We start from the raw sequence: 115,343 nt of genomic DNA, 5'->3' as shown, positions 1-115,343 counted from the left end.
CAGTACAGAAACCAGCCATGTCGTAGTCTTCGCCGTCGTACATACCTGGCATTTCAGCAGTTTCACCACCGATTAAAGCGCAGCCAGAAAGCTCACAGCCTTTACCAATACCTGTTACAACATCAGCCGCAGTATCTACGTCTAATTTACCAGTTGCATAGTAATCAAGGAAAAATAGTGGCTCAGCACCTTGTACAATAAGGTCGTTTACACACATAGCAACAAGGTCGATACCCACTGTGTCGTGCTTTTTAAGATCGATTGCTAAACGTAGTTTTGTACCAACACCGTCTGTGCCAGCAACCAGTACAGGCTCTTTATAGCCAGTTGGTAGTTCGCAAAGTGCGCCAAAACCACCGATACCGCCCATTACTTCAGGACGTCTGGTTTTTTTAACTACGCCTTTAATACGCTCAACAAGTGCATTACCGGCATCGATATCTACGCCCGCGTCTTTATAGCTAAGAGACTGTTTTTGTTCGCTCACAGGTTTTCCTCAAAAAAGTTGCATGTGGGTTGCTTAGAAACGCGCGTATTTTACAACAATTGCACTGGCGCGGCTAGTTGAAAAATCACTTTAACCGACTTGACAAGGACAGTTGTCCGGTTTTTTGTTTTCAAGTTACAAGGTAAAAGTATCAGGCAAATGAACTTTTAACCTTGAAACTCGAAACTTCTCACTATTTGTTAAGCTTTCGCGGTTAAAATAGCGCGAAGAGGGGCAGGGTAACCTTCAATGGTTTTGCTGGTGTCATTTGGGTCTAAAAAGTCGACTAATGATTCGTTTTCCATCCACTGGGTTTTGCGTTGTTCTTCAAGCGTTGTGATTGCGCAGTCTTTAACTTGTACATCTTTAAAACCAACGCGCTCCATCCATAGTTTTAATGCCGCGGTGCTTGGGATAAACCATACATTACGCATTTTCGCATAGCGGTCAGTTGGCACTAAAACTGTGTGCTCATCACCTTCAACAACCAGTGTTTCAAGGACTAACTCACCACCAGGGCGAAGCTGTGCTTTTAATTGCGCTAAAAAGTCGATAGGTGAACGACGATGATATAAAACACCCATTGAAAATACCGTATCGAATGCCTTTAGCTCTGGCAGAGCTTCAACACCTAACGGCAATAAATGCACGTTTTCATCTTGGTGATAATGCTTTATCGCTTGGAATTGGCATAAGAACAAATCGGATGGATCAATGCCCACTACAAAATTAGCGCCTTCACCGCGCATGCGCCACAAGTGATAACCTGAGCCACAGCCAATATCAAGCACAGTGCGGCCTTTTAACGGTTCGATATGAGGCAGTAAACGATCCCATTTCCAATCACTGCGCCACTCAGTATCAATTTCGATACCGTGTAAGCTAAATGGCCCTTTACGCCATGGCATCATGCGCTTTAATAAATGCGTTAACTGTTTTTGCTGACCTTCAGATAGCTCATCACCGGTGCCAATTTGTACTTTATCCTGAAGATTCACATGGTTTGTGCTTACCTCAGGTAAGTTTTTCAGCACTTTTTGCCATTTCGGTAAATCACCGTGGCTGGCTTCTAGTTCCCAGTGTTTTAAGTGACCAGGCAAAGTTTCGAGCCAGTGGCTGAGCGGGCTTTGTGCGATAGCAGCGTAAAATTGGTTAAACCATTGAGACATGAAATACTCTTTATATCGTTGTGATGATTACTTGATTGCAATCATCGAGCAGAAGTTAAAACATTGATACCACACTTGCGTTTGGCTAAAACCAATTTCACTTAATCGGTTTAAGTGGGTAGATAAATGATCAGGGCGCATGACATTTTCGATAGCCGTGCGCTTTTGGCTGATCTCAAGCTCCGAATAGCCGTTGTGACGTTTAAAATCATGGTGTAAATCAATGAGCAAATTATCGCATTGCTCATTTTCACCTCTAATTTTTTCGCTCAGCAGCAAAACACCGCCTGGTTTTAAATTTGCGTAAATCTTTTCAAGCACTGCTTGGCGCTTTTCAGGTGGAATAAACTGTAGTGTAAAGTTCATCGCGACCACAGAGGCATTCTCGATAGCTAAATCGTTGATATCACCTAGTGTAACTGTGACTGGTACTTCAGAGCGAAAACCTTGTAAATGTAATTTACAGCGCTCAACCATCGCTTCTGAATTATCAACAGCAATGATATTACAGTTATCAGTGCGAATATTACGGCGCATACTTAACGTTACAGCACCAAGAGAACAGCCTAAGTCGTATAGGTTTGAATTGCTTTGCGCGTACTCACCAGCCAGCTTCCCCATGGTGCTAACAATAGTTGCATAACCTGGCACCGAGCGCTGGATCATATCAGGGAAAACTTCTACTACATGTTGGTCAAAGCTAAAGTCTTTAACCGCTTGCTCAGTGGCATAAATACTGTCTTTTTGCGTCACTTGAACAGTCTCTTTAAAAAATAATACCGCTATTTTAGCATTTTTAACTGGATAGTCAGTGATAAATTCAGTAGCTTGGCTAGAATTATCAATAACAAGTACAAAAAAGAGAAGTTTAATGACAAAAAGCAAAGTGATCAGTACAGAAGATATCTTATCAACTCTGTGTCATTCAGTGACTGGAGTTCTGTCTTCAGCAAGCGGTAACAGTATTAGTTATTCTGCTATGGTTCAAAAAATCACCCGCACCTGTATGCGCCCAGATATTGGCTGTTTTGTATTGTTCGATGGTGGCTTTACCGGTCTTGTGGTAACAAACTTCACAGCGCAAGCAGCCATGGAAATTTACCATGACTATATGCGTAACATGGGTATGCCTGAGGACGAAATTGCACAAAGCCATTTATCAGATGATGTGGCAAACGTACTCGGCGAGCTGATGAACCAAATCGTTGGTGACTTTACGTCAAAAGTACGCGACCAGCTGCATACTTCTATCACGCAAAACCAACCTAAGATGATGGCGATTAATAAACAGGTGCAAATTTCTGTTGATACTACCATGGATAGGCCACAAGCACGCCGTGTGACATTCACTACTGCGAAGCAAAATATCTTCTATCTAGAGCTTGCGATGGATAAAACTGAATTTATCAAACTACATGACTTTGATATTTCAGAAGCGGTTGACCCAGATGACATCATCGAAAACGAAGCTAAACAAAAAGCTGAAAAGCAAAAAGCATCATCACAAGCAGACGATGCAGATGATGATTTTATGGCAGAGCTTGGTTTGTAACAGCTTACGTAGGTTGGGTAGAGCGTAGCGAAACCCAACGGCATGAGCTGTCAGCCATCAGCTTTCAGCCGTCAGATAAAAATAGAGGCGCGGGTTAGACCGCGCTTTTTTTGTTTTTAAAGGGCTATAGCACTTAGTGTTTTATGTTGAGTTTATTTCAACGCTGAAATTCAATTGAGGGTACTAAGCCCTAAGTTTGAAATATGGTTTTGCAGCTTTCATTAAGTTAATGTTTTGGTGTGTAATACATAAATTAATCTACTGAAATAACTCAATAGGCAATTGAATTGAAATTTAATCACATATACCAAGATGTTATTGTCAATGAAGTGAAGTTAAAACGCTCTGGGAGTGAGTTTCAAGTGTTTGTGACATTCCAAACTCAATCGGAGACTTTACATGTTGTACTTAATGGAGTCCGAGAGATTGATAATATTTCTGATTTGTTAGAGGCAAAACAACTTTGGCTTGAAGATAGCGAATCTAATCAAGCTGAGTATGGAAAATTTAACCTTGGTATTTCACATGAGAGTTACACGGAAATTTGCTTTGACTCATTAGGTTAAGGGCCTTGTAAGCTACCTTGGTATAAAAAATAGTGCTTGGTAGCAATTGCTTACATTCTTAGGTTGAGGAAAATAGTGCTACAAGAATTAGAAAATTGGAGAAATTCAAAATCTAAAATTTTGACAATTGAAAATCTCAAGGTGGTTCTTTCTGCTCAATTGGGTGAGCCAACTAAAGCTCAATACATTGAAATTAAGGGCAATGGCCTTATAGCAAGGGCAACACTTTGGGAAAATGGTAACCTTGTATTAAAAGCAGTTAGTTGTCAGTCTGATAAGCAGGTAATTTTAAAACACCTGAATTCATGTGAGGCATGGCAAATTGACGATGAACTTAACTGGTGGTTGAGCCAAATTGTTATTTACGAATCCTCATAATCGATGCATTTGAGTAACTAGTCTTGGCTCAAAACTTACAGCTCAAAGCTTTGAACTTAAAGCTCGTTTTAAAGCCTACATTCATCCAATTTATGCTTTACTCATAAAGCCTTAAATGGATTTGATGATTTCATGAATTACTTAAAAAACTTTATAACTAAATTTGTTTTCATGATGCAGAAGCGGCCGGGGTTGATGGCGGTGTTAGCTTTTTGCAGTGGTGTAGCAAGCTATGTCTTTGTTGAGCGAAAAGAATCGTTTTCGCAACTTATCTCTATTTTGTTATTAGTCACTTGGTTGTGGTTGTTAATAGATAACTGGCTAAGAGATAAAGTAGAGGAGCGTTTTGGTGTGGCGGTGTCGCCTAACGTGATGCGTTTTGCGCTGCAAGTTGTGCAGCAAGAAAGTTTGTTTTTTGCCTTACCATTTTTCTTAGCAGTGACAACCTGGGACCATGGGCAGGCCGCGTTTACCGCTTTAATTATACTTTGCGCGTTCGTTTCTGTTGTTGACCCCCTCTATTATAAAAAGCTTGCAAGGCATAGTGTCTGGTTTAGTGTGTTTCATAGCTTTTCTTTATTTGTTGTGCTGTCGGTGACCTTGCCAATTTTATTAAAGTTAACGACCAGCCAAAGTTTTGAAATTGCGCTGATCACGGCTGTTATTTTAACGATTCCAAGTCTTGGTAATTTAATGCCCAATGCTAAATGGTGGCGTTTCCCGCTGTTGGTGTTATTGCTTTGTGCTTTAAGTGCAGGGCTTTGGCAATTACGTAGCTTTGTGCCACCTGCGGCACTGCGATTAACTGATATGAGCATGTCGGATCAGCTTGATGAACAAGCTCGTGAACCGCTTTCGCCAATAACAGAACTCACTGAGCAGAGCTTGCATGAAAACGGTCTATATAGTTTTAGTGCGGTAAAAGCACCGCGAGGTTTAAATGAAAAAATCTTCCACGTTTGGGTGCATAATCGAAAAGAAGTTGACCGCATAGCCTTGGATATTTCTGGTGGTCGTAAAGAGGGCTATCGAGCGTGGAGCCATAAAACGAATTTCCCTGCTAATGCCGCAGGAAAATGGGTCGTTAAAGCGGTTACTGAGTCTGGGCAGCTGATAGGGCAAAGAAGGTTTGAGGTTTCAGAAACTTAGCTGTCAGCTTTCAGCCGTCAGTTTTTAGCTGATCGAGATGCGTGATAGTTATTAGTGTTTTTGAACAACAAGAGCTTAACATTCTTTCCTCAGGTTTTATGTTTTTGATAGCTTTAATACGGATTCTTCCCTTCACCTACCAACACACTGAATATTCTTAAATCTAATTCTAGTTGATGATATTGCGGCTCCATGTGGCAGCATAGTTGATAGAAGGCTTTGTTGTGGTCTTTTTCTTTAAAATGAGCCAGCTCGTGTACGACGAGTGCTTTGAGAAGTGGCTCAGGTGCGCGAAGCAGGTCGCTATTAATGGCAAGATCGTGTTTTCGGGTTTTACCTTGCATACGAAAAGTATGGGTGCCTAAGGCATTTGTGACCATATCGCCTTGTTTTTTGAATGCAGCACGGCCAAAAGGCAGGGCATTTTTAAGGTAGCGCTTTTTTAGCTCAGTGGCGTAACTGTATAAAGCTTTATCGCTGGTAATGCTATGGGCATCAGGGTATTTGCCCTTTAGGTAGTTAGCAGCTCTGTCGCCATTAAATAGCTGTAACACTTGCTCAATGATGTGAGGCGGGTAACCTTGAAAATAACGGCTGTAATCTTTCATATTTTCTCTGATAAATCGGGCGCTAAAATAAACTGCTTTGGCTTGCTTCGCGTTCACCTATAAAGGGCGCAAGCACGGGGTGATTGTAACCTAAATCTTGGCAAAACTGTCTTGCTAACAGTGGTGACTGGCGATTATCTGCGGTATGAAAAAACAAATAGGGTGATTTTCCTTCATCAAGCCATTGCTTTACTTTTTTCAGCCATGGCTGGTAATACGACTTGTATTCATGTTCAAGACTGGCAATCACAAAGCGCAGCATAGGCTGATTTCCTGTTGCAATGGCATGCACAGGTAAATAAGGCTTTTTCTTTTGCGCATCAATGAGTGCATCGGTATCGGCGGGAACAGCAAATAAAGAGCGGGTATCCATACTGATGCGGTCTATATTATTTTCAATTAATAGCTGGTTTAAACGAATTTCAGCATCATCTTTGTTAAAAAAGCCGGGGTGACGTACTTCTACACCGTAACTAAGTTGCTTGGGGAGTTGTGCAATAAAATTAGCAAGCAGTGGCAGTGCATCTGGGCCAAAGGCACGGGGTAGCTGCAACATAATTTGCCCCGTTTTAGCAAAAATTGGCTCAAATAAGTTTAGCCACGCATTAAGCTCACTATTTATATTCGTCAGCTGTAATTCGTGACTAAAACGCCGATGAAACTTAAAAGTAAATTTAAAGTCTTCGGGTACCGCATCATGCCAGCGTAATAATGACTCGTGACTTGGGTCAGCATAAAAACTGGTGTTGCCCTCGACTGAGTTAAAGCATTGCGCATACTCACTGAGCATGTCGGCGCTTTTACAGTGACTAGAGAGCAAATTTCCTTTCCATGCGGTGCTAGACCACTGCGGACAACCTAAATACAGCATTAAATCAACCAATAAATTTAAACTTTAGCTAGTGTATCAAAAGAAATGTTTGCTCAGAAGTCGGGGTATATATTTAGCCCCCGACAGGCACTGCTGGCACTCGCATTTTGAGATGGTTTGGGTATAATGCTCTGCCTTAAATGATTACTTTGTATAGTGGCTTTTGCTCTCAAAATAGCGAACTCTTAAGAGCAGCCGGCTATAAGTCTTTAACTGACAGGAATACTATGCGCTCTATATATTGCGGACAGCTAAATAAATCTCACGTAGATCAAGAAGTTGAACTATGTGGTTGGATCAACAAACGCCGTGACCTTGGTGGCCTTATCTTCGTCGATTTACGTGACAGAGAAGGTTTAGTACAAGTTGTTTTTGATCCTGAAGTAGAAGGATTAATGGATACTGCGAATAAACTACGTCAAGAGTTTTGTGTGCAGTTAAAAGGTGTTGTTCGCGCACGCCCTGATAGCCAAGTAAATAAAGACATGGCAACAGGTGAAGTTGAGATTTTAGGCACAAGCTTAACTATCATCAACCGTTCAGAGCCATTACCACTTGATTTTAATCAGCAAAACTCTGAAGAGCGCCGCTTAAAATATCGTTACCTAGATTTACGTCGTCTTGAAATGAGCGACCGTATCAAACTTCGTGCAAAAGCGAGCAGCTTTGTGCGTCGTTTCTTAGATGACAACGGTTTCTTAGATATCGAAACACCGGTACTAACAAAAGCAACGCCAGAAGGTGCGCGTGACTACTTAGTACCTAGCCGTGTTCACAAGGGTAGCTTCTACGCTTTACCTCAGTCACCACAGTTATTTAAACAATTATTAATGATGTCGGGCTTTGACCGTTACTATCAAATTGTTAAATGTTTCCGTGACGAAGACTTACGTGCTGACCGTCAGCCAGAATTCACACAAATCGATTTAGAGACGTCATTCATGAGCTCTGATGAAGTGCGTGCAATGACTGAGAAAATGATCCGCGAAATGTGGCAATCATTATTAGACGTTGACTTAGGCGACTTCCCAGTAATGCCATACAGCGAAGCAATGAGTTTATATGGTTCTGATAAACCAGACCTACGTAACCCAATGCAACTTGTAGACGTTGCTGATTTAGTAAAAGACGTTGAATTTAAAGTATTCTCTGGTCCTGCTAATGACGAAAAAGGCCGTGTTGCTGTATTAACTGTACCAGGCGGTGCTGAGCTTTCTCGTAAACAAATCGACGATTACACTAAGTTCATTGGTATCTATGGCGCGAAGGGCCTAGCATGGATGAAAGTGAACGACCGTGCTGCGGGCGTTGAAGGTGTACAATCACCAATCGCTAAGTTCTTAAACGAAGAAGTGATCAACCAATTACTTGAGCGTACTAACGCACAATCTGGCGACATCATTTTATTTGGTGCTGACAAGCGCAACGTTGTAAACGAAGCAATGGGTGCGCTACGTCTTAAGATTGGTGTTGATTTAGGCATTACTGATCTAGATAGCTGGAAACCATTATGGGTTGTTGACTTCCCTATGTTCGAAGAAGACGACGAAGGTACATTGCATGCGGTTCACCACCCATTCACTGCACCGAAAGGTATTTCTCCTGAAGAGCTTGAAGCAAACCCAGCTGGTGCATTATCAGATGCATACGACATGGTATTAAACGGCTACGAAGTTGGTGGTGGTTCGGTACGTATTCACAATGCAGAAATGCAAGAAACAGCATTCAGAATCTTAGGTATCGAAGCGCAAGAGCAACAAGACAAGTTTGGTTTCTTACTTGACGCACTTAAATACGGTACGCCACCGCATGCAGGTCTTGCGTTTGGTCTTGACCGCTTAGTTATGCTGTTATGCGGTACTGATAACATTCGTGACGTTATTGCTTTCCCTAAAACAACTCAAGCATCATGTTTATTAACAGATGCACCAAGCAAAGCAAATGCAGATGCATTAACTGAGCTTGCAATTGATGTTATAGCGAAAGACGCTGAATAATTCATAATAACCTGAATTATAAGACTTAATGAATAATAACCCTAAGGTGTATGCCTTAGGGTTTTTTTGTGTTTAAATAAATATTTAGTATGTTCTTCAAGGAAAGAGTATGAATATCAATGCAACTTTAATCGGCCAAATAATTGTTATTTTAATCCCTGTGTTTGCCGCTATCAGCTATTACTTAGGTAAGCGTAAAACTTCAACACCTATCGTGGTGGCCGTTATTGGTGGGTTACTAGCGCTAATTCCATTGTTTGGTCTTATTTTTATTGCAGTACTTGCGCTTAAACAAGATATTGAGACCACCGCGTGATCGCAAGCCATTCGCTTTATTTTGAACACACCTTTGAAGCAAACCTTGCAGGGCAAACATTTTCGCATTGCGAATTTGAGCAATGTGAATTTATCGACTGTGACTTTAGCAATAGTCAGTTTGAAAACTGTCGGTTCATAGAGTGCGAGTTTAAAAACTGTAATTTAGCTGCGCTTGGGCTTAGATACACCTCGCTTGAAGAAGTAAGCTTTAAACAGTGTAAATTAACCAGTGTTCGTTTTACTGATGTTGATTGGCCGCTACTCGCCAGCCGTTCTCCAGTGAGTTTTGTTGGCTGTGAACTTAGCCACAGCAGCTTTTTTGAACTTAGTTTAAAAGCTTTAAAAATGCGTAGCTGTTTTGCCAAAGATGTTGATTTTAGACATGCAGATTTATCTTCAGCTGATTTTACTGATACGGACTTTCGTGACAGCTTGTTTCAACAAACCAACCTCAGTAAGGCTAACTTTATTGGTGCCAGCCACTTCGCCATTGATATAACAGCTAACAATATCAGTAAGGCCAAATTTGAACGTTACGCTGCTTTGGATTTATTAGCAGGGCTCGATATAGAGCTGGTGGATTAAATATTATTGCTAATTAAGGTTAAGGAAAGTTATGGATTTAAGTCCCATTACCTTAGAAGGTCAATTTGTTAAATTAGTGCCGTTAACGCTTGAGCACCGTGATGCTTTAGTAAACGCAGCTTCAGATGGAAAGCTTTGGGAGCTTTGGTTTACCTCGGTGCCCAATGAAGAACGTGTTGACGATTATTTAAATATGGCGTTTGAACAACAGTCACTTGGTCGCGCAATACCATTTGCTGTCATCGATAAACACACCGGTGAGGTGATAGGCTCAACTCGCTTTTGTAATATCGACAGCAAAAATCGCCGTTTAGAAATTGGCTATACCTGGTATGCCAAGCGTTTTCAGCGTACTGGGGTTAATACTGAATGTAAAAAACTGCTGCTGAGTTATGCATTTGAAACACTTAATGTGATTGCTGTTGAGTTTCGTACCCATTGGCATAATCAGGCTTCGCGCAATGCCATTGCTCGCTTAGGGGCGAAACAAGATGGGGTGCTTCGTAATCACCAAATAATGGCCGATGGATGCGTACGCGACACCGTGGTGTTTTCAATCATTGATGGTGAATGGCCTATGGTTAAACGTAGCTTAGAATTCAAATTAGCGTAGTTATAGTATGTTAAATTTTAAAAAGGCGGCGCTAATGCTCGCTTTAACCCTTAGCGGGCAAACAGCCTTTGCAAATCAAACAGAGACACTGTTTGATACTGAGCGGGCACGCGATATTCCGGTGACCATTACAGCAGCCGATAGCAAATGCACGATAAAGAAGAAATGCCCCGTGGCGTTTATTGGGGCAGGCTATGGTATGGCACATACAGACTATCAATTTGCCCAGCAGGCCTTTCATCAGCATGGTTATTTTACGGTTGAAGTTGCTCATGAGTTAAAAGGTGATCCGAGTTTAAACCCGGAGCCACCATACATGACCACCCGTATGGAAAACTGGCACCGTGGTGTACAAACCCTTGAGTTTTTAGCCGTAGAACTTGCAAAGCGTTATCCTGCGTATGACTTTAATCAGCTCACTTTATTTGGTCACTCAAATGGAGGTGATATTGCAGCATTATATGCCGCTATTTATCCCGCTAAGGTGTCTAAGCTGATCACCCTTGATCATCGCCGTATGCTGACCCCAAGGAACAAAAATATTGCTGTACTGACACTACGCGGTAGTGATTACCCAGCAGATAACAACGTATTGCTAACACCGCAAGAGCTCGCTGTATACCCCGTGACGCAAATTAAGCTTAAAGATTCGCGCCATAACGATATGTATGATGGTGGCCCAAAAGCGCTTGTAGCGCTTATGAGTAAAGAACTTAACGCGTTTTTATCTCGCTATTGATGCTCAGTTAAAACTGAGCATCAATGTCGCTGCGAAAATTAAAATAGCCCATCTCGACAAGGTTGTTATACACACCTTCAATATTCAGTGGTAGCCATTGCTGGTACATTTTTAAATGGCTGTATTGAGGCAAGCTTATTTCTTTTTGTAAGGTCGCAAGATTTTTACCTTTTAACATGCCATCGCGCACGGCAGTGTGTAAGTCTTGAATATAGTGTAAGTACGAGACAACATCATCGCGGTTGCCAGTATCTGCATGGCCACCTATAAATGCAGCAAACGCAGGTTCATTTAGCACCGCTTTGGTTGAATGCAGCATGCCGTTAATATCGTAACCAATCAGGTTTTTATATGGCATGCGGCCAAGCACAATCCAATCAACAACATAAAGTACATTGGCAGGCATAAAGCGCATACTGACATTGCCTCGGCCATTATTAGGCCCATAATATTTCAGCTGCACGTAACTATCACCTAAATCGACTTTGAGTGTATCGGTAAATGTAAGATCAGGTAGGGCTGTAGGCACTTTATTTAATTTAAGGTCATCAGCTGCAAACTGGTGAGCAACGACCGTGGTGTTGTTATCGATTAGCTCATTACCGCCCATCGCATGGTCAACATGGCTATGGCTGTACAGCATAAATTTGATTTCGGCGTTAAAGGTTTTCTTGATATAGCTTTTTAAGTATTTTGCGGCATCGCTATTAATTGGATCAGTCACTAAGGCAAGGTTATCAACAATCATAAAAGCGCTGTGGTAATGGCCAGCACTAAAGCGATATACGTTGTCTTTAATATTTTCGACTTTATAGTTGGCTTGTTCTGCACAGATGGCCTGATTGGTTACAAGTATCAGCGCACTGAAAAGTAAGATTTGCAGATTTTTGAACATTAGCGATCCTTTTGCGTTGAAATGTGTCTAATTAACCATATCAAAGTTTAGGTAATAGTACATATTATACTACTTAAAGGCTTAGTTGATCTGTATCAAAGTTAAGGAGCTAAGCAAGGTGGGGCGGACATAAGTCCTTATGTTTTTGCCTGTGTTTCTCTATCCTCGCGAAGCGCTATAATGAAGAAATGCTATGCTTAGCACAGACTTCTAGAACCTTATTCACTGGAAAAGACAAATGCAACATTTACCTACCGTTGATTATAAAGCGAGCGATGCGGCCGCTCAATTTGTTGAGTCACTAAGAAACACAGGTTTCGGTGTATTAAAAAATCACCCAATCCCTCAGTCATTAGTTGAGTCTATTTACAAAAATTGGCAAGAATTCTTTAATTCTGAGCAAAAGCACGAGTTTTTATTTTCAAAAGAAACACAAGATGGTTACTTCCCACCATCAGTGTCAGAAGTTGCAAAAGGCTTTACCGTTAAAGATATTAAAGAGTACTACCACGTTTATCCAAAAGGCCGTGTTCCAGCACAGCTAGAAGAAGAAATCCGTGAGTACTACCGTTTAGCGAATGAGTTTGCAGCAACATTATTAAGCTGGGTTCAAGCTGAAGCACCAGAAGAGGTGCGTGCTAAGTTCTCTATCGACCTTAAAGATATGATTGCTAACTCTGAGCAAACACTCCTACGTATTCTGCATTACCCTCCAATGACAGGTGATGAAGAGCCAGGTGCAATCCGTGCGGCAGCGCATGGTGATATCAACTTACTAACTGTATTACCTGCGGCAAATGAGCCAGGTTTACAAGTACAAAAAACAGATGGTGGTTGGTTAGACGTACCATGTGATTTTGGTAACCTGATCATCAATATTGGTGACATGTTACAAGAAGCGTCAGGTGGTTACTTCCCATCAACGATTCACCGCGTGATCAACCCAACGGGTAAAGCGTCAACGAAATCACGTATTTCGTTACCACTATTCTTACACCCGCGTCCTGATGTTGTGCTTTCTGAGCGCTACACAGCAGACAGCTACTTACAAGAGCGCTTACGCGAACTTGGTGTTAAGTAAAGATTGGTTATGAGAATAAAGCGGCATTAGAGCCGCTTTTTTTATGCCTTAAATAAATCGGCTAAGTTCACTATTAAGTACTAGTTTGCAAATAATTCCATGCATTATTGACTATCCTAGGTATAATGCGCGCACTTCGCCGTATCGGCTGAATTTTTTAAAGAGAGATAGTATGAGTTTTGATGGGTTAGGTTTATCACCAGCTTTAGTAAATGCAGTTTTAGAAAAGGGCTATGAAGCACCAACGCCTATTCAATCACAAGCTATCCCTGCGATCATTGAAGGCCGCGATGTTATGGCCGCAGCGCAAACTGGCACAGGTAAAACAGCAGGTTTTACGCTGCCGTTAATTGAGCGTTTGTCAAAAGGCCCTAAAGCGGGTGGCAACAAAGTACGTGCATTAGTATTGGCACCAACCCGTGAGCTGACTTTACAAGTAAGCGAAAATGTTGAGCAATACGCTAAGCATTCAAATGTTAGCTCATTTGTTGTTTATGGCGGCGTTAAAATTAATCCGCAAATGATGCGCCTTCGTAAAGGTGTTGATATTTTAGTTGCCACACCTGGTCGTTTATTAGACCTACACAATCAAAACGCTGTTAAGTTTGATGATTTAGAAGTGCTGATCCTTGATGAAGCCGACCGTATGCTTGATATGGGCTTTATTCATGACATCAAACGTATCATTGCTAAATTGCCTGCTAAACGTCAAAACCTGATGTTCTCAGCGACTTTCTCAGATGAAATTCGTGAACTTGCAAAAGGGCTCATTAACGACCCCGTTGAAATTTCAGTTGCGGCAAAAAACACCACAGCTAAAACGGTTGCTCAATCTGTTTATGCGGTAGATAAATCACGTAAAACAGCATTACTTAGCCACTTGATCCGTACCAATGATTGGCAACAAGTATTAGTATTTTGCCGTACCAAGCATGGTGCAAACCGTTTAGTTAAGCAGCTTGAACGCGATGATATTGTGGGTGCTGCCATTCACGGTAATAAATCGCAAGGCGCTCGCGTTAAGGCACTCGAAGGCTTTAAATCAGGTGAAGTACGTGTATTAGTGGCAACCGATATTGTTGCCCGTGGTCTTGATATTGTTGAGTTACCTCACGTTGTTAACTACGATCTACCGAATATTTATGAAGATTACGTACACCGTATTGGCCGTACAGGTCGAGCGGGTGCATCAGGCCATGCTATTTCGTTTGTAACTGCAGATGATGCCGACGATTTGTATGGTATTGAGCGCTTTATTGGTGAGCTTATTCCGCGTGCGACTGAAGCAGGTTTTGAGCCAAGCAAACCGGTTGCTGAAAAGCCACTAGATACGCGTCCAATCAAGCCGAAAAAGCCAAAGAAACCGAAAAAACCAAAAGCACCAGCTCAAGGTGCAGCAAAACCTGCACAAAAGCCAAAACCTAAATCGCAAAAGCGTCCTTCACAAGGTAAGTGGCAGGGTAAGGGTAAAGAGCAAGGCCAAAACCAAAAAGGTGCAAACAACGGGAATAAATCAAATAACACTAAACCAGCAGGTAATAAACCTGCGGGTAATCGCCAGCGTGTATCTGGGCCATCTCGCCCAAGACGTAAACCCGCTGCGGATAGTTAATAACAGTAAAAATAAAAAAAACGCGCAATTGCGCGTTTTTGTTTTTCTAAGCGATTAAACGAGTTTAATGCAATATAAGGTGGCGACACCAATAAAGAGTGTTACGGTGACACTTAACAAAGTGCCCAGCATGACATATTCAGTGAGTTGTTTTTCGCTACTTTCTTTTAAATCACCAAATCGAAAGATAGACTTGGCCGCCAGTAGAAAGCCCACGCCGCCGTATTCACCTAGCAAAATAAAGCTCAACATTAACACTCGCTCGAGCAAGCCTATAAAATGCCCTGCAGCAGGAATACTGCCTTCATTGTTTATCTGAATATTGATTTTCTCCAGCATCATGCGAATAAACACAGAGCTTGGGTTAAGTACTAATAAATAAGCTGCAATAACAAACAAGGTATCGAGGGCAATCAGCTTTTGCCACGCTAAGCTATAAAATTCATTTTTATCACTAAGCCAAACGCTCAGCATTACAATCACAACAAGATGTGCCAATTGGTCGAGTAAAAACGGCACTACGCCTTTATTTGAGTATGACTTTGCCAAGTCAATGACATAGTGGCTTAGCATAATCGCACCAGTTGCTATCAATACACGAGAGAACTCTTGCCAGCCGTATGTGTATTCCCACAGTGTGAGCACGGCTAAAGAGGTCACGCCGTGTGTTAATACATGCAGATAGAGCTTACTAGCACGAAAGTGACGGTTGTTTCTATCGTGTACCCAGCTCATTGGCTGCCAATAAAAGTCAGCAAGTAAGTGACCCAGTACTAACGCGGTGAGTAGTAGAGCAAAACTGGTCATAACAATCCTTTGAGTGTGGTTTGGCTGTAATTTATAAAGCGCTCGATAAGCTGATAATGGGCTAGGTTGAGTAACTTAGTGACATTCTCCCGGCTAGTATTAAGCTCTTTGGCAAGCTCTGCATGGCTGTTGTTCTCGGCGGTTAAATAATAAAACAGGGCATTAGCCTGCTTTTGACTCATTTTTTCTAGCAGGACTTCGACAAGCGCAATATTAAGCACAAAGCCTTCTTCAAGGACGTTATTTTCAATATTTAACACTAAGCGTTGCTGGCCAATGTTATCTAAACCACGGCCAGATAAGGTATAAGCACTGCCTGTGGCTGTTTTTATATCGGCGCGTGGGTTGTCGAGTGAGCCAATAGCCAAGCTTTGTCGCAGCTCATAATTGGCTGCCTTCATTTGCAAATACAACAAGATGGCAGCATGACATACCAGCTCAGGCTCTGTTAGCTGTACTTGCAATGCATCGCCACGGTAAATGGTAAAGCTTGCGTTAAAGCGCTTAGCAACAAAGCGTAAGCTTTGATCAAGCTGATAAAGCATGGCATCGTATTCTTGTTGTGGAATTTTTTGTGATTTAATTAAATCACCACTGATCACCGCAATCATTATGATCCCTTAGATTAAGTAACTTAATTTAGTTACATCGCGATAAGTAACCAAATTTGGTTACTTTGTTTTATGTAACCAATTTAGGTTACTTTTTCGTAAATATCAACCTAGATATGCTACAGTGAACACAAATCACTAAAAACAGAAAAGTTATGTCAGCAGTTGATAAGCCAAGAGTCGGTATCTTTGTAGATGTACAAAACATTTATTACACCTGTAGAGAAAGCTACAAGAAAAATTTTGACTACAATGCCTTTTGGGCACAAATGAGCGAACGCTACCAAATTGATTGCGCCATTGCGTATGCAATATATCGTGGGGATGAAAAGCAATCGCAGTTTCAAAATATTCTGCGCGCAATTGGCTTTGAGGTAAAACTGAAACCTTTTATTCAGCGCAAAGATGGCAGTGCGAAAGGGGATTGGGATGTTGGCATTACCATTGACATGCTAGAGCATGCCAAGCAGCTCGATAAAATGGTATTACTTTCGGGTGATGGTGATTTTGCATTATTACTTGGTCACTTAGCGAATAAGTATCAGCTACCGTGTGATGTCTATGGGGCAGAGCACCTCACCGCAGATATTTTAAAACAATCTGCTGCTGAATTTCATTGTATTGATGATTCACTGCTACTATCAAGGTAAAAAAATATTCCTATAAAAATAAAATGTTTAACTAAAGTATTATTTCAGCTAAGCTAACATTAGCTACACTTGATGATAAATAAAGGAATAGTCACGCACAACGCACTAAATTATGCAAAAAAGCATAAATAAAGGTGTTATGGGACATTGTTGATGTGGTTTCTAATTTTCTTGTCTGTTAAATAAAGCGTTTTAATTCAATAAATTAAAAATAAATATGAAAGTTATACGAATTTTTATAAAAAATATAATGACAACGCTGTCATTTGTTGTGTAACATTAAATCAACAAAGGTTGAGATGATTTCGCATTCTGATAAGAAAAATAATGCGATTTAGACAAAAACTAAACGAAGGCTAGGGGTCGTTAAATGATGGCGAAGAGTGTGAATGAGGACCAATTGTTTATTGGTATCGATGGTGGCGGAACGAAATGTCGAGCAACTATCTACTCTGTTAAACAAGGTGTATTAGGAACTGGCCTAGGTGGTCCTGCAAATCCATTACATGGTTTGGAACGTACTCTCGAATCAATTATGGTTTCAACACAATTAGCACTTCGTGATGCGGGTTTACCGCTTGAAACCGTTCATCAGCTTTATGCAGGCTTAGGTTTAGCAGGCGTAAACCTACCAAGCTTGTACGAAAAGATTATGGAATGGGAGCATCCATTTAAACAAATGTTCCTCACCACTGACTTACATACAGCCTGTATCGGCGCCCACGAAGGGAGTGATGGTGCGGTGATCATCACAGGCACTGGCTCTTGTGGTTTTTCTTGTGTAAATGGTCGCACAACTAACTTTGGCGGTCATGGCTTTGCTCTAGGCGATAAAGGCAGTGGTGCCTGGATGGGTCTTGAAGCAATAAAAGCGACATTACTAGACCTTGATGGCCTAGGCGAATCAACAAATCTGACTAAAGTGATCACCGAGCATTTTGCAGCTGACAATGCGATGGCGATTGTTGAGAAAATGTCTGGTCAGCCTTCGAGTAGTTTTGCCAAATTAGCCCGCTATGTATTTGAAGCAGCCAATAACAATGACAAAGTTGCGGTTTCGATTGTTAAAGAGGGTGCTGATTACGTAAGTAAATTAGCTCAGCGTTTATTAGAGAATAACCCGCCACGCTTATCTATGATTGGTGGCTTAGCTGAGCCATTAAATAAGTGGCTTGCAGAAGATATTGCCAAACGCGTTGAATCTCCTATTCAACCACCGGAAATGGGCGCTGTGTATTTTGCTCAGCAATCTGTGCTGGAACAAAACCAAGAGGTAAGTTTGTAATGACGATTTATCATGCAAGTTCATTGTTTACCGGTGACGAATTTTTATCTGACGTATATTTTAGCGTCGACAATGGTGTGTTTAAGTTTGTTGAAGCAGATGCTAATGCCGTTGCATTAACGGGTTTAGTGGCACCCGGTTTTATTGATGTACAAGTGAATGGCGGTGGCGGAGCGTTTTTTAACGCTGAACAAACACCAGATTGCTTAGATAGAATAGCCAAAGCACATGGTCAGTTTGGTTCAACAGCGATTATGCCAACGCTGATTACCGACAAAGTGGAAGTCATGGCAAAAGCGGCCGATGCCACTGCACAAGCAATTGCTGAAGGTGTTCCTGGCGTAATGGGTGTGCACTTTGAAGGGCCGCACCTTTCATTAGGGAAAAAAGGCACCCACAGCGAGCAATTTATTCGACCTATTACAGAGCAAGAATTTGCGATTTATGCCCGCCAAGACTTAGGCATTAAAATGGTAACCTTAGCGCCTGAAAATGTCAGTGCTGATGATATCGCGCGCTTGGTTGAGTGTGGTGTAAAAGTATCAATTGGCCACACAAATGCAGACTTTGCGACCACCAATGCAGCACTTGCTGCAGGGGCTGATGGTTTTACCCACTTATTTAATGCCATGTCAGCATTTACATCACGAGAGCCGGGTGTTGTGGGTGCTGCACTTTGGGATGATAACAGCTGGTGCGGCTTAATTGTTGATGGTCACCATGTACATCCATCATCAGCAAAATTAGCAATTCGCAGCAAACAGCGCGGAAAAATTATGTTAGTCACAGATGCAATGCCACCTGTAGGGACTGACGATATGGAGTTTGATTTCTTTGATGGCCGTAAGGTTATTCGTACTGGCGACCGATTAAATTCAACGACCGGTGAATTAGCAGGCAGCGTACTTGATATGGCAAGTGCGGTGCGCAACACAGTGAACACATTGGATGTTAGCCTTGCTGAGAGCTTACGTATGGCATCACTTTATCCTGCACAATATTTAGGTTTACATAAAAAAGGTCGCTTACTGAGCGGGTTTGACGCTGACTTTGTGGTGTTAGACGCACAGCAAAATGTACAAGCCACCTTTATTGCTGGAAAAGCGCTATAACAAGCTTCCCTGGTAAAAACCCCGCCGTTGTATCGCGGGGCTTTTTCTATTTAAGGTAATACAATGACAACAACACAACCAACAAGAAAACGTTTGGCATCGCTGGATGCACTGCGCGGCATGGATATGTTTTGGATATTAGGCGGACAGTCACTATTCGCAGCGCTCTTCGTTTTAACTGGCTGGACTGGCTGGAAAGTTTTTGAAGCACACACCGTGCACAGCGTTTGGCATGGCTTCACATTTTACGATCTGATTTTCCCATTATTTATATTTTTATCGGGTGTGGCGATGGGGTTAGCCCCGAAACGCATTGACCATTTACCGTTTGATGAGCGCAAAGTGTATTACCGCAAGGCGGGTAAACGTCTTTTATTATTGTGTTTATTAGGTATTTTGTATAACCACGGCTGGGGCACAGGGATGCCAATGGCGTTGGATGAAATTCGCTATGCCAGTGTTCTTGGCCGCATCGCTATTGCGTGGTTCTTCTGTGCAATGTTGGTCTGGCATACCAGTTTACGAACACAAATTATTACCGCAGCAGCTATTTTAGTAGGTTATTGGCTACTACTTTGTTTTGTTCCAGTGCCGGGTGGCAGTGCTGGCGACCTTTCAGCAGCAGGAAGTTGGAATGCATGGTTTGATGCACACTTACTGCCGGGGATTAGTTATCAAAACCGTGTGGTAGACCCAGAAGGTGTGTTGTCGAATATCCCAGCGATAGTTAATGCATTAATGGGTGTGTTTGCCGGTCAATTAGTGGCTCGTGCTCAGCAAATTGGCGAGTGGAAAATGACCGCCTTATTGTTCGCCGCAGGTGTGGTAAGTGTGTGTTTAGGTTGGTTATGGGATTTACAGTTCCCAGTAAATAAAGAGCTTTGGACTAGCTCATTTGTGCTTGTAACCGTTGGCTGGAGTGCCATATTGCTCGCCGTTTTTTATGCACTGGTGGATATTCTGCCAGGGCAACGCGCCGCGTATCCTTTTGTGATCATAGGTGCAAACTCGATTATTATTTATTTAGCGTCAAGTCTTGTGAATTGGGGCTATGTCAGCCAAAGCGTATTTGGTGGGGTGGTTCGAGCTGTGCCAGAGGCATGGCAACCCCTGATGGCGGTGATTGCGTTATTAGCAGTACAAATGCTGGTATTACATTGGATGTATCGCCGTAAGATCTTTGTTAGTGTTTGATAATTATTAGACACTAGCAAAAAGAGTAATTTTTTATTCACTTTTACTTTACAAAGATAAAGCTAGAAGTGATAATGACAGCGTTGTCATAATGGTTATAGCTACTGCATCGTATCCTGGCAGTGGTTTGATCTAAAACCCAGCTCGATTGCACGTGGGGTTGGGTTTTAGGTCCCATTTTTTTCCAACTTATAATTAGAGCTAATCGATATGCAAATAGTGATTCTTGATGATGCAGCCCAAGTTGCAGCGTATGGTGCCAACATCTTTGCGAAACAATTACTAAAAAAACCAGCCTCGGTACTTGGTCTTGCCACAGGGTCAACACCTGTTGCTTTGTATCAACAACTGATCGAAAAAAATAAAGCTGGCGATATTTCGTTTAGCCAAGCGACAACATTTAACTTAGATGAATACTTAGGTTTAACTGGCGAGCATCCACAAAGTTATCGCTACTTTATGAATGAACAGCTATTTAACCATGTTGATATCGATAAACAAAACACCCATGTACCGCCGGGTGATGCAGTAAACCCGCTTGTTGCTTGTAATGAATATGAGCAAAAAATCACAGCAGCTGGTGGTGTTGACATACAACTACTTGGTATTGGCCGTAATGGTCACATTGGCTTTAACGAACCTTCATCAGGTTTGACATCACGCACCCGTGTTAAAACACTGACCAAAGCGACAATTGAAGACAATGCACGATTTTTTGCTGAGGGTGAGTATCAACCGCATTTATCAATCACTATGGGTATTGGCACTATTTTAGAAGCCAAAAAAGTAGTGCTTTTAGCAACCGGTGCAAGTAAAGCGGATGCCGTTCACGCCATGGTAGAAGGCCCGTTAATGGCTAAATGCCCAGCTTCAGCACTGCAACTTCATAAAGATGCGGTGATCATCATTGATAAAGCTGCTGCAAGTAAATTAGAAGATTTAGAGTTCTATCAGCATATTGAAGCTGAGAACCAAAAACTACAAGCGCACCTAGCGACCTTGTAAAATTGTGAGAGAGAATAAAAAAGCCCAGTTTGGGCTTTTTTTATGCCTGTAATAAATTGGGTTTATCATCCGCTTATGGTAGTTTTAGCGAGTAAACTATTTTCAAGGAATGCCATGCTGAATTACTCTCAAATGCCATTGGATCGTGCATCAAATCGTCGTAAAGATCCAAAGTGGTTAAAGGCTCAAATGAATTCTCAGAGTCGCTGGTTATTGGTCAATAACAATCAAAGTTTATTTGTTAAAGACAGTCCTGAAGTGTGTTATTTACGCTTATCTCAAGTGGATCATCTCGATTTATCAAAAGGCATTTTATTGGGTTTAGACGACCATGATGTGGCTCATTTTGCTTTAGATGTCAGCCATGTTCCAGACTCACTCATTGAGCCTATGCTCAATGGCGCTGAATTTGTTGATATTCGCAAGTTAGGCCCACAAGTTGAGCTAAAACAAGGTTCGATTGCCGCACTGGCAAGGGGCTTGTGTTTTTGGCACGCAACGCACCGGTTTTGTGGTCGTTGTGGTCATGAAAATAATATGGTTGAAGCTGGGCATTCACGTTTATGTGAGAACCAAACTTGCCAGCATCAGACCTTTCCGCGAACCGATCCTGCGGTGATTATGATAGTTACTAAAACCTTTTCAGATGGGGTTGAGCGCTGCTTGTTAGGTCGTCAAGCAAGCTGGCCTGAAGGTGTTTTTTCAACTCTTGCCGGTTTTGTAGACCCAGGTGAAACACTAGAGCAGGCCGTTGCCCGCGAAGTCATGGAAGAAGCCGGTGTTGCGGTGACAGATATTCAATATATCGCTTCACAGCCTTGGCCATTTCCATCATCAATTATGTTTGGCTTTATGGCCACAGCAGTTTCAGAAGATATTCAGGTAGATAAAGACGAGTTAGACGATGCAAGATGGTTTAGCCGTGCTGAACTTAATGAATTCGGCCAATGGCATGAGCAGGGCAGTCATCTTAAACTAACCCGACAAGATTCTATTTCTCGATTTTTGGTTGAGCACTGGCGCAACCTGTAAAGCACAGCTTGGACAAATTATGACAAAGACAAATAAAAATACCCAAATCGTCTCTGCAGGGCGTAAAAAAGCGTACACACAAGGGGTTGTGAACCCTGTGGTGCAACGTGCATCAACGGTAGTATTCGATTCAGTGGCTGATTTAAAAGCAGCGGCGAAGAAACGAGGCGACAAAACGTTATTTTATGGCCGCCGCGGTACGACGACACACTTTGCTCTTCAAGAAGCAATTGCAGAACTAGAAGGCGGCGAAGGCTGTGCGCTATATCCATCAGGTGCGGCTGCAATAAGCAATGCGCTACTCTCGTTTGTGAAAACGGGCGATCATATTTTAATGGTGGATACCGCTTACGAGCCGACCCGTGATTTTTGCGACAAAATACTGGCTGGATTAGGAATTGAAACAACTTATTACCCGCCGGGAATTGGTGCAGGGATTAGTGAGCTTATTAAAGATAACACTCGCGTATTGTTTTTAGAATCACCTGGCTCAATCACTATGGAAGTGCAAGATGTGCCAGCCATGGTTGCAAAGGCAAATGAGCGCGGTGTAATGACCATGCTAGATAACACCTGGGGGAATGGTCTGCATTTTAGACCGCTTGAGCATGGTGTAGATATTAGTATTCAAGCAGCGACAAAATATATAGTTGGTCACTCAGATGTGATGATGGGGGTGGCGGTTGCCAATAAAAGGTATTGGCCAACCCTTAGAGAAAATTCATACCTACTTGGTCAATGTACCTCTGCTGATGATGCTTATTTAGCGCTACGTGGTCTGCGTACTATGGCTGTGCGTTTAAAACAGCATGAACAAGCCGCCATCGAAGTAGCTAAATGGCTTGAAACACACCCATTAGTTGATCATATTCGCCATCCTGCTTTTGCAACGTGCCCGGGTCATGAGTTCTTTAAACGGGACTTTGATGGCAGCAACGGCTTGTTTTCTTTTGTAATGAAGCAGGGTAATCAACAAGCGATTGATGCGTTTTTAGATAGCCTGCACCATTTTAAAATGGGCTTTTCTTGGGGCGGCTATGAGAGCTTGGTCACGGCAAACCTGAGTATGAAAGGGCTACGCTCTGAAACAGGTTGGTCGCAAGGCCCGGTAATAAGGCTACACATTGGTCTTGAAGATGTGGCTGATTTACTAGCCGACCTTGACCAAGCGCTTGCAGTGTATGAAAGCCACCTCTAGGTTAAAAGTTTATACTTTGTTACATAAGACCCGCTTGTCGGGTCTTTTTTTTCTGGTAATTCAAGCTGTTTCAACTTAGTGTAATTCTAATAATAAAATTCATTAAGGATTATGAGTGACGCAGTTACATCCTAAACGTCTTGCACAAATTGCCCAATTTGAGCTGGTACGACTATTTCTGACCAAACGTGGTTTGTTGGCGGTTGCCGCTTTTGCCATTTGTTGGCTACTTATTTTACGCTATCCCATTGCCCAATCTGTGACCTTGATTAGCTCACCTGATTTTGCCGACTTTGCAAGGCAAGCATTTGGCGCCATTGGCATCAGTAAATTACTTGATTGGCCTGAATCTGAACTTGCCGTTTATTGGCTGATTGCTCTATTTAGTTTCCCAAGCTTTTGTTTGTTTCTATGTAGTGACCAAACAGTGGGCGACAGACAACGAGGTACGTTACGCTTTTTATCACTTAGAGCCACTCGTTCAGAAATTATCATTGGCCGCTTTTTAGGGCAGCTACTCATTTTAGCAGCATTGTTGTTTGTTACCTTGATGGCAACGGTTGCAATGCTTGGCTATCGTGAGCCAAGTTTGCTGCTTTCTGGCTTATCGCGAAGCTTTATGTTGTTATTTTATTTGCTTGTTGCGGTTATGCCATTTATTGCTTTGATGAGCTTTTTGAATACATTTGCCCGTTCATCGCGTCTTGCATTTGTATTGGCTATTTTGTTCTTTGCTGGCGGTAATATTTTGATTGGCTTACTAACATGGCAATGGCCTGCATTTGAGGTTTTAAATTACATATTTCCGGGCTATCAACTTGATTTAATGGCAGGTCAGCGTGCAGGTGTCACATTGGCTCTAGGTTTACCACTTTTACAAACGGCAGTGCTACTGGTTGCTGGTGAACGAATTTTTGCGAGGAGCTCATTATGACCGTTTTAATTCAAGCACAAGGCTTGTCAAAAAACTACGGGGCTAAACGAGCGCTCGATAACGTTAGCTTTGAGATAAACAAAGGGGCACCGGTAGCGCTAGTTGGTCCTAATGGTGCAGGTAAAACAACGTTATTCAGTTTGTTATGTGGCTATATATTACCAAGCTCAGGAAAGCTATCGGTAATGGGGCATACCCCAGGCAGCGCGGCGTTATTTGGTAAGCTAACCGCGTTACCGCAAGATGCCCAGCTTGATCCTCGTTTTAGTATTGCGCATCAACTTAACTTTTATGGTCAATTACAAGGGCTCAGTGGTGCGGTTCGTAAAAAAGAAACGGCTCGTGTTTTAGAGCTCGTTGGTTTGTCAGAAGTGGCTAAGCAGCGACCGGATGACCTTTCTCATGGTATGCGTAAGCGAGTGACGATTGCACAGGCATTAATTGGTTCACCTGAAATAGTGATGCTTGATGAAGCAACTGCAGGCCTTGATCCAATTCATGCTCGTGAGGTAAGGGAGCTGGTAAGTTCTTTAAGTAACGAAGCAACATTTATTTTAAGCTCCCATGACTTAACTGAGCTTGAGCGATTATGCTCTGGGGTTTTACACCTCGATAAAGGGGTGTTAAGTGAGCATCAAGCCCGTTCTAGCACGCAGGATAATAAACACTTTATTACGCTGCAGTTAAATCAACAATATGATGATGTAGAAGCAAAGCTTGCTGGCCTTGCCCATGTACATCATGTTTATATGAGCCAAGCAAAAGAATATGTGATCGAGTTTGAAAAAACCGCTGAGCCTTTTGATATCAATCTTCTACACTTTTGTTATCAACAAGGTTGGCAGTATCGTCAACTGGTAAATGGTCACACACTCGAAAACCAAATTTTTCATAAGGAGAGCTAACTATGGGTCTATTAAGCGGATTAATGGGTAACGCAAGTGAAGTCGATAACGATGATTTAGAAGAGCTGCTTGCTAATACCCTGATTGATGGTGAAACAGTACAAAAAGCCTATAAAGTCATTCGTGATATGTTCATCTTTACCAATAAAAGATTAATTATTATTGATAAACAAGGTGTTACTGGTTCTAAAGTTGAAATGCTGAGTATTGCTTACTCAAAAATTACTAAGTTTAGTAAAGAAAGTGCAGGGCATTTTGACCTTGATGCTGAACTAAAAATTTGGGTTGGTTCAGATCCAACGCCAATCAGCAAAGACTTTAAAGCAGGAGATAACATTAATGAGGTTTATAGAATTATAAGCGAGTTTGCTTTATAAGGCACTGACAAGCTTTATTTTTTCACTATAAGTTGGCTTAGAGACGCAAGTTTCGGCCAACTTTTTCTTTACATTTGCCGACACTTTATTACAATTAATCAAGTAAAAACAAATGCTTAGTTAAGTTTCCATTCAGTTTTCTCACGTTAGCATGTGCCCAACTTAGCCATCAGGCTAGTTTTCAACAGCAATGAAACAATGTTAATAGGGAAATCTGTTTATGAAAAAGTTAGCAGTTATTATTTCGAGTATACTTCTGTCAACTGCCGCGACTGCTGCGGATAGTTACCAATCAATCAGCCATTTAGGGTACATGGACACCGATGGCAACGACACAGTAAGTGTTGATTCAACGTATTACTTCGCGCCAAAGAAAACAATGGGTCCATACGACCAGTTTGAATACATCAACAGAACAACCAACGTGTTTGGTTCGTACGCAGATGATGACTTTGGTGATGTAACTAACATCGGTGGTGAATACTTCGTACAAGATTTTGTATTTGGTGCGGGTTACAGCAACTACGATTACGGTTCAGATACTGATTTATTCAATGTGTCTGCAGGTTACTTCTTTAATCCTAACCTTCTTCTTAAAGCGACATTTATCGACGTAGAAGACGGTGATAACACTGTAATGTTCGACCTTAAATATAATCACCAGCTTAACAGCACTGATTACTTAGGTTTCACATTCACAGCTGACGATGAGTTTGATTACCGTGCAGTAAATGCAAAATACTTCATGGATCTTCAACAAGGTAACTACCTAACAATTGAAGGTACAATCTCTGATACAGACGATAGCGGTAGCTCTTGGGAACTAGGTTCTAACTACTACTTCTCTAAAGCAACGTCAGCATTTGTAACGTTTAACAAAGAAGATGACTACAGCTTTGGTGCACAGCACTTCTTTAACAAAAATATTGGCTTAAAAGCAGGTTATGCAAACAACTGGGATGACTCAGATTACGATGCATACTTTGCAAACGTAAGCTTACAGTTTTAATCATTAATTTGATGACATAAAAAAGCCCGCATTATGCGGGCTTTTTCGTTTTTATATTACCAACCGCACTGGCGGCCTTCATTTTGCTCATCAAGGTATTTTTGTAGCGGTGCAAAGTAATCTAAGATTGCTGTTGCATCCATTTCTTCTTTACCAGTGATCGTCGCAAGAGCTTCTTGCCATGGGCGGCTTGAGCCCATTTCTAACATTGCATTTAGTTTTTCACCCGCCTCAGCAGAGTTGTAAACTGAACAGCGGTGAATCGCTTCTTCGTTACCAGCAATTTCACATAAACTTCTGTGGAAGTCGAATTGTAAAATATGCGCTAAGAAATAACGTGTGTAAGGCGTGTTACCTGGTACGTGATACTTGGCGCCTGGATCAAAGTCTGCTTCGCTACGTGCGATAGGCGCTTGTACACCTTGGTATTTTTCACGTAATTCCCACCACGCTTTGTTGTAGTTCTCTGGCGTTACTTCACCTGAGAAAACTTTCCAGCGCCATTGGTCTACTAATAAACCAAATGGAATAAATGCTACTTTGTCTAATGCCATTTTCATTAATAGGCCAATATCTTTTGATTCATCAGGTACTTCGTCTAATAAACCAATTTCTTTTAAATAACCCGGCGTTACAGAAAGAGCAATGGTGTCACCAATCGCTTCGTGGAAACCATCGTTCGCACTTTCTTGATAATAAATAGGCTGCGTGTTGTACGCGCGTTGATAGAAGTTATGGCCTAACTCATGGTGAATAACAGAGAATTCTTCACCTGTGCGTTGAATACACATCTTAATACGTAGGTCGTCTTTGCTATCAATATTCCAAGCTGACGCATGGCACTGTACGTCACGATCTTGTGGTTTAGTGAATAGTGAGCGCTCATAGAAGGTATCTGGCAATGGCGCAAAACCCATTGAGGTGAAGAACTTCTCAGCGCCACGTACCATTTTAAGTTCGTCGTAATCGTGCTCAGCTAATAGTTCTGTTACGTCATAACCAGGATCGGCATTTTCTGGTGCAACAACATCGTAAATGTTACCCCACGTTTGTGCCCACATATTACCTAAAAGATGTGCAGGGATAGGCTGGTCTTGTGGTACTTTATCTTCGCCATATTTTTCACCTAGCTTGGCACGAACATGACAATGTAATGAATCATAAAGCGGTTTAACTTGGCCCCAAATACGGTCGAGTTCTTTTGCAAAATCATCGGCTGGCATGTCGTATTTACTACGCCACATAGCACCTGTATCTGCATAACCTAGCTCTTTTGCACCTTCATTGGTGAGTGCAACTTGTTGCTCATAAAGCGGGCGCATAGGTTTTGAAACTTGACGCCAACCTTGCCATAAATCAAGCAATTCATTGTAATCACGGCTCGTTGCCATTTTGGCAGTCATATCGCCAAGGCTTAAACAGCTACCATCTTCTTTACAGTATTTACCTTTGCCATAAATACCCCCTAGCTCAGCTACTAGCTGTGAGAGCTTAGCTGTTTTTTCAGCATCTTGTGGTGCAGGTAAGGTAAGCGCTAGTTTAAGTTTATCGAGTTTACGACGCGCATCGTAATCAAGCTCTAAACTATCGAATTTTGCAGCTTCATTAGCAAGGCGAACAACGGCTTCGGTCATCTTGCGATTTACTTCAGCAGATAGTTCAGCAGTATCATGGGTAATGAAGTTGGCATAAATCCACTCAGCACGGCTTGCTTCTAAATAAAGCGCGCTTAATTCTTTTTCAGTAGCGGCGATAAATTTATCGGCATCTTGTGCGGTTACTTGGCTTGTTTTGACTTCAGCAGTCGTTGTTTTATTGCTCGCAGCGTCATCATTACAGCCTGTAAGTGCAAGTGCACTTGTGACCATAAGCGCGCTGATGCTGAGCTTAAATGGAGTCTTTTTCATAACGTTCCCTAGAAGTTTATTGTTATTTATTGCCCATGCATAATAGCAGTGTCTTAGTAAACAACAAACTGCCTAGTTGAAAACAACCTAAGTAAGAGCTGCTTACGTTGTATTTATGGCACGATCAGTCATACTTGAAGCAGTTAATTAAAATAAAAGGATTGCACAATGACGACCGTAATCATTCTGTTACTGGTTGCTGTGATTGTAATTTTTGCTGTGAAAGACATTCGCATCAATCTTGTCACACGACCTACGTTTAGTATGTTTAAAAAAGTTTTGCCGCCGTTATCGCAAACAGAACGTGAAGCTATGGAAGCGGGTGATGTTTGGTGGGATGGTGAATTATTCAGTGGTAACCCTGATTGGCAAAAACTGCATCGTTTTCCTAAACCTGAACTTAGCGAAAAAGAACGCGCATTTATGGGCGAGCAGGTCGAAACCTTGTTAGCCATGCTTGATGATTATCAAATCGTGCAAAAAGATAAAGACCTACCAAAAGAAGTGTGGGACTACCTAAAAAAAGAAGGTTTTTTTGCGTTAATCATTCCTGAAAAATTTGGTGGTCGCGAGTTTTCGGCGATTGCAAATTCAACCATTGTTTCGAAAATCGCCACTAAGAGCTTAACTGCTGCGGTCACCGTAATGGTACCCAATAGCTTAGGCCCGGGTGAATTACTCCTTCATTATGGTACTACCGAGCAACAAGAGCGTTGGTTGCCAAGCCTGGCTAAGGGTGATGATGTGCCTTGTTTTGCATTAACGGGTCCTGAGGCTGGGTCTGATGCAGGCAGTATTCCTGATACAGGGGTGGTTTGTAAGGGCATGCATAACGGTGAAGAAGTGATTGGTTTAAAACTTAACTGGTCAAAACGTTATATCACCCTTGCGCCAATTGCCACAGTGCTGGGTCTTGCATTTAAAATGTACGATCCTGAGGGCTTATTAGGTGATAAAAAAGAGCTTGGTATTACGTGTGCGCTTATTCCAACTGATCATGAAGGTGTACAAACAGGTGAGCGTCATTACCCGTTAAACATGGCATTTATGAATGGCACAACATACGGTAAAGATGTGTTTATTCCACTTGATTGGATCATCGGTGGCGAAAAGGGCGCTGGTCGAGGCTGGCGCATGTTAGTTGAATGTTTAAGTGCAGGTCGAGGTATTTCGTTACCGGCGCTTAGTACAGCAACTGGCCATTTGGCTTCAAGAATGACATCAGCCTATGCAACGGTACGCCAACAATTTGGTGTTTCGATCGGTCAATTTGAAGGTGTTCAAGAGGCTCTTGCTCGCATTGGTGGATTAACTTACACCTTAGAATCAGCAAGGCTAATGACCGCAGGGGCGATTGACTTAAAATTGAGCCCGTCTGTGGTTACCGCTATAGCTAAGTATCATATGACTGAAATGGGCCGTACAGTAATGAATGACGCTATGGACATTCATTCGGGTAAAGGTATTCAAGTTGGTCCGAATAACTATTTAGCCCATGGCTATATGGGGATCCCGGTATCGATTACTGTTGAAGGTGCAAACATTCTGACTCGTAACCTGATGATCTTTGGTCAAGGTGCCACTCGCTGTCATCCGTTTGTTTTAAAAGAAATGGAAGCAGCTGCAATGGAAGACCATGATGTTGCCTTAAAAGAATTTGACTCATTACTGTTGCAACATATTTTATTTGCTGGCAGCAATGCTGGTATGGCGTTTGTACACGGCTTAACTCGCAGCTACTTTGCTAAAGCCCCTGTTTGTGGTGCAACCACTGTTTACTATAAACAGTTAAGCCGCATGAGCCGTGGTTTAGCATTTTGTACTGACGTTGCGATGCTCGTATTAGGCGGTGAGTTAAAACGCAAAGAGATGATTTCGGCGCGTTTAGGTGATGTGCTTAGCCATTTGTATCTTGCTTCATGTGTATTGAAACGCTACGAAGATGAAGGGCGTCAGCAAGCTGACCTACCATTTGTGCAATATGCCGTTGAGCATTCGTTATTCTGCATTGGTCAGGCATTTGACGGCTTCTTTAAAAACTTCTCTAATCCTGTGGTTAATTTTTTACTAAAACGTATTGTGTTCCCACTAGGTAATCATTACCACCGTCCGAGCGATGAATTAGCCCAAACAATGTGTGAGCACATGAGCAAACCAGGGGTCTTTAGAGACAGATTAACCCACCTTTGTTATGTCGATGAAAATGCAGGGACTGGTGTCATGGAAAATGCCTTTTTAGCCATGATTGATACCCATGAGGATTTTAAGCAGCTTCGTAAATGGCAAAAAGAAGGCACTATTGCGAAAAATCTTGAACTTGAGGGCGCAATTACCGCAGCGGCAGAGAAAAACTTAATTAATGAGACGGTAGCAGAGCGCATGAATCAAGCCAATGAACTACGGAAAAAAGCGATAGCCGTTGATAACTTTGCACCCGGGGAGCTGTAACTTATTGTAAAATATTAATAAAAAAGCCTTGCATTTGTAAGGCTTTTTTATATTAGCGTATACATTATAGGCCTTGAGTAATGACTTTCTCTGCTTCACTGGCTGGCATGGGTTTCGCCTTTAAGAAGCCTTGACCAAACTTACATTGAGTTTGTTTTAAGATTGCCAATTGTTTTTCTGTTTCAATCCCTTCAGCAACGACATCGAGTTTTAACGATTGTGCTAATGATAAAATGGCATCAACTAAGGGGTTATGCGCTTTGTTTAAGTGGTCAATGAAACTTTTATCAATTTTCATTATGTGAATCGGTAATTGATGTAAATAACCAAGCGCAGAGTAGCCAGTACCAAAATCATCTAAACAAAGTTTTACTTCAAGAGGCTCAAGGCCTTTTATAATTTTTGTAGCCAGCTCTAAATTACCAATAAGGCCAGATTCTGTGATCTCTAAGCATAGTGAGCCAAGTGGCAATTTATATTGTTTGTATAAGGAGTGTATTTGAGCTACAAAATCGAGGCTCGCAAAATGACGCGATGACACATTCACAGTAATGCGGCCAAATGCTTTTCCTTCACTTGTCCACTTTGCGATTTGCTTTGCAGCAAGCTCAAGCAAATGTAAGTCTAGATTAATAATCTGGCCGGTGTCTTCTGCAACGGGAATAAAGTCATTTGGCGAGACAAAGCCTTTACTTGGGTGGTGCCAACGCACAAGCGCCTCAAAGCCAACAACCTGTGCATCTTGAATGGTAAAAATTGGCTGGTAGTAGAGCTCAAAATCGTCATGCTCAATACCATGTTGTAAATCATTTTCTATATCCGCATGATTTTTAAGCTTTTTACGCATGGTATTGTTGAAAAACTTAACTTTTCCACGGCCAGATGACTTAGCTTCGTACATTGCAGCATCAGCATGCTGTAGTAGTTTATAAGCTTTATCGTTACTACTCTCACAAAACGCAACACCGATACTGGTAGATGCTTGTAAAAGGTGGCCGTCAATATTGAGAGGTTCAGCGAGAACCTGTTGAATGCGTTCTAGGGCGTCATTAATTTGTTGTTTATCAGTGATGTTTTCCATAAGAATAGCAAACTCATCACCCCCTAAACGGGCAAAGGTATCGGTATTGCGGATTGTACCTAAGATCAACTCACAGATTTTTACCAAAAAGTGGTCGCCAACCTCGTGACCTAATGAGTCATTGATACTCTTAAAGCGGTCAAAATCTAGGTAGAGCAGGGCATGTTGATTGTGCTTATCAGATCTTGCAAGGCGAAGGATTGCATGTTTAATACGCTCAATTAATAACGAGCGATTAGCAAGGCCAGTTAATTCGTCGTGAAGAGCGCGGTGCTCAAGCTCTTGCCTTGATAATTGACGGTCTATTGCCATACTAATTTGGCGGCTTACATATGTTAGCAAGGCGCGGTCATGCTCGTTGTAATGATAACTTTTACTGTAACTTTGTACGGCGATAACACCACTAATGCGCTCATTGACTTTAAATGGCACACCAAGCCAAGACTCGGCCTGGCGACCAACCATTTTAAAATGACCCGCATCAATGTGCTGTTGAAATTCTTCTTTCGTAAAAAGTAAGGATTGGTCGATATTTAATAAGTAATAAGATGCAGTATCTTTTAATTGTTCTTTTGATATTTTTTTATGAGCGTTAGAACGCACGCCTTCTTCGATAATGTAAACCAAATCAAGCACATCAAGCTGCTTATCATACAGGCCAATGAAGAAGTTATCTGCTCTAAGTAAAGAGGTGATAATACTGTGTAAAGATTCAAAGAAACTATCTAGCTCGCTCGATTGATAGGTTAGATTGGCTATTTGCAGCATAGAGCGTTCTAGTTTTTGTGCATCGTTTAACTGCATCACAGTTTGTTGTAAGTCTTCTACGGTGCGAACCTGATTTATCTTGGCGCTTAATAGATGTGCCACAGTTGATAAAATCTCTAAATGGGCATCGTTGTAGTAATCTTTTTGCGGGTGCTCACAGTCAATAACACCCAGTACTTTTTCTTTATAAACTAATGGTACGCAAAGCTCAGAAAGAGCAGGGCGAGAATCTGCTATGTAACGCGGATCTTGACTGACATCGCCAATCATTAACGGTTTACCAGTGCTAGCGACATATCCAGTAATACCTTGATCAAAGCTGATTTCTGTACGATCGATATGGTAAGTATCGTGGCTGCTTGCCGTGCCAATAGACGCCATTTCTTTGAGGGTGCGAGTTTTATCATCGGCTAGATAAATAACACACTCTATAAAACCTAGGCGGCTTACCACTTCTGACGTGACATACTCTAACAATTCTTCAACTGTGTCTAATTGCATCACAGATGATGAGAACTGATTAATAATATGTAGTTGGTCTGTTTTGACCTCAAGTGCAAAAGCAGCGTCTAAACTCTTAGGCATAGAATAAAAGGTAACCGAAATGTTGTATTAATTTATTACGTTAACCTACTATCAAACTATCCACAAAGTTATTTTCAAAAAAAACTGGAACTGGTGTAAACTAGGCACCTGAATATGAACTTGGGTAAATAAGCGAGGTTATTTGCTCAATGTTTACGCTATCCCCCTAACTTTAGCCGTGGAAACAAGCAATGTCAGATTTAAATTCGATGCAAACTCTAACAATTACACGCCCTGATGATTGGCACATTCATTTACGTGATGGCGAGCAACTCGTTGATACCGTTCGTGATGCTAGCCGTTACATGGGTCGCGCGATCATCATGCCGAACCTTGTTCCACCGGCAACCTGCACAGACACTGCGTTATCTTACTATGAGCGAATTAAAGCTGCGGGTCCACAAGGTAACTTTGAACCATTAATGGTACTTTACCTAACAGACAAAACTACACCAGAAGAAATCAAAAAAGCTAAAGCTACAGGTAAAATTGTTGCTGCTAAGTTGTACCCAGCTGGTGCGACTACCAACTCAGATTCGGGTGTAACCTCAATCAAAAATATTTACCCGGTACTTGAGGCAATGCAAGAAGTAGGGATGTTACTGTTAGTGCATGGTGAGGTAACCGATTCATCAATTGATATTTTTGACCGTGAGAAGGTATTCCTAGAAACAATTCTAGCGGACGTGGTAAATGACTTCCCGAGTCTTAAAATTGTGCTTGAGCACATCACCACAAAAGATGCAGTAGAGTTTGTTAATAATGCACCAGAAAATGTTGCTGCAACAATTACTGCTCATCACCTTCTTTATAACCGTAATCATATGCTAGCAGGTGGTATTCGCCCGCATTATTACTGCTTACCTATTTTAAAGCGTAACATTCACCAGCAAGCGCTAATTGGTGCTGCAACAAGCGGTAGCAAAAAGTTCTTCTTAGGTACTGATTCTGCACCACATTACAAAGACAAAAAAGAAGCGGCCTGTGGTTGTGCAGGGGCTTATACTGCTCACGCAGCTATTGAGCTTTATGCTGAAGCGTTTGAAGAAGCAGGTGCTTTAGAAAAGCTAGAAGGTTTCGCGAGCCACTTTGGCCCTGACTTTTACGGTATGCCTCGAAACCAAGATACCATTACATTGGTAAAAGAGAGCTGGACAGTGCCAGCAAGCTATAAACTAGGCGATTCAGAAGTAGTGCCAATCAAAGCAGAGGCGCAAATGGATTGGCAAGTTAAGTAAGTTTTAGCAAGCTATAAATTGAGAATTAAAAGCCCATCTATTTGATGGGCTTTTTTCATTGATAATTAATTGTTTATAAATAGTACTGTCATATATTTTTGTTTAGGCAGTTGACCTTAAAATTATTTTCGATTAATAGAGCTAAAAGCAATTTAATGTGTTAGTCTTAAATTGCTTTGAGTTTTTGCGTATTGAATTTACGGATAATGTGCGGCTGTACGGTTACCGGTTTGGTTATTGGTTCTTCCTGTACTTTACCCCAAGTTTTTTGGGCATTCACTCAGGGAGGATAGAGCCATTATGGCTGAATTTTAATAATTGACTTACAGGAAAATTTGGTATGTCAAACACGGTTACTGGTAAAGTTAAGTTCTTCAACGAAGCTAAAGGCTTCGGTTTTATTGAACAAGAAAATGGCCCTGATGTATTCGTACACTTCAGCGCTATCACAGGTACAGGCTTCCGCACTCTAAGCGAAGGTCAGCAAGTATCTTTCGGCATCAAACAAGGTCAAAAAGGCCCTGAAGCTGAGAACGTAGAAGTAGCATAATTAATTATGCGAACCTAAGCATTTTGGTGAAACAGTTTCTGTTTCACCAAAAATTCATTTTTATCTCCTGCCAAACCCCAAGTTTTAATTCTCTATAAATAGTCATAAACTGTACCGAAATTATATTCCTCCAAAGGCATTGTTTAAGACTAAATTAATCAGCCAATAAGCTAGAACTTCGCATTCTATGCCCTAAAAGCTACTCTCCATAACTAAAGTATTATATGCTGTACCGATAGGATTTATTTAACATGACATCACCCGTTATGTTTAGTTTGTAGTTTTGATCGAACTCGAAAGTGAGCAGCTAAAAAAGTTTATAGTTATTTTTCACCAATCTAGAAATAACCCGCTAAACTTAAATTATCCACATGTGGAATAAATGCTGAGTAACTTATACTTGTTTGATGAAATATAATGAAGGTTTGCTAATCGATGAGCATAGGAAACAATATACTTTTGGTAGACGACCACCCGATGGTGGCAACAGCAATTAAAATGGTACTCGCTAAGTCTACACTAGTTAACGAAGTACAAGCTGTTGGAAGTCAAAAGGAAGCATTGCAGTTTTTAAAAAGTAATAATGTAGCGCTGGCAATTTTAGACATTGAGTTAGAAGATTCAGATGGCTTTAGTTTATATAAGCGCGCAGTCAGTAGTGGGTTTACTGGCAAAGTATTGTTTTTATCTGCTAAGCAAGACAAACACATTATTCGCACTGCAGCAAAGCTAGGTGCTCAAGGATTTGTTAACAAGGCCGAAAGCCTTGAAGATATCTCCTCTGCAGTTGAAATGATTTTGCGTGGCTATACTTTCTTTCCGCAAGAACATCTAATTGCTTCAGAAAAAGACATCGACGAGTTACTCACTGAACGTGAACTAGCAGTAATGAACTATTTACTACAAGGTTTATCGAACAAAGATATCGGTGAAAAGCTCTTCATTAGCAACAAAACGGTAAGTACATATAAAGCTAAAATATTTGAAAAGCTTGAAGTTGATTCAATTATCTCACTTGCAAAGCTAGTAAAAGACCGCGCTGTATTTTGATTCTCTCACCCATAGCGGTGAGAGATCTCCACTCCCTCATTCTTGTGTTTAGTGTCTGATTTGACTGCTTATTGAGCAGGAATGGCTTGTGGATGAATAAAAATTCTTCTAAACAGATTTATTAGATGAACAAACTGAATTTTTTTTTCATTTTTCTTCAGCGTTTTCAGATTTCATAAAATGTTACATTTATGTTTAAGGTTGAACCTTACATGAATGCAATGTTCGCCAGTAAAGGGCTATAGAAGTGTATCTTGAATATCTCTGTTATATTTTTGTTAATTTGTTGTTTTGGCTGTTTTCATAGCAACGACGAGTCACCAAATTTTTCCGATGAAAGCCGAACATCAAGTTGACAGACTCTGATGCATTTAGCATTATTGGAAAGTTGATATCTATTAAAAGATATCAGGGTTGTCCTCTTCGGGGGGTAATTAAATTATAAAAGTAACATTACTTAATTGGTTGGGAACTATGTCTGTTAAAATCAGAAAGAGTCTTGTAGCATCAGCGTTGGTTGGCGCTTTTGCATTTGCAAGCAGCAATGTGATTGCAGATCCTTTGAAAGATGTGCAAAATGCAGGTCAACAAATTCAAAAGGCTGCTGTTAAGTCTCAAACTAAAATTGACAATGTATATGGTCAAACTCAAGAGCTAATCGCTGAGTACCGTAGCATTGTTGACGAAACTGAGCTAATGAAGGTTTATAACGATCACGTAGCACGTTTGGTCGCTGACCAAAATGCTTCAATCGAATCGTTTGACCGTCAAATCGCAACTATCGATAACACGAAACAAAACGTTGTGCCTTTGATGTATCGCATGATCGATACGCTTGAGCAATTCATCAAAGCGGACGTTCCGTTCAATCTAGAGACTCGTCTTGGACGTGTTGAAAGACTTCGTGACATCATGGCGTCAGCTTCAGTTACTACATCTGAAAAATTCCGCCAAGTTCTAGAAGCATATACTGTAGAAGCAGCATACAGCTCAGCTGTAACAGCTTCTCAAGGTACTCTTGAAATTGATGGCAAGAGCATCAACGTTGACTTCGGTCGTTTAGGTCGTATCACTTACGTAGCTCAGTCATTTGACCTTAAGCACGCGTGGGTTTGGGATAACAACACTAAACAGTGGAAAGAATTAGGTGAAGAATACCTAAAACCTGTTAAAGAAGTTATTCGTATGGCACGTAAACAAGCGACATTAGAACTTGTTAAACTACCAATTTTTGGCGCGGAGTAATCAATAATGAAGAAACTATTTAAAGGTTTTGCTGTTGCAGCAGTACTATCTGTTTCTGCAGGTACCGCGCTTAATGCACATGCAAATACTGGTGCTTTAGACAAAATTCTTGAGCAAGTTAAGCAAGAACGTATCTCTGAAGGTAAATTAAACAAGCAACGTGAACAAGAGTTCCTTTCAGCTCGTGCTGACAAGCAAGCGTTACTTAACAAAGCAAAAAGTGACCTAGCTGCTGAAAAAGCACGTGGTGACCGTTTATCTAAAGAGTATGCGCAAAACGAAAATACTCTAGCAGAAAAAGAGCAAGAGCTTCTTAATGCACAAGGTACATTAGGCGAAATGTTCGGTGTTGTTCGTCGTTCTGCAGCTGATGCAATCGGTACAATCGAAGCATCATTAGTATCTGCTGAAAAGCCTGGACGTGCTGAAGTACTTCGCTCACTAGCTGCCGCAAAAGAGCTTCCAACTGTTCGTGAATTAGAAGAACTTTGGATTGCACTTCAAACTGAAATGACAGAGTCAGCTAAAGTTTCAACTTTCGAAACTGAAGTTGCAGGTCTTGACGGTTCATCTTCTGTGAAGAAAGTAACTCGTATCGGTAACTTCAACTTAGTAACTGACGACGGTTATTTAATCTACTCTCCAGAAACTAAAGCGATTCAACCACTAGGTAAACAACCTGATAGCTACATCCTTTCTGGTATCAGTGATTTACAAAACACTTCTGCAGATAACTACACAGGCGTATTTATCGACCCTACTCGTGGCGCGATTTTACGTATCAACACGCAGAAAAAATCACTAATGGAATACTATGAGCAAGGTGCTGAAGTAGGTTACATCATCACGCTATTACTAGCTGTTGGTTTACTAATCTTCATCGTTCGCTTTATTGATCTTGCGCTTACTAGCACTAAGATTAAGAGCCAGCTTAAGAACCTTTCTACTCCGAATACAAACAACCCACTGGGTCGTATTCTTAAGGTTTACGCTGACAACAAGAATCAAGACGTTGAAAACCTTGAGCTTAAACTTGACGAAGCAATTCTACGTGAAACGCCTCGCATCGAAGCTGGTATCAACATCATCAAGATCTTGGCAGCAATCGCTCCATTACTAGGTCTACTAGGTACGGTAATCGGTATGATCCTAACGTTCCAAACAATCACATTGTTCGGTACAGGTGATCCGAAGATCATGGCTGGTAATATCTCTCTAGCACTTGTTACTACAGCGTTAGGTCTAATTGCAGCTCTACCACTTATTCTACTTCACTCAATTGTTGCGGGTCGTAGTAAGTCGGTTTTACATGTCCTTGATGAGCAAAGCGCAGGTATCATTGCTGCTCACGCGGAGAAGGAGAAAGCCTAATGCTAGTCCTGATGGAGATCTGGGAATCTATCAGGGATTTTGTTGGCACAGGCGGCCAGGTATTATACGTGGTCGCGATAGCACTCTTTCTTATGTGGGTTTTAATGATTGAGCGCTATTGGTTCCTACTAGCTGAGTTTCCTCGTATGACGAAGAACATCGTAGCTAAGTGGGATGCCCGCCAAGACACTACGTCTTGGTACGCACACAGAATCCGTGAAGCATGGATTTCTGAAGCGTCTGAAAAATTAGATCAGCGTATGTTGTTGATTAAGACATTAGTAGCTGTTTGTCCTTTAATCGGCTTATTAGGTACTGTAACGGGTATGATCGCGGTTTTCGAAACCATGGCTACTCAAGGTACTGGTAACGCACGTTTAATGGCATCAGGTATTTCAATGGCAACAATCCCAACAATGGCTGGAATGGTTGCGGCACTATCTGGAGTATTCTTTAGCTCACGTTTAGAAGCGAGAGCGAGAATGGCGAAAGCTAAACTTGTAGATAGCATGCCTCATCACTAGAGAGAGAATTAAATATGGCACGTAAACAACGTTTTCGTGAAGAAGAAGAAGCAGCGGTTGACATGACGCCAATGCTTGACATCGTATTTATCATGCTTATTTTCTTTATCGTAACTACATCGTTCGTTAAAGAGGCTGGTATCGAAGTCAATAAACCTAAAGCGGCCCAAGCTACGAAGCAAAAAAATGCAAATATTTTTGTTGCTATCCGTGCTGATGGTGCAATCTGGATTGATAAACAACAAGTTGATGTTGAACGTGTTTCAGCAAAAATCGAAAGTTTATTAGCAGAACAACCTACTGAAGTTGTAATTTTGCAAGCTGATAAAGAAGCAAAACACGGCGTAGTGGTTAAAGTTATGGACCAGATTAAAGCAACGGGTGATAACCTAAGAATTTCAATAGCTGGAGATCAGTAATGATTCGTTTTCTGTTTTCACTGATTGCAGGTGGGGCAGTTACTTTCGGCTTGTTCTACTTCATGGCGTACCTCATCTCCGGTGGAGCTGACCGTGCGACTGAACAAAAAGAACAGATTGTAGTCGAAATTATGACGAATCCGCCTGAATCTAAGGTGCAGGAGAGGAAGCGTGTTCCGCCTCCGCCTCCGCCACCGCCAAAGCAGCCGCCTAAACCGCAGCCGCCTCAGCCGGAGAACAGCAACCCAAACACTGGTAGCTTGTCATTTAATATGCCAAGCATCGATGTGGGTAGCACAGCCGGTGGCCTAAGTGGTCCAGGTGCATTTGGACGTGATGGTGACGCGACACCTATCGTTCGTATTGAACCAAAATACCCTACGCAAGCAGCGCGTGATGGTAAAGAGGGTTGGGTACAACTTTCATTTACTATCAATGAAGTAGGTGGTGTAGAAGATGTTCAAGTGATCGACGCAGATCCTAAACGTATCTTCGACCGCGAAGCTAAACGTGCGCTACGTAAGTGGAAGTACCGTCCAAAAGTAATTGATGGTAAACCACAAAAGCAATTTGGTCTTCAAGTACAACTAGACTTTAAACTTAACCAAGGTAACTAAGGAGGCGAGTAATGAGAAATTTATCTAAAGTAACTGCACTTGCGCTTCTTATGTCTCTATCAGGTGTAGCTTTTACTGCACCTGCTTTAGCGGCGCCAGATTACGCGAAAATTGAAGCGCGTAAAAAAGCAAAAACTAAAGTAATGGGCGAGCGCGTTGGTAAGAAAGTTATTAAAGCGTTTGACTTGTACAATGAAGATAAGCTTGATGAAGCGATTGCACTACTTAAAGAAATTGATCCTTCGGATGAATTCGATAAGGCCACAGTCGATCGTTACTTAGGTCAAATGTACGCTCAAAAAGAGCAGTACCAATTGGCAATTAAGCACATCTCAGCGGCAGTTAAGCCTGACGTTTTAAACTTTGCTGACCAAGAGCAAGGCCTAAAACTTCTAGGTGATATGTACGCGGGTACTGAGCAATATGCAAAAGCAAAAGAAGCTTATGCAGCTTGGATGGACTTCACAGGTGAGGAAGACGACAAAGTTTATACACGTATTGCGCAAGCAAACTACGAGTTAAAACTTTACAAAGACGTACTTCCTGCTGCAGACAAAGCAATCGAATTGGCAAAAGAACCTGCTAAAGCTTCTTACCAATTAAAGTTAGCTGCTTATTTTGAACTTAAACAGTATCAAAACATGGTAGAAGTAGCTGAAGAAATTGTTCGTGTTTGGCCTGAAGACAAAAAAGCCTGGGTTGGTTTAGGTAAATATTACCTACAAACCGAAGACTTCAAAAAAGGTCTAGCGACCATGGAAGTTGCCTACAAAAATGGCTTTTTTGAAAACGAAGTTGAATACAAAGTACTTTCTAACTTCTATTCGTTAAATGATATTCCTTACAAAGCAGCAGTCGTGCTTGAAAAGGCAATCAACGAAGAAAAAGTTAAGCGTAACAAGCAAAATATCAGTGCAGTGGCATCTAACTACCACCGTTCTAAAGATATTGAAAAAGCAGCTAAATACTATGAAGAAGCGGCTAAATTTGATGACGATGCAGAGCTTTATCGCAAAGCGGGTTCATTACTTTTACAATCGCAAAACTATAGTGCAGCCGTTGTTCGTTTGAACAAGGCATTAGAGTTAGGTTCTGACAAAAAAGGAACTATCTACTCTGATTTAGCTGAAGCTTACTACTACCAAGAGAAGTACAAGCAAGCTTACAACGCTATCACTAAAGCAATGGATGATCCGCGCACGCGTCGTTTCGCGAAGAGCTGGTCAACCTTCATCAAAGATAAAGCCGCTCGTAACGGTGTAAAAATCTAATTGATGTTGTTTTAAATTAAAAAGCCCCTCTGGGGCTTTTTTTATGGAATTTTAAAATGCTAAGACAGATCGTATTATTAGTTGTCGCAAGTGTGATGCTGATAGCTTGCTCTGAGCAAACATCAGGTTTCAAAACATTTCGTGAAGGGCAGCAAGCGCTGCAAACTATTAATAATTTATTATCGACTCAAGAACAGCAAAGTGAAGCTGCTAGCTGGCCTTTCTCAGAAAGTTATTTGCAAGCGCGTCATCAAGCTTATCAAGGACTAAAAGCGATTAAGTTAGATGTGTCACAACAGGCGCAATTAAATTATTTAATTATTGCTGAGCGTTATCCTGAGCGTTACTTTGTATGGCCTGTACAACGTGATGTTATTAGCCAAGCTCGTTCATTAGATGACTACTCAGTAAATGCACTAGCTAACTGGCTAGAGATAGTTGAAACACAATTAATTGCAGCTGAGCAAAGCAATCTGAAATTAAATAAAATCGAATTAACGCTTTTACATAATATGGTCAAATCGCACCTTGATAATAGCGATGACAGTGTACAAGCAGCACTAAACAAACTTAATCAATATTTAACTCAGTATAAACCGCGTACAAAACTTGGTTTAGTTGGTTTGGCAAACGGTAAAGATTGGTATCAAAGTAAACTTAATTACTTTAGTGGTGAAACTAAGCCACCTTTAAATTGGTTAAGTGAGATACAGGCTTCGTTAAAGCAATCGCAGAGTGCAGATTTTGTCTTACCTGTATCAGACTCTCACGCTAAACCATTAGTAATGAATTATTTTGTAGAAAGTCATCAGCACACAGGCCTTGATTGGCAGCTTGATTATCTCGACCCGTTCAAAAGTAAGCGTAAATTAACACAAGGCGAGCAATACTTCTGGCAAGTTATGATGGAAACTGACTTAGGTATTCATTATCACACGTGGAGTGAACAACAAGCACGTGTTAGCTTGATGAAGCGTTTAGGTGTAGATCAGCAGCAAGCTGATTGGTTAATTGAGGATATCGTGCTTTATCCTGCGATGAGCTTTATTTTTATAAATTAGTACAGCGCTGCGCTCTATGGAGCGCAACGTCGACAGCGTTGGCTTGCAGGATCTGCAAGTAAACGTTCGTCATCAATTTTTTCTTCACAATCACAGCAATAGCCATACTGCCCAATATCGATTTGGCATAGTGCTGCTTCTAACTTTTCTATTCGAGCAATCAATATTTGATACTCAGAACCGAGATTATTTGCTGTCAGCTCTAACCAGTCTGAAGGGGGATTATCCTTGAGTTGCGATAGCAGTTGCTGATGATAGGCTTGATCAGAATTAGCCAGCATATCAAGTAAACGTTGTCTAACCTGCGCAAGTTCCGCAGATAACTTTGTTTGAATTTCAGTATTGTTCATCGCTTTTCTTCCAAGTGGGCAATACTGGTATTATCAAACAAAATCTATTTGCTAATTATGATTTGTATCAATACTCGGCGCTTTCGCGTACTTTCTTAGTACATCTGCAACTTCATCTTTGGCTTTTAGGCGGCGGATCTCATCAAAAAGTGCGTTAGCTTGTGGGTATTGGCGTTTTAAATAGCCTAGCCACTGCTTAGTACGAGAAGCAAAATACTTTTCACATTTGCTTTCGTCTTGATGCATAGATGAATGAATAATGTGGTATATCACATGCTCCCATAACATCGGAGTGTAATGCTCGTTTTCTGCATGAGATTTTATTTGTTTTGCTAAATCAGGCATCGCTAATGCACCACGACCAAGCATTAGGTCTTGGCAATGACTGCGCTTTTGACAAAGCATGGCATCCTCAACTTGCCAAATTTCGCCATTAGCAACGACCGAAATATTTTTATCTTTGATCAACGGGGGGATTTTTTCCCAGTATGCCGGTGGGTTGTAACCATCTCTTTTAGTTCTGGCATGAATAGCTAGACTTGAAGCACCCGCGCTCACAACAGCATCAACAATTTCTTGGCTATTACTATCATCATCAAAACCAAGCCTAATTTTAGCACTAACTTCATGGCAAGGATCAACAGCATCACGTACGGCTTTAATAATTTCGTACATGTGCTCAGGGTCTTTTAACAGTACCGCACCACCTTTACTTTTGTTCACTGTTTTAGCAGGGCAACCAAAATTTAAGTCGATGCCATGGGAGCCTAGGCGTATTGCTTTAACAGCATTTGCTGCCAAAGCATCGCCAACTTGACCTAGCAACTGAATACGCACTGGCGTACCTGCACGAGTATAGCCACCTGTTTTTAGCTCAGGACAATAGCGATGAAACACGCGTTCGGGCAGTGTGTCTTCAACGACACGAACAAACTCTGTTACGCATAAATCAAATCCACCTAAATCAGTTAGGAGTTGTCGCATTTTAAAATCCACAACGCCTTCCATCGGTGCTAAAACTAGTCGCATGATACCTGTTAACTCATCAAAAATTAGGACGCGTATTCTAGCTGTTCTGGATTGTTTTATAAATCGTAATTTGCATTCTTGGTACTTTCAGAAAATAATTATATAAATTTTGAAAGTAATTTTTAGTTCTCGGGTCTTGTTTAATAACCCTTTATAAAAAAGAGAGTCATCGAATGAACACAGTTAAGAAAAATTCAATTGCATTAACATTAGGTGCGGTTGTAGTAGGTGCGTCAAGTTTTGCCGCCACTGATGCCAGTGCAAACCCATTTGAATTTCAGCAAATGCAAGCAGGCTATCAACTAGATGCCGCAGAAGGTAAATGTGGTGAAGGTAAATGCGGCGGCGATAAAAAAGCCGAAAAAGAAGGCAAATGTGGCGAAGGTAAATGCGGCGCAGACAAAAAAGCAGCGAAAGAAGGCAAGTGCGGCGAAGGTAAATGTGGCGCAGACAAAAAAGCAGCTAAAGAAGGCAAGTGTGGCGAAGGTAAATGTGGCGCAGACAAAAAAGCAGCTAAAGAAGGCAAGTGCGGCGAAGGTAAATGTGGCGCAGACAAAAAAGCAGCTAAAGAAGGAAAGTGCGGCGAAGGTAAATGTGGCGCAGACAAAAAGAAAGCTAAAGAAGGTAAGTGTGGCGAAGGTAAATGTGGTTCTAACCACTAAGCGCTCATTTAGCTTTTAAAAGGGCCGTAAAGGCCCTTTTTAGTAGGAGGTAGTATGTTAAAAGAATCAGTAGCTGATTTTGGGCAGGTTGGTTTAGGTTTGCGCCGAGAAATGCTTGATGAAATGCTCATTGATGTTCCAAAACCCATTGAGTTTTTAGAAGTTGCACCAGAAAATTGGCTCAAGCTAGGCGGGCGCTTTGGTAAACAATTTAAACAGCTTACCGAACAACATGCCTTTGTATGCCATGGTTTATCGTTATCGATTGGCTCACCTGCAGCACTTGATATTGACTTTGTGCAATCGCTAAAAGCTTTCTTTAAAGAGCATAATATTCGTTTATTCAGCGAACACTTAAGCTACTGCTCGGGCGAAGGGCATATGTACGATTTAATGCCTATTCCGTTTACTGAAGATGCAATTAAACATGTGGCCTCTCGTATTAGGCAAGTACAAGATATTCTAGAGCAGCCAATTGCCATCGAAAATGTCTCTTACTATGGCGCGCCCGGCCAGCAAATGACAGAACTTGAATTTACCAATGCTGTTTTAAAAGAAGCGGATTGTAAACTACTGCTCGACGTGAATAACATTTACGTTAATTCGATTAATCATGGTTACGACGCAGAGCAATTCTTAGCGGCGTTACCAACAAAGCGTATTGCATATGGGCATGTTGCGGGCCACTACACTGAGGCAGAGGATTTACTGGTTGATACCCATGGTGCGCCAGTTATCGATCCTGTTTGGCAGTTGCTTGAAAAAGCTTATGAAGTTCATGGGGTATTCCCCACCTTGTTAGAACGAGATTTTAATATCCCTCCTATGAGTGAGTTATTAGCTGAACTGAAAACCATTGAAGCACTGCAGCAAACAGCCAGCAAACAAAACCAAGCAAGGGTGAAACACAGTGCCTAATCATTTTACCCAAGTGCAGCAAGCGTTTATGGCGCATATCCGCGACCCTCAGCAACATGCTAAGCCTAGCGATATTGAAGAGCGTCGGATGGCGATTTACCGCGACTTATTTTTTAATAATGTGGATGGGTTTGTTAGCTCTGCGTATCCAGTACTAAAAAGTTTATATTCAGAGCAAGCGTGGCACAGACTCGTTAGGCAGTTTTTTAGCCAGCATGATTGTAAATCACCTTATTTTTTAGATATTGCAGGGGAGTTTTTGGCTTTTCTTGCTAATGACTATGAAGTGCAAAGCGATGATCCCGCGTTTATGTTAGAGCTAGCGCACTATGAATGGGTTGAGCTTGATGTATCGGTTGCTCAAGAGGTGGCAGAAGAAGTGAGCTTATCGGCTCATCAAGTGACAAGCTCTGCATTATTCTTAAGTTCACTTGCGCGTAACTTGAGTTACAGTTTTCCTGTGCATACCATCAGTGCAGATAATCAACCAAGTGAACCGGCAGCACAACCAAGTTACTTTGTGGTTTATCGTGATAGCGATGACGAAGTACAATTTTTATCGACAAATGCGATGACCGCATTACTTCTTAATATCATAGAATCTCAGCCGGGTGCTGATTTAAATGATGTATGCCAAGCAGTTGCAGAGCATGCGCCTCAATTTAGCCAAGAGCAGCTGTATCAGGGAGCGCTCAATACTTTAAGTGCCATGGCAGAGCGCGGCATTGTGGTGACTAATACATTGGTTTAAAAATCGGCTAAAGCTCTTTATTGATGAGGGCAGTTCGACTATTATGTGCGCCTTATTTTGTCGTGCTTAAATAAAGGTAGTAACTATGTCGAATGATAAAGACTTTAAAGATCCGTTCAATGCAACTTATTTCATTGCGTTTTTAGCTGTATTCGGTGGCATTGGCTGTCTAAACGCTATTCTTGGTTGGATCACTTCTTTATCTTAATCTGCGCAAGCAAATTTAAGACAATAGGCTGCATAATGCAGCCTTTTTTATAGTTGATATTTCTTGTTAAGTGATTAATTTCGAAACTTGCTACCGACTTTCCCCTAAGGTGATGTTATACTCTCGAGCTTTGTTAGATAAACTTTTTGAGCAGTATAATTATGACTCAAGCAACTTCAACGCTCATCAAACAGAGCATTGCAACGATCGCTGATTACCCAAAGCCGGGCATTATGTTCCGCGACGTAACAACTTTAATGGCTAATGCTGACGCATTTAAAGCAACTATCGACAGCTTTATTGCAGCATATAAAGACCAAGGTTTTACAAAAATTATCGGTACTGAATCTCGTGGCTTTATCTTTGGTGCACCACTTTCGTATGCACTAGGTATCCCATTCATTCCAGTTCGTAAACCAGGCAAACTTCCTCGCGAAGTGATTTCACAAAGTTACCAATTAGAGTATGGTGAAGATATTCTTGAGCTTCATACAGACGCAATTGTCCCTGGCGATAAAGTGTTACTAGTAGATGACTTACTAGCGACAGGTGGCACAATCGAAGCAACTGCAAAATTAGTTGCTAAACTAGGCGGTAACGCAACTGATGCCGCATTTGTTGTTTCTTTACCTGAGCTGGGTGGTGAGCAACGAGTTGCTGATATGGGCATCAAAATCTTAAAGTTGGTTGAATTCGAAGGCGAATAATTAATGAGTTATCAGGTTCTAGCAAGGAAATGGCGACCACAAACCTTTCACGAGTTAGTGGGGCAGTCTCATGTTAAACAGGCATTGGTTAATGCATTAACACAAAATAGACTCCATCATGCTTATCTCTTTACTGGAACCCGTGGGGTGGGTAAAACAACCATCGCACGTATATTCGCAAAAAGTCTCAACTGCGATAAGGGTATCTCTGCTGAGCCATGCGGACAATGTTCAAGTTGTACTGACATTGAAGCAGGCCGTTATATCGATTTGTTAGAAATCGATGCGGCATCACGTACCAAAGTAGAAGATACCCGCGAAATCCTTGATAACGTTCAATACGCACCAACACGTGGTCGTTACAAGGTATACCTAATCGATGAAGTTCACATGCTGTCAAAGCACAGTTTCAATGCATTACTTAAAACATTGGAAGAGCCGCCAGAGCATGTGAAGTTTTTATTAGCGACAACCGATCCGCAGAAACTGCCTGTGACGATTTTATCGCGTTGCTTACAGTTTAATTTAAATGCTTTGTCGCAATCAGAAATTCATGATCAGCTTGCCCATGTTCTTAATCAAGAACAGCTAAGTTTTGATGATAAATCATTGTCTATTTTAGCTAAGGCAGCCGATGGTAGTATGCGTGATGCATTGAGTCTTACAGACCAAGCAATTGCGCAAACCAATGGCAATATTAATCATCAGGCTGTGCAAACCATGCTTGGCTTGATGGATACTCAATATAGCCAAACCATGTTAGCAGCGTTATTGTGCCAAGATGGCGATGCGTTACTTCAAGAAGTAAAAGCGGTCGTTAGCCGAAACCCTAACTTTGTAGCCTTGCTCGACGATTTAATTGCCCTGACGCATCTTATTCAGCTTGTGCAACTTGTGCCTAATGCAGCGGCCCTTGATGATACTAACCGAGATTTTATTGAGCAGGTGGCACAAACCACTGATGCACAGCAGATGCAGGTGTACTACCAATTGCTATTGAATGGTAAAAAAGATTTGCAATGGGCACCCGATGCTAAACTTGGTTTTGAAATGATCATGTTGCGATTGCTTGCATTCCAGCCTACGCAATTTGCACAAAGCCAAACACCAACGAATCCCCAGCAACAGGTTAAGCCAAGTGGTGCCGGTGCACTGCGTGATATCTTGAAAAAATCAACGGCGCAACGTGAGCAAGCAGCTTCAGAGCAAGCACCAGTTGCACATAGCTCTCAGGCAACTGCTATTCCTTCAGAGCCTCAGCCAACACAAGCTGAGCCTATTCAAGCAGAACCGAATCAAGCTGCCAAGGAAGAAACGGCGCATAGTCATCAACCTGCCCAGCAAGTTGAAGCAACAGCAGAAGAGCAGCCTGATGCTGGTCAACAGCCTCAGCAATCTGTTGAAACTGCAATGGTCGCTGAAGTTCAACCAGCGCCACAACAGCAAGAGCCAAGCCACTCAGAGCAAGTACCAGCAGCTGAGTACTCATCACCAGAGTACTCTTCGCAAGATTACATGGACGATAATGATGCGCAAATGGACCCATCACTTGCTGCGCAATACGATGATGTGATGAATAGCGCCTATGATCAGGGCTTTACTGCCAATGAAGCATCTGCGCCTCAGCAACAGCAAACTGCACCTGCACAATTACAACAGCAGCAAAGTCAGGCGCAGTCGGCCATTGCTCGTATTTTACAAGATCGCAATATTTCAGGTGCCGGGCGTTTAAGTGGTGCACCAACGCAAACTAATGCTAAAGCAGAGCCACAGCCTGAAGCGAAGCCCAAAGCAGAGCCGCCAGCGCAACAAAGCACGGCCACGACCAACATTCAGCCTCAGCAGCAAGCAATGGCTGCAGAAGTAAAAAAGCCCATCCCCCAGCAAACGGGGGAGAGCAGTAATAAAGTAAAAAAAGTCGACTTTCGAGAAAAGCATCAAACAATCACCGAAAACTTAGCGCCAGAGTTACTTGAGCAGATCAATCCACAAAAAGCGCCAGAGCCAGTAGTTGAAGAAGCCAGTATTCCGATACCTGATGATTTTGAAAGCCCGATCAGCAGTATTAAATTTGCACACGAACAAGACGAATGGGCGTATTTAATTAAACGCATGGGGCTTGGTGGTCGCATGCGCCAATTTGCGCTGCATTCAATTTTTACTAAGCAGAATAATCAGCTTCACATTGAAGTTGATTCATCACAGCGCCATTTAGATAGCGCTGTGCTTAGACAAAAGCTCAATGCTGCATTAAGTGAAATTTACGGCCATAATGTAGAGCTTAGTATCGAGTTTTCTGATGGCGTAATTGATTCACCATATTTGATTCAACAAAAAATTGATGCGGGACGTCATCAACAAGCGATTGATGTAATAAATAGCGATGAAAATATAGTGCAATTTCAGCAGTTATTTAGCGCTATAATCGATGAAAACAGTATTCAGGCATTGTAATTAGTTACAATAGCCCTTATCTTCATGCCAATTAAAGTAGTTTAGAAAGAGAGACAGTTATGTTTAAAGGTGGAATGGGTAACATGATGAAGCAAGCGCAGCAAATGCAAGAGCGCATGCAAAAAGCCCAAGAAGAAATCGCAAACCTTGAAGTTGTAGGTGAAGCAGGTGCAGGCCTGGTTAAAGTAACTATGCTTGGTAACCACAATGTACGTCGTGTTGAATTAGATGAAAGCCTAATGGAAGACGACAAAGACATGATCGAAGATTTATTAGCGGCAGCGTGTAACGATGCTGTACGTCGTGTTGCTGAAGAAACTCAAGAGCGCATGAGCAAAGTTACTGGCGGTATGCAATTACCACCAGGTATGAAAATGCCATTCTAAGTGATTTTGTATGCAACTATCTCCAAGTTTAACACAGCTTATTGAAGCGCTACGATGCCAGCCGGGCATAGGTCCTAAGTCGGCACAGCGCATTGCTTTTCATTTGCTTGAGCGTGACCGTCAAGGTGGTAAACAGCTTGGTCATGCATTAACCAAGGCAATGGATGAAGTAGGGCATTGCCAATCTTGTCGTACTTTTACAGAGCAAGCGGTATGCGATATTTGTTCAAGTGTTAAACGCCAAGATAGTGGTTTATTGTGTGTGGTTGAATCACCAACTGATGTACTCGCTATTGAGCAAACTGGTCAATACCAAGGTCTTTACTTTGTTTTAATGGGTCACTTGTCGCCAATTGATGGCATAGGACCAAAAGAAATTGGCCTTGATATTCTTGAAAGCAAGTTGCAACAAGGTGGCATTAATGAGGTGATCCTCGCGACCAATCCAAGTGTTGAAGGTGAAACCACTGCCCACTACATTGCTGAGCTTTGTCATAAGTATCAGGTTGGTGCATCTCGTATTGCTCACGGTGTCCCTGTCGGTGGAGAGCTCGACTTGCTCGATGGTATGACATTGATGCACGCATTTAGCGGACGACGCGCCGTAAACCAAAACTAATACCGAAAATGGTATCAAAAGCCTGCTTTAAGCAGGCTTTTTTGTGTATAGCTCCCCAATTTAGGCGTAAATTTAATTTTTTGCCTTGAAGTTCAAAAAGCCTGCCCCATATAAAGAGTCATAGTGCAGATTAGACACTTTGTTAATTGGAGATTTACACAATGACTGCAGCACAAAAAGAAACATTAGGCTTTCAAACAGAAGTCAAACAACTATTAAACCTGATGATTCACTCTCTTTACTCTAATAAAGAGATTTTCCTACGTGAGCTTGTATCAAACGCGTCAGATGCGGCAGATAAATTACGTTTCCTTGCGCTTTCTAATGGCGATTTATACGAAAACGATGCGGAACTAAAAGTACGTATCAGTGCCGATAAAGAAGCAAACACAGTCACCATTACTGATAACGGTATTGGTATGAGCCGTGAAGATGTGATCAATTCACTAGGTACAATTGCAAAATCAGGTACCGCAGAATTTTTCCAAAACCTAACTGGTGACCAAAGCAAAGATTCACAATTGATTGGTCAATTTGGTGTTGGTTTTTATTCAGCATTTATCGTTGCTGACAAAGTAACAGTGCGTACGCGTAAAGCAGGCGAAAGCCAAGGTATTGAATGGCAATCTGCAGGTGAAGGTGAGTACACATTACAAGAGATTGATAAACCATCACGTGGTACTGAAATCGTTCTTCACCTTCGTGAAGACGAAACAGAGTTTGCTGATGAGTTCCGTTTACGTAGCATCGTCACTAAATATTCAGACCATATTTCTATTCCAGTAGAAATGTATAAAGCAGAAGTACCTGAATCAGAAGGTCCTGACGGCGAGAAAATTCCTGCACAGCCAGGCGAGTGGGAAGGTATTAACCGCGCGACAGCACTATGGACTCGTGATAAGTCAGAAGTAACAGACGAAGAGTACAAAGAGTTTTATAAGCATATCGGCCATGATTGGGAAGAGCCACTAAGCTGGGCACATAACAAGGTTGAAGGTAAAACTGAATACACTAGCCTGTTATACATCCCGAAAAAAGCACCTTTCGATTTATGGAACCGTGAACGTCAATCTGGTTTAAAACTGTATGTACAACGCGTTTTCATCATGGATGACGCTGAGCAGTTCATGCCAAGCTATTTACGTTTTGTGAAAGGTTTACTTGATTCAAACGACTTACCACTTAACGTGTCACGTGAAATCTTACAAGACAACAAAGTAACGCAAGCAATCCGCAAAGGTTGTACTTCGCGCGTACTTAAAATGCTTGAGCGTATGGCGAAAAACCGCGAAGAAGATTACCAATCTTTCTGGAACGAGTTTGGTCAGGTGTTAAAAGAAGGCCCAGCTGAAGATGCGGCTAACAAAGAAGCCATTGCTAAGCTATTGCGTTTTTCTTCTACACATACAGATGAAAGCACACAAAATGTATCGCTTGAGCAATACATTGAGCGTATGAAGCCAGAGCAAGACAAAATCTACTATGTAGTTGCTGATTCATTCGCTGCAGCGAAGAACTCACCACATTTAGAGATCTTCCGTAAGAAGGGCATCGAAGTATTGCTTCTAAGCGACCGTGTTGATGAGTGGATGATGAGCTACTTAACAGAGTTCAACGAAAAATCATTCCAGTCAATTACCCGTGGTGACTTAGATTTAGGCAACATGGATGACGAAGAAACTAAAAAAGCGCAAGAAGAGTCAGAAAAAGAAGTTGCAGGCCTAGTTGAGCGCATTAAAACTGCACTAGGTGATAACGTTAAAGACGTACGCTTTACGCACCGTCTAACTGACTCTCCTGCATGTGTTGTTGCTGATGAGCACGATATGAGCTCGCAAATGCAAAAGTTAATGGAATCAGTTGGTCAAACAGTGCCTGAGCAAAAGCCAATTTTTGAGCTTAACCCAGAGCACCAGCTTGTTAAACACTTAAACGTTGAACAAGACGAAGACAAGTTTGCCCAGTGGTCAGAAGTACTTCTAGATCAAGCATTACTGGCTGAGCGCGGTACTTTAAAAGACCCTGCAGGCTTTGTAACTCGTTTGAACAAACTTATGCTAGATTTAAGCAAATAAGCGTTTTAGCTGAATGAGTTGGAAAAGGGAGCAAGGCTCCCTTTTTTATTGCCGCTAATATAGGCAATTGGTATAAGTTACTTGAGGTATAGCCTTAGTTGTGGAAGAATTCAGGCTCTAAAAACAAAACTCCACTGATCGACCATTTTTAAGATTAGTATCACACAGAGGACAATGATATGCGCATTATTCTTTTGGGCGCGCCGGGTGCAGGTAAAGGTACTCAAGCTCAGTTTTTGATGGACAAATACGGTATTCCACAAATTTCTACGGGCGATATGCTGCGTGCAGCAATCAAAGAAGGTACACCACTTGGTCTTGAAGCTAAAAAAGTAATGGATGCAGGTCAATTAGTATCTGACGAAATTATTATCGGTCTAGTTAAAGAGCGCATTGCTAAGCCAGATTGCGAAAAAGGTTTCTTACTAGATGGTTTCCCTCGTACTATTCCTCAAGCAGATGCAATGAAAGAGAATGGCGTGGTAGTTGATCACGTTATCGAATTTGACGTTGCTGATGAAATCATCGTTGAGCGTATGGGCGGCCGTCGTGTACACCCTGGCTCTGGTCGTGTTTATCACGTTGTTTATAACCCACCTAAAGTTGATGGCAAAGATGACATCACAGGTGAAGACCTAATCATTCGTGATGACGACACTGAAGAAACAGTACGTAAGCGTTTAGGTATTTACCACGACCAAACTAAACCATTAGTTGATTACTACCAAGCTGAAGCAAAAGCAGGCAACACTCAGTACCACAAATTAGACGGTACACAAGCTGTTGAAACTGTTAGCCAACAACTTGGTGAGCTACTAGGTTAATTTACCTTTTAGAATCACAAATAAAAAACCGCCTTCGGGCGGTTTTTTTTGTGTCTGTCTCACTGCCTTCTGCTATTACAGTTTCTTTAATGCCGCAATAGCACTGTCGTAATCAGGCTCTTTTGAAAGGTTATCGACAAGCTGCTTGTAAACGATGTTATGTTCTTTATCGAGCACAAATACGGCGCGGGTTAACAAGCCCATATCTTTGATAATCAAACCGTAGTTCTTACCAAAGTCGCGCCATACTGAGTCAGATAAAGTCACTACTTTGTCTATATTCTCCGCTTTACAAAAGCGCTTCTGTGCGAACGGTAAGTCTGCGCTTAAGGTTAGCATCGCCACACTTGGGTATTCTGAAGCTACTTTTTCATTAAAGTGTTTGGTTTGAATACTACATACGCCAGTGTCTAAACTTGGCACAACGCTTAAAAGCACGGCTTGGCCTTGATAGTTGTCTAATGTGACTGGCGTAAAGCTGCCATCTACTACTTTAAAATTAGGCGCTTTTTGACCAACTTCAACACCTTGTCCTAGTAAAGTGACCGGCTTAGACTGGGCAGAAACCTTACCAGCATCTAAACTATTTTCTGATAAATCACCTGCATAACTAAACGTGCACACTGCACTTAATGCAAATATAAGTGGACGTAACATAATAAGATTCCTTCAAATTAACGCATTTAACATCAGTGTATTATACTCATGAGGTGGCTCCAAGGATTAGTACAATTTAAAATTGTAAATAACCAGTAGTTTGATTAACATGTGTTCGTGACCCTATTTTTTATATATAAAAATAAGAATAAAGTTGCTAGGCTAATTCGCGTCTAGTTAAAAAGTACGGATTTAGAGAGAGAGTATGTCAACATCGGTATTAGTTTGTGATGATTCAAAGTTAGCTCGTCGACAATTAGCGCGCTCTTTACCCGATGATTGGGATATTAAAGTTGAGTTTGCTGAAGACGGTGTTCACTGTATTGAGCAAATCAAAAAAATTCAGCCTGAAATACTTTTTCTCGATTTAAACATGCCTGAAATGGATGGCTACGAAGTACTTCAAGCCATTCAAGAACAAGACCTTCATGTTCTCACCGTGGTTGTGTCTGGCGATATTCAGCCTAACGCTCACCAACGTGTGCTTGAGTTAGGCGCTATCGACTTTATTCAAAAACCTTGCTCTGCAGAAAAGCTAGCTAATATCATCGAGCACCATGGTATTAAAGATAAAGCCATGCGTGAACGCCTTGCTAATAAGCTAGGTGAGCAAGTTGACCCTGATGTACGTGACATCTATCAAGAGCTCACAAACGTGGCTATGGGGCAAGCAGGGGACTTACTAGCGCGTCTTCTTAATGTATTCGTAAAGCTTCCTATTCCTAATGTAAATGTATTAGAGGTAAATGAGCTAGATATGGCTCTACGCTCGATTGATGCGAATGCTACGACATCCGGTGTGTGCCAAGGTTTTATCGGCGGTGGTGTATCTGGTGAAGCCTTATTACTGCTAAATGATTCAAGTTTTAAAGAAATTGCGTCACTAATGAATTACGAAGGCGAGCTTAACGATAAAGTTGAGCTTGAGCTGCTGATGGATGTCAGCAATATTCTAATTGGCGCGATTTTATCAGGGCTTTCTAAACAGCTCGATATGCGTTTTAGCCAAGGTCACCCTGTGGTGCTAGGACAGCATTGTGATGTGACCGATTTAGTAAAAGCCAATAAATCTCGCTGGCAACGAACGCTGGCGATTGAGATCAGCTATGGCATCGAAAATCATAATATTAACTGTGATTTGATGTTGCTGTTCACCGAGGACTCATTAAAAACCCTTAAGTACAAAGTAGCTTATTTATTAGAAGACTAAACTATGCCTGCAGCCGATTTTAATATGAATGAACTCCATTGGTTAATGGATATGTTTAATACCGTTGATGTAGGCCTAGTGGTGCTCGATAGAGACTACAAAGTATGCATCTGGAATGGGTTTATGGAAAACCATTCCGGCTTATTGCCAAGCGCGGTGAAAGATAAAGACCTGTTTGACTTATTTCCATCAATCGATGAAAAATGGTTTCGCAGCAAATCTGAGTCTGTGTTCATTCTAAATAATCGCTCGTTTACTATTTGGGAGCAGCAGCCGTATATTTTCCGTTTTAAGAATTACCGCCCAATTACCGGTAAAGCGGATCATATGTATCAAAATGCCACCTTTATTCCGCTGACGACGACCACAGGTGAAGTATCGCATATCTGTATCATTATCTATGATGTAACCGATGAAGCGGTGAATAAAAAAGAGCTAGAAGAAGCTAATAGCAAGCTTGAACAAATGAGCCGTACCGATGCACTTACTAAGCTCACTAACCGTGGTTATTGGGAAGAAAAGCTACGCAAAGAATATATGCGAATTGTGCGCAGTGGCGGATGTAGCAGCTTATTAATGTTTGATATTGACCACTTTAAAAAGGTCAACGATGAGCATGGCCATCGTGGCGGTGATGAGGCGCTGCGTCATATTGCAGACTTACTGCGTAAGACTCTGCGTGAAACAGATTTAGCAGGTCGCTATGGCGGTGAAGAGTTTGCGGTAACCTTGCTTGATACTGATCATGAAGGTGCGCATATCTTTGCTGAGCGACTAAGAACACTGATTGAGAACTCATCAATTTACTTTGATGGCAAACAAATTCAACTGACGGTCAGTATTGGTTTTGCGTGCTTCGACGAGAAGTTTGATCGCTACGAAAAGTGGGTTGAAGCAGCCGATAAAGCTTTATATCACTCAAAAGAAAACGGCCGTAACAAGGTCACAGCTTATACAGATTTATAAACAAACAAGGGGCAAATAAGCCCCTTTTTTATAACAATCCGATTAAGTTTGCGGGTTAACCCCAAGTGGCGGTAAAACAAGAATATCTGTTTTTAGTAGCTTCATGACTTTTTCGGCGGTATTACCAATTAAATGGCCTTTAATACCTGTATTACCTACCGAACCCATAATCACTAAGTCTGCATTTAATTTAGCTGCAACACTTGGGATCACTTGCTCAACCACACCGGCTTTGATTTTAAGCTTGTCTTTTAAGTCGTGCGCTTCGATTAAGGTACGCTGTGCTACAGGTAGCTTTTCAAAGGCGTTAATTACTTGCTCGTCTGAAAATACAATGCCTAAATCACGTAAAAACGGCGATACATGTACGGTATAACAAGCGTAAAACTCGCTGTCGTAGTCTTTAGCATAGGCTAAGCCTGCTTTGATAATTGCTTCGTTTAAACAGTATTTAGTCGCCTTTTCGCTGCCTAAATCAAGGGCTGCCAGTACATTGGTATTGTTACGCCACTTGTTATCGGCGGCCAAATAAAGCGGTAGTGGGCTAAAGCGAATAAGCTGCCAGTCTAGCTCTGTAAATTGCGTTTCTTCGTCGATGTGGCGAGTTTTAATCACCATTTCATAGCCTGACGTATCAAGCTCATTGGCTAGCCACTGCACTGGGCTCTCATGCCACAGTGTTTGCAAAGTATAGCTACCATCATCTAAATGCTCACTGATAAGTGGACCAAGTGCTGCACGGACTTTAGCGAGCTCTTTGTCTTGAATAGCGAGCGCTTCATCAGGTGGAATAGAGAATAAAATGTTATTGGTGTCTTCGTAGCTAAAAGCAACAATATCAATATGCTTCACGCCTTTGGCTTTTTGCTTTGCATGCAATATAGACGTTTTAGCATCGGCTGTAGAGTCGATGATCACCAGTATTTTTTTATTCATTTTTGGCTACTCTGTTGTGTGTCGGGTATCACTGCTTGGACATTCACCCAATAATGAAACTTCACCTGTTGCGGTTTCTTGTTCCAGTTTTACCTTAAAGCCCCATAGCCTGTAAAGGTGTTTTAACACTTCATCTTTGGATTTAGCTAACGGAATATTGTTATGCGGTACATAACGCAGAGTAAGTGAACGATCTCCTCTAATATCAACATTATAGACTTGAATATTTGGTTCGTGATTACTTAAGTTGTATTGTGCCGACAGGGTTTCACGAACCTGGTGATAGCCCATTTCATCATGGATGGCGCCGACATTGAGGGTCGGCTCTTTTTCATGATCAATAATGGTAAACAACTTAAAATCACGAATAATTTTTGGCGATAAAAACTGGCTAATAAAGCTTTCGTCTTTAAAGTTTTGCATTGCAAAATGCAGAGTTTCTAACCAATCGCTGCCGGCATACTCCGGAAACCATTTCTTGTCTTCTTCTGTTGGGTTTTCACAAATACGGCGAATATCAACCATCATGTTAAAGCCAAGAGCATAGGGGTTGATCCCTGAATAATAATTGCTGTTGTAAGGCGGTTGATACACCACATTGGTGTGACTTTGTAAAAACTCGAGCATAAAGGCATCGGTGAGCTTACCTTCGTCGTACAGGTGGTTCAAAATGGTGTAATGCCAAAACGTAGCCCAGCCCTCATTCATCACTTGAGTTTGTTTTTGTGGGTAAAAATATTGCGAAATTTTACGCACAATTCGAATTATTTCTCGTTGCCATGACTCTAGCAGCGGCGCATTTTTTTCGATGAAGTACAAAATGTTTTCTTGTGGCTCTTCTGGAAAACGGCGCTCACGCTTTTTCGACTCTTGCTGCGAAGTAGGAATTGTGCGCCACAACTCGTTGACTTGTGATTGCAAGTAGTCTTCACGTTCTTGTTGGCGTTTTTGCTCTTCAAAAAGTGAAATACGTTGCGGGCGCTTGTAACGGTCTACACCATAATTCATTAACGCATGGCATGAATCAATCAGGTTTTCGACCTCGGTAATACCGTATTTTTCTTCGCACTTGGCAATGTAATTTTTGGCAAATAATAAGTAATCGATAATTGAGCTGGCATCAGTCCAGGTTTTGAATAAGTAATTGCCTTTAAAAAATGAGTTGTGACCATAGCAGGCGTGAGCCATTACCAGGGCTTGCATTGGCAGGGTGTTTTCTTCCATTAAATAGGCAATGCAAGGATCTGAGTTAATAACAATTTCATAAGCAAGGCCCATTTGCCCACGCTTATAATTTTGCTCTGTTTGAATGAATTTTTTACCATACGACCAGTGGCTGTAGCCAATCGGCATACCCACACTCGAATAGGCATCCATCATTTGTTCAGCAGTGATCACCTCAATTTGATTGGGGTAGGTATCGAGCTTATAAATTTTCGCTACCCGTTCAATTTCAGTTTGATACTCTGTTAGTAGATCAAATGTCCAATCAGGACCGTCGCTAATACGTTCATCGGCCATACTTTACCTCACTGGCAAGGCTATGCGGCGCCTTGCTGCTGACGATTCTTTTTAAATAATTCACGGAAAATAGGGTAAATGTCCTCAACGCCACGAATGTGTTGCATGGCAAAATTGTCGTGGGTTTGCACTATTGATTGATACTCTCGCCATAAACTTTGATGAGCACGGGCAGTTATTTCGATATAGGCGTAATAGCGCACCGCCTTTAACAGTTTATTACGTAAAATTTCGCCACAGTTTGGCGAATCATCAGCCCAGTTATCGCCATCAGAGGCTTGCGCTGCGTAAATATTCCACTCTTCTGGGTTATAGCGCTCGGCGATGATTTCGTTCATCAGTTTTAATGCACTTGATACTATGGTGCCACCCGTTTCTTGAGAATAGAAAAACTCTTGCTCGTCGACTTCTTTCGCTTGGGTATGATGACGAATATAGACAACCTCTATATTTTTGTAGCTACGAGTTAAAAATTGATAAAGCAGAATATAAAAGCGTTTTGCCATGTCTTTCGTTGCTTGATCCATCGAGCCAGACACATCCATTAAACAAAACATGACAGCTTTGCTTGTTGGGTGTGGTTGCTTTTCATAATTACGAAAACGTAAGTCGTAATTATCAATAAAAGGCACTGCTTTAATGCGGTTTTGCAACTCCTCAATTTGGCGTTCAAGTAAAGCAATTGCCGCCTTGTCTGGCTGCTGCTCAGCTTGTAGCAGAGCGAGCTGACCCTCAAGCTCAGCAAGGTGACGTTTTTTGCCTGCAGTCATTGCCACTCTTCGAGCAAGCGAGCCTTGTAGTGAGCGAACAATATCAATATTGCTTGGCATGCCGTCGTTACAAAAACCAGCGCGATGGGTTTTCATTTGCACCAGTTTATCGAGCTGGTTTTGCTGCAGGTTAGGCAGCTCAAGATCTTCAAACAGTAAATCTAAGTATTCATCTTTTGAAATAGAAAATACAAAGTCGTCTTGTCCTTCACCAGAGTCACTGGCTTCACCTTCGCCGCTACCACCACCTTGACCGCCTCCTTGCGGGCGCTTGATTTTGTCGCCCGTAGAGAATTGGTCATTGCCTGGGTGGATCTGTTCACGGTCGCCACCACGTCCTTGATGAAAAATAGGCTCACTGATATCACGTTGCGGAATAGAGATACTCTCGCCGCTAGTAGTATCGGTTACGCTGCGCTTATTAATGGCATCAGATACCGCTTCTTTAATCTGTTTTTTATAACGCCTGATGAACCGTTGACGATTCAAGGTACTTTTGTTTTTTCCATTCAGGCGTCGGTCAATAAAATGCGCCATAACAACCCCCTTAAAACAAACGTTTTTTACTGCGATTTTCTAACGCGTAAATACCATTCAGAAAGTAAACGTACTTGTTTTTGGGTATAGCCTTTCTCAACCATACGATTGACAAAGTCTTCGTGTTTTTTCTGATCTTCTGCAGAGGTTTTCGCATTGAAGGAAATAACCGGCAGCAGATCTTCGGTATTTGAGAACATTTTCTTCTCAATAACCGTGCGAAGTTTTTCGTAGCTGGTCCAAAGCGGATTCTTGCCTTGGTTGTGGGCACGCGCCCGTAGTACGAAATTAACTATCTCATTACGGAAATCTTTAGGGTTTGAAATACCCGCAGGTTTTTCAATCTTCTCAAGTTCTGCGTTAAGAGCTGCACGGTCAAATAACTGGCCGGTATCTGGGTCACGGTATTCTTGATCTTGAATCCAGAAATCTGCATAAGTGACGTAACGGTCAAAGATGTTTTGCCCATATTCTGAGTAAGACTCTAAATAGGCTGTTTGTAACTCTTTACCAATAAACTCTACATACTGAGGAATGAGGTATCCTTTTAAGTGGCTTAAGTAACGCTCTTCAACATCGGCGGTAAATTGCTCACGCTCAATTTGCTGTTCAAGAACATAGAATAAGTGCACTGGGTTGGCAGCCACTTCAGTGGTATCGAAGTTAAATACCCGTGATAGAATCTTGAATGCAAATCGGGTAGAGAGCCCGGTCATGCCCTCATCTACACCCGCGTAATCGCGGTATTCTTGATACGACTTCGCTTTCGGATCAGTATCTTTTAAGCTTTCGCCGTCATACACCCGCATTTTTGAATAAATACTTGAGTTTTCTGGCTCTTTAATACGCGAAAGGGTGGTAAATTGTGCCAGTGTTTTTAATGTGCCCGGTGCGCAAGGGGCATCATGTAATTCACTGTTTTCGAGTAGTTTATTGTAAATTTTAACTTCTTCAGATACACGTAAACAATAAGGTACTTTGACGATGTAAACACGGTCTAAAAATGCTTCATTGTTTTTGTTGTTCTTAAATGTTTGCCACTCAGATTCATTTGAGTGAGCTAAAATCATGCCATTAAATGGCAGGGCACTAATGCCTTCAGTGCCGTTGTAATTGCCTTCTTGCGTTGCTGTAAGCAGTGGGTGTAGCACCTTGATTGGCGCTTTAAACATTTCCACAAACTCCATTAAGCCTTGGTTTGCTAAACAAAGTGCACCTGAGTAGGCATAGGCATCAGGGTCGTTCTGTGCAAAGTGCTCAAGCTGGCGAATATCGACTTTACCCACTAACGCTGAAATGTCTTGATTGTTTTCATCGCCGGGCTCAGTTTTTGCAATCGCAACTTGATTTAAAATTGATGGGAAGCGCTTAATCACTCTAAATTGGCTAATATCACCATTAAATTCACTTAAACGTTTTGCGGCCCAGGGTGACATCACTGTTTTTAAATAACGCGGTTTAATGCCATATTCTTTTTCTAAAAGTTCAGCGTCTTCATTTGGGTCAAATAACGCTAATGGATGGTCGTTAACAGGCGAGCCTTTGATTGAGTAAATAGGTACTTGCTGCATTAAGTACTTAAGCTTTTCAGCAATGGATGATTTACCGCCACCTACCGGACCAAGTAAATACAGTACTTGCTTACATTCTTCTAAGCCTTGCGCAGCATGTTTTAAATAAGAAACGATTTGTTCAATGGCATCTTCCATACCATAAAAATCGTGAAATGCAGGGTAGCGTGCGACTACGCGATTAGAGAACAGCCTGCTTAAGCGCGCATCGGTTGATGTGTCGATAATTTCCGGCTCACCGATGGCCATCAATAGCCGTTCAGGTGCGCTGGCATAAGCTGATTTATCCTTCTTACAGATCTCGAGAAATTCCTCAATACTGTATTCTTCTTCTTGCGCTGCTTCGTATCGTGATTGGTAATGCTCAAAAATACTCATAGAGACCTCCGAAAACCCGCTAAAATGACGTGTAATTAGATTAAGAGAAAAGCAAAGGCTAATTAAAGCTTAGTCACGATTTTGAATTTTTGCGCAAGAAAATTAAGAATTTAATTGAAAAAAGCTCATCTTGATTACGCTTTTTGGCTGAGGGCTTGGCTGCGACTTAGAAGGGGCGTGCACTGGCAATAAAAAAGACGCCGAAGCGTCTTTTTTTGATTACTGCTAGTAACAGAAGATTAAGCGAAGTTAGCGTTCGCGAAGTCCCAGTTAACTAATGCCCAGAAACCTTTTAGGTAATCTGGACGAACGTTACGGTAATCGATGTAGTAAGCGTGTTCCCAAAGATCCACAGTTAGGATTGGTGTAACACCTTCATCAGTTAAAGGAGTTGCAGCATTTGATGTGTTAACGATATCAAGTGTGCCGTCAGCTAGTTTAACTAACCAAGTCCAGCTTGAACCGAAGTTGTTTACTGCTTTGTCGTTTAACGCTTCTTTGAATGCGTCGAAAGAACCCCATTTAGCGTTGATCGCGTCAGCGATTGCGCCTGTAGGCTCGCCACCGCCGTTTGGAGATAAGCTGTTCCAGTAGAACGTGTGGTTCCAGATTTGTGCAGCATTGTTAAATACGCCACCTTCTGAAGAACATACGATTTCTTCTAGAGATTTGTTTTCGAATTCTGTGCCTGGGATCAGACCGTTTAATTTCACAACGTAAGTGTTGTGGTGTTTACCGTGGTGAAACTCTAGAGTCTCTTTTGAAATATGTGGCTCTAATGCATCGATTGCGTATGGTAGTGACGGTAGTTCAAATGCCATTTTTTATCTCCATCTTCTTGGTTGATAGTCCACTCAGTTATAGGTAATAGCAAGGTAAACCGCGTACTTCCCTATACCAAGTGGTATTATAGTGTTACTATAATTGTTGAGTATTTTACTCAAGTTTTAGCAAACAGCAATGCTATTGCTAAAGACTATTTAAAATTGTGGCTACGAATGCCGATTTTAAGTTATATATCTGAGGCCACAGTGAAACTTTTTCAAGGCCAATGTAGTAAGCCAATGTCTTTTTTGAGGTTGTAAATGGAAACCATCGATAAAATTAAACAGCAAATTTCTGAAAATCCTATCCTTCTTTACATGAAAGGATCACCAAAGTTACCTAACTGTGGTTTTTCTTCACAAGCATCACAAGCACTTATGGCGTGTGGTGAGCAGTTTGCTTACGTTGACATTCTACTTAACCCAGATATCCGTGCAGAGTTACCTGCATACGCAAACTGGCCAACTTTCCCACAACTATGGGTAGAAGGCGAGCTTATCGGTGGTTGTGACATTATCATCGAAATGTTTCAACGTGGTGAATTACAGCCACTAATCACTGAAACAGCAGCAAAGTACAAAGAAAAAGACGCTGAATAATTATATTTAGTGTGGAAAGAAGCCGCTGATTGCGGCTTTTGTTATATCAAATTTATCAAGCTGGCAGCAAAACATGCACGCTTAAACCACCTTGCTCGCGGTTATGTAAGCTAATTTGCCCGTGATGTGCTTCAACTATTTCCCTGCAAAGTGCTAACCCTAAACCGCTGCCTGTTGCTTTGGTTGAGTAAAAGGGAATAAGTGCGTTAGCCATTACAGCTTCACTCATGCCTTTACCTTTATCACTCACTGTGATGTGTGTGCCACTTGCTTCTTGTTGCACAGTTAAGCTGACATCTTCGGGGTTTGAACCCGATTCATAGGCATTTTTTAATAAGTTTATAAGTAATTGTTCGAGCTGTGTGTGATCAGCGTCAGTTGTTACACGCTCATCAAGTGATACCTCGACCTGCCACTGACTTTTTAACTGCTCAATCAGCGTCGGCCAGTTAATCGTTGATAGTTGAGGGGTGGGTAACTTAGCAAATTTACCATAGCCTTGTACAAACTCATTAAGGTGTTTTATGCGGTCTTCAATGGTGGTAAATACCCGTTTTAAACGTGGCTCGTCGACTTCTTTTGTTAAAAGTTGCGCGCTATGAAGCATTGATGACATTGGCCCTAGGGAGTTGTTAAGCTCATGGCTAATAATACGAATAACTTTTTTCCATACCTCTACTTCTTGGCGGCTTAGCTCGCGAGTCAGCTGTTTAAAAACATACAGTTGATGAAACTGATTATTAAGTAATAATCGGCCTGTTGCCATATGCCAAGTTTGAGATTCTTGATCTGCTTTGTCGAGGGTAAATAAACCATCGACACCTTTGTGTATCGCACGCGTTAATTGCTCGCAGCTTGAATCTAATAAGTTTTCAAGCTTGGCGCCTTCAAGGGCTGATTTAGCATCGAGTAAGCTGCGGGCACTGTGGTTGCTATACACAATAAAGCCTTGGTCGTTAGTCAAAAGCACAGCTTGTGGGGAGCTTTGCAGTACTTTGTCGAGCATCAACTCACGCTGATAAATCCATTGTTTTTCTTGGCGAAGCTGTTTTGCGGTTTGGTTATAAAGCCGGCATAAATCGCCAAGTTCATCGCTGCCATCATAGGCTAATAATGTGGCCAGCTCACCATCTTTAAAATTAAGCAGCCCGGTTTCGAGTGAGTTCATGCCATCAATGAGCGGAGCTGATAATTGCGCAGCAAAAAATCCGCTGATCAAGGCGCAAGCGAGCAGGGCTAATAAGCTGTAAAACAAGCTTATGCCCGCAAAGTAACAGACCAACACAAGCGGCAATGCAGACGCTGCAATACACAAAGTTATGATTTTATATCGAAACGAAAAACGCATTAGTATTCAATCTTAAATTTATCAAGCCTGCGATAAAGCGCTTGGCGGCTTAAGCCAAAATGGCGAGCCACTTTAGCAATCACACCTTTGTACTCACGCATGGCAAGCTCAATCTCTTGTTTGTTAGGCTCAGCTCTTGTTTGTGTTGGGGTGTTTGTTTCAACTTGTAAGCCAAAATCAGCAAGTTCAATCACTCCTGTGGGTTTTAAAACTGCAGCGCGTTTACAGGCATTTTCAAGCTCGCGAACATTACCCGGCCAGCTATGGGCGAGCAGGGCTTTTTCTGTACTTAGCGACAGTGTGCGCTCAGGTAAAAAGTGTGCGACCAAAGCTAAAATATCATCAGGGCGATGGGCAAGGCTTGGTAAATTTAACTCAATTACATTTAAGCGGTAGTAAAGGTCTTCTCGAAATTGACCTGTTTTAATTGCATGACTTAAATCTTCATTGGTAGCTGAAATCACCCGCACATTCACTTTACGTGTTCGTGTTGAACCTAAACGTTCAAATTCGCCGGTTTGTAAAATGCGTAATAATTTCATTTGCCCAGAAAGTGTCAAGTTACCAATTTCGTCTAAAAATAGGGTGCCACCATCGGCCGCTTCAAAACGACCAATACGCTGTTTAGTAATACCTGTATAGGCGCCAGCTTCTGCACCAAATAACTCAGCCTCAATAAGCTCGCTTGGTAAAGCACCCGCATTAACAGTGATAAAGGGTTTATCTGCTAATAATGAATTGGCCTGTATTATTTGCGCAATGCGCTCTTTACCACTGCCGTTGGGGCCTGTGATCAGTACTGAAATATCCGATTTAGCAACTTGAATCGCAAGATTAACAATGTGCTCCATAGCGGTACTTTTATAAACCAAGCCTACTAAATTTGCTTGTTGTACAGATGCGTCACGTTCTTGCTGGTGGCGGGTAAAGGTTTCGTTTTGTTGTTTTGCTTTACCCAGCTCGATTAGGTTATTTACACAAGTAAGTAGCTTGGCATCGTCCCATGGTTTTGGTAAATAATCAGCCGCCCCAGCTTTGACAAGTTCAACGGCAGTAGAAAGCTCTGTCCATGCGGTGATCAAAATAATCGGTAGGTGAGGATTTATGTCTCGTAAGGCATAAAAAAGTTCTTTGCCTTCTTCGCCGGAAGTGGTGTCGGCGGTAAAGTTCATGTCTTGAATAACAAGCGCAATACGTTGGTATTGTACGGCTTGAATTGCCTCAAAAGGGTTACTTGCTGTAACAACATCAAAACCGTGAATTTCGAGTAATAACGACAAAGCATCCAAAATGGCTGGGTTATCGTCGACGATCAGTATTTTTTCCATATTATTGTTTTAGTTATTTTCCTAATAAGGGTGCAAGATGAATGCTACACTTTAAATCCAGTGTAGCATAGGTTGGGAGAACTAAATTGTTCGAGTTGCAATGCTCGGTGAGATATTCGCAGCCCGTTTTGCAGGGGCAAGTACCGCTAATAAACTCATAGCGAACACTGCCAGCGCAGTAGCAAGTACGTAGCTAATATCAAGCTGAGCAATTGAAAAGTGCTGCATCAGTAATTGCCCTAAATACACGGCAGCAATCACACCAATCACTAAACCAACTATACATATCATGGCGTTTTCAACTAAGAAGTAACTGATGATGGCAGATTTTCTGGCGCCTAAAGCGCGGCGAGTGCCTATTTGTTTAGTACGCTTGCTAATATTGAACAGCGTTAGGCCGAAAATACCCAGGGCCGTCACCAACACTAAAATAGTAATAAGTACAATCAGCATGCGCATCATTAATGTATCTTCTGCCATGTATGACTCTTTATCGTCATCTAAGCCACGAATGCGAGAAATAACACGTTTGTTGTAGTTTTTCAGCATGGCTTCTTCAACACGGTTCATGACCGATTGACGTTGACCAGGCTCTGTTCTAACTACAAAGCGTGCATTTGTACCAGGCTTAATAAAAGGCAGCAGTGCTACGTTATCTGGGCGGCTATCTTTAAGCCATGGGCCTTTCATTAGATCAATAACACCAATTATTTTCATTGGAATGTCACCAAAGTAGACTGTTTGGCCTAAACCATTACCGTCGGGGAACAGCTCATCGAGTAGGGTTTTAGTGACAACGGTTACTTTTGAAAGCTCATCATAGTTATCGGTGACGATCACTTCGTCTTCGGTATAGTTACGCCCAGCAATGAGTTTTACACCATAGGTATTGATGCCATGTTCATCGATAAACATGTAAGAAGTACGGGCTGATTTACTCTCTTCAGGTGCTGGCTTTAAACTAAAATCTGACGAAGAACCACTGCCCGAAAGCGGTGTGTTACTCGAATAAGCAGCATCGACTACCCCAGGTATTTGACGAAGCATTTCTTCATCAAGCTCATATTGCTGAGACGGCGACACATCTTTGCCAAACATCATGACATTAAAAACGAAAATATCTTGTTCAGGGTAGCCTGTTTCTTGGCTTAAATAGCTAACTCTGTCTTGGATAATAAACGCCGCATTACTAACAATCGCTGTGGTGATGGCAATTTGGATCAGTAATAAAATAGCGCCAACTTTTGAGCGGCATAAGGCGTGAAAGATAGGTTTAATTTCTAACATGGATGTCTTCCTTATTGGCTCTTAAGATAAATAGCAGGGTTGGTTTTACATACCAGCCAAGCAGGATATAGACCCGCTATCACACAAGTGCTAATTGCAATCACTGGTGCGCTAAGTAGCATGGTTAAGTCCATAGTGGCTAAGCTTTGGTAGTAGCTATAGCTTTGGCGTACGCCTAACAAACCTACTTGCGCCAAAATAATACCCAAGATGCCACCTAAGAAACCTAACATGGCAACCTCAACAATATGTTGAAAGAATATTTGGCGTTTGCTGGCACCTAATGCACGGCGTACACCAACCTCAGGAGCGCGGCGTAAAAACTTCGCTAGTAATAAACCTAAAATGTTGGCAAGGCATACCGCTAAAAACATAAAGCTTAGGCCAACCAGAATTTCATTGTCTTCGCTAACGACATTGTTGTACTGCATCCACTCATTTACATCGCGTAAGGTAGCGGTTAATTTTTCGCGGTTAAAACGACCTAACTTTTGTTGCTCTTGCATATAGGCCATTAAAAAGTCTTGGTAAGCTTGCTTTTCTGCGGGGGTTTTTAGTTCAACCCAAAATTGTAACCACACCATTTCAGAATTGAGCTTGTCGTTAAAGGTATTGGTTTTTTCGTGCTTCCAACCATTGGTATTACCCCAGTTTTCAAGCTCTCGGGCTTTCATTAGGCTAAATGGTAAAAATAGTTGCTCGGTCTTATTAAATGCACCGTTGTTCAGATCATAGTATTTGGTGGTGATATCCCAATCATCAATCACGCCAATAACTTCGTAGCTGGCATCATCGAGGTACACCATTTTGCCGACAGGGTTTTCACCTGCGAATAGTTTGTCGTTTAATTCTTTATTGATCACCACAACAGGGGCTGCATCGGCTTCTTGTTGCGCGCTCCAAACCCCACCGTAAATAAAAGATAGGTTAAACATATCGAAAAAATCAGGCGTGGTTAGGCGTGCTTGACCAATAAATGGTTTAACTTTATCTGAGTCTAAATAAACCGAAAAACCCGTTCTAACCATAGTGACACGTTTACCACCTGCTTTGGCCTGGTTAAGGTTAACGGCATCTTGATAGGTTAATTGCAGTGGCATGTTATCGACTGTCCACCACGTACGGCCTTCATCCATGGTTTGTAACTGTACAGAATAAAGGTCGCTACTTTTTTCAGGAATAGGGTCTGCCGACATCATGTGATACACAGATAAACTTGTCATGGTTACGCCAATACCAATAGCAATGGCCAATACCATTAAAAAGCTCACAAGTGGCGTGCGCTTAAAGCTGCGCCAGCTTAAATCTAAATAATGAAGGAACATGGTTACACTCCAGCCGCTTTAAGGTTTTGAGTGCCTTGATACAAGGTGAAGTCAGCGAGTTGGCCGTCAACAACTTGGATGTTACGTGGTGCTCTGCGGGCAAGTTCAGGATCATGAGTAACCATGATGATGGTTGCGCCATCACGGTTGATTTGTTCAAGTAGCTCCATCACTTGACGCGCCATTAAACTATCTAAATTACCAGTTGGCTCATCGGCAAGTAAAAAGCGCGGTTCACCAGCAAGGGCTCTGGCAATAGCCACACGTTGTTGTTGACCACCAGAAAGTTGTTGCGGTAAGTGCTTAGCGCGTGATGCTAAACCAACTTGCTCTAGGCATTGCTCAATTCGGCGCTTACGATCGGCGGCCTTAATACCACGATAACGCAGTGGTACTTCAATATTTTCATAGAGGTTCAAATCTGGAATTAGGTTGAATCCTTGGAAAATAAAACCAATTTTTTGATTACGAAGATCTGCACGCTGGTTGTCGTTTAGCTTACCCACATCAATACCGTCTAACATGTATTGGCCTTCGCTAAATGGTTCCAACATACCGGCGATGTTTAAAAATGTGGTTTTACCTGAGCCACTTGGGCCCGTTACGGCAATAAATTCACCTTCTTCAACTTGTAGATTAAAGTCGCGAAGGGCATGCGTTTGTACCATATCTGTTTGATACACTTTGCTGATGTTGTTCATTGTAAGCATGTTGATTATTCCTTTTATTTGTTAGCGTAAAACCAGTGTGGGTGCTTTTTTAAAGCGATCGTAGTTTGAGATAATTAACTTATCGCCAGGCTCTACACCTTCAATTATCTCCACAGCATTGATACTGCTTGCACCGGTTTTTATATCGATTAAATAAGCCATGTCACCATCAACTTTATAAGCATGGGTGCCACCTTGTTGTAAGAATGCGCCGCGTTTCACTTGCAATACATCGTCGCGATTCTCTAGTAAAATACGTGCGGTTAAGCGTTGGTTTTGGCGAATGCCCGAAATCTCATTGTCAAAGCGTACCCGGGTTGTGACCTCGCGGTTATTCACTTCAGGTGAAATAGCCGATAGGGTGCCTGTGACATGACGAGCACCCAAAGTAAGCTCAACTTGCATACCAAGACCCAGCTCATTGGCGTAGCTTTCTGGTACTTGCAGTTCTGCTTCAAAGTTACTTAAATCGACCAATGTCATTAATGGTTGGCTTTGTGTGACCGCTTCTTTTTGTTGCACTAATAAGTTACCCACAATGCCGCTTACACTAGCGGTAATAGTGAGTTCATTTACTTGTCTTAGTAAGTCATCAACAATCAGTTGCTGACGTGCCAGATCACGCTCTGCTGCTTTTAGCTCAAATGCGAGGGTATCTTTAGCTAAGCTGACTTCTTGCTCGGCGTGCTTATATGAAAGCTTGGCACGGGCTAAGTCATCAACGGCTTTTTCTAAATCTATTTGGCTAATTAAATGTTTTTCGATTGAGATTTTAGCTCGGCGGTTTTCTCTATCTGCGGCATTGAGTTCAACTTGCGCTAAATCTAGTGCTTTAGTCAGGCTCAACTTTTGTCTACGCGCTTCAAGTTGCTTGCGTTGTAATTCGCCTTCTAATCGCGCTAATACTGATTGTTGTTGTTTTAGCTCGTTGGTTAGCTCTGGGCTGGTTACGGTTGCGATCACTTCATTTACTTTAACGCTGTCACCGGCTTTTACTTTTAAATCGACAAAACCGCGTTCTGGGCTATAAACCTTTGGCGCATTAGCTGCAACGATTTTACCGCTCGCTGCTACATCTCTGGTGAGTGTCTTTTGGCTTACTTCACTAATTTGTAGGCTTGCTGCATCAACCGAAATGCTGCCATCGTTACTGGCAAACAATGCTTGAAAGCCAAGCGCACCAACAAGTATTACACCTGCAGCAATTATTAGTGGCTTTTTAATGGTGTTTTTCTTAGCCACGGTAATATCTTGGGCACTGGTATCCTTAATCATCATAACTCCTTACGATTCTCAAAACACACAATCATGAAGCCAACGGCAAGCATGGTAAGTGGAGAAGCCATAAACAAACTGATAGTGAACATTTTGAAATCCTCAATTTCGCTGATGTCTTATCTATACCAGTAGCGTGCCAATTTTTAATGTATTGATTTTTAATGGTTTTATTATTAATTGGTGAATTGAAGTCTGTCCGCGGACAGAAAAAGTGTCCGCAGCGGACACTTTTAAATTGCTGATTGTTGACGCAAGGGTAAAGAACTCAGTCATTGCGACTAAGGTAGTCTGCTCAGATACATAGTTTGTAACTATGCTAAAGCCAAGAGTAAATAATGATGCAGTTAGGCTAGGCGAGACCACGTCAAAAACTGCATTGATATTCATAAGGTGAATAATTATTCAAAATAAGGCGCAGTTTACGTTAACGTAAAGCGGCCGGTTTTTAGATTATTTTTTTACAAGTTGTTAAATTTGACACCAGTGTCATAAAAAAATAACGGGTAAAATACGACTAAATGTAAAAAAATAGCATAGAATTTAAAAAGTGCTTTAAGTGAGAAATATTCATGAATATGAATATGTATTCAAAACTCTATTGACTCATGAGGTATTTGGCGATAGTTTTGTTCGTCTGCTAGCACTGTCACAAAAGACTGAACCGCTAGTCGTTGTAGCAAGGGGAGGGGTCTATGTTATACGACTCAAAATTAGAAAAAGATAATTGTGGCTTTGGCTTAATAGCCCAGGTCAATGGTCAGGCGAGTCACCGCTTGATTCGAACAGCAATCACTGGCTTAGATCGCATGGAACACCGTGGGGGTATTTCTGCTGATGGTAAAACAGGTGATGGCTGTGGTTTATTAATGCAAAAACCTGATAGTTTCTTTCGTGCTATTGCCAGCGAACATGATTGGCACCTAGGAAAGAACTACGCCGTTGGCATGGTATTTTTAAATGCCGATCCTGTACTTGCGCAAACAGCTAAAGATGTGTTGAGTGAAGAACTCGAAAAAGAAACCTTGAGCATTCAAGGCTGGCGTGTAGTACCGACTGATGCGTCATGTTTAGGGCCAATTGCAAAAAAACAATTACCAGGCTTTGAGCAAATTTTTGTTAGCGCACCAGAAGGATGGCGTCCAAAAGATTTAGAACGTCGCTTGTATGTAGCGCGTCGTCGTGCTGAAAAGCGCCTCGAAAACGATGAACATTTTTATATTGCTAGCTTATCTGGTTTAGTTACTGTCTATAAAGGCTTAATGATGCCTGTAGACTTACCTAACTTTTATTTAGACCTAGCTGACATTCGCATGACTAGTGCGATTTGCGTATTCCACCAACGCTTCTCTACTAATACACAACCTCGTTGGCCGCTCGCGCAACCATTCCGCTATTTAGCGCATAATGGTGAAATTAATACGATTCAAGGTAACCGCCAATGGGCTCGTGCCCGTGCGTATAAGTTTGCCTCACCACTTATTCCTGATTTGCAATCTGCAGCACCATTCGTTAACGAAAGCGGCTCTGACTCTTCAAGCTTAGATAATATGCTTGAGTTGTTCTTAGCCGGTGGCATGGATTTATTCCGTGCAATGCGTATGCTTGTGCCGCCAGCATGGCAAAAAAACCGTGCTATGGATGATGACCTACGTGCATTCTACGACTTTAACTCAATGCATATGGAACCATGGGATGGCCCAGCTGGTATTGTAATGTCTGACGGTCGTTTTGCCGCTTGTAATCTTGACCGTAACGGTTTACGCCCTGCGCGCTATGTCATCACTCAAGATGGTTTTATTACCCTTGCCTCAGAAGTAGGTATTTGGGACTACGCGCCAGACGAAGTGGTTGAGAAAGGCCGTGTTGGCCCTGGTGAGTTATTAGTAATTGATACTCATCAAGGTAAAATTTGGCATTCAGATGAGATTGACCAAGATCTTAAGTCACGCCATCCATATAAAGCATGGCTTGAAGCAAACGTTAAGCGTTTAACGCCATTTGAACAGTTATCTGAAAAAGATGCGGGTAATCGTTCTTTTGATGACGAAACACTGCTTAAGTATCAAAAAATGTTTGGCTACACCAACGAAGAGCTTGATAGCGTAATTCGTGTTATGGGTGAAAATGGTCAAGAAGCAACAGGTTCAATGGGTGATGACACGCCATTTGCGGTACTGTCAGAGGGTCATCGTTCACTGTTCGATTACTTCCGACAGAAATTTGCGCAAGTAACCAACCCACCAATTGATCCGCTTCGTGAAAATCACGTGATGTCACTGGCGACGTGTATTGGTAGTGAGCAAAACGTATTTAACGAAACAACCGGCCACGCTAAGCGTTTACAGTTTGATACGCCGATTTTGATGTACGCTGATATGCAGCAGCTGATCAATGCTGACGATGAGCATTACAGCTACTGTAAAATTGATATCACTTACACATTAGAAGAAGGCTTAGAAAACGCAATCACACGTATTTGTGATGAAGCACAAGAAAAAGCAGCGTCAGGCTGTGTCATGCTTATTTTAAGTGATCGTAACTTTAGCGAAACGCATTTACCGATCCCGGCTGCGATGGCGGTTGGCTCAATTCAAAAGCGTTTAGTCGATAATAACTTACGTTGTGAATCTAATATCATCATCGAATCAGGTAGTGTACGTGATGCGCATCAATTTGCGGTACTACTTGGTTTTGGTGCAACGGCAATTTATCCTTACCTTGCTTATGAATCATTAGTTGCAATGAGTGACAAAAAGACCCTGAACAAGAGCTATTGCGAAGTAACGCTTGCTTATCGTAATGCAATTAATAAGGGTCTGTATAAAATCATGTCGAAAATGGGTATCAGTACTGTCGCTTCGTACCGCTGCTCAATGTTATTTGAGGCAGTTGGTTTATCAGATGCGGTTGTAGAAACTTGTTTTAACGGTGTAGCTAGTCGTATTAAAGGGGCGTGTTTCACTGATTTTGATGATGACCAACGTAAACTTCATAAACTGGCATTTAGTAAACGTAAGTTATTAAGTCATGGTGGCTTATTAAAATATGTTCACGGTGGTGAGTACCATGCTTATAACCCAGATGTAATTCAAACACTACAAAAAGCAGTGCGCTCTGGGGATTATAAAGACTACTTGGCATATGCTGATTTAGTAAATAACCGTCCGATCACCAATTTACGTGACATGTTGGCGGTGAAAATTCCTGATACAGGTGTGAGTGTTGATGACGTAGAACCTGCAACTGAGCTTTACAAACGTTTTGACTCAGCAGCAATGAGTATTGGTGCATTATCGCCAGAAGCGCATGAAGCACTCGCGATTGCAATGAACCGCTTAGGTGGTTGCTCAAACTCTGGTGAAGGTGGTGAAGACAAGCTTCGCTACGGCACAGAGAAAAACTCACGTATTAAGCAAGTTGCTTCGGGCCGTTTTGGTGTTACACCACATTACTTGCGTAGCGCTGATGTCATTCAGATTAAAGTGGCGCAAGGTGCAAAACCAGGTGAGGGTGGTCAATTACCGGGTGAAAAAGTAACGCCGTATATTGCAAAATTACGTTACTCAGTGCCAGGTGTGACCTTGATTTCGCCTCCGCCGCATCACGATATTTACTCGATTGAAGATTTAGCCCAGCTTATTTTCGATTTAAAACAAGTAAACCCAGATGCACTGATCTCGGTGAAACTCGTTTCTGAGCCGGGTGTAGGTACTATCGCAACTGGCGTAGCTAAAGCCTATGCCGATTTAATTACCATTGCTGGTTATGACGGTGGCACAGGTGCAAGCCCGCTTACTTCTGTTAAGTATGCAGGTAGCCCTTGGGAGCTTGGTCTTGCTGAAACCCAGCAAGCGCTGGTAGAAAATGGTTTACGTCACCGTATTCGCCTACAAACAGATGGTGGTCTGAAAACAGGCTTAGATATTATTAAGGCGGCTATTTTAGGTGCTGAAAGCTTTGGCTTTGGTACTGGCCCTATGGTGGCACTAGGTTGTAAATACTTACGTATTTGTCACTTAAATAACTGTGCTACCGGTGTTGCAACGCAAGACGATACGCTGCGCCAAAAGCATTATCATGGCCTGCCAGAAATGGCGATGAACTACTTTAAGTTCATAGCCGAAGAAGCTCGCCAAATTATGGCAAGTTTAGGTGTTACTCGTTTAACAGATTTAATTGGTCGTTTGGACTTACTTGAAGCAATTGAAGGCAACACAGAGAAACAAAAGAAAGTCGATCTGTCGTCTGTTATTGCTGTACCAAACAATCCAACGGGTGAAACCTTGTATTGTAGTGTGCCTAATAGCTCGCACTACTTAGGTCAGCTAAATGAAACCTTGCTTGAAAAAGCCAAGCAAGCAATTGACGAAAAATCGGGTATCTCACTGGTTAACCGTATTTGCAATACAGACCGCTCAGTGGGCGCTATGTTGTCTGGCTATATCGCTTCTAAACATGGTAACCAAGGTATGGCTGCTGATCCTGTCTCTATTGAGCTTCATGGTACAGCGGGTCAATCATTCGGTGTGTGGAATGCTGGTGGCCTTGAAATGACACTCGTTGGTGATGCCAATGACTATGTTGGTAAAGGCATGGCCGGCGGTAAGCTAGTAATTCGCCCGCCGCTGGGTTCATCATTCGAAAGCCACAAAGCAACCATTGCCGGTAATACCTGTTTATATGGTGCAACGGGCGGTAAATTATTTGCTGCAGGCTGCGCTGGTGAGCGTTTTGCAGTGCGTAACTCAGGCGTACAAGCGGTTGTAGAAGGTGTTGGTGACAACGGCTGTGAATATATGACAGGTGGTGTGGTTTGCGTACTTGGCAAAGTAGGTATCAACTTTGGTGCAGGTATGACAGGTGGTTTTGCCTATATTCTTGATGAAGGCAATGACTTTGAAAAACGCATTAACCCTGAGCTTGTTGAGATTGTAACGCTTGAAGGGTTGGCGTCACATCAAGAACATTTACGCGGGCTTATTGCTGAGCATTTAGAGCTTACAGGCTCAAACCGCGCTGAGCAGATTTTAGCTAACTTCGATTTATACATGCCAATGTTTAAATTAGTTAAGCCAAAATCTAGTGATGTAAAAAGTTTACTCGGACACCGAGCGCGCAGCAGCGCAGAGCTTCGTGTTCAGGCTCAGTAAGGGGGTAGTATGAGCGAAAATGTATACCAGTTTATCGATGTACAACGTGTTGATCCGCGTAAAAAGCCAATTTCAGCACGTAAACAATCTTTCGTAGAAATCTACGAGCCGTTTTCTGAGACACAAGTTAACTCACAGGCAGATCGCTGTTTAGATTGTGGTAACCCGTACTGTGAATGGAAATGCCCAGTACATAACTATATTCCACAATGGTTAAAGCTCATTCGTACTGGCCGTATTTTAGAAGCAGCAGAGCTGTCTCACCGTACAAATAGCTTACCAGAGGTGTGTGGACGAGTTTGTCCACAAGATCGCTTGTGTGAAGGCTCTTGCACACTTGAAGAAGAGTTTGGTGCTGTCACTATCGGCAATATCGAAAAGTACATCACTGATACGGCATTTAAAATGGGCTGGAAACCAGATATGTCGTATGTGGTATGGTCTGACAAAAAAGTGGCTATCATTGGTGCAGGTCCAGCTGGTTTAGGTTGTGCGGATATTTTAGTACGTAACGGTGTTAAGCCTGTTGTGTTTGATCGTCACCCAGAAATCGGTGGTCTTCTTACGTTTGGTATTCCTTCATTCAAACTTGAAAAAGAAGTAATGCAAAAGCGTCGTGAAATTTTCACTGAAATGGGTGTCGAATTTCAGCTAAACACTGAAGTTGGTGTTGATATTACTCTTGATGAAATATTGGCTGAATATGATGCCGTATTCTTAGGTGTTGGTACCTATCAAAGTATGCGTGCAGGCCTTGAAAACGAAGATGCTGATGGTGTGTTTGATGCACTGCCGTTCTTAATTGGTAACACAAATCGAGTTATGGGCTATGCAGAAGATAAGCAAGCTTATATCGATATGGCGAACGAAAAAGTCGTCGTGTTAGGCGGTGGTGATACAGCAATGGACTGTGTGAGAACCTCTATTCGACAAGGTGCTGCAAAAGTAACCTGTGCTTATCGTCGTGACGAAGAAAACATGCCAGGCTCAAAACGTGAAGTTAAAAATGCCCGTGAAGAGGGCGTAGAATTTACCTTTAACGTTCAACCTAAAGGCATTGTGGTCGACGAGCAAGGTAAAGTTGCTGGCGTCAAGATGGTGAAAACGCAACTTGGTGAGCCGGACGAAAATGGTCGTCGTCGTGCTGAAGAAGTAGCTGGTTCTGAGCATGTTATTGAAGCAACCAAAGTGCTCATGGCGTTTGGTTTTAAACCTCATAAAATGGATTGGTTAGAACCGTACGGTGTTGAAATCAATCATTGGGGTGGTATCAATGCACCAGAAAAAGGTGAATTTACTCACCAAACAACCAATCCTAAAATCTTTGCTGGTGGCGATATTGTCCGCGGCTCAGATTTAGTGGTAACAGCTATTTTCGAAGGCCGAAATGCCGCTGAAGGGATTATGGATTACTTAGACGTTTAACTCTAAAGCGCCATTTAACATTTTTAAAAGCAAGCTACCGAGCTTGCTTTTTTATTGCCTATTTTTTAGCTGTTTAGAGAATCAAATCAAGATTCAGAAAAATAATGAAAAAACAACGCTTATTACCTACAATCTATGAATGAATTTTACAGTTAAACAGAAAAAATTCATTATTTCGTACTAACTCCATATTTGCTCCATATTGTTGCGTTTTAATGTTTATCAGAGGCAGAAGCCCATCTGAATATTTGATGCTAACAACATGGATAAAAAGAAAATGTTTTGCGAACACACAAATAACGAGCAGTTAAGCTTTTTTCAGCCAAGTTCAAAATCTGAAAATGATTTACTCAATGAGGTCATGAATAGTGAAGACCTGCACGATATTCTGACTATGGTTTTACTAGATGAAACCTTATCAGACGCCCTTAAAGCGATGGTGAAGCAACAACTAAAAACAATAAAAAAAATATAAAACGGAAATAAAAATGCCGCAGATATTAGTCGTTGAAGACGACTTAGATATTGCAGAACAAGTGCTGTTGTTCTTCAATGCATCTGGCTTTACTACTCACCACATCACTGATGGAAGTGCTGTGGTGTCGTGGGTTAAAGAAAATAGTCCAGATGCAATAATTCTAGATGTAATGTTACCCAATTTAGATGGCGTGGAGTGCATGAAGCAGATCCGCGCTTTTTCTATGGTGCCTATTATTATGGTAACCGCTAAAGTCGAAGAGGCTGATAGGTTGAAAGGGCTAGAGCATGGTGCTGATGACTATGTCTGTAAACCTTTCAGCGGTGCAGAGCTGGTGATGCGTGTTAAAGCTATTTTAAGGCGCTGCGCGCCAGTATCTAGTGGCAATGAAACTGTTGAAACGCCAGTTACTATTTGCTTAAACGAAGATGCGCTTGAAGTTGAGATTAAAGGCGTGTCTTTGGGTTTAACTAAAGTGGAATTTGACGTATTTAAGCTTTTGTACAAAGCCCCTAAGCGCGTTTTTTCAAGACAGCAGATACTTGATCATATCCAACCCAATAACTTTGATATTACCGACCGCGTAATCGACAGTCATATCAAAAATATTCGCAAAAAACTAAAGAATTTACAGTTCTCTCCTAAGATAGTCGCTTCCGTTTACGGTGCAGGCTATCGCTATGATGAACGTCAAATCGATTGATTTGGCGTTCATCGCTTTCATATCAGTTACACAAAGTACGTTCACCTTTTCGAATAGAATGGCTGAACACATACACTGATAATTCTCTTGCTTGAATATCTTGCCAAATGCGTTTGCTAGGACTAGGGCACAACGCATAATGTAAATATTGGCTTAACGCCTCACCTTCAAGGGCTATCGCAGTAGGCGTTTGTACATAGACCTGAATCGCATTAGTTGAGTACTTTATTTGATTTAAGCGCCACTGGCCCATTAAGAATTGCTTTGCAAAGAACTGAGAAATACGTTGTTTAGCAGCTTCAGATAGTGGAGGGTACTCTATTGGCTTTTCGTAGCTTGCATAATAGAGCCCTGCACTTAACATTATGCTGGCAAGGGCCGCGTAAATTGGCAGTGGCGACTTTTTGGTTTTTTTAACTTTGCTTTGGCGGTGTTTACGCTCAACAGATTTTGCCCATTGAGCGTGCTTTAATGACTCTGACATGGTTCCATTCCACAGTAGTTTATAGTGCTATTTAAGCAATAAATTGTGGTGGAAAAATGGAGAGGCTTATTTATTGCCTAAAGGCAGTAATATTCTGATACATAAGCCACCTGACTTACCTGGTAACGCGTTAATATTACCTGACATCAACTCGACAAAACTCTGACAAATCGATAACCCTAAACCTGAACCTCCTGATGCGCGGCTACGAGACTCTTCAACACGATATAAGCGATCAAAAAGTTTGCTTATATGTGCTTTACCGACACCTGGGGAAGTATCATCGACTTGAATGAACAGCTCTTGCTTGCTGGCCCGAACTTTAAGGCGGACATGGCCTGGCGTGTCTGTGTATAGACACGCATTAGTAAAAATATTGTTGAGGATTTGGTCGAGCTTTTGTTTATCTACCGTGATTTCAACATCATTAGCAATAACAATGTCAGCAAAAAATGTGAGCTGATGACTGCAAACATAACGGCGCATGTCTTGCTCGTATTCAGCAAAAATTTGCGCGGCATTATATTGTTGAAGGTTCAATGTAAGGGTTTTGTTTTCAGCTTGAGATAACTGGTACACATCTGAAATTAAGTTATTAAGTTGCGCAATCTTGCCATTAATTTTGCTGTAGGCGAGATCGCGGTTTTCCTGAATATCGAGCTCAAGCGCTTCTATATGCAGTTTCAATACACTCAGTGGAGTGCGTAATTCATGAGAGATATCAGCAAGCATTTTGTCTTTTTCAATTAAGTTATATTGATAAAGCTTGGCTTTAAATAACGCTTTTCGATGCTTGAAGTAATAGAGCACTAACGCAAGGGTACTAAACAACAAAACAATACCAGCAGATAACAACCAAATCTGTTTTTCTAGTCGCTGGTTATTCATTTGTGCAGTTGCGAGTTTGTTTTTTTGAATTTCATCATCAATACGTTGCTGTTGCTCGATTGCTGTTAATTGCTTTTTATTCTTTTCAACGGCTTTATTTAAATGCTCTTCAAATAAAGACTCAGCAAGTTTATTTTCAAGCTTTAGCTGCTCAGTTGCTAACTTGTAATCACCGATAAGTTCAGCATAAATTGCGGTATAGCCGTGCTGTTTTTGATTCAATAAGCGGTTATTGATATCAGTTAACAACTCTTTTGTTCGATTTAAATAAAGAGCAATGAGCTCAGGGTTTTTAAGTGCTAAATGTAATTCAATTAAGTTAAAGTAAGAGTAAATTTTACTTAAAGCCGAGCCAGATTTAAGCGCTGCGTTGAGCCCAGACTCTGCACTACTGAGCGCCATATGCTGGTTGCCTATTTTCAAATACAGTTGCATCAACGTATGCTTCGCCGTCGCCATATTCTCATAGGCATTGATATCGGCTAAACGGGTATAGGCGTTATTTAATAAGGGGAGAGCCTGCTCTAAATCACCTCGTTTATACACCAGCTTGGCCAGCTGTAAGCTGGTATCTGCAATATTCATTTGGTTTTTGGTTTTAATATCAAACTCGAGTGCTTTTTTATAGAAGTACTCAGATTGAGAGAGGTCATCAAGCCTGTGAGCAAGGTTTGCTAAGTTATAAAAATTAGTGGCAACTAGTTCATAATTATCGCTGTTTTCTAATAACGCTTGTGCTTTTACTTGATGATGCATTGATTGTTCAAGATCATTCAGCGTGTCGTATAGTGAACCTAAATTGCTATGGCTTTGTGCTTGTAGGTTTTTGTCCTCAAGCTCGTTCGCAAGCGCTAAGGCTGCCATATAATGATTTTTTGCTTCTATTGTTTTTACTTGGCGACGGTAGTTGATCCCTAGCTCTTTTTGAATGTGGTATTGGTCTTTTTTACTTAAACTCGCAAGCTTTTGTAATGGCGATAACAGTTCAATCGCTTTGTTGTAATGACCTTGTTTACGTAAAAGAGGCGCTTGTGCCATTGCAACTTCGGGGCTCGATGTCGCGTTATTATTATCTTTGTATTGCTCAAGAATAGTGAGTGCTTCACTGAGCTTGCCTTGGTTCTCAAGGTCAGTGACTTGATTTAATAGAGAGCTAGGTAGTGAGGTTGCTACACACGAAAAAGAGAGTAAACATGTAGCGATAAGTAAAGAGTATTTCATTTGTGGTTAGAATAAGCTTAATGTGTTCTTATACTAACCAGCAAATGTGTGCAAATTATGGAGCTAGTAGCTAACAAAATATACTGACAAAATCTTACCTAGTTATATAGTGCTGCAATAAATTCAGTAAAACCTGAGTTGTTATTATTTTTCACCTTTTTGTACCATTATCAAAAATTTCTGATTGTATTCAATAGACTGAAGCCTAGAATTAGCTTGAACATAATTTATACACAATTAGGTTAGTGATAAATAATTTATTTACCATTTTTACTAATAATAAAGTTTTGGTTAATTCTTCAGGTGAAAATACAATGAAAAAATCTATCTTATCTGTATTGATGGTTTGCGGAGCCGTTGCTACAGATGCTTCGGCAAATAGCTGTACAGGCGAGCTTTATGGTATTAACTCTGGTCGAGGTCATTTAGGCGTTGTTTTTTCGCTTGATGAACAAGCCCAAACTGCAGCAATTCATTCAAAAGCGAAGTTTTCTTCAGCGGCAATGGCGTTCGATAGTACTCGTAATCGTTTGTATTATGTATCAGCTCCCCGAGCTTTAACTTATAAGCTAGATCCGAGCTCTTTGAACTTATCAGATGATGAATTAAAAGACTTACCAATTAAAGGCGAAAAGTATAAATATACTAAATTAGCTTATGTTGACATGGAAACAGGTGAGCATGCAGAAGTGGCTCGTTCAAAGCCAATGACTCGATTAGCATATGACCCAAATCGTGATGTTATTTACGGCTCTAAAGGCAGTAAGTTATATGTTATTTACCCAGATTCTGGTGAAACCCAGTTTGTAGGCAATATGACTGGTTACGGAAGTAGCTTAGATATTTTCCGTGGCGATATGGTTGTTAAAAATGGTGAAGTCTATTTAGTGTCTGCAACCAGCGTTTTCTCTTTAGACCTTTCTACACTTGAGTTATCGAAAAAGTCTGAGCATGGTTTAACGACAGTGACAGGTGCAGCACTTGACCAAAATGGTGAGCTGCTTATTTCACGCGAAGTAATAAACGATCAAGGTAATTACAACGTAACTAAACTTTATAAAGCGTCGATTGAAACGGGTAAAACCTGTGCAATGGGGACTTACCCGGTGCGTATAAATGATTTAACGGTAAACACATTAAAACCGGTTGCGTGTTACGCCCAGCCAACCTGTAGTACAGGAGCTGAGTCGTTTGTTATCACGAGTATCGATAAAGAGCGGGAAGCAACTTGGCAAAATTATACAATGAATGCTTATTTATTCGACAAACCTGTTGCAAAACTAATGAGCTCTGCAAATTTTGGCGAAGGTGGAATTGTAAATAAAACACTGTCGATTAATCATGACTTTGCTGCTGCAAATTCTATTACTGAAGCAGCTATCGACTCTTACGACACAGATATCTTTTTCATGGGAAGTTTCTATAATACAGACTTCACAGATACAGAAATTCAAGAGCTTTATAATTGGTCAAAAAAATCAGGAAATGTAACCATCATAGCAGCTGATTCTGATATGCCGAATGAAAAAGTGTATGCAAAGTGGGGTTATACGGTTACTCGTGATGGCTATGTCGATGGTCCAAATACACAAAATCCTGATGGTGTAAGTACTCAAGCTCAGCAAGCTATTTTTGCAGGCCCATTTGGCGGTGTAACTAGTTTCAATCAAGCAGGTGGTGCGAGAGGGTATTTTTCTGTGATGCCGGCAGGTACACAAGTATTAGCAGTCAATCAAGATGGCTTGCCTACGATTGTGTTGGACTCTGAAACTGGCGACATTCTATTATCTGATAACGGTATAGTTAACTCGCAGAATAAAGAGGGTAATTATACTGATGGAACAGGTGTTTCAAGCATGACTGAGCGTTTATTTATGAACTTAATTAATTTCGCGAGTGAAATTGAGTAAGTTTAATATATAAATGACTCTAAAAAATCGCGAAGTATTTTTGCTTCGCGATTTTTATATTTAACTATGATTTTTTACCAACAGCCTGTGAGGGTGCTTTTCACTCTATTAGTGTGCTGCTTAACAAGTAAATAATTAACACCAACAAGCAATGTATGGCTGACAGCTAAAACAATCAACAAAGACGATATGCTTTGTGTTAATTGATTAACTGCTAGCATGCTAATTAGCATTAATACCAAAGATGAATTTAACGCAGTTTGTAGCAACTGCTTAAAACGTAAATGCTTCCAACGACTCCAAATAACCAACAAAAATGCGGTAGTCGGGAGAGCAATTAAAATACATTCAAATAAAATAACAATTAATTGCGCACCTTGATAAGCTGAATCAGCTGTTGCCCCCTGTGAATGACTTGAAATCAGTGCAATCAAGCCAAGCACTAAAGCGGTAAACATATTTTTAGTATTCATTTCTAAACTCTAACCAACTTAAACTCTCAACAGTATTAATTATCAACTTATGCATGTGCGCTAATTAGTTCTTTGGCATTCGCTCTTGCCATTTTACTGATGTTGTCGCCAGCAAGTAGTCGGGCAATTTCATCGATACGGCCATCTTTTGAAAGTTTATTCATTTGTGTAAAGGTTTCGCCGTTTGCAATTTCTTTGGCTACAAAAAATTGCTGATGTCCAGAGCTTGCAACTTGAGGCAAGTGAGTCACACAGATAACTTGGGTTGATTTACCTAATTGGCGCAAAAGCTTGCCGACTGCAGAAGCAGTAGGGCCAGAAATACCTACATCAACTTCATCGAAAATGAGGGTCGGCGTTGTAACACGCTGAGCAATAATTACCTGAATAGCTAAACTAATGCGCGATAATTCACCACCAGAGGCCACTTTAGACAGTGCTTGTAGCGGTTGACCCGGGTTGGTCGATACCAAGAACGACACAGTATCAAAACCCATTGCACTTGGTGCTTTATCGCTAGCTTGTTGAATATCAATAGCAAACTTACCGTTTTCCATCGATAAATTCGCCATACTATCACTAATTAACTGATTAAGCGTATCCGCATAATTATGGCGGCTTTCACTTAATAGTTGAGCTGCTTGTTTGTATTGCTCAAGGGCATCGCTGATTTCGCTTTCAAGTGCAACAAGGCGGTCACTGTTATAACTAATTGATGCTAATTCTTCGGCAACTGATTGATGAAATTCAACAAGCTCTTCTGGCTTTATGTGATGTTTACGGGCAAGATCCATAGCACCTGTTAAACGAGTTTCAACTTCGTCTAAGCGCGCGGGATCTAAGTCGGTAACATCAACATAGCTGCGTATCTCGCGGCTTGCTTCTTCAACTTGAACGGCAGCTTCACTCAGTAGTGATGCTATGCTAGATAAGCTCTCATCGTAGCTTGCTAGTTCTGCAAATTGTTGAGCACTATGTTGCAATAATGAACACGCACTTTGCTCATCACTTTCGTATAAGTGTTGTAGCTCACGTTGGCATGACTCTAAAATAGTCTGGCTATGGCTTAGTTTATGATGCTCAGCTTCAATCTCTTCAAATTCACCCGGTTGCAGAGCAAATTCATCTAGTTCGGCTACTTGATACTCAAGTAATTGCTTTTGAGCTGCCTGTTGCTGCTGTTGTTGTTCAAGCTGGTTAAATTCTTTAAGTAAGGCTTGGTAGGCTTTAAAGCGTTCTTTAACATCAGCTAATAACTGATTGTGGCCGGCATAGGCATCAAGCAGATGTAGCTGGTGTTCAGCTTTTAATAAATGTTGATGGGCATGTTGCCCGTGAATAGAAATTAAGTACTGACCTAACTCTTTTAACTGTGCAGCAGTAACTGAGCTGCCATTAATATAGCTTTTGCTACGGCCATTTTTGCAAATAACACGGCGTAGTAAACATTCGCCTTCGTTGTTTGAGAGTAAATGTTGCTCTAAAAAGTGTTGGGCAAGAGGGAGTTTGCTAATATCAAATTGTGCGCATATTTCTGCACGATCAGTACCAGGGCGAACGGCACCAGCATCAGCGCGTTCACCTAAACATAAAGAGAGGGCATCAATTGCAATTGATTTACCCGCACCTGTTTCACCTGTAATGGCTGTCATACCATTGTGCCACTCAGTACTTAAATTACTTACAATGGCAAAGTTTTTAATTTCTAACCCGATTAACATACTGTTTATCCATCCAGCTAATTAACTGTTAATTTATACAGTGTTTTCGGGTTTTGCAAATTAAATTTTTAAGCTTTGCTTAATTCTGACAATTGATTTTCTGGTGTGAAATCATCTGACGCTTGTGTGCTCTGGGCTGGCGGCTGATCGTCTTGTAAATCGGCTGGGGGCTGATATTTAATTACTTCAATGAGTGATGGAAGGGACTCTTGGTAAAACGCTTTGTTATATTCAATGCCATTGTAAGGTAATTCAGCTATGAAATACTGTAACCTGTCTGCAAGCTGATCAATCTGTTCTGGGCTTTGTGCTTTACTGGCTTCCATAATGATAGTATTGAGCAGTAAATCGCTAATGTATTCAAGATATGTGAGGTTTTCTTCGTTATGGGCTTGTACAACAAAGTAATTGCTAGTGATCATGCTCAAACGCGAGATGTTCTTCGGACGAATGATTTTACTCTCGCTGAAATCAATTAACTTATCTTTAAAATCATTATTGATTTCTTTTACTCGTTGATTAAAACGTTTTTTTTCAGCTTCAATAGCCTTACGACGGTTGCTCTCAACCATCCAGTAACAACCTAGCAAGGTGATCAGTAATAACAGAGCAAGAAAAACGATATAGCTCATTTCGCCTTAGAATCCTTAAAAAATTACAGCATTAAGTTTGATTATTTTGCGCTATTCAATCTGCCTTGGCAATCAATTGAGATAAAAAAAGCCGCTTAAAATAAGCGGCTTCCCCAGTTTAACTTTTTCCTTAATACATTGTAGTAAGAGTATTCTTTTGGGTGAATCAAACGCAGACGCTTATCTGCTTTCTTTATCACCACTTCATCGCCAGGTAATACAGCTAAAACCACATGACTGTCACAACTAACTTGTAGGCTGTCGGTATTTTCAAGACTGAGCTTTAAACGCACTTCGTTGTCGGCATCAACCACAAGAGGGCGGCTTGATAATGTATGCGGGAACATAGGCACAAGTGAAATTGCATTGAGCTCAGGGGTCAAAATAGGCCCGCCGCCTGATAATGAGTAAGCAGTTGAGCCTGTAGGTGTTGAGACAATTAAACCGTCTGAGCGTTGCGAGAATACAAAGTCGTTGTTGATAAAGGCCTCAAACTCAATCATGTGGGCAACTTTATCAGCATGAAGTACTGCTTCATTCACTGCCAAGTTTGCACTTTTGAGTTCGGCATGGCGATATACTTCAACTTCAAGCAAAAAGCGTTTTTCTTCGAGGAACTGGCCACTTAATACTTGTTCAAGGCTGGCTTCGAAACCTTCTGGGTTTAAATCAGTTAAAAAGCCTAGATTACCACGGTTTACACCAATTACGGCAACATCAAAACGCGCTAAAACTCGAGCTGCGCCAAGCATATTGCCATCACCGCCGACGACTATGGCTAAGTCTGCACGTTCACCTAAATCAACCAATTTAACTAGGTTTTCTCGGGGAAGGTCTTCAAGTTGGCGGCCAGTGCGCTGTTCTACTAGCACTTCAAAACCCAAGGCTCGCAAAAATGTGTGCAGGCGAGCAAGTGTGGCAGCTGCCCCGCTGTGATTAGGTTTGCCAATTAAACCTATGGTTTTAAACGGTGAATCCATGTTATTTGCACTTAAACTTTCATATCGCTAGATTACATTAAAAATTAATGCTTTGAAAATAACTTGAAATAAACTTGCTGCGCCCAAATATCCACTGGCAAGTAGCAAGATGTATAAATTATGAAATTAAATCCGCGTGACCAACAAATTTTTTCAGCTGTAATGAGCCTTTACTGTAATGGTGAAGGTCAGCCTGTTGCCTCTACCCGTATTGCCAAACAAAAAGGTATGGCGGTATGCTCAGCTACTGTGCGCAATGCAATGGCTCGGCTAGAAAAAGTGGGCTTACTCTATTCGCCACATACTTCTGCTGGCCGCGTACCTACCAATGCAGGGTTTGATTATTGGCTCAGCGAATTCTTTGCATTGCCTGAAATCGCAACTTATTGGCAACCTGAGCAAGCACAATTAGTTGAGCTCGCCCATGGTTTGAGTCAGCGTTATAAGGTGTGTTGTTGTGTGGGCTTACCTCAAGTCAGCTCTCAGCTGGTCTTTCGAGTAGAGGTGCTTGATTTTGATGGTAGCAATTGGCTTATTCTACTTATCGATAGAGCAGGGCAAAGCCATAACATTTGCATCACTAAACCTGAAGACTCATCTGATGCCGTTCGTTACCAGTTTGCGACTTGGCTTAATACAGTGTTTAGTCAGCAAACCTTAATGGAAGGCTTATATCGTATGCAGGCCATGGCAGCCACTGCACCACATAATTGCCATGACTCTTTAACACAATGGACTCGGCAATTAAGTCAAAAACTCGGTTCAGACAACAGCATTGTGGTAGGTGAAAACTACCTTTACCGCCAAGTTGATTGCCAAACCAGTTTAAACATTGGTGTATCGTTTTTAAATTTTGTTGAAGATAAACTCGCATTTAAAAATGGGTTATCGGTGTTAAACACAGAACAATTGCCATTTACAGACTGTAATGAGTTGATGGTGATCAGCGTTCCTTATTTTAATAACCATGAATACCAGAGCCGATTTTGTGTAATTTGTCCAAAATCAGCGCAAATAGAAGCAATCATCCAAGAATTTAAGTTAATCGGCTCATCAGCCTCTTGAATCTTTTAATTCAATCCCCATAATTACCGCAATTGTAAAGAATTGGAGCATGTAAGCTATGTCTGAGCAGACAAAATCACCAGAGCAAGAAGTTGAACTAAACGAAGAATTTGAACAAATGCAAGCTGAAGTAGAAGCTGCAGAAAAAGCGGCTGAACAAGTTGACGGCGAAGAAATGAGCCCTGAAGCTGAAATCGCACTACTACACAGCGAATTAGAAGCGGCTAAACAAACGATCAACGATCAAAAAGACAGTGTTGTTCGTGCTGCTGCAGATGTTGAGAACATGCGTCGTCGTGCCGCTCAAGATGTAGAAAAAGCGCATAAATTTGCACTTGAAAAGTTTGCTAACGAATTACTACCTGTTATCGATAACCTAGAGCGTGCGATTGAGTTTTCTGATAAAGAAAATGAGCAGCTTAAGCCTGTGCTTGAAGGTATCGAAATGACTGTTAAGAGCTTTAATGATGCGGTATCAAAATTCGGTGTTGAAATTGTTAACCCACAGGGTGAACAATTTAACCCTGAATTCCATCAAGCAATGTCAATTCAGCCAAGCAATGATGTAGCGCCAAATACTGTTCTTGCAGTAATGCAGAAAGGTTATACATTAAATGGCCGTTTATTACGCCCTGCAATGGTTATGGTATCGAAAGAAGCTGAATAAGCTTTAAAGAGATATAAAAAATGCCTGTTAATTACAGGCATTTTTTTTGCCAATTATGTTTAAGTATTTAACTCGTTTGGTATTGTTTTCGATGCCAAAGCTGCACGAGTAAGATAAGTATCAGTGCGCTGAACATCATCGCAGAAAACGGAATCGCACTTTGTGGGTGAACAAAAGCAAGGATAGGCCCAACTAAAGCGCCACTACCGAATCTCAGGGTACCAATAACAGCTGTTGCAGTGCCTGACTTTTCCTCAAATTGCATCAGTATTAATGAGTCTGCATTACTCGCGACAATACCCAAGCTCATCATCAATGGTGCGATGGTGGCAACGATAAAATACAGCGATAAATGCATCACACTGAATAACAACAATGCCCCACCAGACACAAAGCCAATACCTAGCCCAATAAATAACAGTTTACGAGAGCCTAAGCGCGGCACTAAACGCGTATTCATAAAGTTACCGAACATTAAAGCCAGCACGTTAAAGGCGAATAACACACCGAACAATTGCTCATCTACTTTGAAGAAATCGAGATATACATAAGGTACCGATGTTAAAAAGCAAAAGAATGCAAATGAGGCAAACATTGAGCTGGCAATATCGGCAAGGGCACTACGACGAGAAAATACCGTTTTATAACTATTAAAGAACAGTGCCAAACCACGTTGCTGACTCTTAAAGATTGGAATATCGATTAAATGAATTTGCACCAAAGCTAAAATGGCAAAACTATAAGCAGCTAATGCGATGAAAATGACCTGCCATGTTGAAATTCCCATGATTAATGAGCCTAGAGTAGGGGCAATTAACGGGGCAACCATCATAATCATCGAGACATAAGACATGCCCTTGGCGGTGTTCTCTCGGTAAATGTGGCGAATAATACCCGGCACTACGACTGTCGCAGCGGCACCAGTGAATGCTTGCACGGCCCTTAAAGACCAAAATAATTCGATGTTAGTACAAAATGCCAGTGCTAATGAGCTGATGCCAAATAGCGCTAAACCCACCTTAGCGAGTAATCGCCTACCAAGCTCATCGGCTATCGGGCCAAAAAACAACATACCCAGGGCATAACCCGCCAAATAAATACTGAGCGAGATTTGCACATTTGGCATGGTAGTTTGTAAGTCGTTGGCAATCACCAACATGGCCGGTAAATATAAATCAATTGCTAAAGGCGTAATTGCGACAATACTTGCCAGTAAAGGTAATAAAATGCGTTTGTTTAAAGTCTCAGGGGAAGGCATTGTTTACTCATTCATCAAACATTAGGTCACTATTGTAGCAGTGTGAGTCACTGTGGTGAACTTAGTTTGCCTGCTAAGTAAAAGAATTAACCAAATGATAACAACTGAGCGGGTGATTGTTCATTTTCATATAAAATTAAGCAATGCTTTGCTATATTAGCCACAATTACACTAAGTATTTGAAGGACTAGTATGAAAAAGTTAATCATGGCAGTGTTAGCCACCGCTGTTTTAGCTGGCTGTAAAACCTCTCCAACAGGGCGTACACAAATCGCGCTTTATTCAGACCAACAAATGAGCCAAATGGGTCAAGCAAGCTTTGCTGAAATGAAAAAAACACAGCCTGTTAATACCGATCCTGGCGTCAATGCTTATGTGAAATGTATTGCCGATGATGTTATTGCCGTTTTACCAAACGAGTATGCAAAGCAGTCTTGGGAAGTTGTTGTGTTTGAAGAAGACTCAGCAAACGCATTTGCATTACCGGGTGGCTATATTGGCGTTCATACAGGTTTATTAAAAGTTGCTGTAAATCAAGACCAATTGGCAACGGTACTAGGCCACGAAGTTGCACACGTTATTGCAGAGCACTCTAACGAGCGTGTATCACAAAATGCACTGTTACAAACAGGCCTGCAAGTTGGTGGTGCAGCACTTGATATGGGGAATGTGCAATATCGCGGCGAAATTATGCAAGCCTTAGGTTTAGGCGCACAGTATGGTGTTGTTTTACCATTTAGCCGCTCACATGAATCAGAAGCAGATATTGTTGGCTTAGATTTAATGGCAAAAGCAGGGTTTAACCCAGAGCAATCAGTGTCGCTTTGGCAAAATATGAGTGCAGCTGGTAGTAGCGGTACACCTGAGTTCATGTCGACTCACCCAGCACCAGGTAACCGTATTAAAGAGCTTCAAAAGCACATGTCGGATGCATTAAAAGCCCAACAAGCCGCTAAAGCAAAAGGCAAAACCCCACAGTGTAAACTGTAAAGAGTATCTATAGAAATTAAAAAAGCCTGTACTCAGTGATGACTACAGGCTTTAATTTTTTCAGCTTTCAGCTTTCAGCTTTCAGCTTTCAGCTTTCAGCTTTCAGCTTTCAGCTTTCAGCTTATTAGAACGTCCACTCAACGTGAAGTTGTGGTACTGACTCAGTTGTGTCTGTACCTAGCTTGTTGTGCCAGTATTGCCACTCAAGGCCTAGCAGTAAGGTGTTTTCCTTCATGCTCATTGCATGACCTAAATCCCAGGTAATGATTGGCTGCGCTAAAATCCATGCTTTAACGTCTTCGCCAAATTCATTTTCACGCTCTGCAATGTATTCAACATGGCCTGTTACGTTGAACTTTTGTGAGCCAATAGTGAATGGGTAGCCCCAAGCAACATCAATCATCCAGCTGTTTGTTTCAGTTGGTGCACCACCGCGTGCTACGCCTTCACTGTCATCGATGTAAGCGGTAAATAAAGTAGATAAAAAGCTAAAGCCCGGTGCTTGCCAGCTAAGCTTTACACCAGGTAAATACTTAAGAACTTTTGAATCGCCTGCGGCATTAAAACCTGCCGTTAAACCCACATCAGCAATTGCGCCGTATGAAAAATCACTGCCAGAGATTTTTGATAAGCTAAATGTTGAATACCACTCACCGTAAAAGTCTTTATCTTGATAGCCATCTTGACGGTCGTCGTCGCTGTAATCAATAAAAAAGAAGTTGTCGCCATAGTCATAACCAGACGCATGCTGTAGTGATACAACCGTGGTATTTGACTTAGTTAATGAAAACGGGTTTTTGTGTTCACCGTTATTAACGTGTAATTGCGTAGAGCTCCAATTAGCGGCATAGCTCGAAGTACTTACTGCACAAAGCGCAGCAACAGAAAGGATCTTTTTCAAGTTCATATCTCAATATTGATGGTGTAAAGGGGGATATAAAGACAGGATTATAGCAGATACGCCCATATTTGGGCGTATCTTGAGAAAAATTATTTAACTTATGCTTTATTTCGGCGTAAGCAAATTACTGCAACCGCAGTAAAGGCAAGAATAAAGCAGTAGTAAGAAGAGGTAGAGACTTCCCACGGGCTAATTTTGAAGGTTGCGCCGAGTAGAAGTGCTTGTGCGCCATACGGCAATGAGCCTTGCGTAACACAAGCAAAAATATCAAGTAAGCTTGCTGAACGCTTGCCTGTAATTTCGCCATCATCTGCTAATTTTTTAGCAATTGGGCCTGCAACAATAATAGACACGGTATTATTGGCAATACATAAGTTACTAGTCATAACCAGTGCAGCAATACCTAATTGATCTGCTACTTTACGGTGCCATTTTGCAATGATTTTTGTAATTGCCTGAATTTTGTTAGCAATATAATCAAGACCACCATTAATACGGATAAACTCTGAAAGACCGCCAATAAACATCGATAGCAAGAAAATTTCCTGCATATCAGTAAAGCCTTTATAAACATCTTTTACAAAGCTTGCACCTTCATAGCTGCCAGTAAAGCCCATAAGTGCAGCGAAGATTATACCGCTAAACAGCACCACGAATACGTTAAAGCCCATTACCGCGAGCACTAAAATAAAGGCATAAGGTAATACTAGTAAGATATCGAATTCTTGTGTCTCTACAGCTTCTGCAGCAGGCGTTAAGAAGAATAATAAGCCGATAGTTAATGCCGCAGCAGGTAAGGCGATTTTTAAGTTCTCACGAAATTTATCTTTCATTTCACAGCCTTGAGTGCGGGTTGCAGCAATAGTTGTGTCAGAGATTATTGATAAATTATCACCAAACATGGCACCTGACACAATCGTGCCTGCCATCAGAGATGGATCAATGCCTGTTTTTTGGGCGACAGCATAAGCAATCGGGCCAATCGCACCGATAGTACCCATTGAAGTACCCATCGCTGTCGACACTATTGCAGCAATTAAAAATAACCCTGGTAGTAACAGAGCAGGTGGAATAAGTGATAAACCGGCATTAACTACGGCATCAACACCACCGGTTGCACCAGCAACCGCAGAAAACGCACCGGCCAGCAGATAAATCAAACACATAGTGATGATGTTGCTATGGCCAGCACCTTTAATAAAGGTTTCAACACTGTGGTTGATGGTATTTTTATTTAAGATAAACGCCAGCATGATGGCAGGTAAAATTGCCACAGGAGCAGGCAATTGATAGAAGGCGTAATCGACACCTTGAGACTGTAAGTATAAGCCAGCGCCTAAAAATAAGCCGACAAACACCAAAAGCGGCAGCAAAGAAAGTTTTGCTTTTGTTTTATTAAATGATGGCTGCATCATATTCCTCGTTAGATAACCAATAACACAGCCAAACACTTCTTTTAGCTGTATTTAGTTGTGTCTAAAAGACAACAACAGCGCCCGCAAGCCAAAGACCAAATCGGCGCAAAGGAAGAAGTTTAAATGTATAGATGGCTAAATGCAAAGACTATCTGTTATTCTTGTTGTTCTATTAATAAATCTAAAATTAGCTCTGTATTTTTTATAAGCTAACCTGACTATTACATGAGTTTTCGATAAAATCCAGCCAGCTAAGAAGAATAGATAAGGTAACTATATGAACCGCATAGGTGTATTTGGCGCAAACGGCCGCATGGGACTTGCACTTTTAGAAGCAGTCTCAAAAAAAGATGACGCAACATTAACGGGCGCGTACGTGCGTGATAACTCGCCACTTTTAGATATAGCGGTTAATCAATTAAATAGCGCTGCATCAGCAGATGTATCATTTAGTAAAGAAACAGACGTAAAAGATGCAGATGTATTGATTGATTTCACTTTACCGGCAGGAATGCGCAACCATTTAAAAACAGCGGTCGAAAAAAATATCGCCATGGTTATTGGTACTACGGGCCTTAACCAAGATGATCTTGATGCGCTTCATGAAGCGGCGAAACACATTCCGATTGTTTTTGCCCGCAACTATAGCGTAGGTGTGAATTTACTGCTTAACTTAGTGCAGACTGCGGCTGTGAAGTTTGGCGATGATATGGATATCGAAATATTTGAGGCCCACCATCGTCACAAAATTGATGCGCCATCAGGAACTGCATTGGCAATTGGTGAAGCTATTGCCGAGGCAAAAGGTTGGCAGCATGATGAAGTCGCGCGTTTTGATAGAAGCAATGACGAACACGCAAAATCGCAAAATGAAATCGGTTATTCAGTCATGAGAGGCGGAGATATAGTAGGTGAACACACCGCATATTTCGCAACTTCTGGCGAAAGGCTAGAATTAACTCATAAAGCAAGTTCAAGAATGACCTTCGCGTTAGGTGCTGTAAGAGCTGCGGGCTGGTTGAAAAATAAACCAGCTGGACTTTATGACATGCAAGATGTGCTTGACTTGAAGTAGTTTAGTTTCTTTTTTGGCAGTTTCAGTGGATTTTTAGTTAATAACGCTTATTTTTACTATTTTATTAATTAAGATTAGATCTGAATGCTAATTTACTGTAGAATAGCGCCAATTTGCCAAAAATTCATAAATGCGTGTTTCCAATCGCTATAAACGGGCAGTAGAGCAAATGACTTTACTCCCGTTTTTTACTGTTAGGAGGTTAACTTGACTAAATCCGCTCTGTTAGTCCTAGAAGACGGCACAGTGTTTCGCGGTACTGCAATCGGCGCTGACGGCATGTCAGTCGGTGAAGTAGTATTCAATACGTCTATGACTGGTTATCAAGAAATTTTGACTGACCCTTCATACGCGGAACAAATCGTAACTTTGACGTACCCACATATCGGTAATACGGGTACTAACAGCGAAGACGAAGAAGCGGGTCAAATCTGGGCTAAAGGCCTAGTGATCCGTGATTTGCCACTGCTAGCAAGTAATTTCCGTAACGAGCAATCGTTAAGTGATTACTTAAAAGAACGCAATATCTTAGGTATTGCTGACATCGACACTCGTAAATTAACACGTATCTTACGTGATAAAGGCGCTCAAAATGGTTGTATCATTGCAGGCGACGAGTTAGATGAGAATAAAGCGCTTGAAGCTGCGCAAGCCTTCCCAGGCTTAAAAGGCATGGATTTAGCAAAAGTTGTCTCAACCAAGGAAAATTTTGAGTGGCGCGAATCAAGCTGGACGTTAGGTTCAGGCTTTAAAACGCTAGAAGCAGCAGACGAGAAGTTCCACGTTGTTGCTTATGACTTCGGTGTTAAACGTAATATCTTACGTATGTTAGTTGACCGCGGTTGTAAATTAACCGTTGTTCCTGCACAAACATCTGCAGAAGACGTACTGGCATTAAACCCAGACGGTATCTTCTTATCAAATGGCCCAGGCGACCCTGAGCCGTGTACTTACGCGATTGAAGCAATTAAAACTTTCCTAGAAACAGACACGCCAATTTTTGGTATCTGTTTAGGTCACCAATTACTTGCACTTGCTTCAGGTGCACAAACGGTGAAAATGAAGTTTGGTCACCACGGTGGTAACCACCCAGTTAAAGACCTTGACCGCAATGTTGTAATGATCACAGCGCAAAACCACGGTTTCGCAGCTGACGAAGCAACATTACCAGCGAATTTACGTGCAACTCACGTTTCTTTATTCGATGGCACGCTACAAGGTATTCACCGCACAGACAAGCCTGCATTTAGCTTCCAAGGTCACCCTGAAGCAAGCCCAGGTCCACATGATGCGGCACCATTATTTGACCACTTCATCGACCTGATGCAAGCACGTTCTAACTAATTTAACCGGAGTAACAATGCCAAAACGTACCGACATAAAAAGCATTCTTATCTTAGGCGCAGGCCCGATCGTAATCGGTCAAGCTTGTGAATTTGACTACTCTGGTGCACAAGCGTGTAAAGCACTACGAGAAGAAGGCTTTCGAGTAATTCTTGTAAACTCGAACCCTGCAACTATCATGACTGACCCTGAAATGGCGGATGCGACGTACATCGAACCAATTCACTGGGAAGTGGTAGAGAAAATCATTGAAAAAGAAAAGCCAGATGCAGTACTGCCTACTATGGGTGGTCAAACAGCATTAAACTGTGCACTTGATTTAGATAAGCACGGCGTACTGGCAAAACACGGTGTTGAGCTAATCGGTGCAACTGCTGATGCAATCGATAAAGCTGAAAACCGTGAGCGCTTTGACGAAGCAATGAAGAACATTGGCCTTGAGTGTCCGCGTGCAGAAATCGCTCACTCAATGGAAGAAGCACACGATGTACTTAGCCGCATCGGTTTCCCATGTATCATTCGTCCATCATTCACTATGGGTGGTACCGGTGGTGGTGTTGCATACAACCAAGAAGAATTTGATGAAATTTGTGAGCGTGGTTTAGATTTATCACCAACAAATGAACTTTTAATCGATGAATCATTAATCGGTTGGAAAGAGTACGAAATGGAAGTTGTTCGTGACAAAAACGACAACTGTATCATCGTATGTTCTATCGAAAACTTTGACCCTATGGGTGTTCACACTGGTGACTCAATCACGGTTGCACCAGCGCAAACACTAACTGATAAAGAATACCAAATCATGCGTAATGCATCGATGGCGGTACTTCGTGAAATCGGTGTTGAAACAGGTGGTTCAAACGTACAGTTTGGTGTGAATCCAGTTGATGGACGTATGGTTATCATCGAGATGAACCCACGTGTATCGCGTTCTTCTGCATTAGCATCAAAAGCAACGGGTTTCCCAATTGCGAAAATCGCTGCAAAACTAGCAGTAGGTTACACCCTTGATGAGCTACAAAACGACATCACTGGCGGTAAAACACCAGCGTCTTTCGAGCCATCAATTGACTACGTTGTTACTAAGATCCCACGTTTTAACTTCGAAAAATTCGCAGGTTCAAACGACCGTCTTACAACACAGATGAAGTCTGTAGGTGAGGTTATGGCGATTGGTCGTAACCAACAAGAATCACTGCATAAAGCACTACGTGGTCTTGAAGTAGGCTCAACGGGCTTTAACCCAATTGTTGCCCTTGATGATCCGAAAGCAAAAGAAAAAATCATCCGTGAATTACGTGAGCCAGGTGCTGAGCGTATTTGGTACGTTGCTGATGCAATGCGTCACGGTATGAGCGTAGAAGATGTATTCGAATTAACTAAGATTGACCCTTGGTACTTAGTACAAATCGAAGACATCTTAAAAGACGAAGCAACAATCAGCGAAGTAGGTATGGCTGGTTTAAATGCTGAGTTTTTACGTAAGCTTAAGCGTAAAGGTTTTGCTGATGCGCGTATCGCTGAAATTGCCGGTGTTTCTGAAGCAGAAATTCGTAAGAAGCGTCACCAGTTAGATATCGTGCCTGTATATAAGCGCGTTGATACGTGTGCTGCAGAGTTCAGCTCAGACACAGCTTACATGTACTCATCTTATGATGAAGAATGTGAAGCGAATCCATCTGACAAAGATAAAATCATGGTAATCGGTGGTGGTCCTAACCGTATCGGTCAAGGTATCGAATTCGATTACTGTTGTGTTCACGCAGCATTAGCTTTACGTGAAGACGGCTATGAAACAATCATGGTTAACTGTAACCCTGAAACTGTTTCGACTGACTACGATACATCTGATCGTTTATTCTTCGAGCCAATCACGCTAGAAGATGTATTAGAAATCGTACGCGTAGAAAAGCCAAAAGGTGTTATCGTTCAGTACGGTGGTCAAACACCACTAAAACTTGCTCGTGAACTTGAAGCGAATGGCGTGCCAGTTATTGGTACTTCACCAGATGCAATCGACCGTGCAGAAGACCGTGAACGTTTCCAACAACTTGTTGAGCGTCTAGATCTTCTTCAACCAGAGAATGCAACGGTTACTTCTTTAGAAGAAGCGATTGTTAAGTCTGCTGAAATCGGCTTCCCACTGGTTGTACGTCCTTCATACGTACTTGGTGGTCGCGCAATGGAAGTAGTTTATGATGAAGACGATTTACGTCGTTACATGACTGAAGCAGTATCAGCGTCAAATGAAGCGCCAGTACTACTTGACCACTTCTTAGATAACGCAATCGAAGTTGACGTTGATGCTATCTGTGACGGTGAGCAAGTAATCATCGGTGGTATCATGGAGCACATTGAGCAAGCAGGTGTTCACTCAGGTGACTCAGCGTGTTCATTACCAGCTCACTCACTAACTGCTGAAGTACAAGACGTAATGCGTAAGCAAGTGACTGATATGGCACTAGAGCTAGGCGTAGTAGGTCTGATGAATACTCAGTTTGCTGTGAAAGACGGTAAAGTTTACTTAATCGAAGTAAACCCTCGTGCTGCGCGTACAGTACCGTTTGTTTCTAAAGCGACAGGTATTGCACTTGCTAAAGTTGCAGCACGTTGTATGGCGGGTCAGTCGCTAGCAAGCCAAGGTATTACAAAAGAAGTAATCCCTCCTTACTACAGCGTAAAAGAAGTGGTACTGCCATTTGCTAAGTTCCAAGGTGTTGACCCAATCCGTGGCCCAGAAATGCGCTCAACGGGTGAGGTAATGGGTGTTGGTGAAACTTTCGCCGAAGCATTCGCTAAAGCACAATTAGGTGCAAGCAACACTTTACCACGCGGTGGTCGCGCGTTACTATCGGTACGCAACAGTGACAAACCACGTATCGTTGAACTAGCTAAAACCATGACTGAACTTGGTTTCGAGTTAGATGCAACAGGTGGCACTGCAAAAGCACTCGAAGAAGCTGGCATTGCAGTTCGTCGCGTGAACAAAGTATACGAAGGTCGTCCTCATATTCTTGATAGAATTAAAAATGGTGAATACAGCTACATTGTAAACACTACTGAAGGCCGCCAAGCGATTGAAGATTCGAAGGTGTTACGTCGTGGTGCGTTACAGCATAAGACTAACTACACAACGACTCTGAACGCGGCATTTGCTAACTGTACTGCAAACCAAGCAGACGACCGTAGCAAGGTGACGTCAGTTCAGGAACTACATCAGCGAATGAACTAAGGAAATGTGCCAAGGGCGAGGCAATCGCCCCTGGGATTAAGTGAGAATAATATGCAATCAATTCCGATGACAGTTCGTGGTGCAGCATTACTGCGCGAAGAACTTAACGAATTAAAAACAGTTACCCGTCCAAAAATCGTTGCTGATATCGCTGAAGCACGTGAGCACGGTGATTTGAAAGAAAACGCTGAATACCATGCTGCTCGTGAGCAACAAGGTTTCTGCGAAGGCCGTATTCAAGAAATTGAAGCGAAGCTTTCAAATGTGCAAATCATTGATGTAACTAAAATGCCTAACACAGGTAAAGTTATTTTTGGCACAACGGTTACTATCGTTAATGTTGAAACCGATGCTGAAGTAAAATACCGAATCGTAGGCGATGACGAAGCAGATATCAAAAACAATCTTATCTCTGTTAACTCACCAATCGCGCGTGGTTTAATTGGTAAAGAGGTAGATGATGCCGTTATCATTAAAACGCCAAACGGTGAAGTAGAGTACGAAATCATTGAAGTTGAGTATATTTAGTAGCTTAACCAAGCATTGAGAAAAACCGCAGTTACATACTGCGGTTTTTTTATGCCTGTTTACAGGCGTGAATTTATTCGGTACGTTGACTACAAGACAGTCGTAATGAAGGAGTAATAATGGCGAAAGTTCAGTATCCTAAGCCACTTGTTAAAGGTGATAAAATAGCCATATGTGCTTTTTCATCAGGTGTTGATAAAGCCTTTCATGAGCGCTTAGACTTAGTACTTAATGGCTTAACAGCCAAGGGTTTTACTGTTATTGAAGGTGCCTGCTTACGTCAGTCGCACAACAGTGCAAAGCAACGTGCTGATGAGCTCATGCAGTATTTAACTGATGATTCAATCGCAGCAATCATGCCGCCATGGGGCGGTGATCTCACCATGGAAATTTTACCTCTCCTCGATTTCAATGCGATAAGTAAGGCAAGGCCCAAATGGTTGGTTGGCTTTTCAGATATCAGCACGTTTGCATGTGCATTAACAACTCGTTGTGGCTGGGCAACCTTGCACGCTGCAAATTTAATGCAAATTCACCCTGACGATCCTGATGTTTATTTAGCAAATATATTCAGTGCCATGTCACTTGAAGAAAAACAGCAACTGCATCAAGTCGCTTCGCCATTTTATCAGCAAAAGCCTATTGATTATAAAGCCAAGCCTGAGGCTAAATTTGACTATACCGCTCCGAGCCAGTGGCGCTGTATTAACTATAAAGATAAACGCCAAATTGAAGTGTCTGGGCGCTTAATTGGCGGCTGTTTAGATACGTTAGGTCTGTTGCTACCCTCAAATTACTATGCATTGCATGAGTTTAAAAAACAGTATGCACCAGAAGGGTTAATTTTATACCTAGAAAATGCAGAGCTTAGTCCGATGGCTCTTGCACGTTGTTTGTTATCGTTAAAGTTGAATGATGTTTTTACTGATGTAAATGCGGTGGTATTTGGCCGCAGCCCTGCAATTAATAACGACTGCTACTTCGATGAATACCAAGCAATAGAGCTCGCATTTAAAGGTAATTTATTCCCAGTTATCGTTGATGCCGACATTGGACACGTAGCCCCTAATTTAGCATTAATTAATGGTGCTGTTGCCACAATAACTGCAGATTTATGTGAAGGTATGGCGAGTAATGTGGTTGTGAAGACTGACCTTAAATAACAATTATGCAGGCCAAGCCTGCATAATCTTTAGGCTTTAAACTACAGTAATCACCGCATCTTTATCTAAACGCGATTTTGGTAATGCAGCATTATAATCTTGCTCTGGCTCGTGATAACCAATAGCGAGTGCCACTTCACATACATAACCATCTAACTCATCAGCGAATAGCTCACCGAGTAAGTCTTTATCGACACCTTCCATCGGTGTTGAATCTAAACCTAAACGAGCCACTGTATGCATGGTATTACCTAATGCAATGTATGTTTGAGCTTTAGTCCAAGCGGCGTTAGCACCTTGCTCATCAGTATTTAAATCAACAAAGGCGAAGGCACCAAATGCCTGCTCTTTGTTTTCTGCTTTTGTACGGCCATTAGCAATATCGGCATCAATTACTTTTTCATAATCAGCACGTTTATAGCTTGGGTTATAAGCAAATAAAATGGTGTGTGATGCCGCTTTTGCATGAACTTGGTTAAACTGAAACTTATTTGCAAAACTATCATGCAGACGCTGTTTACCTTGCTCTGATTCAATTACCACAAACTTCCATGGTTGAGAGTTAATAGACGATGGTGACAGGCGTAATGCTTCTAAAATTACAGCTAAGTCTGCTTGGCTAATTTGTTTTGAAGCGTCGTAACGTTTACTCGTATAACGGCGTTGTAAGTCAGAAATGATTGGGTGTGTCATGATTTGCTCCCGCATGTATAACAATTAGGTGCAGTTTACGCCTTGCATACTTTACGATAAAGCGCATAATCGAATAAACATTATCAAAAATTTTTAGTTAATATGTTGGTTGAAGATCTCAAATTAATCCTCAAGGTTGCTGAGTTTCGTAGTATTACAACCGCAGCAGCCAAATTAGACATGCGAGCCGCTACCGCCAGCGCTGCTATTAAGCGTGTTGAAGCAGCGCTGGGTGCTGAGTTATTTGTTCGTACAACTCGTCATTTGCGGTTATCTGCGGCTGGGGAGCGCTTTTTACCTCAGTGTCAGCAAGCAGTGCTCATGCTTGAGCAAGCCACACTTGCCTTAAAGGGTGAGCATGATGAAATTGAAGGGGAGCTAAGAGTCGCATTATCTTCAGATTTAGGCCGCAACATCATTATCCCATGGTTAGATGAGTTACTTGATGAGTATCCAAAGCTGAGTATGCGCCCGCATATTAGCGATAGTAATGTCGACTTTTACCGAGACTCCGTTGATTTTGCACTTAGGTATGGCTCGCCATCTGACTCAAATTTATATGGCTTTAAAATTTGTAATGTTCCGCGGCTGTTATGTGCAACCCCAGAGTATATTGCTGAACATGGCGCGCCGACACATCCAGATGAATTAAATCAGCATCAGGGTCTATTTTATCAACTGCAAGATATCATCAATAATGTTTGGGAATTTACCGATGGAACCGAGCGTTTTAAAGTGAAAATGCAAGGCCGTCGAGCATCTAATGATGGTGATTTGGTAAGGCGTTGGTGTGTGGCTGGTAAAGGCCTAGCGGTTAAATCATGTATTGATATCAGTGATGATTTACTAAGTGGGCGGGTAGTGCCAGTGATGCAAAATTATCCTCACTTATGTGCAGAGCTTTGGCTAATATGCCCAAGTCGACAGTCCATTACACCCGCGGTTCGTCTAGTGCGTGATATATGCCGAGAAAAAACCAAGGCGATACTCAATCAACTGATTGAAAAAGGCATATTAGATAAGCGGGTACTCGATAACTAATTACTTTAGGTATAGAATAGCTTGGCTTATTCATCTTATTGATTAAGCAACATTCTCAGGGCGGGGTGAAATTCCCCACCGGCGGTATACTTTGAAATAAAGTGAGCCCGCGAGCGCTTTAACTTTGGTTGAAGGTCAGCAGATCTGGTGAGAGGCCAGAGCCGACGGTAATAGTCCGGATGAAAGAGAATATAGTTAATCTATAAAACAGTAATTGGCTGCCTGCGGGTGGTCTTTTTTGCTGTGCCTTTCAATGTCCTGAATCTTTTCATATTTAATTTAATAGGTATTAAAAATGATGATTCAGTCTTCTTTACTCAGCCAATTTGGCGAACCACTTGAACGCGTTGAACGTGCGATTGCTGCTTTGCAGCAAGGTGAAGGCGTACTTGTGGTAGATGACGAAAACCGTGAAAACGAAGGTGATTTTGTGTACTCAGCACAGCACCTGACCACAGAGCAAATGGCCATGATGATCCGTGAAGGCAGCGGTATTGTGTGTCTTTGCATGGGCGATGAGCGTGTTAAACAGCTTGATTTACCACAAATGGTTGAGCATAACACCAGCCAGAACAAAACAGCTTATACAGTGACCATTGAAGCTAAAACGGGCGTGACGACCGGCGTTTCTGCGGCTGACCGTGTAACCACCATTAAAGCGGCAACAGCAGACAATGCAAAGCCTGAAGATTTATCTCGCCCAGGGCATGTGTTTGGTCTGCGTGCACAAACCGGTGGTGTATTAGTTCGTCGTGGCCATACTGAGGCATCGGTTGATTTAATGCAGTTAGCTGGTTTAACACCGTTTGGTGTTATTTGCGAATTAACGAATCCAGACGGTTCAATGGCTCGCTTGCCTGAAGTAAGCAAGTTTGCCAGTGAGCACAACATGCCCGTTGTATCGATTGAAGATTTAGTTGCCTATATCCAAGCAACACAAAAACAAGCATGTTAAAAGCTTTAAGCTATAAGCTGTAAGCTGTAAGTAAAAAATAAGGCCACTATTGTGGCCTTTAATTATTGTAATTTCTCAATTGCTTGTTTAGCACTTTCACTGTCAGGATTAAGTTTTAGCGCACTTTTGTAACTTGCTAATGCTTTTTGTTTATCACCTGCTGCTAAATATGCTTCACCTAAACTGTCAAACGTATTTGCTGATTCTGGGTAAGATTGATTATTGAGTTTAAACACTGTTATTGCTGCGTCTAGTTCATCCATCTGCATTAATTCATAGCCAAAATAGTTTAGCGACCTTTCTCTAGGCGTATTACCCTCACTCACCATTTGCTGATAGGTATTCTTCAGTCCAGCAATACCTTCACGTTTAAATACGTTATACAGTTTACTATCTACATGCTCTGTCGCTTTTTCGTAGGGTTTGCCATAGTAGATTGACAGTAAGCCATTTGTCATGGGTGTGAGTGGCGCACCACCGGTGTTATTTAAAATGACAACCAGTAATTTGTCTTCGATTATTCTACTTATAAACGCATTAAAACCATTGATGCCACCGCCATGTTGAATACGGGTTAGCGGTTTTCCGTAGGTGCTTTTATCAAGGTTTGTAACTTCCCAACCAAGCGCATAATTTCTTTGCTCAGAAACTTGATACATTTGCTTCTTATACTCGTTGTTCAATAACTTATCTGAGTAAAGAGCTTGATCCCATTTTAGTAAGTCCCGTGCTGTTGAGTACATTGATCCTGCTGCATACGGGATAGACATATCTAAATAATCAGTATTGCTATAACCTGCTAGGCCATTGTCGTAACCCGATACGCGAAATTTAATGATTTTATTGTGAGAATCATAGCCTGTATCCTTCATATCGAGTGGATCTAAAATATTCTTCTGTAATACGTCTTGATATTTTTGACCTGTTACCTTTTCGATTACCGCACCCAAAATAAAATAGCCAGAGTTGCTATAACGAAATTCAGTGCCAGGCTCGAACACTAGATCATCACTACATAGCAAGCGAATAAATTCATCAACACTGTAAGGGTTTCGGCTGTACTCATCACGAAACGATTTTGCCTGAGTATAATTTCCAAGACCAGAGGTGTGATTAAGTATTTGGCGAAGGGTAATTTTAGTGGCTATATCTTGTCTGTAATCAGGGAGGTATGTTGCAAGGTGATCATCGAGTTTAAGTTTTCCATCTTGTGCCAATTGCAGAATTAACATGGCGGTAAATTGTTTGGTAATTGAACCAATTCTAAATTTACTTTTATTACTATGTCTTATATCCCACTCAAAGTTGGCATAGCCAAAGCTTTGTTCAAACAGTATTTTTTCATCCTTTGCAACTAATACATTGCCATTAAACTGCTTAAAGTTATGAAAGCCATTAATAAAGTCAGCCATCTCTGTTTGCATGTTTTGGCTATTTGCGAGGCTTGAAATTGCGAGTAGATAAAAAACTACAAGTAATCTTAATTTCTTAAAGAATATGTTCATTGCTGTCCTTGTTATTTGTTGGTTACATTAATCGATGTAAAACCTCATTGCGCATGGCTTGATTAATAAGGCTGACCATTCTGGTGTGGTCTAAATTACTGTAATGCACTATGGATACACTCTTATTTTGAAGTACTTGCCAATAACCAGCAGGGCTTATTGGATCTGCGTTACTGACATAGAGTGTGGTTCTATTAGCTGATTGTTTGCCGTTCAGTAGGGCGAATAAATCAAGCTGTGTTTCATCAATAGCACTGTTTTGAATTACATCTTTTGCTGCGTTTTTAAAATCATTATCTTTGACAAAGTAGCTTAAGGTTGGGTGATAACTTTTAGCTACGGACATTAATGCGGTATCAAAATGCACCATTGGTGCAACCATTATCTGCTGCTTTACATTAGGCATTTGCTTTGCAAGTTGCATAGCAGCAATACTGCCCATTGAATAACTTAAAATATCAATTTGTTGGTATTGATTGGTATTTAAATATTGCTTTAATACATCAAGGCTGTTTAGGCCAAATTTGAATTCACTATACTGATTGCTCGCAGGCATTAGGATGACATCTTTGCCGGTAAAATGGCTAAGCCAGCGGGCTTGAAAGCTATAAATCAAACTACTCACACCATAACCTGGGAATAGTATAATTGCTGAATCGTTTTTCTGTTTGGCACCATTTATAGAGGTCAAAGTTGTTTCAAATGTTTCCATTTCCTCTTTTGATTTAAGTTGAAAAGTTATGCCAAATTGTTCACCTTGCTCAAAATATTCGATTAAATCATTATGGGAAAATATTCTAACTGCTAAACATTCATGTGTAGTGTTACATGTTTTTCGAGGTATGCCTTCGTAAACGGTATTCAACATTGGGTCGTCAGGGCCACCGTAAGATATCTCTTCTACAGGTTGAGTGATTTGATAAGCAATAAAACTCTGACAACCACTAAGGACTGAAATATAAAAAATGCAGAGGATAAAGCGCATAATTCCCTTTGTTGTTATTGTAGTATTTCCATTAATCACAACAACTTACCAATCAAGCAGTAATAATGCAATTGGATAATATTTCTTCAAGGGTTATATGAAGCTTGCAATTACCACCTAGCGGTAAATCCACGGTTATCTATGTGAACAAAACCACCGTGATGGGAGGCGGGTTTATAGCGGCCAATACCGCCATTATAGCGGCTCTGTTTTTGGAACTTTTCAAACATTTTATAAAGCACATCAACATCAGCAATCGTTAGTTTGCCATCACCGTTTAAATCGTCCATTCGGCCATCACCATCTTCATCTATATATAGGTCAAAGGCATCGCCGTATTGGTGTCGGCTGTGTTTGCCATTACCAATTGAGCGATTGTAGTGGGGTGTTCTATAGCCGCTGATAAAGGCAAATTTGCTTACTTTAATCCCTTCATTTTGTACAAACGTGAGCAGATCTTCGAGCATCATCAAGCCATCGTTGTTGACATAAAGATACTTTGGAAAGCCACTCACTTGCTTACAAATTACATTTTTAACTTGCACATGAGGAGTCAGCTGGCGTGATAAGTCTTTCTCAAAAATTTCTATAAACCCGTTTGGTGCACTGTATTGTGTGTAGCCTTTATAAGGGGCAGGGTAGAGGCCTATTTGATAATTATTCAATTGCTTATTGTTAGCATTGAATGGTTTTTTCACTATAACGAGTAAGCGTTTGCTGGTTTTGTTGTTACTCAGTACTAGGCTATAAAACCCTGCATTTTCTGGGGCATAAACGGCAATGCTATTTGGCCCTAATCGCTCAGTCTCAACATCTGATACTGCCGTAGCTGTAAAATCAGCCGTGTTATCAAGTGTTAGCACTTGTTTTGCATCAAGTACAAGGCTGTGCAGCGAGTCAGTTAACTCAATGGCAGCAACAGAGCATGTAGTTAACGCTAAGCACACACTAAAAATAATACGGCTGAAATACATAGTGACCTCTAAATTGTATTGTTTGTTAATGGTGTGGTGAGTGCTTTTAATAACGCACCATCGCGATTATAAACGTCGGTATAAAATTGTAGGCCCTCGTCGTTACCCGCAACGGTCCAATACATTAAAAGTACGTCTAGCGGTTTTGATAAGCTGACTTTTTTAGTTTCTTTTGCAGCAATGGCGTCATCAATTTCACTACGGCTCCAATTATCCGACGTTTCTAAGATTTTCTCAGCTAAGGTGAATGGATCATCAACTCTTACACAGCCGTGGCTAAATGCACGTTGGTCTTGCTGGAATAAACTTTTTGCAGGGGTATCGTGCAAATAGATTGAGTATTTATTTGGGAACATAAACTTGATTTGCCCCAATGAATTATTCTCTGAAGGCTGTTGTACAAACCAATATGGGAAGTTTTTGCGGCTGGCATTCGGCCAATCAATACTCTCGCTATCAACTGGGTTACGGCGACTATCAACTACAACAAAGTCTTTCTCGTTTAAGTAGTTTGGGTTTTCTTTCATTTTTTTGATGATGCCACCTGAAATACTCCGCGGTACTGTCCACGTTGGATTCATCACGATATAGCTCATTTGCCCTTTAAATATTGGGGTTTTGGTGTAGTTTCTGCCTACAACTACATTGGTTTGCCATTTCAATTTGTTGTCTTCAAACAAATACAGCAAATAGCCTGCGATATTTACCACTAAGAAGCGCTCTGTAAGGGTATTATCAACCCAACGAATGCGCTCTAGGTTCACTAAAATATCATTAACGTACTCACTGTAATCTTTGTTGAGTAGCTTTAAAGTGGCGTTGCCAATTATACCGTCATCAGCAACTTGATGGGCATTTTGAAAGCGTTTAACTGCTGCTACTAGCTCATCGTTATAATCAGTGGCATCACTGTTACTGCCTTCAAAATACTTTAGTCGTTTTAACTTTTGTCTTAAAAGCGGTACCGCTGGGTCCGACTGCCCGGGTTTTAATACCTTATTTTGCAGTGCGAAGTCAGGTAACTCGCCAGTGGCATCAAGCTCTCGATAAAACACAAGGGCGTCTTTTAAACGCTTATAATGAGGCAAAACTGGTTTTAGGTTTTCAAGTCCTTTATCAAGGCTTTTTGATTTTACATGTTTAAGTAATGAGGCCGCTGCGGCATCTGGGCTGACATCAAACTGTTCATAGTTCCAAGTAGCTGCCAATTGTTTTGGGTTTACCTTTCCGCGAATTAGGTGTTTTGCATAGCTCATCACGGCATCAGTCATTAGAACATCAAACTGTGCTTCTACGGCATCCGCTCCGCGTTTATCTATTTCGTTGATCAGCGCCATTAATGTATCAAAGTGATAGTCGTTAGGAGATAGCCCTTCAAGTTCTGCTTGCGCAATTAAGTTGAGCGCTTGCTTGGCATATTTTGCGTTGTCCCATACTCGTTCAAAATTATTTGCTTTATAGGTGGCAACGGTCATTTCTGGGGAGTGGATTTGTTGTCCTTCTATACTGTGAGACTCACCAATCAGAATAGGCTCAAGCTGTTGTTGTAAGTATTGGTTTTCAGCCAGCACAGGCATACAAATGGATAAACAACTTACCAAAGCTGTGTAGCGTAGAATTTTCATAGCTATGTCCTTATAACGTATTTAGTAATTTCTTGAATTGTTTCTTTTTTGCTCATTTAAGCTTAGCAAAACAATACGATTTATAGGAACATATTTTTAAATAAAAAACGCTTGGCAAATTTATTGCCAAGCGTTCGGTTGGGATCTTGAGAGGGGCTTAATTACTGGTTGTTTGTAATTTTGCTTCTGGCTCTGCTTTTTTACCTCTTAGCTTGCCAATTAAGCGTTTAAAGTCTTCTAACGCGACGTACTGACAAGGGATTAAAATAAGCGTAATGACCGTTGCAAATAACACCCCGAATGCTAGAGATACAGCCATTGGGATAACGATTTTTGCTTGTAAGCTTGTTTCCATAATGATTGGTAATACACCAATAAAGGTCGTTATTGAGGTCAGTAATATCGCTCTAAAACGACGCGCACCGGCTTGCATCACGGCCTCTTTGATTGCTACACCTTCGGCGCGAGCTTTATTAACAAAGTCGACCATCACTAGCGAGTCGTTTACGACCACACCTGCAACAGCGATGATACCGAATACTGATAGGCTACTCATTGTCATACCTAAAATCATGTGGCCAAACATCGCACCAATGACACCGAATGGAATAACAGACATGATAATAAATGGCTGTGAGTACGAGCGCAGTGGAATAGCAAGTAACGCAAAGATAATCATCATTGATAAAGCAAAGTCACGTACTTGTTCTGCCACACTGTCCAATTCTTCTTGAATACGACCTGCCACATTACTTTCTACACCTGGGTAGCTTTTCAGTAAGCTAGGTAAGTATTCGTCACGAATTTCTTTTGCAATGGCAAATGGTTCAGCTTGATCAGTATTAACTGCAGCCCAAACGTTTACAGTACGTTTAGCATTTTCACGGCGAATACGGTTTACACCATCTACAATGTTAACTTTAGCAACTTCAGCAAGCGGTACTTCAACACCCGTTGGCGTAATGATACGAGCATCTGTGATGTCACTTACTGCATTGCGCGATTCACGAGGGTAGCGGATCATTACTTTGATCTCTTCACCGTCACGTAAAATACGTTGTGCTTCTAAACCGTAGTAGCTAAAGCTAACTTGTGATGCCACATCCGATAGGGTTAAACCTAAGCTGTAAGCTAGTGGTTTAAGTTCAAGTTGAACTTCGTCAGTTGCAGATTGTAGTGAGTCATTTACATCACCTACGCCTTGCATGCTATTAAGCTTTTCTTTTAACTTAGCAGCAACTTCTTTGAGCTTATTGATATCTTTGCCTTCTAAGCGAAAGCTAACATCACCGTCATCACGACCACCGTTCATGATACTGTCTTCAATATTCAGTGTTTTCACACCTGGCAGTGGTGGCATTTGTTCGCGCCACATTGCACTTAATTGGAAGGTATCAATAGGGCGTAAGTCTGGTTCAACCAAAATCGCCATAATGCGTGCACTTGTACGACCGCGTAAACTAACCGATAAGTCGCGGATCATCGCTTGACCATATTGCTCTTCAAGTTGTTTATCGACATCTAAAATCAGCTTTTCAATGGTTTGCGCTGTCTCAAGGGTTGCTTGCTCAGACGACGATAAGTTCATTTCAACTGAGATACGTGGGAAATCATGTGGAATTTTAGGGTTCGCAACAAATTTCACTAAACCACCAGCGAACATACCGCCACTAACAATAAGCACACAGATAAAGCCAACAATCACGGTGTAACGGTAATGAATACAGCGACCAATAAATGGTGTGTAGTAATTATCAACAAAGTTCTTGAGGCCTTTATCCATACCTAAACGTAAGCGATGTAATGGATTTTTAGGGTTCGCAGGTTTATTTTTCATTGCTGCTAAGTGAGCCGGTAAAATTAGTTTTGACTCAATTAATGAGAAAATTAAACATAGGATAATTACACCACCAATGGCTTTAGAAAACGCAGAGCCAGGGCCTGATGCCAGTGTTTGTGGTAAAAATGCGGCAATTGTAGTTAACACCCCAAAGGTTGCAGGAATAGCAACGCGTTTTACGCCGCGTACCACGTTATCTAGGCTATGACCGTGCTTTTCAATTTCAGCACTGGCTGACTCACCGACGACGATAGCATCATCAACGACTATCCCGAGCACCAGTATAAATGCGAATAAAGAAGCTAAGTTAACAGTGATGTCTATAAAGCCCAGTGGCATCATTAAAAATGCACCTAGGAATGACACAGGTAAGCCCATCATTACCCAAAACGCTAAGCGAAGTGGTAAAAATAGCGCCAGTACTACCATTACTAAAATACCACCCCAGATCATGTTGTCGATCATCATGTTTAGACGACCTTCAAGGTAGTAAGTTAAATCAACAATAGGTGATAGTTTTACACCTGCTGGTAACTGTGGTGCTTTATCATCTAGGTATCTTTTTAGTACCGCAGCAACTTTAGTGATGTCTTGATCTTTGGAAGCATTTACTTCAAAAGTCAGTGAGTTTTTACCGTTGTACTTAGAGTATTGTAAGCCTTCTTCAAAACCGTCGTTAATTGTTGCTACATCACCTAAGAAAACTTGTGCACCATCTGGTAAGTGTAATAAAGGCAGATTTTCGAACTCTTTACCACGATACGCTTGATTTTCAACACGCATTGAAATGTAGCCATTTTCAGAGCGAATTTGACCTGCTGACATATTGGCAGAGAAGCTGCGTACGGCTGTGGCAATATCACGGAAAGTTAAACCATACTCACGTAGTTTATCTGGGCTGATTTCAATGCCAATTTCATAGTTTAAGCCACTGTAAAAGTTGACCAAGTTAATTTGTGGTAAAGCTTGTAGCTCATCTTTTATGTCGTTACCAAGTTCTTTGAGCTGGTAGTTACTCATATCGCCATACAGCGCGAGAATCATCACTTCTTGCTCAAACTTTTCACGGCGAACAATAGGGCGTTCCATCTCCGCAGGGAAGGTATTGATTGAATCAACCTGCATTTTGATTTCATCGAGTACTTCTTGCGGGTCGTACTTTTCTTCGATTTCTATCCAAGCTTGTGAAAAACCACGGTTCGAATAGGTAATTAAACGCTTAATGCCTTCGAGACCTTCTAAAGACTCTTCGACCTTAATGGTGATGCCTTCTTCTACCTCTTGCGGCGCAGCCCCCGGATAAACAGCTTGAATACTGATCCAGTTACTTTCAAATTGTGGGAACATTTGCTTACGCACCGACATTGCTGTCAATAAGCCACCCACTAAAATGAAAATCATAAGTAAGTTTGCTGCTACTGGGTTGCGAGCAAACCAGGCAATAAGCCCTTTTTCTCTGTGCGTGGTCATGGCTTATTCCTCTTTTAACGCTAACTGCGTTGTTGGCACACTCAGTTTTGCGTCATCTAGCTTGACCGCCATGCCTTCAGTTGGGTATTCAAGTGCCGAGGTAATAAGTTGCTCACCATTAGTAAGGCCATTATCGGCGATCACCATGCCATTTTGTTCGCGAACGATGTTAAGTGTTTTAAAGGTAAGCGTTTCGCCATCTTGTAAAACAGCGACTTTTTTGTCTTTAACTAAATGGTGCGGAACAACAATCGCATTGTCCAGCGCTCGACCTTCGATAGTGGCATTAATGTATGAGCCAAAACGTAATGGCTGCTTTTGCTCATAAGGCGTTGCTACTTGGGCTACTAAGTAATTCATGCGGCTACGTTGGTCTACAACTCCTTCGCTACGTACGATAGTTGCTTGCCACGTTGTTTGTTTCCCAGCAAATTCAGCGTTAATTGATACGCTGGCGCCAATTCCTTGGTTATTAAGGTATTGCAGATCTTTATCAGCTACAGGTAAACGAATTTCAGCCAATGACGTTGAGCTCAGACTTCCAAAGCTGTTACCTGGGTTTACTACACTACCTAAACTAATTAGACGCTCGTCTATAATCGCATCGTATGGTGCTTTAATATATGTACGTTCAAGATTACGTTTAGCTCGTTTTACACTCGCTTGCGCAGCGCGGTAACTTGCAAGTTTTTCAGCAAGTTGTGGTTTACGTAAATAAAGCTCAGATGGAATAACTTGGTTTGAGTCACCCTTGATGCGGTCCCACTCAGCTTGCGCAACTGACACCTGTGCACGTTCTATCTCAAGCGCTGAGCTTGCTTGTGCCAAACCGGCTTCAGCTTCAATGAGTGCCGCTTCGTAATCATTTGGGTCAATACGTGCTAGAATGTCACCTTGCTTAACAAATCCACCTTGTACGAATTGATCTGATAACGACACAACCTGACCACTCACTTGCGCAACAAGTTCAGTTTGGTTTTTAGGTTTAACAATACCGTATGATTTTACATCAAGGGTAATAGCGTCAAAGCTTAACGGTTTGATTGATACAAGCGGGCGCAGATCTTGTTCTGGTTTTTCGACTGGCGGTTGCTTCATAGAGGCAAATGCGAATGCCATTCCAAGTCCGCCGACTAATACGGCGATAGGGAGAATGATTTGTTTTTTACTAGCCACGGGATAGTCCCTCACGGTTGACGGTAATTAAAAATAAATTTGATAGGCTAAGCATACGCAATAAAGTGTTTACAAGGCGTTTGAAGATGTAACAAACCATTACACATATTACAAAGGCGCTACAAAGGTTCTATAAGAGGTACTCAATGACAGATAAAATGGCATGTAGATTAGGCTGTGGCGCCTGTTGTATTGCACCCAGTATTAGCTCACCGATCCCAGGAATGCCAAACGGCAAGGCAGCGGGAGAGCGCTGTATTCAACTAGATGATAATAACCTATGTAAATTATTTGGTGATGAATCAAGGCCTAAGGTGTGTAGTGACTTTTCTGCCACTATTGATGTGTGTGGCACCACTAACGAACAAGCACTGTATTTAATTACCGAACTTGAGCAGTTGACTTAAAAAAGATTAAACCTTTAACACTTTTTAACGGTTGCTGAGGTGTATTTTTTATAACCAAAGTTTTCTTTATGGCGTTTAATATAATTTTGGTTATGGTTTGATAGATACCTCGAAAGGTAACGTAACACAATAATGCCAGTCAATTGACTGGCATTATTGTTTTTGCTTACCACGTATAAGTAGCGCTAAGAGTATATTGCTCGCCGCGGCCAGGGGTGCCTGGGACTTCTTCGAAAGATTCATCCCAAATGTTGTCAGCTGCAAAGGTAACAAACACATTATCAAGCTGAGCTGGGGTGAATTTTAGCGTTAACTGAGTAAAGAAGGCTTCATCATCAGAGCTACGTAGGCGGTTACTATGTTGCTTACGCCATTCGTTATCGATACGCAGCTCAAGCACATCCATTGGCTGCCATACTGCACCCAGTGTTACACGATGATCAGGGTAATTAAGCGCATAAAAGCTTGCATCAATATCTGCCGTGCCATAGTCTTCTGACTTTTCTAAATAGGTGTAGCTGGCAATCAACTCAGCGCTTTCAAACGATTTATTCGCTAAAAACTCAACGCCTAAGGTGTCTATATCAACCGGGTTTGCAAAACGTGCTGAGGTTGCATCAAAGCGATATGTCCAATCCGTAAGGTTTTTATCTTTACGGTAGAAAATAGCTGAATCTAAACGCCATGAAGACTGTTCAATCAGTAAACCTAATTCAAGGTTATCGGTGGTTTCGCGCTCAAGGCTGTAGTTACTTCTGAATAATCCGCCCGTTTCACTGCCGCCGATGGCGGTATAACCGGGAACTTGTGTTGCTTCTGCGTATGATGCATACCAGGTATGTTCACTGCCATTTTGATTAGCTACTTTAAGGCTGGCATCGGCAATAAATGAGGTATCTGAGCTATCACGGTTGGTATCATCAAATGCAGCACCAACACGTAAAGTAAGCTCTTTGTTCGCTGTAAGGGCTGATTTGTACTCAGGCAAGATACTTAGCTTAGTGTAATTACGTGATGTAAAGTTGTTTTCAAGAGACGTTGATTCAATTTCATCAGCAATAAATTGCCCAGCATAATTAATTGCATAGCGGTCATTTAAGCGGTGACGCCCAGAGAGTGCCAATGACTTAACCGTGGTTTCGTGAAACGCTTCAAAAATAGCTGGGTTTTCACGAGACAAAACGTAATGGTCGTTATGTTTACGATAATAACCAGTCACTTCAAGGCTATTGTTCTCACCATACATTTGCTTGTGATTGAGCATGAAAAGCTTGGTTTCAAGATCTTCGGTTTCGTTAAAGTTAAATGGCGTATAAAGATTTGGCCAACCAAAAAACTTCTCTTGGCGTCCGAACATTAAATCAGTTTGTGAGGTAGAGCTTGCAAGTTGAATACGCGCTGAGGCGCGTTCAAAGTCGTGGTCGCCATTATCAATTGAGCCATCACTTTTTGAGTGCGAGTATTCACCCTCAAAACCTAATCGCCAATCAGGTTTGCTATCAAGCTTTTGGCTATGAGCAGCATGAATACTTTGCAAATTAAAGCCATTAGTACCTGTGCCAAGTGAAACACTACCGGTACTCGTGATAGGGCGCCAGCCAAATGAAACCGTACCAACCGAGCTATTCATTCCATAAAGGGCATTATCAGCACCTGTAAGCACTGAAGGGCCTGTTAGCATCTGCGGCGCAATGGGAATTTCAGCAAAGTAGTGACCAGATTGTGGGTCAAATAACGTACTGCTACCAACACGAAAGCCAGTATTTTCAAAGATACCACCGCGAATGGTGACATCAGCTTGTGCTTCAGCCATATTGCGCGATTGCAAGTCGACACGTGGGTCATATTCTAAGTTTGATACTG

At 41.6% G+C, this 115,343-nt stretch carries 104 protein-coding genes and 1 riboswitch (2 of these 105 cut by a window edge); of the genes, 62 read left to right on the top strand and 42 right to left on the bottom strand.

Going from position 1 to position 115,343, the window contains the following annotated elements:
* The 3 genes from purM to cmoA all read right to left on the bottom strand — a co-directional run.
* Positions 1-487 carry the start of a phosphoribosylformylglycinamidine cyclo-ligase gene (gene purM, locus AUR67_RS10775; protein ID WP_058585276.1) on the bottom strand. The gene continues 566 nt to the left of window position 1, outside the view, so 487 of the gene's 1,053 nt are visible here — the first part of the coding sequence; it begins with the start codon at positions 485-487; the stop codon falls past the left edge of the window.
* 200 nt (positions 488-687) lie between these two features.
* Positions 688-1,656, bottom strand: a complete 969-nt coding sequence (gene cmoB, locus AUR67_RS10770; protein ID WP_058585275.1) for a tRNA 5-methoxyuridine(34)/uridine 5-oxyacetic acid(34) synthase CmoB — start codon at positions 1,654-1,656, stop codon at positions 688-690.
* A 27-nt stretch (positions 1,657-1,683) separates the two neighbouring features.
* Positions 1,684-2,409: a carboxy-S-adenosyl-L-methionine synthase CmoA gene (gene cmoA / locus AUR67_RS10765; protein ID WP_058585302.1), complete on the bottom strand. Its 726-nt coding sequence runs from the start codon at positions 2,407-2,409 to the stop codon at positions 1,684-1,686.
* Between the two features lie 118 nt (positions 2,410-2,527).
* Between cmoA and AUR67_RS10760 the strand changes: the two genes are divergently transcribed.
* The 4 genes from AUR67_RS10760 to AUR67_RS10745 all read left to right on the top strand — a co-directional run bounded on the left by AUR67_RS10760 (position 2,528) and on the right by AUR67_RS10745 (position 5,301).
* Positions 2,528-3,208 (top strand): DUF3334 family protein, encoded by a 681-nt coding sequence (locus AUR67_RS10760; protein WP_054561772.1) that lies wholly within the window; start codon positions 2,528-2,530, stop codon positions 3,206-3,208.
* Between the two features lie 287 nt (positions 3,209-3,495).
* Entirely contained in the window at positions 3,496-3,774 is a 279-nt protein-coding gene (locus AUR67_RS10755; RefSeq protein ID WP_058585274.1) for a hypothetical protein, read from the top strand.
* Between the two features lie 75 nt (positions 3,775-3,849).
* Positions 3,850-4,152 carry a hypothetical protein gene (locus AUR67_RS10750; protein ID WP_058585273.1) on the top strand — a complete coding sequence of 101 codons (303 nt, stop codon included), beginning with the start codon at positions 3,850-3,852 and terminating at the stop codon, positions 4,150-4,152.
* A gap of 132 nt (positions 4,153-4,284) precedes the next feature.
* Positions 4,285-5,301: a DUF5924 family protein gene (locus AUR67_RS10745; protein WP_058585272.1), complete on the top strand. Its 1,017-nt coding sequence runs from the start codon at positions 4,285-4,287 to the stop codon at positions 5,299-5,301.
* Positions 5,302-5,414: 113 nt separating this feature from the next.
* Here the strand turns inward: AUR67_RS10745 and AUR67_RS10740 are convergent, their stop codons facing one another.
* Both AUR67_RS10740 and AUR67_RS10735 read right to left on the bottom strand, forming a co-directional pair.
* A complete protein-coding gene (locus AUR67_RS10740) occupies positions 5,415-5,909 on the bottom strand; it encodes a M48 family metallopeptidase (RefSeq protein WP_054561768.1) in 495 nt (164 codons plus the stop codon).
* A 22-nt stretch (positions 5,910-5,931) separates the two neighbouring features.
* Positions 5,932-6,780 carry a DUF72 domain-containing protein gene (locus AUR67_RS10735; RefSeq protein WP_058585271.1) on the bottom strand — a complete coding sequence of 283 codons (849 nt, stop codon included), beginning with the start codon at positions 6,778-6,780 and terminating at the stop codon, positions 5,932-5,934.
* Positions 6,781-7,007: 227 nt separating this feature from the next.
* On the opposite strand from AUR67_RS10735, the gene aspS reads away from it, so the two are divergent.
* The 5 genes from aspS (at position 7,008) to AUR67_RS10710 (ending at position 11,032) form a co-directional block, all read left to right on the top strand.
* Positions 7,008-8,777, top strand: a complete 1,770-nt coding sequence (gene aspS / locus AUR67_RS10730; protein ID WP_058585270.1) for an aspartate--tRNA ligase — start codon at positions 7,008-7,010, stop codon at positions 8,775-8,777.
* A gap of 109 nt (positions 8,778-8,886) precedes the next feature.
* Complete coding sequence (locus tag AUR67_RS10725; protein WP_058585269.1) at positions 8,887-9,093, top strand: hypothetical protein; 207 nt, start codon at positions 8,887-8,889, stop codon at positions 9,091-9,093.
* Positions 9,090-9,680: a pentapeptide repeat-containing protein gene (locus AUR67_RS10720; protein WP_235591824.1), complete on the top strand. Its 591-nt coding sequence runs from the start codon at positions 9,090-9,092 to the stop codon at positions 9,678-9,680. Before AUR67_RS10725 ends, AUR67_RS10720 begins: the two co-directional genes overlap by 4 nt.
* Before the next feature lie 31 nt (positions 9,681-9,711).
* Positions 9,712-10,293: a GNAT family N-acetyltransferase gene (locus AUR67_RS10715; protein ID WP_058585268.1), complete on the top strand. Its 582-nt coding sequence runs from the start codon at positions 9,712-9,714 to the stop codon at positions 10,291-10,293.
* 34 nt (positions 10,294-10,327) lie between these two features.
* A complete protein-coding gene (locus AUR67_RS10710) occupies positions 10,328-11,032 on the top strand; it encodes an alpha/beta hydrolase (RefSeq protein ID WP_414858334.1) in 705 nt (234 codons plus the stop codon).
* A 7-nt stretch (positions 11,033-11,039) separates the two neighbouring features.
* On the opposite strand, the gene AUR67_RS10705 is transcribed toward AUR67_RS10710, so the two are convergent.
* Positions 11,040-11,927 carry an MBL fold metallo-hydrolase gene (locus AUR67_RS10705; protein WP_235591823.1) on the bottom strand — a complete coding sequence of 296 codons (888 nt, stop codon included), beginning with the start codon at positions 11,925-11,927 and terminating at the stop codon, positions 11,040-11,042.
* Positions 11,928-12,165: 238 nt separating this feature from the next.
* On the opposite strand from AUR67_RS10705, the gene AUR67_RS10700 reads away from it, so the two are divergent.
* Entirely contained in the window at positions 12,166-13,008 is an 843-nt protein-coding gene (locus tag AUR67_RS10700) for an isopenicillin N synthase family dioxygenase (RefSeq protein ID WP_054551580.1), read from the top strand.
* Positions 13,009-13,180: 172 nt separating this feature from the next.
* The gene (locus AUR67_RS10695; RefSeq protein ID WP_058585266.1) at positions 13,181-14,620 is read left to right on the top strand and encodes a DEAD/DEAH box helicase; all 1,440 of its coding nucleotides are present in this window, start codon (positions 13,181-13,183) and stop codon (positions 14,618-14,620) included.
* Positions 14,621-14,674: 54 nt separating this feature from the next.
* On the opposite strand, the gene AUR67_RS10690 is transcribed toward AUR67_RS10695, so the two are convergent.
* Positions 14,675-15,427 carry a DUF3307 domain-containing protein gene (locus tag AUR67_RS10690; protein WP_058585265.1) on the bottom strand — a complete coding sequence of 251 codons (753 nt, stop codon included), beginning with the start codon at positions 15,425-15,427 and terminating at the stop codon, positions 14,675-14,677.
* The gene (locus AUR67_RS10685; RefSeq protein ID WP_058585264.1) at positions 15,424-16,038 is read right to left on the bottom strand and encodes a hypothetical protein; all 615 of its coding nucleotides are present in this window, start codon (positions 16,036-16,038) and stop codon (positions 15,424-15,426) included. The genes AUR67_RS10690 and AUR67_RS10685 overlap by 4 nt, the downstream gene beginning before the upstream one ends.
* A gap of 155 nt (positions 16,039-16,193) precedes the next feature.
* On the opposite strand from AUR67_RS10685, the gene AUR67_RS10680 reads away from it, so the two are divergent.
* The 11 genes from AUR67_RS10680 (at position 16,194) to AUR67_RS10630 (ending at position 26,739) form a co-directional block, all read left to right on the top strand.
* The gene (locus AUR67_RS10680) at positions 16,194-16,688 is read left to right on the top strand and encodes an NYN domain-containing protein (protein WP_058585263.1); all 495 of its coding nucleotides are present in this window, start codon (positions 16,194-16,196) and stop codon (positions 16,686-16,688) included.
* 370 nt (positions 16,689-17,058) lie between these two features.
* A complete protein-coding gene (nagK, locus tag AUR67_RS10675) occupies positions 17,059-17,973 on the top strand; it encodes an N-acetylglucosamine kinase (protein ID WP_058585262.1) in 915 nt (304 codons plus the stop codon).
* A complete protein-coding gene (nagA, locus tag AUR67_RS10670) occupies positions 17,973-19,085 on the top strand; it encodes an N-acetylglucosamine-6-phosphate deacetylase (protein WP_058585261.1) in 1,113 nt (370 codons plus the stop codon). The genes nagK and nagA overlap by 1 nt, the downstream gene beginning before the upstream one ends.
* Before the next feature lie 63 nt (positions 19,086-19,148).
* On the top strand, positions 19,149-20,279 hold the full coding sequence (gene nagX, locus AUR67_RS10665; protein WP_054561756.1) for a transmembrane glucosamine N-acetyltransferase NagX: 1,131 nt from the start codon (positions 19,149-19,151) through the stop codon (positions 20,277-20,279).
* Between the two features lie 210 nt (positions 20,280-20,489).
* Positions 20,490-21,284: a glucosamine-6-phosphate deaminase gene (gene nagB / locus AUR67_RS10660; RefSeq protein WP_058585260.1), complete on the top strand. Its 795-nt coding sequence runs from the start codon at positions 20,490-20,492 to the stop codon at positions 21,282-21,284.
* Positions 21,285-21,398: 114 nt separating this feature from the next.
* On the top strand, positions 21,399-22,316 hold the full coding sequence (gene nudC, locus AUR67_RS10655) for an NAD(+) diphosphatase (RefSeq protein ID WP_058585259.1): 918 nt from the start codon (positions 21,399-21,401) through the stop codon (positions 22,314-22,316).
* Positions 22,317-22,335: 19 nt separating this feature from the next.
* Positions 22,336-23,514 (top strand): cystathionine beta-lyase, encoded by a 1,179-nt coding sequence (locus AUR67_RS10650; RefSeq protein ID WP_058585258.1) that lies wholly within the window; start codon positions 22,336-22,338, stop codon positions 23,512-23,514.
* Positions 23,515-23,629: 115 nt separating this feature from the next.
* Positions 23,630-24,448, top strand: a complete 819-nt coding sequence (locus AUR67_RS10645) for an ABC transporter permease (protein ID WP_058585257.1) — start codon at positions 23,630-23,632, stop codon at positions 24,446-24,448.
* A complete protein-coding gene (locus AUR67_RS10640; RefSeq protein ID WP_058585256.1) occupies positions 24,445-25,353 on the top strand; it encodes an ABC transporter ATP-binding protein in 909 nt (302 codons plus the stop codon). Before AUR67_RS10645 ends, AUR67_RS10640 begins: the two co-directional genes overlap by 4 nt.
* Positions 25,354-25,355: 2 nt before the next feature.
* Positions 25,356-25,730, top strand: coding sequence for a PH domain-containing protein (locus AUR67_RS10635; RefSeq protein ID WP_054561750.1), 375 nt, complete (start codon positions 25,356-25,358; stop codon positions 25,728-25,730).
* Positions 25,731-25,950: 220 nt separating this feature from the next.
* Positions 25,951-26,739, top strand: a complete 789-nt coding sequence (locus tag AUR67_RS10630) for a putative porin (protein WP_058585255.1) — start codon at positions 25,951-25,953, stop codon at positions 26,737-26,739.
* 56 nt (positions 26,740-26,795) lie between these two features.
* Here the strand turns inward: AUR67_RS10630 and AUR67_RS10625 are convergent, their stop codons facing one another.
* Complete coding sequence (locus tag AUR67_RS10625) at positions 26,796-28,646, bottom strand: M2 family metallopeptidase (protein ID WP_058585254.1); 1,851 nt, start codon at positions 28,644-28,646, stop codon at positions 26,796-26,798.
* A 168-nt stretch (positions 28,647-28,814) separates the two neighbouring features.
* Here AUR67_RS10625 and AUR67_RS10620 point away from each other — a divergent pair, with 168 nt between their 5' ends.
* Complete coding sequence (locus AUR67_RS10620; protein ID WP_058585253.1) at positions 28,815-31,094, top strand: acyl-CoA dehydrogenase; 2,280 nt, start codon at positions 28,815-28,817, stop codon at positions 31,092-31,094.
* Between the two features lie 64 nt (positions 31,095-31,158).
* On the opposite strand, the gene AUR67_RS10615 is transcribed toward AUR67_RS10620, so the two are convergent.
* Positions 31,159-33,528: an EAL domain-containing protein gene (locus AUR67_RS10615; protein WP_058585252.1), complete on the bottom strand. Its 2,370-nt coding sequence runs from the start codon at positions 33,526-33,528 to the stop codon at positions 31,159-31,161.
* Positions 33,529-33,719: 191 nt separating this feature from the next.
* Here AUR67_RS10615 and pyrC point away from each other — a divergent pair, with 191 nt between their 5' ends.
* From pyrC to AUR67_RS10565, 10 genes are all read left to right on the top strand, one after another.
* Positions 33,720-34,766, top strand: coding sequence for a dihydroorotase (gene pyrC / locus AUR67_RS10610; protein WP_058585251.1), 1,047 nt, complete (start codon positions 33,720-33,722; stop codon positions 34,764-34,766).
* Positions 34,767-35,106: 340 nt separating this feature from the next.
* Complete coding sequence (locus tag AUR67_RS10605) at positions 35,107-35,316, top strand: cold-shock protein (RefSeq protein ID WP_036967526.1); 210 nt, start codon at positions 35,107-35,109, stop codon at positions 35,314-35,316.
* Positions 35,317-35,751: 435 nt separating this feature from the next.
* Positions 35,752-36,366 (top strand): response regulator transcription factor, encoded by a 615-nt coding sequence (locus AUR67_RS10600; RefSeq protein ID WP_063705929.1) that lies wholly within the window; start codon positions 35,752-35,754, stop codon positions 36,364-36,366.
* Positions 36,367-36,840: 474 nt separating this feature from the next.
* A complete protein-coding gene (locus AUR67_RS10595; protein WP_058585250.1) occupies positions 36,841-37,611 on the top strand; it encodes a DUF3450 domain-containing protein in 771 nt (256 codons plus the stop codon).
* A gap of 6 nt (positions 37,612-37,617) precedes the next feature.
* Positions 37,618-38,982: a MotA/TolQ/ExbB proton channel family protein gene (locus AUR67_RS10590; RefSeq protein ID WP_058585249.1), complete on the top strand. Its 1,365-nt coding sequence runs from the start codon at positions 37,618-37,620 to the stop codon at positions 38,980-38,982.
* On the top strand, positions 38,982-39,506 hold the full coding sequence (locus AUR67_RS10585; RefSeq protein ID WP_058585248.1) for a MotA/TolQ/ExbB proton channel family protein: 525 nt from the start codon (positions 38,982-38,984) through the stop codon (positions 39,504-39,506). Before AUR67_RS10590 ends, AUR67_RS10585 begins: the two co-directional genes overlap by 1 nt.
* A gap of 14 nt (positions 39,507-39,520) precedes the next feature.
* A complete protein-coding gene (locus AUR67_RS10580; RefSeq protein ID WP_058585247.1) occupies positions 39,521-39,925 on the top strand; it encodes an ExbD/TolR family protein in 405 nt (134 codons plus the stop codon).
* Positions 39,925-40,542, top strand: a complete 618-nt coding sequence (locus AUR67_RS10575; protein ID WP_058585246.1) for an energy transducer TonB — start codon at positions 39,925-39,927, stop codon at positions 40,540-40,542. Before AUR67_RS10580 ends, AUR67_RS10575 begins: the two co-directional genes overlap by 1 nt.
* A gap of 11 nt (positions 40,543-40,553) precedes the next feature.
* The gene (locus AUR67_RS10570) at positions 40,554-41,813 is read left to right on the top strand and encodes a tetratricopeptide repeat protein (protein ID WP_058585245.1); all 1,260 of its coding nucleotides are present in this window, start codon (positions 40,554-40,556) and stop codon (positions 41,811-41,813) included.
* A gap of 56 nt (positions 41,814-41,869) precedes the next feature.
* On the top strand, positions 41,870-42,874 hold the full coding sequence (locus AUR67_RS10565; protein ID WP_058585244.1) for a hypothetical protein: 1,005 nt from the start codon (positions 41,870-41,872) through the stop codon (positions 42,872-42,874).
* Between the two features lie 14 nt (positions 42,875-42,888).
* On the opposite strand, the gene AUR67_RS10560 is transcribed toward AUR67_RS10565, so the two are convergent.
* Together AUR67_RS10560 and AUR67_RS10555 are read right to left on the bottom strand one after the other, a co-directional pair.
* Positions 42,889-43,224, bottom strand: a complete 336-nt coding sequence (locus tag AUR67_RS10560) for a TraR/DksA family transcriptional regulator (RefSeq protein ID WP_054561739.1) — start codon at positions 43,222-43,224, stop codon at positions 42,889-42,891.
* A 51-nt stretch (positions 43,225-43,275) separates the two neighbouring features.
* The gene (locus AUR67_RS10555; RefSeq protein ID WP_058585243.1) at positions 43,276-44,253 is read right to left on the bottom strand and encodes a tRNA-dihydrouridine synthase; all 978 of its coding nucleotides are present in this window, start codon (positions 44,251-44,253) and stop codon (positions 43,276-43,278) included.
* Between the two features lie 173 nt (positions 44,254-44,426).
* On the opposite strand from AUR67_RS10555, the gene AUR67_RS10550 reads away from it, so the two are divergent.
* From AUR67_RS10550 to adk, 10 genes are all read left to right on the top strand, one after another.
* Positions 44,427-44,915, top strand: coding sequence for a hypothetical protein (locus AUR67_RS10550; protein ID WP_058585242.1), 489 nt, complete (start codon positions 44,427-44,429; stop codon positions 44,913-44,915).
* A gap of 54 nt (positions 44,916-44,969) precedes the next feature.
* Positions 44,970-45,833: a DUF692 domain-containing protein gene (locus tag AUR67_RS10545; RefSeq protein WP_058585241.1), complete on the top strand. Its 864-nt coding sequence runs from the start codon at positions 44,970-44,972 to the stop codon at positions 45,831-45,833.
* A complete protein-coding gene (locus tag AUR67_RS10540) occupies positions 45,826-46,584 on the top strand; it encodes a DUF2063 domain-containing protein (protein WP_268801428.1) in 759 nt (252 codons plus the stop codon). Before AUR67_RS10545 ends, AUR67_RS10540 begins: the two co-directional genes overlap by 8 nt.
* 85 nt (positions 46,585-46,669) lie before the next feature.
* Positions 46,670-46,792, top strand: coding sequence for a hypothetical protein (locus tag AUR67_RS21480; protein WP_254907726.1), 123 nt, complete (start codon positions 46,670-46,672; stop codon positions 46,790-46,792).
* Positions 46,793-46,953: 161 nt separating this feature from the next.
* Entirely contained in the window at positions 46,954-47,499 is a 546-nt protein-coding gene (apt, locus tag AUR67_RS10535; protein ID WP_054551549.1) for an adenine phosphoribosyltransferase, read from the top strand.
* A gap of 3 nt (positions 47,500-47,502) precedes the next feature.
* Entirely contained in the window at positions 47,503-49,953 is a 2,451-nt protein-coding gene (gene dnaX / locus AUR67_RS10530) for a DNA polymerase III subunit gamma/tau (RefSeq protein WP_058585240.1), read from the top strand.
* A 59-nt stretch (positions 49,954-50,012) separates the two neighbouring features.
* The gene (locus AUR67_RS10525) at positions 50,013-50,339 is read left to right on the top strand and encodes a YbaB/EbfC family nucleoid-associated protein (RefSeq protein WP_036967566.1); all 327 of its coding nucleotides are present in this window, start codon (positions 50,013-50,015) and stop codon (positions 50,337-50,339) included.
* 10 nt (positions 50,340-50,349) lie between these two features.
* Positions 50,350-50,958, top strand: coding sequence for a recombination mediator RecR (gene recR / locus AUR67_RS10520; protein ID WP_054551546.1), 609 nt, complete (start codon positions 50,350-50,352; stop codon positions 50,956-50,958).
* A 161-nt stretch (positions 50,959-51,119) separates the two neighbouring features.
* A complete protein-coding gene (htpG, locus tag AUR67_RS10515) occupies positions 51,120-53,033 on the top strand; it encodes a molecular chaperone HtpG (RefSeq protein ID WP_058585239.1) in 1,914 nt (637 codons plus the stop codon).
* 179 nt (positions 53,034-53,212) lie between these two features.
* Positions 53,213-53,857 carry an adenylate kinase gene (gene adk, locus AUR67_RS10510; protein ID WP_058585238.1) on the top strand — a complete coding sequence of 215 codons (645 nt, stop codon included), beginning with the start codon at positions 53,213-53,215 and terminating at the stop codon, positions 53,855-53,857.
* Between the two features lie 75 nt (positions 53,858-53,932).
* On the opposite strand, the gene tpx is transcribed toward adk, so the two are convergent.
* On the bottom strand, positions 53,933-54,514 hold the full coding sequence (gene tpx, locus AUR67_RS10505) for a thiol peroxidase (protein ID WP_054561732.1): 582 nt from the start codon (positions 54,512-54,514) through the stop codon (positions 53,933-53,935).
* Between the two features lie 205 nt (positions 54,515-54,719).
* Between tpx and AUR67_RS10500 the strand changes: the two genes are divergently transcribed.
* Both AUR67_RS10500 and AUR67_RS10495 read left to right on the top strand, forming a co-directional pair.
* Entirely contained in the window at positions 54,720-55,724 is a 1,005-nt protein-coding gene (locus tag AUR67_RS10500; protein ID WP_054561731.1) for a response regulator, read from the top strand.
* Positions 55,725-55,727: 3 nt separating this feature from the next.
* Positions 55,728-56,690: a diguanylate cyclase gene (locus AUR67_RS10495; RefSeq protein ID WP_054561730.1), complete on the top strand. Its 963-nt coding sequence runs from the start codon at positions 55,728-55,730 to the stop codon at positions 56,688-56,690.
* A gap of 42 nt (positions 56,691-56,732) precedes the next feature.
* On the opposite strand, the gene AUR67_RS10490 is transcribed toward AUR67_RS10495, so the two are convergent.
* From AUR67_RS10490 to AUR67_RS10470, 5 genes are all read right to left on the bottom strand, one after another.
* Complete coding sequence (locus AUR67_RS10490) at positions 56,733-57,626, bottom strand: universal stress protein (RefSeq protein WP_058585237.1); 894 nt, start codon at positions 57,624-57,626, stop codon at positions 56,733-56,735.
* A gap of 6 nt (positions 57,627-57,632) precedes the next feature.
* Positions 57,633-59,147: a SpoVR family protein gene (locus AUR67_RS10485; RefSeq protein WP_058585236.1), complete on the bottom strand. Its 1,515-nt coding sequence runs from the start codon at positions 59,145-59,147 to the stop codon at positions 57,633-57,635.
* Between the two features lie 20 nt (positions 59,148-59,167).
* Complete coding sequence (locus AUR67_RS10480; RefSeq protein WP_054561727.1) at positions 59,168-60,454, bottom strand: YeaH/YhbH family protein; 1,287 nt, start codon at positions 60,452-60,454, stop codon at positions 59,168-59,170.
* A gap of 26 nt (positions 60,455-60,480) precedes the next feature.
* Entirely contained in the window at positions 60,481-62,403 is a 1,923-nt protein-coding gene (locus tag AUR67_RS10475) for a PrkA family serine protein kinase (protein ID WP_058585235.1), read from the bottom strand.
* A gap of 239 nt (positions 62,404-62,642) precedes the next feature.
* On the bottom strand, positions 62,643-63,224 hold the full coding sequence (locus AUR67_RS10470) for a superoxide dismutase (protein WP_054551537.1): 582 nt from the start codon (positions 63,222-63,224) through the stop codon (positions 62,643-62,645).
* 264 nt (positions 63,225-63,488) lie between these two features.
* On the opposite strand from AUR67_RS10470, the gene AUR67_RS10465 reads away from it, so the two are divergent.
* The gene (locus tag AUR67_RS10465; RefSeq protein WP_054551536.1) at positions 63,489-63,827 is read left to right on the top strand and encodes a Grx4 family monothiol glutaredoxin; all 339 of its coding nucleotides are present in this window, start codon (positions 63,489-63,491) and stop codon (positions 63,825-63,827) included.
* Positions 63,828-63,882: 55 nt separating this feature from the next.
* On the opposite strand, the gene AUR67_RS10460 is transcribed toward AUR67_RS10465, so the two are convergent.
* From AUR67_RS10460 to AUR67_RS21385, 7 genes are all read right to left on the bottom strand, one after another.
* On the bottom strand, positions 63,883-65,175 hold the full coding sequence (locus AUR67_RS10460) for a sensor histidine kinase (protein WP_058585234.1): 1,293 nt from the start codon (positions 65,173-65,175) through the stop codon (positions 63,883-63,885).
* Positions 65,175-66,503, bottom strand: coding sequence for a sigma-54-dependent transcriptional regulator (locus tag AUR67_RS10455; protein WP_058585233.1), 1,329 nt, complete (start codon positions 66,501-66,503; stop codon positions 65,175-65,177). The genes AUR67_RS10460 and AUR67_RS10455 overlap by 1 nt, the downstream gene beginning before the upstream one ends.
* Positions 66,504-66,584: 81 nt before the next feature.
* Entirely contained in the window at positions 66,585-67,790 is a 1,206-nt protein-coding gene (locus AUR67_RS10450) for an ABC transporter permease (protein WP_058585232.1), read from the bottom strand.
* Between the two features lie 11 nt (positions 67,791-67,801).
* Positions 67,802-69,115: an ABC transporter permease gene (locus tag AUR67_RS10445; RefSeq protein WP_058585231.1), complete on the bottom strand. Its 1,314-nt coding sequence runs from the start codon at positions 69,113-69,115 to the stop codon at positions 67,802-67,804.
* 2 nt (positions 69,116-69,117) lie between these two features.
* Positions 69,118-69,825 carry an ABC transporter ATP-binding protein gene (locus AUR67_RS10440; RefSeq protein ID WP_058585230.1) on the bottom strand — a complete coding sequence of 236 codons (708 nt, stop codon included), beginning with the start codon at positions 69,823-69,825 and terminating at the stop codon, positions 69,118-69,120.
* Positions 69,826-69,846: 21 nt separating this feature from the next.
* Complete coding sequence (locus AUR67_RS10435) at positions 69,847-71,100, bottom strand: efflux RND transporter periplasmic adaptor subunit (protein ID WP_058585229.1); 1,254 nt, start codon at positions 71,098-71,100, stop codon at positions 69,847-69,849.
* A gap of 123 nt (positions 71,101-71,223) precedes the next feature.
* Entirely contained in the window at positions 71,224-71,490 is a 267-nt protein-coding gene (locus AUR67_RS21385) for a hypothetical protein (protein WP_235591822.1), read from the bottom strand.
* 305 nt (positions 71,491-71,795) lie between these two features.
* Here AUR67_RS21385 and gltB point away from each other — a divergent pair, with 305 nt between their 5' ends.
* The 4 genes from gltB to AUR67_RS10415 all read left to right on the top strand — a co-directional run bounded on the left by gltB (position 71,796) and on the right by AUR67_RS10415 (position 78,859).
* Positions 71,796-76,253 (top strand): glutamate synthase large subunit, encoded by a 4,458-nt coding sequence (gltB, locus tag AUR67_RS10430; protein WP_058585228.1) that lies wholly within the window; start codon positions 71,796-71,798, stop codon positions 76,251-76,253.
* 9 nt (positions 76,254-76,262) lie between these two features.
* Positions 76,263-77,678 carry an FAD-dependent oxidoreductase gene (locus tag AUR67_RS10425; protein ID WP_058585227.1) on the top strand — a complete coding sequence of 472 codons (1,416 nt, stop codon included), beginning with the start codon at positions 76,263-76,265 and terminating at the stop codon, positions 77,676-77,678.
* A 262-nt stretch (positions 77,679-77,940) separates the two neighbouring features.
* Positions 77,941-78,153, top strand: a complete 213-nt coding sequence (locus AUR67_RS10420) for a hypothetical protein (protein ID WP_235575464.1) — start codon at positions 77,941-77,943, stop codon at positions 78,151-78,153.
* 13 nt (positions 78,154-78,166) lie between these two features.
* Positions 78,167-78,859: a response regulator gene (locus AUR67_RS10415; RefSeq protein ID WP_058585226.1), complete on the top strand. Its 693-nt coding sequence runs from the start codon at positions 78,167-78,169 to the stop codon at positions 78,857-78,859.
* 22 nt (positions 78,860-78,881) lie between these two features.
* On the opposite strand, the gene AUR67_RS10410 is transcribed toward AUR67_RS10415, so the two are convergent.
* The gene (locus AUR67_RS10410) at positions 78,882-79,343 is read right to left on the bottom strand and encodes a hypothetical protein (RefSeq protein WP_054561715.1); all 462 of its coding nucleotides are present in this window, start codon (positions 79,341-79,343) and stop codon (positions 78,882-78,884) included.
* Positions 79,344-79,409: 66 nt separating this feature from the next.
* Positions 79,410-81,452 carry an ATP-binding protein gene (locus AUR67_RS10405; protein WP_058585225.1) on the bottom strand — a complete coding sequence of 681 codons (2,043 nt, stop codon included), beginning with the start codon at positions 81,450-81,452 and terminating at the stop codon, positions 79,410-79,412.
* 314 nt (positions 81,453-81,766) lie between these two features.
* Between AUR67_RS10405 and AUR67_RS10400 the strand changes: the two genes are divergently transcribed.
* A complete protein-coding gene (locus tag AUR67_RS10400) occupies positions 81,767-83,362 on the top strand; it encodes a hypothetical protein (protein ID WP_058585224.1) in 1,596 nt (531 codons plus the stop codon).
* A 74-nt stretch (positions 83,363-83,436) separates the two neighbouring features.
* Here the strand turns inward: AUR67_RS10400 and AUR67_RS10395 are convergent, their stop codons facing one another.
* The 4 genes from AUR67_RS10395 to nadK form a co-directional block, all read right to left on the bottom strand.
* Positions 83,437-83,835 carry a hypothetical protein gene (locus AUR67_RS10395; RefSeq protein ID WP_058585223.1) on the bottom strand — a complete coding sequence of 133 codons (399 nt, stop codon included), beginning with the start codon at positions 83,833-83,835 and terminating at the stop codon, positions 83,437-83,439.
* 47 nt (positions 83,836-83,882) lie between these two features.
* The gene (gene recN, locus AUR67_RS10390) at positions 83,883-85,556 is read right to left on the bottom strand and encodes a DNA repair protein RecN (protein ID WP_058585222.1); all 1,674 of its coding nucleotides are present in this window, start codon (positions 85,554-85,556) and stop codon (positions 83,883-83,885) included.
* A 68-nt stretch (positions 85,557-85,624) separates the two neighbouring features.
* Positions 85,625-86,188, bottom strand: coding sequence for a hypothetical protein (locus AUR67_RS10385; protein WP_058585221.1), 564 nt, complete (start codon positions 86,186-86,188; stop codon positions 85,625-85,627).
* Between the two features lie 95 nt (positions 86,189-86,283).
* Positions 86,284-87,168 carry an NAD(+) kinase gene (nadK, locus tag AUR67_RS10380; protein ID WP_054561709.1) on the bottom strand — a complete coding sequence of 295 codons (885 nt, stop codon included), beginning with the start codon at positions 87,166-87,168 and terminating at the stop codon, positions 86,284-86,286.
* Positions 87,169-87,288: 120 nt separating this feature from the next.
* On the opposite strand from nadK, the gene AUR67_RS10375 reads away from it, so the two are divergent.
* The gene (locus tag AUR67_RS10375; protein ID WP_058585220.1) at positions 87,289-88,233 is read left to right on the top strand and encodes an HrcA family transcriptional regulator; all 945 of its coding nucleotides are present in this window, start codon (positions 87,289-87,291) and stop codon (positions 88,231-88,233) included.
* Positions 88,234-88,291: 58 nt separating this feature from the next.
* Complete coding sequence (grpE, locus tag AUR67_RS10370; protein WP_054551515.1) at positions 88,292-88,900, top strand: nucleotide exchange factor GrpE; 609 nt, start codon at positions 88,292-88,294, stop codon at positions 88,898-88,900.
* A gap of 67 nt (positions 88,901-88,967) precedes the next feature.
* Here grpE and AUR67_RS10365 read toward each other — a convergent pair whose 3' ends face one another.
* Complete coding sequence (locus tag AUR67_RS10365) at positions 88,968-90,158, bottom strand: Bcr/CflA family efflux MFS transporter (RefSeq protein ID WP_058585219.1); 1,191 nt, start codon at positions 90,156-90,158, stop codon at positions 88,968-88,970.
* 192 nt (positions 90,159-90,350) lie between these two features.
* On the opposite strand from AUR67_RS10365, the gene AUR67_RS10360 reads away from it, so the two are divergent.
* Positions 90,351-91,148, top strand: coding sequence for a M48 family metallopeptidase (locus AUR67_RS10360; protein WP_054561706.1), 798 nt, complete (start codon positions 90,351-90,353; stop codon positions 91,146-91,148).
* 124 nt (positions 91,149-91,272) lie between these two features.
* Here the strand turns inward: AUR67_RS10360 and AUR67_RS10355 are convergent, their stop codons facing one another.
* Together AUR67_RS10355 and AUR67_RS10350 are read right to left on the bottom strand one after the other, a co-directional pair.
* A complete protein-coding gene (locus AUR67_RS10355) occupies positions 91,273-92,055 on the bottom strand; it encodes a nucleoside-binding protein (protein ID WP_058585218.1) in 783 nt (260 codons plus the stop codon).
* Between the two features lie 92 nt (positions 92,056-92,147).
* Entirely contained in the window at positions 92,148-93,461 is a 1,314-nt protein-coding gene (locus tag AUR67_RS10350; RefSeq protein WP_058585217.1) for a Na+/H+ antiporter NhaC family protein, read from the bottom strand.
* A 280-nt stretch (positions 93,462-93,741) separates the two neighbouring features.
* Here AUR67_RS10350 and dapB point away from each other — a divergent pair, with 280 nt between their 5' ends.
* The 5 genes from dapB (at position 93,742) to AUR67_RS10325 (ending at position 100,809) form a co-directional block, all read left to right on the top strand.
* On the top strand, positions 93,742-94,539 hold the full coding sequence (gene dapB, locus AUR67_RS10345) for a 4-hydroxy-tetrahydrodipicolinate reductase (RefSeq protein WP_054561703.1): 798 nt from the start codon (positions 93,742-93,744) through the stop codon (positions 94,537-94,539).
* 207 nt (positions 94,540-94,746) lie between these two features.
* Positions 94,747-95,883 (top strand): glutamine-hydrolyzing carbamoyl-phosphate synthase small subunit, encoded by a 1,137-nt coding sequence (gene carA / locus AUR67_RS10340; protein WP_055020805.1) that lies wholly within the window; start codon positions 94,747-94,749, stop codon positions 95,881-95,883.
* 16 nt (positions 95,884-95,899) lie between these two features.
* Positions 95,900-99,118 (top strand): carbamoyl-phosphate synthase large subunit, encoded by a 3,219-nt coding sequence (gene carB, locus AUR67_RS10335; RefSeq protein WP_058585216.1) that lies wholly within the window; start codon positions 95,900-95,902, stop codon positions 99,116-99,118.
* 51 nt (positions 99,119-99,169) lie between these two features.
* Positions 99,170-99,646 carry a transcription elongation factor GreA gene (gene greA, locus AUR67_RS10330; RefSeq protein WP_054561700.1) on the top strand — a complete coding sequence of 159 codons (477 nt, stop codon included), beginning with the start codon at positions 99,170-99,172 and terminating at the stop codon, positions 99,644-99,646.
* Positions 99,647-99,765: 119 nt separating this feature from the next.
* Positions 99,766-100,809, top strand: a complete 1,044-nt coding sequence (locus AUR67_RS10325) for a S66 peptidase family protein (protein ID WP_058585215.1) — start codon at positions 99,766-99,768, stop codon at positions 100,807-100,809.
* Between the two features lie 36 nt (positions 100,810-100,845).
* On the opposite strand, the gene AUR67_RS10320 is transcribed toward AUR67_RS10325, so the two are convergent.
* Positions 100,846-101,502, bottom strand: coding sequence for a nitroreductase family protein (locus AUR67_RS10320; RefSeq protein WP_058585214.1), 657 nt, complete (start codon positions 101,500-101,502; stop codon positions 100,846-100,848).
* A gap of 102 nt (positions 101,503-101,604) precedes the next feature.
* Here AUR67_RS10320 and AUR67_RS10315 point away from each other — a divergent pair, with 102 nt between their 5' ends.
* Both AUR67_RS10315 and ribB read left to right on the top strand, forming a co-directional pair.
* A complete protein-coding gene (locus tag AUR67_RS10315; protein WP_058585213.1) occupies positions 101,605-102,543 on the top strand; it encodes a LysR family transcriptional regulator in 939 nt (312 codons plus the stop codon).
* A gap of 47 nt (positions 102,544-102,590) precedes the next feature.
* Positions 102,591-102,738, top strand: a riboswitch (FMN riboswitch).
* 106 nt (positions 102,739-102,844) lie between these two features.
* Positions 102,845-103,498: a 3,4-dihydroxy-2-butanone-4-phosphate synthase gene (gene ribB / locus AUR67_RS10310; RefSeq protein ID WP_105180530.1), complete on the top strand. Its 654-nt coding sequence runs from the start codon at positions 102,845-102,847 to the stop codon at positions 103,496-103,498.
* 62 nt (positions 103,499-103,560) lie between these two features.
* On the opposite strand, the gene AUR67_RS10305 is transcribed toward ribB, so the two are convergent.
* The 6 genes from AUR67_RS10305 to AUR67_RS10280 form a co-directional block, all read right to left on the bottom strand.
* Positions 103,561-104,922 carry a serine hydrolase domain-containing protein gene (locus AUR67_RS10305; protein ID WP_161936939.1) on the bottom strand — a complete coding sequence of 454 codons (1,362 nt, stop codon included), beginning with the start codon at positions 104,920-104,922 and terminating at the stop codon, positions 103,561-103,563.
* 103 nt (positions 104,923-105,025) lie between these two features.
* Positions 105,026-106,027 (bottom strand): alpha/beta hydrolase, encoded by a 1,002-nt coding sequence (locus AUR67_RS10300; RefSeq protein ID WP_152996518.1) that lies wholly within the window; start codon positions 106,025-106,027, stop codon positions 105,026-105,028.
* A 71-nt stretch (positions 106,028-106,098) separates the two neighbouring features.
* Complete coding sequence (locus AUR67_RS10295; protein WP_058585210.1) at positions 106,099-106,962, bottom strand: D-Ala-D-Ala carboxypeptidase family metallohydrolase; 864 nt, start codon at positions 106,960-106,962, stop codon at positions 106,099-106,101.
* 8 nt (positions 106,963-106,970) lie between these two features.
* Entirely contained in the window at positions 106,971-108,587 is a 1,617-nt protein-coding gene (locus tag AUR67_RS10290) for a L,D-transpeptidase family protein (RefSeq protein ID WP_058585209.1), read from the bottom strand.
* Positions 108,588-108,744: 157 nt separating this feature from the next.
* Positions 108,745-111,897, bottom strand: coding sequence for an efflux RND transporter permease subunit (locus tag AUR67_RS10285; protein WP_058585208.1), 3,153 nt, complete (start codon positions 111,895-111,897; stop codon positions 108,745-108,747).
* 3 nt (positions 111,898-111,900) lie between these two features.
* Entirely contained in the window at positions 111,901-113,073 is a 1,173-nt protein-coding gene (locus tag AUR67_RS10280) for an efflux RND transporter periplasmic adaptor subunit (protein ID WP_058585207.1), read from the bottom strand.
* Between the two features lie 158 nt (positions 113,074-113,231).
* Here AUR67_RS10280 and AUR67_RS10275 point away from each other — a divergent pair, with 158 nt between their 5' ends.
* Complete coding sequence (locus AUR67_RS10275; protein WP_058585298.1) at positions 113,232-113,480, top strand: zinc/iron-chelating domain-containing protein; 249 nt, start codon at positions 113,232-113,234, stop codon at positions 113,478-113,480.
* Positions 113,481-113,646: 166 nt separating this feature from the next.
* Here the strand turns inward: AUR67_RS10275 and AUR67_RS10270 are convergent, their stop codons facing one another.
* Positions 113,647-115,343, bottom strand: the 3' portion of a protein-coding gene (locus tag AUR67_RS10270; protein WP_058585206.1) for a TonB-dependent receptor plug domain-containing protein. The gene runs 142 nt beyond the window's last position; only the last 1,697 of its 1,839 coding nucleotides appear in the window; its start codon lies off the right edge, out of view; it ends in the stop codon at positions 113,647-113,649.

It is taken from the genome of Pseudoalteromonas sp. XI10 (assembly GCF_001469895.1).
Classification (GTDB): domain Bacteria; phylum Pseudomonadota; class Gammaproteobacteria; order Enterobacterales; family Alteromonadaceae; genus Pseudoalteromonas.
Note: the sequence above shows the minus strand (reverse complement) of the source record. Positions and strands in the feature narration are given on the sequence as shown.

Bases quoted from the DNA above. Each gene is read 5' to 3' on its own strand.
- cmoB (WP_058585275.1), bottom strand. From the start codon at position 1,656: ATGTCTCAATGGTTTAACCAATTTTACGCTGCTATCGCACAAAGCCCG.
- AUR67_RS10760 (WP_054561772.1), top strand. From the start codon at position 2,528: ATGACAAAAAGCAAAGTGATCAGTACAGAAGATATCTTATCAACTCTG.
- AUR67_RS10745 (WP_058585272.1), top strand. From the start codon at position 4,285: ATGAATTACTTAAAAAACTTTATAACTAAATTTGTTTTCATGATGCAG.
- AUR67_RS10740 (WP_054561768.1), bottom strand. From the start codon at position 5,909: ATGAAAGATTACAGCCGTTATTTTCAAGGTTACCCGCCTCACATCATT.
- AUR67_RS10735 (WP_058585271.1), bottom strand. From the start codon at position 6,780: ATGCTGTATTTAGGTTGTCCGCAGTGGTCTAGCACCGCATGGAAAGGA.
- aspS (WP_058585270.1), top strand. From the start codon at position 7,008: ATGCGCTCTATATATTGCGGACAGCTAAATAAATCTCACGTAGATCAA.
- AUR67_RS10725 (WP_058585269.1), top strand. From the start codon at position 8,887: ATGAATATCAATGCAACTTTAATCGGCCAAATAATTGTTATTTTAATC.
- AUR67_RS10715 (WP_058585268.1), top strand. From the start codon at position 9,712: ATGGATTTAAGTCCCATTACCTTAGAAGGTCAATTTGTTAAATTAGTG.
- AUR67_RS10710 (WP_414858334.1), top strand. From the start codon at position 10,328: ATGCTCGCTTTAACCCTTAGCGGGCAAACAGCCTTTGCAAATCAAACA.
- AUR67_RS10705 (WP_235591823.1), bottom strand. From the start codon at position 11,927: ATGTTCAAAAATCTGCAAATCTTACTTTTCAGTGCGCTGATACTTGTA.
- AUR67_RS10700 (WP_054551580.1), top strand. From the start codon at position 12,166: ATGCAACATTTACCTACCGTTGATTATAAAGCGAGCGATGCGGCCGCT.
- AUR67_RS10695 (WP_058585266.1), top strand. From the start codon at position 13,181: ATGAGTTTTGATGGGTTAGGTTTATCACCAGCTTTAGTAAATGCAGTT.
- AUR67_RS10690 (WP_058585265.1), bottom strand. From the start codon at position 15,427: ATGACCAGTTTTGCTCTACTACTCACCGCGTTAGTACTGGGTCACTTA.
- AUR67_RS10685 (WP_058585264.1), bottom strand. From the start codon at position 16,038: ATGATTGCGGTGATCAGTGGTGATTTAATTAAATCACAAAAAATTCCA.
- AUR67_RS10680 (WP_058585263.1), top strand. From the start codon at position 16,194: ATGTCAGCAGTTGATAAGCCAAGAGTCGGTATCTTTGTAGATGTACAA.
- nagK (WP_058585262.1), top strand. From the start codon at position 17,059: ATGATGGCGAAGAGTGTGAATGAGGACCAATTGTTTATTGGTATCGAT.
- nagA (WP_058585261.1), top strand. From the start codon at position 17,973: ATGACGATTTATCATGCAAGTTCATTGTTTACCGGTGACGAATTTTTA.
- nagX (WP_054561756.1), top strand. From the start codon at position 19,149: ATGACAACAACACAACCAACAAGAAAACGTTTGGCATCGCTGGATGCA.
- nagB (WP_058585260.1), top strand. From the start codon at position 20,490: ATGCAAATAGTGATTCTTGATGATGCAGCCCAAGTTGCAGCGTATGGT.
- nudC (WP_058585259.1), top strand. From the start codon at position 21,399: ATGCTGAATTACTCTCAAATGCCATTGGATCGTGCATCAAATCGTCGT.
- AUR67_RS10650 (WP_058585258.1), top strand. From the start codon at position 22,336: ATGACAAAGACAAATAAAAATACCCAAATCGTCTCTGCAGGGCGTAAA.
- AUR67_RS10640 (WP_058585256.1), top strand. From the start codon at position 24,445: ATGACCGTTTTAATTCAAGCACAAGGCTTGTCAAAAAACTACGGGGCT.
- AUR67_RS10635 (WP_054561750.1), top strand. From the start codon at position 25,356: ATGGGTCTATTAAGCGGATTAATGGGTAACGCAAGTGAAGTCGATAAC.
- AUR67_RS10630 (WP_058585255.1), top strand. From the start codon at position 25,951: ATGAAAAAGTTAGCAGTTATTATTTCGAGTATACTTCTGTCAACTGCC.
- AUR67_RS10625 (WP_058585254.1), bottom strand. From the start codon at position 28,646: ATGAAAAAGACTCCATTTAAGCTCAGCATCAGCGCGCTTATGGTCACA.
- AUR67_RS10620 (WP_058585253.1), top strand. From the start codon at position 28,815: ATGACGACCGTAATCATTCTGTTACTGGTTGCTGTGATTGTAATTTTT.
- AUR67_RS10615 (WP_058585252.1), bottom strand. From the start codon at position 33,528: ATGCCTAAGAGTTTAGACGCTGCTTTTGCACTTGAGGTCAAAACAGAC.
- pyrC (WP_058585251.1), top strand. From the start codon at position 33,720: ATGTCAGATTTAAATTCGATGCAAACTCTAACAATTACACGCCCTGAT.
- AUR67_RS10605 (WP_036967526.1), top strand. From the start codon at position 35,107: ATGTCAAACACGGTTACTGGTAAAGTTAAGTTCTTCAACGAAGCTAAA.
- AUR67_RS10600 (WP_063705929.1), top strand. From the start codon at position 35,752: ATGAGCATAGGAAACAATATACTTTTGGTAGACGACCACCCGATGGTG.
- AUR67_RS10595 (WP_058585250.1), top strand. From the start codon at position 36,841: ATGTCTGTTAAAATCAGAAAGAGTCTTGTAGCATCAGCGTTGGTTGGC.
- AUR67_RS10590 (WP_058585249.1), top strand. From the start codon at position 37,618: ATGAAGAAACTATTTAAAGGTTTTGCTGTTGCAGCAGTACTATCTGTT.
- AUR67_RS10585 (WP_058585248.1), top strand. From the start codon at position 38,982: ATGCTAGTCCTGATGGAGATCTGGGAATCTATCAGGGATTTTGTTGGC.
- AUR67_RS10580 (WP_058585247.1), top strand. From the start codon at position 39,521: ATGGCACGTAAACAACGTTTTCGTGAAGAAGAAGAAGCAGCGGTTGAC.
- AUR67_RS10575 (WP_058585246.1), top strand. From the start codon at position 39,925: ATGATTCGTTTTCTGTTTTCACTGATTGCAGGTGGGGCAGTTACTTTC.
- AUR67_RS10570 (WP_058585245.1), top strand. From the start codon at position 40,554: ATGAGAAATTTATCTAAAGTAACTGCACTTGCGCTTCTTATGTCTCTA.
- AUR67_RS10565 (WP_058585244.1), top strand. From the start codon at position 41,870: ATGCTAAGACAGATCGTATTATTAGTTGTCGCAAGTGTGATGCTGATA.
- AUR67_RS10560 (WP_054561739.1), bottom strand. From the start codon at position 43,224: ATGAACAATACTGAAATTCAAACAAAGTTATCTGCGGAACTTGCGCAG.
- AUR67_RS10555 (WP_058585243.1), bottom strand. From the start codon at position 44,253: ATGCGACTAGTTTTAGCACCGATGGAAGGCGTTGTGGATTTTAAAATG.
- AUR67_RS10550 (WP_058585242.1), top strand. From the start codon at position 44,427: ATGAACACAGTTAAGAAAAATTCAATTGCATTAACATTAGGTGCGGTT.
- AUR67_RS10545 (WP_058585241.1), top strand. From the start codon at position 44,970: ATGTTAAAAGAATCAGTAGCTGATTTTGGGCAGGTTGGTTTAGGTTTG.
- AUR67_RS21480 (WP_254907726.1), top strand. From the start codon at position 46,670: ATGTCGAATGATAAAGACTTTAAAGATCCGTTCAATGCAACTTATTTC.
- apt (WP_054551549.1), top strand. From the start codon at position 46,954: ATGACTCAAGCAACTTCAACGCTCATCAAACAGAGCATTGCAACGATC.
- dnaX (WP_058585240.1), top strand. From the start codon at position 47,503: ATGAGTTATCAGGTTCTAGCAAGGAAATGGCGACCACAAACCTTTCAC.
- AUR67_RS10525 (WP_036967566.1), top strand. From the start codon at position 50,013: ATGTTTAAAGGTGGAATGGGTAACATGATGAAGCAAGCGCAGCAAATG.
- recR (WP_054551546.1), top strand. From the start codon at position 50,350: ATGCAACTATCTCCAAGTTTAACACAGCTTATTGAAGCGCTACGATGC.
- htpG (WP_058585239.1), top strand. From the start codon at position 51,120: ATGACTGCAGCACAAAAAGAAACATTAGGCTTTCAAACAGAAGTCAAA.
- adk (WP_058585238.1), top strand. From the start codon at position 53,213: ATGCGCATTATTCTTTTGGGCGCGCCGGGTGCAGGTAAAGGTACTCAA.
- tpx (WP_054561732.1), bottom strand. From the start codon at position 54,514: ATGTTACGTCCACTTATATTTGCATTAAGTGCAGTGTGCACGTTTAGT.
- AUR67_RS10500 (WP_054561731.1), top strand. From the start codon at position 54,720: ATGTCAACATCGGTATTAGTTTGTGATGATTCAAAGTTAGCTCGTCGA.
- AUR67_RS10495 (WP_054561730.1), top strand. From the start codon at position 55,728: ATGCCTGCAGCCGATTTTAATATGAATGAACTCCATTGGTTAATGGAT.
- AUR67_RS10490 (WP_058585237.1), bottom strand. From the start codon at position 57,626: ATGAATAAAAAAATACTGGTGATCATCGACTCTACAGCCGATGCTAAA.
- AUR67_RS10485 (WP_058585236.1), bottom strand. From the start codon at position 59,147: ATGGCCGATGAACGTATTAGCGACGGTCCTGATTGGACATTTGATCTA.
- AUR67_RS10480 (WP_054561727.1), bottom strand. From the start codon at position 60,454: ATGGCGCATTTTATTGACCGACGCCTGAATGGAAAAAACAAAAGTACC.
- AUR67_RS10475 (WP_058585235.1), bottom strand. From the start codon at position 62,403: ATGAGTATTTTTGAGCATTACCAATCACGATACGAAGCAGCGCAAGAA.
- AUR67_RS10470 (WP_054551537.1), bottom strand. From the start codon at position 63,224: ATGGCATTTGAACTACCGTCACTACCATACGCAATCGATGCATTAGAG.
- AUR67_RS10465 (WP_054551536.1), top strand. From the start codon at position 63,489: ATGGAAACCATCGATAAAATTAAACAGCAAATTTCTGAAAATCCTATC.
- AUR67_RS10460 (WP_058585234.1), bottom strand. From the start codon at position 65,175: ATGCGTTTTTCGTTTCGATATAAAATCATAACTTTGTGTATTGCAGCG.
- AUR67_RS10455 (WP_058585233.1), bottom strand. From the start codon at position 66,503: ATGGAAAAAATACTGATCGTCGACGATAACCCAGCCATTTTGGATGCT.
- AUR67_RS10450 (WP_058585232.1), bottom strand. From the start codon at position 67,790: ATGTTAGAAATTAAACCTATCTTTCACGCCTTATGCCGCTCAAAAGTT.
- AUR67_RS10445 (WP_058585231.1), bottom strand. From the start codon at position 69,115: ATGTTCCTTCATTATTTAGATTTAAGCTGGCGCAGCTTTAAGCGCACG.
- AUR67_RS10440 (WP_058585230.1), bottom strand. From the start codon at position 69,825: ATGCTTACAATGAACAACATCAGCAAAGTGTATCAAACAGATATGGTA.
- AUR67_RS10435 (WP_058585229.1), bottom strand. From the start codon at position 71,100: ATGATTAAGGATACCAGTGCCCAAGATATTACCGTGGCTAAGAAAAAC.
- AUR67_RS21385 (WP_235591822.1), bottom strand. From the start codon at position 71,490: ATGAATATCAATGCAGTTTTTGACGTGGTCTCGCCTAGCCTAACTGCA.
- gltB (WP_058585228.1), top strand. From the start codon at position 71,796: ATGTTATACGACTCAAAATTAGAAAAAGATAATTGTGGCTTTGGCTTA.
- AUR67_RS10425 (WP_058585227.1), top strand. From the start codon at position 76,263: ATGAGCGAAAATGTATACCAGTTTATCGATGTACAACGTGTTGATCCG.
- AUR67_RS10420 (WP_235575464.1), top strand. From the start codon at position 77,941: ATGGATAAAAAGAAAATGTTTTGCGAACACACAAATAACGAGCAGTTA.
- AUR67_RS10415 (WP_058585226.1), top strand. From the start codon at position 78,167: ATGCCGCAGATATTAGTCGTTGAAGACGACTTAGATATTGCAGAACAA.
- AUR67_RS10410 (WP_054561715.1), bottom strand. From the start codon at position 79,343: ATGTCAGAGTCATTAAAGCACGCTCAATGGGCAAAATCTGTTGAGCGT.
- AUR67_RS10405 (WP_058585225.1), bottom strand. From the start codon at position 81,452: ATGAAATACTCTTTACTTATCGCTACATGTTTACTCTCTTTTTCGTGT.
- AUR67_RS10400 (WP_058585224.1), top strand. From the start codon at position 81,767: ATGAAAAAATCTATCTTATCTGTATTGATGGTTTGCGGAGCCGTTGCT.
- AUR67_RS10395 (WP_058585223.1), bottom strand. From the start codon at position 83,835: ATGAATACTAAAAATATGTTTACCGCTTTAGTGCTTGGCTTGATTGCA.
- recN (WP_058585222.1), bottom strand. From the start codon at position 85,556: ATGTTAATCGGGTTAGAAATTAAAAACTTTGCCATTGTAAGTAATTTA.
- AUR67_RS10385 (WP_058585221.1), bottom strand. From the start codon at position 86,188: ATGAGCTATATCGTTTTTCTTGCTCTGTTATTACTGATCACCTTGCTA.
- nadK (WP_054561709.1), bottom strand. From the start codon at position 87,168: ATGGATTCACCGTTTAAAACCATAGGTTTAATTGGCAAACCTAATCAC.
- AUR67_RS10375 (WP_058585220.1), top strand. From the start codon at position 87,289: ATGAAATTAAATCCGCGTGACCAACAAATTTTTTCAGCTGTAATGAGC.
- grpE (WP_054551515.1), top strand. From the start codon at position 88,292: ATGTCTGAGCAGACAAAATCACCAGAGCAAGAAGTTGAACTAAACGAA.
- AUR67_RS10365 (WP_058585219.1), bottom strand. From the start codon at position 90,158: ATGCCTTCCCCTGAGACTTTAAACAAACGCATTTTATTACCTTTACTG.
- AUR67_RS10360 (WP_054561706.1), top strand. From the start codon at position 90,351: ATGAAAAAGTTAATCATGGCAGTGTTAGCCACCGCTGTTTTAGCTGGC.
- AUR67_RS10355 (WP_058585218.1), bottom strand. From the start codon at position 92,055: ATGAACTTGAAAAAGATCCTTTCTGTTGCTGCGCTTTGTGCAGTAAGT.
- AUR67_RS10350 (WP_058585217.1), bottom strand. From the start codon at position 93,461: ATGCAGCCATCATTTAATAAAACAAAAGCAAAACTTTCTTTGCTGCCG.
- dapB (WP_054561703.1), top strand. From the start codon at position 93,742: ATGAACCGCATAGGTGTATTTGGCGCAAACGGCCGCATGGGACTTGCA.
- carB (WP_058585216.1), top strand. From the start codon at position 95,900: ATGCCAAAACGTACCGACATAAAAAGCATTCTTATCTTAGGCGCAGGC.
- greA (WP_054561700.1), top strand. From the start codon at position 99,170: ATGCAATCAATTCCGATGACAGTTCGTGGTGCAGCATTACTGCGCGAA.
- AUR67_RS10325 (WP_058585215.1), top strand. From the start codon at position 99,766: ATGGCGAAAGTTCAGTATCCTAAGCCACTTGTTAAAGGTGATAAAATA.
- AUR67_RS10320 (WP_058585214.1), bottom strand. From the start codon at position 101,502: ATGACACACCCAATCATTTCTGACTTACAACGCCGTTATACGAGTAAA.
- AUR67_RS10315 (WP_058585213.1), top strand. From the start codon at position 101,605: ATGTTGGTTGAAGATCTCAAATTAATCCTCAAGGTTGCTGAGTTTCGT.
- AUR67_RS10305 (WP_161936939.1), bottom strand. From the start codon at position 104,922: ATGCAAACAGAGATGGCTGACTTTATTAATGGCTTTCATAACTTTAAG.
- AUR67_RS10295 (WP_058585210.1), bottom strand. From the start codon at position 106,962: ATGTATTTCAGCCGTATTATTTTTAGTGTGTGCTTAGCGTTAACTACA.
- AUR67_RS10290 (WP_058585209.1), bottom strand. From the start codon at position 108,587: ATGAAAATTCTACGCTACACAGCTTTGGTAAGTTGTTTATCCATTTGT.
- AUR67_RS10285 (WP_058585208.1), bottom strand. From the start codon at position 111,897: ATGACCACGCACAGAGAAAAAGGGCTTATTGCCTGGTTTGCTCGCAAC.
- AUR67_RS10275 (WP_058585298.1), top strand. From the start codon at position 113,232: ATGGCATGTAGATTAGGCTGTGGCGCCTGTTGTATTGCACCCAGTATT.